We start from the raw sequence: 111348 nt of genomic DNA, 5'->3' as shown, positions 1-111348 counted from the left end.
CGGGTCACGGGCGGGGGCGGGGCGGCGGCAGGCAGCGCAAGGGCAACGTCCGCGCGGCGGTCCTCACGCTGCTGGCGGAGCGCCCCATGCACGGCTACGAGATGATCCAGGAGATCAGCGGCCGCACCGACGGCCTCTGGCGGCCCAGCCCCGGCTCGGTCTACCCGACCCTGCAGATGCTGGCCGACGAAGGGCTCGTCGCCTCCTCCGAGGAGGCGGGCGGCAAGAAGCTGTTCACGCTCACCGAGACCGGCCGGGACGAGGCCGCGAAGCTCCAGGGCGTCCCGCCGTGGCAGCAGGTGAACGACGACCTCGACGTGCACGCGGCGAAGCTGCGCACGGCGGCGCGCCACCTCGGCGCGGCCATGCAGCAGATGGCCCACGCGGGCACGCGCGAGCAGCAGGCGAGGGCCGTCGAAGTCCTCGGTGAGGCCCGTCGCAAGCTCTACGCGATCCTCGGTGAGCTGGACGTCGAGGAGGACGGGCCGGAGGAGTGACCTACCAGCGGTCGTGGACCAGCGGTCGGACCAGCTCGTCGTACACCGCGCGCACCTCGTCCCGGGCCGACTCCGGCAGCGGGGCGAGGTCCGCGGCGGCCGAGTTGGCGCGCGCCTGCTCGGCGTTGCGGGCGCCGGGGATGACCACGGTGACGCCCGGCTGGTCCACGATCCACCGCAGCGCGAACTGGGCCGTGGTGGCGTCGGCGGGCACGAGCGGCCGCAGCCGGTCCACCGCCGCCAGCCCCACCTCGAACGGCACGCCGGAGAACGTCTCGCCGACGTCGAACGCGTCGCCGTTGCGGTTGTAGTTGCGGTGGTCGTCGGCGCCGAACTCGGTTGACGCGCTGTACTTGCCGGACAGCAGCCCCGAGGCGAGCGGGACGCGGGCGATGATCGCCACACCCGCCTCCGCCGCCGCCGGCAGCACCCGCTCCAGCGGCTTGAGCCGCAGCGCGTTCAGGATGATCTGGACGCTCGCGACACCCGGTCGGGCGATCGCGGTCAACGCCTCCTCGACGGTCTCCACGCTCACGCCGTACGCGGCGATCCGCTCGGCCTCGACCATCTCGTCCAGCGCGTCGAACACCTCGTCGGTCGAGTAGACCGGGGTCGGCGGGCAGTGCAGCTGGACCAGGTCGAGCGTGTCGACGCCGAGGTTGGCGCGCGACCGGTCGTTCCAGGCCAGGAAGTTCTCGCGGTTGTAGTTCTCCGGCGCCTGGTCGACCCGGCGGCCCATCTTGGTGGCCACCGTGATGCCCGCGTCGCCGCGCTCGCGGAGGAACTTGCCGATCAGCGTCTCGCTGCGGCCGTCGCCGTAGACGTCGGCGGTGTCGAAGAAGTTCACGCCGGTGTCGGCGGCGGCGTTCAGCACCGCCAGCGCGTCGGCCTCGTCGACCTGGCCCCAGTCCGCGCCCAGCTGCCAGCAGCCCAGACCCACGACGCCGACCTGCCGACCCAACCTGCCCGCGTTCCTGTTCTCCACGGACCGAATCCTAGGGGAACGCTCTCACGGCAGCACGATGCCGGCCGGCTTGCGCCGCACGTGCACCCGGTAGCCGACCTCGAACGAGAGGCCGGGCGTGCGCGCGATGGCCTTCTCGGCGACCGCCCCGGAGAACTCGATGCGCAGCACGGCCTCCAAGTCCTCACGGCGGTCGAACCGCCACAACGCGCGCACGCGGCGCAACGAGAACCCTTGGTCGGCGAAGAACCGCTCCACCTCGCGGGGGTCGTAGCGGGGCTCGTCGGCGCACAGCCACGGCCCGTACGGCTCGGCGAGGCCGTCGAGGTCCACGATCGCCAGCGCGCCGCCGGGCCGCAGCACCCGGTCCGCCTCGCGCAGGCCCGGCTCGCAGCCGGGACCGAAGAAGTACGCCGTGCGCGCGTGCACCAGGTCCGCGGACGCGTCGCGCAGCGGCAACCGCTGCGCCGGACCGGCGACCACCTCGGCGTTCGGCAGCGCCGCCACCCGCGCCCGCGCCCGCCGCACCAGGGGCGGGTGCGGCTCGACGCCGGTCGCCGAACGCGCCTCGCGGGCGAAGACGGGCAGGTGGAACCCGTCACCGCAGCCGACGTCGACCACGTCCCGACCGGCCCAGTCGCACTCCTCGCGCAACGCGCCCCAGATCGCGCCGTCGACGTCCTGCGCCCGGTTCTCGACCTCGTAGACCTCGGGCCAGTGCCAGATGTTCGGGCTCGGCAGCACGTCGGCGGGCCGGACCGCGGCCAAGGCGGCGCGTACGAATCCCTTCACGGGACGACTCTAGAGCCGTAGCGTGATCGAATCGTCGGCTAGCAGGAGGTATGCGATGTCGATCGTCCCCAATTCACCCGCCCTGGCCGAGCTGCACCACGGTGCGCCCTGCTGGGTCGACATCGCCACCACCGACCTCCAGGCCACGGTCGACTTCTACACCGGCCTGTTCGGCTGGTCCTACTCCGACGTCGACGGCGACGACGGCCGCAAGGTCGCCGTGGTGGCCGGGCTGCCGGTGGCCGAGTTCGTCACGGCGGACCAGCCGAGCGCGTGGACGTTGTACCTGAACACGCCGCACGCGAGAGCCACGGCGGAGAAGGCGCACGCCCTGGGCGCCACCGTGCTCGGCGAGCCGTCCGACGTGACGACCGTGCTGGCCGACCCGAGCGGCGCGGTGGTCGGGTTCCGGCACGTGCCCGCCGACTGGCTGTTCGGCACCGCCGGGCACGGCGCGTACGCGTGGGCCGAGCTGAACACCCGCGACGGGCAGCTGGCGGACGAGTTCTTCCAGGAGCTGTGCGGGTTCGAGATCACCCAGATCGGTGACGGCCAGGCGGTCGACTACACGCTCTGGGCCGTGCAGGGGGACACCGTGCTCGGCCGGCAGCGGATGGGCCGGGCGTTCGCGCCGGAGACCCCGCCGCACTGGATGGTGTACTTCACCGCCGCGCCGGAGATCGGCGCGGACTCGGTCGCGAGCAGGGTGCTGGAGCTGGGCGGGCTGGTCACGGTCGAGCCGTACGACACCCCGTTGGGGCGGGTCACGGTGGTCGCCGACCACACCGGCGCGGTGTTCTCGGTGATCGACCCGTCCCGCACCACCCCCCTGCGCGACGAGGAGATCGGGTCGCCGATCGACGACCCCTACGACGAGTGACGGTCAGCCGGGTAGGAATCAGCCGGGCACGAAGAGGTGCAGCAGCATCCACGCCACCACGGCCGACGGCAGCAGCGAGTCCATCCGGTCCATCAACCCGCCGTGACCGGGCAGCAGGGTGCCCATGTCCTTGATGCCCAGGTCCCGCTTGATCAGCGACTCGACCAGGTCGCCGGCGGTCGCCGTGACGACGAGGGCCGCGCCGAACAGCACGCCTTGCCACCACTGGCCGCCCAGCATCAGGCCGACGGTGAGCGCGCCGCCGACGGTGCCCGCCACCATCGAGCCCGCGAAGCCCTCCCAGGACTTCTTCGGGCTGATGGTGGGGGCCATCGGGTGCTTGCCGAGCAGCACACCGGCCACGTAACCGCCGGTGTCGGACAGCACGACGCCGATCAGGAACGCGAGGACGCGGAACACGCCGTCGTCCGGCACCACGAGCATGACCGCGAAAGCGGCGAACACGGCCACGTAGGCGACCGCGAGGATGGACGCGGTGACGTCCCGCAGGTAGCCCTCGGCGCCGTCCTTGAGCCGCCAGATCATGCAGACGAGGATCGTCACCGCGAACGCGCTGAGCACGCCGTCGCGCTCGAACGGCCAGGCCAGCCACACCACGGCCTGCCCGCCGACCAGCACCGGCACGAGCGCCACCCGGATGCCCGCGCCGCGCCGCAGCGCGCCGGCCAGCTCGTACATCGACACGGCGACGGCGATCGCGACGACGCCGACGAACAACTCGCGCACCGTGAACAGCGCGACGAGGATGACCGCACCCAGGCCGACGCCGACGCCGATGGCCGCGGGCAGGTTCCGCCCGGCCCGTGACGCGCTCTTCTCCGGCGCGCCCTGGTCACCGCCGCCTGACGACACCTCTTGTGCTCCCATCACGGCCGTCCACCGGCCGGGCAAAGCGGGCGGCCGGTGACCCGGCGCGCCGAACCGGACGTGACCACTAGACCTCGAGCAGTTCGGCTTCCTTGTGCTTGACCAGGTCCTCGATCTGCGCGACGTAGCGGTGGGTGACGTTCTCCAGTTCCTTCTCGGCCCTGGTGCCGTCGTCCTCGCCGACCTCGCCGTCCTTGACCAGGCGGTCCAGCTCCTCCTTGGCCTTGCGGCGGATGTTGCGGATGGACACCTTGGCGTCCTCGCCCTTGCCCTTGGCGACCTTCACCATCTCGCGGCGGCGCTCCTCGGACAGCTGCGGGATCACCACGCGGATGATCGAGCCGTCGTTGCTGGGGTTCACGCCCAGGTCGGAGTCGCGGATGGCCTTCTCGACCGCGTTCAGCTGGCTGGCGTCGTAGGGCTTGATGACCGCCATCCGCGCCTCCGGGATGGCGACGCTGGCGAGCTGGTTCAGCGGGGTCGGCGAACCGTAGTACTCGACCACGATGCGGGAGAACATCGAGGGGTTGGCCCGGCCGGTGCGCACCGCGGCCAGGTCCTCCTTCGCCACGGTCACCGCTTTTTCCATCTTCTCCTCGGCGTCGAGGAGGGTCTCGTCGATCACGGCAGACTCCCTTGGTGTGCGCGGTTCGGCTCGAATCCCAGCAGGTCTAGAAGGACGGGCGACCACCGGGGGTGCTCACCAGCGTGCCGATCTTCTCACCGCGCACGGCTCGCGCGATGTTCCCCTCGGTGAGCAGGTTGAAGACCATGATCGGCATGTTGTTGTCCATGCACAGGCTGAACGCGGTCGCGTCGGCGACGTTCAGGCCGCGTTCGAGCACTTCCCGGTGGGTGATGTTGTCGAACATCAGCGCGTCCGGGTCGATCTTCGGGTCGGCGGTGTAGACGCCGTCGACGGCCTTGGCCATCAGCACGACCTCGCAACCGATCTCCAGCGCGCGCTGCGCGGCCGTCGTGTCGGTGGAGAAGTACGGCATGCCGGCGCCGCCGCCGAAGATCACCACGCGGCCCTTGTCCAGGTGCCGCATGGCCCGGCGGGGGATGTAGGACTCGGCGATCTGGCCCATCGTGATGGCGGTCTGGACCCGGGTCTCGATGCCGTGCTCGCGCTCCAGGAAGTCCTGCAGGGCGAGGCAGTTCATCACGGTGCCGAGCATGCCCATGTAGTCGGCGCGGCTGCGGTCCATGCCGCGTTGCTGCAGCTCGGCGCCGCGGAAGAAGTTGCCGCCGCCGATCACGACCGCGACCTGCACGCCGGTCCGGACGACCGCGGCGATCTGGCGGGAGACGGTCTGCACGACGTCGGGGTCGACACCGACGCCGCCACCGCCGAACATCTCGCCGCCCAGCTTGAGCATCACCCGGCGGTAGCCGTTGAGCGGTGGCTCGTCGTCGGCGTGATCCGCTTTCGGGTGGTCTACCTCTGCGCTCACAGGTGCTCCTCTGGACACGGCAAGGGCGGGGTCGCGACGTCTGCGCGCAACCCCGCCCTCACGCGAATCAGGCCTGGCCGACCTCGAACCGGGCGAAGCGGGACACGGTGATCCCGGCCTCGTCCAGCACGGCCTTGACGGTCTTCTTCGACTCCGTCACGGAAGCCTGCTCCAGGAGCACGACGTCCTTGAAGAAGCCGTTCACGCGACCCTCGACGATCTTGGACAGCGCCGCTTCCGGCTTGCCCTCCTCGCGAGCGGTCTCCTCGGCGATGCGACGCTCGTTGGCCACCACGTCCGCGGGGACCTCGTCGCGGGTGAGGTAGGTCGGGCGCATCGCGGCGATCTGCATCGCGGCGCCGCGGGCGGCGTCCTCGTTCTCACCGGTGAACTCGACCACCACGCCGACGGCGGGCGGCAGGTCGGCGGCGCGGCGGTGCAGGTAGGTGGTCACGGCGCCGTCGAAGACGGCGACCTTGGCCAGCTCCAGCTTCTCGCCGATCTTGGCGGAGAACTCCTGGACGACCGCGTCGACGGCCTTGCCGTCGAGGTCGGCGGCCTTCAGCGCGTCGACGTCCGCCGGGCGGGAGGCCTTGGCGACCGCGACGATCCGGGAGGCCAGCTCCTGGAAGTCGGCGTTCTTGGCGACGAAGTCCGTCTCGCAGCGCAGCTCGATCATCACGCCGTCCTCGGCCACGACCAGGCCGTTGGAGGTCGTGCGCTCGGCGCGCTTGCCGACGTCCTTCGCACCCTTGATGCGCAGGATCTCGACCGCCTTGTCGAAGTCGCCGTCGGCTTCCTCGAGCGCCTTCTTGCAGTCCATCATGCCTGCGGCGGTCAGCTCGCGGAGGCGCTTCACGTCAGCGGCGGTGTAGTTCGCCATCGTGCGATTTCCGTTCCTTCTGCGGTCTGTTCGTCGGCTTCGCCGCCGACGGAATTACGCGCTGGGTGCTGGTGCTCGTGCGCACGCCGCGCCCACCGCCGAGGGCGGGCGCGGCGTGCGGGCACGGGTCAGGACTGGACGGTCTCGGTGCCCTCGGCCGCCGGGGTGGCGGCGGGGGCCTCGGCCGGGGCCTCGGTCACCTCGGCGCCGACCAGCAGCTCCTGCTCCCACTCGGCCAGCGGCTCGTCGGTGCCCGGCTCGGGCTTGTCCGCGCCGTCGGCGGCCTTGGTGCGGGCGCCGGAGCGCGCCATCAGACCGGCGGCGGCGGCCTCGGCCACCACCTTGGTCAGCAGCGCGGCGGACCGGATCGCGTCGTCGTTGCCCGGGATCGGGTAGTCGACCTCGTCCGGGTCGCAGTTCGTGTCGAGGATCGCCACGATCGGGATGTTCAGCTTGCGCGCCTCGCCGACGGCGATGTGCTCCTTCTTGGTGTCCACGATCCACACGGCGCTGGGCACCTTGGACATGTCGCGGATACCGCCGAGCGTGCGCTCCAGCTTGTCCTTCTCGCGGTTCATCATCAGGATTTCCTTCTTGGTGAAACCCTGGAAACCGCCGGTCTGCTCCATCGACTCCAGCTCCTTGAGCCGCTGGAGGCGCTTGTGCACCGTGGAGAAGTTGGTGAGCATGCCGCCCAGCCAGCGCTGGTTCACGAAGGGCATGCCGACGCGCAGGGCCTCGTTGGCGATGGCCTCCTGCGCCTGCTTCTTGGTGCCGATGAACAGGATCGACCCGCCGTGCGCGACCGTTTCCTTGACGAACTCGTAAGCCCGGTCGATGTAGGTCAGCGTCTGCTGCAGGTCGATGATGTAGATGCCGTTGCGCTCGGTGAAGATGTAGCGCTTCATCTTCGGGTTCCAGCGACGGGTCTGGTGCCCGAAGTGCACGCCGCTGTCGAGCAGCTGCTTCATGGTGACGACGGCCATGGCCGGGTTCGCACCTCTTCGTTCAGGCGCGCCTGGCCCTGGGCCGGCGCGCGTTACCGGTTGGTCGCGGCGGACCGGGTCGGACCACCGCCCTGGCGCCCCTGCCGACGTCCGAACCCGGGGCTCGTCGCCTCGGGACCGCCGAACACCGTGACCCGCCGTTGGCGCGGAGGGTCTGCAGTGGCACGCGAAGTCGTCCCGCAAACACACGGGCCGCGGACCGAGTGTACGCCCGGTGGAGGCGGAACAACGAACCGGCCCTGGAGTTGTCCACAGCCCGACGAGTTGTCCACAGTCCCGGAGAAGCCACTGGTAGCCCCCGGTGCGCCGCAGGACGCTGGACCCATGACTCCCACGATGCGAACGCTGCTGGTCCTGGCCTTGACAACCCTCCTGGGGCTACCGCTGACCCCACCCAGCGCCCACGCCTCCCATGTCTCCACCCCCGGCCGCCCCACTCGCTTCACCTGGCCGCTCGCCCCACCGCACCAGGTGGTCCGCACCTTCACCCCACCGGCGACCGCCTACACGGCGGGCCACCGCGGCATCGACCTGGCCGCCACCCCGGGCACCCCGATCCTGGCCGCCGCCGACGCGGTGGTGCTGCACGCGGGCCCGGTGGCCGATCGACCGGTGGTGTCACTGCTGCACGCCGGCGGCCTGCGAACCACCTACGAGCCGGTCGTGGCGGGCGTGCGGCCGGGTCAGGCGGTGCGCCGGGGCGAGCAGATCGGCACCCTGCGGGAAGGCCACGATGGCTGCCCGACGGAGGCGTGCCTGCACTGGGGCGCGATCCGGACCACTCCGCCGAGGTCGCGGGAGTACATCGACCCCCTGCACCTGCTGACCAACGGCCACGTCCGCCTCCTGCCGAGGCGGACGAACACCTGACTCGCGCACCCTCCCACCACAGCACCCACAGCCCACGACGCCCACGGCCCGGCAACCCGACCGCACCAACCCCAACCCCGCTCACCGGGTTCACCGCCGCCGAGCGCCACCCAACCACCACTGCCCGACCACCACTGCCCGACCGCCACTGCCCGACCGCCACCTCAACTTCGCGGACCGACCAGCACGGCCGGCGATCACAGGGCCGACCTCGTGAACTCGACATCACAGACCAGGCACCTCAGCCGCATCACGCACCCGATTCTGCGCTGGACTTCACGCGCCGGGGATCACAGGTCTGGCTTCGCGGCCGGCCATCACTCGACAGACCTCGCGGGCTCGGCATCACCGGCCGACCACCGCAGCCGCATCGCGCTTCCGACTTGCGCGCCGAGCTTCGCCGGCCGGTCAGCGCGGCCAGCCATCACGGGTCGACCTCACGGGCTCGACATACAGACCGGGCACCTCAGCCACATCGCGCGCCGGGCATCGCGCGCCGGGCTTCGCCAGCTGACATCGCGTGACCGCCGGCACTGAGCCGACTTCGCGGACTCAGCATCGCGGGCCGAGCGTGGCGCGTTCGGCTTCGCGGGTTGGCTTCGCGGTCCGGGTATCGCCGCAGGTCTGGCGGTTCTTGTCGTGGTTGGTGCGGTGGTGCGGTTGGTTCAGCGGGGGCGGGGGGGCAGCGCGGGAGTCAAGCCTCAAGTTGCTCGTTCAGCTTGGTGCGCAGGCGCAACACCGCTCGGGTGTGGAGCTGGCACACGCGGGATTCCGTGACGCCCAGGACCTTGCCGATCTCGGCCAGCGTCAGGTTCTCGAAGTAGTACAGCGTGACCACGACCCGGTCCCGCTCGGCGAGCTGGGCGATCGCGTCGGCCAGCTGGCGGCGGCTGTCCTGGTCGACCAGGGTGGCGATGGGGTCCTCGGCGCCCTCGTCGGGCAGGGACTCGGCCAGGGAGGAGCCGGCGCCGCCGGTGTTGCGGCCGGCGGCGATCAGTTCGTCCAGTGCCACCACGCTGGTCAGCTGGAGCTGGGCGTACAGCTCGCGCAGCTCACCCAGGCCGATCTTCAGCTCGGCGGCCAGTTCGCGGTCGGTCGGGGTGCGTTGGAGACGTCCACCGAGGCGTTCCAAGGCACGCTCGACGTCACGGGCGCGGCTGCGGACGGAGCGGGGGACCCAGTCCTGGGAGCGCAGGTCGTCGAGGATCGCGCCGCGGATGCGCTGCATCGCGTAGGTCTCGAACTTCAGGCCGCGCTCCGGCTCGAACTTCTCGATCGCGTCGACCAGGCCGAAGATGCCCGACTGGATCAGGTCGGCCACGTCGACGTGCGCGGGCAGACCCGTGCCGACCCGGCCCGCGACGTACTTCACCAGCGGCGCGTAGTGGAGCACCAGGCGGTCGCGCAGGCCCTGCTTCCGCGACTCGCCGTAGGTGTGCCAGAGCGCGATGATCCCGGCTTCCACGTCATCGGCGGTGCGCGACTCGGAGGCCGCGTGCGCGGGCCGACCGGCGGCGACGGCGGCGGGCACGGCGTGACCGTTGGTGTGCTCCGGCTCGTGGTCGACGCGGTGACCGTTCGTCCCAGCCGGGGTGCGCGCCGCCGACGAGGTCCCGACGTGCGCGGCGGAAGGAGAGGTCACGGTTGCGGTCCGCGAACCTCCCCCTGCGACGTCAGGAGCGGGGGTGGGTTCGGTCATGGATCGCCTTCAGCCGTTCGACGGTGACGTGTGTGTAGAGCTGAGTCGTTGCGAGCGTAGCGTGACCAAGAAGCTCTTGGACGGTGCGCAGGTCCGCTCCCCCTTCCAACAGGTGCGTGGCCGCCGAGTGGCGCAGGCCGTGCGGGCCCGTGTCAGTGGCCTCGGGTACCGCACCCACTACATCGTGGACGACCCGCCTGGCGGTACGCGGATCGAGCCGGCCGCCGCGCGCGCCGAGCAGGAGCGCGCGTTGCGAGCGGTCGTTGACCAGGGCGGATCGGCCGTGTTCCACCCAGCGCCGTACAGCCCGTTCGGCCGGAACGCCGAACGGCACGGTACGTTCGCGACTGCCCTTGCCCAGAACCCGAATCACCCTTTGGGAGTAGTCCACGTCGTCGAGGTCGAGACCGCACAACTCGGCGACCCGGACACCTGTTGAGTACAGCAACTCCACCACGGCTTGGTCACGCAGCGCAACCGGATCGCCCTGTTCCGCACCTACTCCGGCAGCTTCCATGGCCGCGGCGGCCTGCTCCGGCCGCAGCACCGCGGGCAGGGTCCGGTGGGGTCTGGGTGCGGTGAGCCGCAGGCCCGGGTCGGCGGCCAGCAGGTCGTTGCGGGTGGCCCAGGCGGTGAACGCGCGGGCGGACGCGGCACGTCGGGCCATCGTCGTGCGGCTCGCGCCGGTGGCGTGCTGCGAGGCCAGCCAGGACCGCAGCCCCGGCAGGTCGACCGCTTCCACGGTGGCGTTCCCGGGCGAGCCCCCGGCTAAGTGGACCAGCAGGGCGACCACGTCGCCGAGGTAGGCCCGGACGGTGTGCGGCGAGAGACCGCGTTCCATCGCGAGGTGGCGCTCGTAGCGCTCCAGGGCCGTCGCCACGTCGCCGGGCAGACCGCGGCGCAGGCGCACGAGGTCCACGCGACGTGTCCGAGCGGGCGGCGGCGGGGACATAGCCCCTGACGCTCCGCCCTCAAGCGCTCTTGGTCAAGTATCGCCACGCCAACTCCCTTTCTGGGAACGCTTCCAACCGCTTTCGGACCGCTCGGCGAGACCGGCCAGTTCCAGTTGGGGCAGCAAACCGCGCACCCGCGGCAGCTCCACGCCGGACTCGACGGAGACGGCTTCCGGGCTGTGGCCGAACGTCAGGCCGAGGGCTTCGAGGACCCGCATCGCGTCGCCCTGCGGCGGCCCGGTCTCGGTGTTCCGGTTGGCCTCGACGAGGTCGACCCCGAGCCGCCCGGTGGACTCGATGACCTCGGCGACGCTGGTCACCGGCAGTGCCGCGCCCGAGCGGAGCAGTTCGTGGCAGCCCGACGAGCTGACCGACGTGATGGGACCCGGCACCGCCATGAGCACCCGCCCGAGCGCCGCCGTCGACGCCGCCGTGTTCTTCGCGCCGCTGCGCTGACCGGCCTCGACCACCACCGTCCCCTCGGCGAGGGCCGCGATGAGCCGGTTGCGGGTCAGGAACCGGTGGCGTGCGGGCGTGTGCGTCGGCGGGTACTCGCTCACCAGCAGGCCGTGGCTCGGGATGCGCTCCAGCAGGGCGCGGTGACCGGCCGGGTAAGCCACGTCGACCCCGCAGGCGAGCACCGCGACCGTCGACCCGCCGGCCGCGATCGCACCGCGGTGAGCCGCGCCGTCGATGCCGTAGGCCGCGCCCGACACCACCGTGACACCGGCCTCGGCCAACCCGAACCCGAACTCCCCCGCGACGTGCTGCCCGTAGCCGGAGGCGGCCCGGCTGCCCACCACCGCGACCGCGCGCTCGGTGACGGCGGCGAGGTCGGCGTCACCCCGGACCCACAGGGCCAACGGCTCCAACCCGCACCGCAACCCGTTGGCGGCGGCGATGGCCAGGGCGTTGAACGGCCACCGGGGCCACTCGTCGTCCTCGGGGATCAGCAGCCGGCCGCCCACTTCGGCGACGGCCTCCAGGTCCTGTTCGGCCCGGTTCACCGACCGGCGCGCGGAGGTCTGGCTGTCGACGCCGGAGGGCACCTCGCCCGCGCGCACCAGCTCGGCCGCCCGGACCGGGCCGACTTCCGCGACGAACCGCACGAGCGCCGGGGCAGGCGGCTCGGCCACCCGGGAGAGGTAGGCGCGGGCCAGCCGGATCTCGTCGGTGGTCACGACCACCTCCACCACTCCCCGCCCACCGCCGACCGCCTGCCGAGCCCGCAGCAGGCTCTGGTGCCCGGCCCGGTCATGGACGCGAGATGGCTGGATGGCATGAGTGCGGAGGTGGAGGTGGGCCTGGGTTTGCCGGGTGGCGCGGGCGCGGAATTGCCAGGCTGCACGGGCACAGGGATGGTGGCGGTCGTGGTGCGGGTGCTTCGCGGCGGGTGGGTGGTCATGGTTTCCTGCGCTCTCGGAACTCCAGGGCGGCGGCCACGTGGTCGGGGGTTGGTCGGTCGACCTCCGCCAGGTCGGCGAGGGTCCAGGCGACGCGGAGGCACCGGTCGGAGCCGCGGCCGGTCAGGGCGCCGCGGGAGAGGGCGCGGTCCAGGATCGAGGTGGTCTCGCGGGGCAGGGCGTAGTCCTTGCGCAGGGCGGGGCCGGGGACCTCGGCGTTGGTGGACCAGCCGTGCTCGGACCAGCGTTCCGACGCCCTCGTCCGGGCCTTGAGGACGCGTTCGCGGACGGCGGCGGTCGGTTCGGGGTCGGCGGTGAACTCGCGGCTCATGGCGGTCAGCGGGCGCATCACGACCCGCAGGTCCACCCGGTCGAGCAGCGGGCCGGAGAGCTTGCTCTGGTAGCGCCTCCGGGCCGCGGGCAGGCAGGCGCAGTCGATGTCCTTCGGCGGTGCGCACGGGCACGGGTTGGTGGCCATCACCAGCTGGAACCTGGCCGGGTAGCGGGCGATGCCGTCCCGCCTCGCCAGGCGCACCTCGCCCTCCTCCAACGCCGTGCGCAGCGCCTCCAGCTTCGACGCGCCGAACTCGCGGGCCTCGTCCAGGAACAGGACGCCCCTGTGGGCACGGCTCATCGCGCCCGGCTTGGCCATGCCGGTGCCGCCGCCGACCAGGGCCGCGGTGGACGTGGAGTGGTGCAGGGAGACGAACGGCGGGGTCGAGACCAGCGGTGACTCCGGGCTGAGCAGGCCGGCGACCGAGTGCACCGCCGTGACGCCCAGCGCCTCGTCCGCGGACAGGGGCGGGAGCAGGCCGGCCAGGCGTTGCGCCAGCATGGTCTTGCCCGTGCCCGGCGGGCCGGTGAGCAGGATGTGGTGACCGCCCGCCGCGGCCACCTCCAGCGCCCACCTGGCCTCCGGCTGGCCCACGACGTCCGCCAGGTCCGGGCCGTCCGGTGGCGGCGTGATCGGGGGCGGGGCGGCCGTCACGAGGGCGCCCTCGCCGGACAGCCACGCCAGGACGTCCAGCAGGGTGGCGGCGCCGTGGATGGTCATGCCGGCCACCAGGGCCGCCTCCGGCAGCACGGACACCGGGACGACCGCCTCGGTCAGGCCCGCGCGCCGGGCCGCCAGCAGCGCGGGCAGCACGCCGCGGACGGTGCGCACGCGACCGTCCAGGGCCAGCTCGCCCAGCAGCACGGCCCCGGCCAGGCGCTCGCCGGGGATGGCCCGGGCGGCGGCCAGGACCGCGCAGGCGATGGCCAGGTCGTAGCCCGACCCGTTCTTCGGCAGCGTGGCCGGTGACAGGCCCAGGGTCACCCGCTGGGACGGCCACTCGTGCCCGCTGTTGCGGACCGCCGCCCTCACCCGGTCCTTCGACTCGTGCAGGGCCGCGTCGGGCAGGCCGAGCAGCTGGGTCCGCACCGTGCCGACGCCCACGTCGGCCTCGATCTCCACCGGGACGCCGTCCACGCCGAACAGCGCCACCGACCACGTCCGCGCGAGCGCCATCACACACCCCGCAGGTGGTGCAGGCGGACCCGGCCGGCGGGCGGCCACTCGATCGCGATGACGTCGTAGCGGACCTCGACCCGGCCGATCCGGTGCGCGCCGAGCCAGCGCAGGGCCGACTTGCGCACCCGGTCGAGCTTGTCCGGCGTCACCGCCTCCAGCGGCGTGCCCCGGGACGTGCCCGAACGGCACTTCACCTCGACCACCACCAGCCGCACGCCGTCGGTCGCCACGACGTCCAGCTCGCCGTCGTCGCACCGCCAGTTGCGCGCCAGGATCGACAGCCCCTGGTGCTCCAGGTACCGGCACGCCGCGTCCTCGCCGCGCCTGCCCACTTCCGTCGCCGTGCTCATGGCCCCACCCCTTCGGATCCGGTCTCGAACCCGACCTTGCCGGGGTCGGCGCGGGGTGACGAGCGGCGGTTCGCGAACTGTGGACAGGTCAACGGCCTGTGGACAGAGCGGGCGGAGTTGTCGGTCGGATGTGGTAGTGGGGCGAGAGGTCTCGAAGGGACCGGAAGACGCAAAGGGGCCCGCCCCTTCGGGCGAGCCCCTGCGACTTTGCGTGGGTCAGGAGTTGAACGGACCGTCCTCGGGCAGCCTGAGGTCGGGCTTGTCCAGCTCCTCGACGTTGACGTCCTTGAAGGTGATCACGCGGACGTTCTTCACGAACCGGGCGGGGCGGTACATGTCCCACACCCACGCGTCGGACATCCGCACCTCGAAGTAGACCTCGCCGTCCGCGTTGCGGACCTGCACGTCCACCGAGTTGGCCAGGTAGAACCGCCGCTCGGTCTCCACGACGAACGAGAACTGGCTGACGATGTCGCGGTACTCCTTGTACAGCGACAACTCCATCTCGGTCTCGTACTTCTCGAGATCCTCTGCACTCATTACGCCTCCGCGCGGGTAATCATCGAATCCGCGCCCCTCCTCGTCGCGAGCCTGCCACCGCTGGTCTGCGGGGTTGTCCCATTCTGGACCACGGCGGCGGCTGCCACGCCACGCGCCACCCGGTGCGGCGGTTCCAGCCCGTGCCGGAGCGCCGCGGCCGTCACGTTCGCATACGACCAGCGGTGTTGCGCACTCGGGCCGTGCTCCACCAGCGCCGCCGCGTGCTCGGGGGTGCTGTAACCCTTGTGCACGTCGAACCCGTAGACCGGCAGCTCGTCGTGCAGCTCCGCCATGATCCGGTCCCGGGTGACCTTGGCCAGCACCGACGCCGCCGCGACGCACGCCGCCACCCGGTCGCCCTTGACCACCGGCATGTTCGGCGCGGTGAGCCCCGGCACCGGGAAGCCGTCGGTCAGCACGTACCCCGGATGTGCACCCAGTCGGGCGACAGCGCGCCGCATCCCCTCGATGTTCGCCACGTGCACGCCGATCAGGTCGACCTCGGCGCTCGGGATCACGACCACCGCGTAGTCGAGCGCGCGCTTGAGCACCACGTCGAACATCCGGTCCCGCGCCGCGGCGGTCAGCAGCTTCGAGTCGGTCAGCCCGTCGAACTTCGCCGCGTCACCGGCCTTGAGCACGCACGACGCCACCACCAGCGGCCCGGCGCAGGCGCCGCGACCGGCCTCGTCCACGCCGGCCACCGGACCGAGCCCGCGCCTGCTCAGGGCGGCTTCGAAGGCCCAGATGCCCGCGGTCTGCCGAACCTGGGCTCGGGGCGGCTTGCGGATCACCCCTAGACACTATCCCAGCCGCGAACGGCGGAACCGCGCCCTCACCCGCCTGCCGAGCAGCAGCACCGGCCACGCCGCCGCGACGCCGACACCGGCGGGCAGGGCGTCCTGCCACGCAGGAGCACCGATGGCGACGGCCTGCGGGTCGTGGTCGCCGACGCCCTGCCAGCGGGCGGGCGGCAGCACGATCAACCGCGCCTTGCCGACCACGTTGTCCACCGGCACCAGGCCGCCCTCGCCGCCGTTGCCCTGGCACCGCGAGTCGCACGAGTCGTTGCGGTTGTCACCCAGCACGAACAGGTAGCCCTCGGGGACCTTCAGCTCGGCGAACGACTCCTGCACGGTGCTGCGCCCCGGCGCCCAGTACACGTACGGCTCGTCCAGCGCCTTGCCGTCCACCACCACCCGGTTGCGGTCGTCGCAGCACTTCACGGTCTGCCCGCCGACCGCGATGACCCGCTTGACGAAGTCCTCCTCGTTCGCCGCCGGGAAGCCGAGCAGCGAGCCGACGCCCCGCACCGCCCGGGTGAACGGGTTGGTCGGCTCGGCGGTCACGAAGTCCTGGTTGATCCAGCTGTCCGGGCCGTGGAAGACGACCACGTCACCGGGCTCGGGCTCGCTGAAGTCGTAGGTCAGCTTGTCGACCAGCACCCGGTCGCCGAAGCAGCCGTCGGAGCACCCGTGCAGCGTCTGCTCCATCGACTCCGACGGGATCATGTAGACCTTCGCCAGGAACGACTGGATCAGCACCGCGAGCACCACGGCCACGCCGATCAGGATCGGCAGCTCTTTCCAGAACGAGCCCTTGCGCTTGGCCTTCTTGCGCGCACGGGCACGCCACTGCTCGACCTTCTCCTCGTGCTCCGGGTCACCCTCGTCGGAGGACCCGGGCGACGATGCGACGTCCACCACTCGATCAGCGTACCGATCAGCTCTGTGAGGCCCTGGTCAACCGCTTGCGGAGCTTGCGGCTGAAGAACAGCAGCGGCCACGCCGCGGCGAGCCCGACACCTGCGGGGATGGCGCCCTGCCACGCGGGCGCGCCCAGGGCGACCGCCTGCGGGTTGTGGTCGCCGATGCCCTGCCAGCGCGACGGCGGCAGCACGATGACCCTGGCCTTGCCGATGACGTTCTCCTCCGGCACGACGCCCGCCAGGCCGCCGCCGCCCTGCTTGCGGGAGTCGGTGGAGTTCGTCCGGTTGTCACCCATCACCCAGAGCTGGCCCTCGGGCACCTCGACCGGCTCGAACGGGTCGTGGTTCTCCGGCGACGTGCCGGGCTGCCAGTAGATGTACGGCTCGTCCAGCGGCTTGCCGTCGACCTTCACCCGGTGCTGGTCGTCGCAGCACTCGACGGTCTGCCCGCCGACGGCGATGACCCGCTTGACGAAGTCGCGCTCGTCCGGCGGGGCGAGGCCGATCAGCGAGGCGACCGACTGGATGCCCGCCACGACCGGGTTGTCCGAGCGGTCGGCGGTGAAGTCGTTGTTGCCCCAGGCGTCGGGGCCGCGGAAGACCACGACCTCGCCCGGTTCGATGTCGGTGAAGTCGTAGACCAGCTTGTCGACCAGCACCCGGTCGTTGTTGCACCCCGGGCAGCCGTGCAGGGTCTGCTCCATCGACTGCGACGGGATCACGTACACCCGCGCGAGGAACGTCTGGATCAGGACCGTCAGGACCAGCGCCGTCGCACCGAGCACCAGCAGCTCGCGCCACAGCGGGGGCTTCTTCTTGTCCTTCTTCGCCTTGCCGCCCGCAGCCGAGTCCGGAGTGGACTCGGCCGCGGGATCCTGACCGTCTTCGTCAGCGGAGCGGTGCACGGGTTCTGCCACTTGGGCAGGCTAGCGCTTCCGCGTGAGCCCGGCGTCAGGAGGCCGGCTTGGCCTCGCGCTTCTCCTTGATCTTGGCGGCCTTGCCGCGCAGGTCGCGGAGGTAGTACAGCTTCGCCCGGCGGACGTCACCGCGGGAGGCGACCTCGATCTCGGAGATGTTCGGGGAGTGCACCGGGAAGGTGCGCTCGACGCCGACGCCGAAGGAGACCTTGCGGACGGTGAAGGTCTCGCGGATGCCGCCACCCTGGCGGCGGATCACGACGCCCTGGAACACCTGGACCCGCTCGCGGGAGCCCTCGATGACCCGGACGTGGACCTTCAGCGTGTCGCCCGGCCGGAAGCTGGGGATGTCGGAGCGCAGCGACTGGGCGTCAAGAGCGTCCAGGGTGTTCATCGGTGGTCCGTCCTCGTCCTCACGTGTATTGCGTACTCCCCCGGGGCGCGGTCTGGCTCAAGTCACACACGCGCGGGGGCGGGCCTGGCGCACGCCGGATGAGTAGAACCGGGTGCAGCAACCTGTCCAGTGTGCCAGACGAGGGGCGGCGGGGCGAAATCGCCCCTGGCTACCGCTCCACGCCCAGCTCGTCGAGCAGCTTGCGGTCGTGCTTGTCGAGCGCGCCCTCGGGCAGGGCGGCCAGCAGGTCGGGGCGGCGTTCGACGGTGCGGCGCAGCGACTGGTCGCGCCGCCAGCGGTCGATCAGCCGGTGGTTGCCCGAGCGCAGGACCTCCGGCACGGCCAGCTCCCGCCACACCTCGGGGCGGGTGTAGCTGGGGCCCTCCAGCAGGCCGTCGGAGAACGAGTCCTCGGCGGCCGACTTCGGGTTGCCCAGCACGCCGGGCAGCAGCCGCACGACGGCCTCGACCACCACCAGCACCGCCACCTCGCCGCCGACCAGCACGTAGTCGCCGAGGGAGACCTCGTCCACCCGCAGCCGGCGGGACGCGTCGTCCACCACCCGCTGGTCGATGCCCTCGTACCGGCCGCAGGCGAACACCAGGTGCTCCTCGGCTGCCAGGTCGTGGGCCAGCTCCTGGGTGAACGGGCGACCGGCGGGCGTCGGCACGACCAGCCGGGTGGCGGGCGTGCAGACCGCGTCCAGCGCGTCGCCCCAGACCTGGGGCTTCATCACCATGCCGGGACCGCCGCCGTACGGGCTGTCGTCCACGGCCTTGTGCACGTCGTGCGTCCAGTCCCGCAGGTCGTGCACGCCGACGCTGATCAGGCCCTTGTCGATCGCCTTGCCCAGCAGGGCGGCGCGCAGCGGGTCCAGGTACTCCGGGAAGATCGTGACGACGTCAATCCGCATCGAGCAGGCCCTCGGGGGGGTCCAGCACCACGCGCTTGCCCGCGATGTCCACCGTGGGCACGATCTCGCGCACGAACGGCACCAGGGCCTGGTCCCCGTTCTCGCGCTTGACGACCAGCAGCTCGCCGCCGAGCCCGTGCACGACCTCCAGCACGGTCCCGACCCTGGTGCCATCGGCCAGCTCGGCCGTCAGCCCCTCCAGCTCGTGGTCGTAGAACTCGTCCGGGTCGCCGGTCGGCGGCAGGTCCTCGGTGCTGCCCAGCAGCAGCGTGCCGCGCAGCGTCTCGGCGACATCGCGGGTCAGCACCTCCTCGAAACGCACCAGCAGCCGCCCGGAGTGGTTCCGGGCGGCTGCGACGGTGAGGTTGCGGGACGTGCCGTCACGCAGCTTGGCGGCCAGCACCGAGCCCTTGGCGAACCGGGTCTCCGGTGAGTCCGTGCGCACGTCGACGGCCAGCTCTCCGCTGATCCCGTGCGCCTTGGCCACGCGGCCCACGACGACGTCCATGTGCGCGCTCAGCGGTCGGTGTCGACCACGTCGACGCGCACGCCACGACCACCGATGCCGGCCATCACGGTGCGCAGGGCGGTCGCGGTGCGGCCGCTGCGGCCGATCACCTTGCCGAGGTCGTCCGGGTGGACGTGCACCTCCAGCGTGCGACCGCGCCGGGTCGTGACCAGGTTCACCCGGACGTCGTCCGGGTGGTCGACGATGCCCCGAACGAGGTGTTCGAGGGCGTCAGCCAACAAGCTCACGCCTCGTCCTTGGCAGCCGGGGCGGACTCGGCCTTCGCCGCGTCGTCCTTCTTCGCGGCCTTCTTCTTCGGCGTCGTCGCCTCGGTCGTCGGGGCGTCGCCCGCGGCGGCCAGCGCGGCGGCGAACAGCTCCGCCTTGCTCGTCTTCGGCTCCTTGACCTTCAGCGTGCCCTCGGCGCCCGGCAGGCCCTTGAACTTCTGCCAGTCACCGGTGATCTCCAGCAGGCGCTGCACCGACTCGGTCGGCTGCGCGCCGACGCCCAGCCAGTACTGCGCGCGGTCGCTGTCCACCGCGATGAACGACGGCTCTTCCTTCGGGTGGTACTTGCCGATCGTCTCGATGGCCTTGCCGTTGCGGCGGGTGCGGGCATCGGCGACGACGATCCGGTAGTACGGCTGACGGATCTTGCCAAGCCGCTGAAGCTTGATCTTGACGGCCACGGGTGTGGGTGCTCCTCGTGCTCTCGTGTGCTCAGGTGCGGGCAGTCGTCACCCGAGTGGGGCACGGGTGGTGAAAGCCCAGGTGTCTGGGGCGCCATGGCACGGTGAGAGGGACCGACCTCGGCGAACAACCAACCATTCTGCCAGACGGTGTCACCGCGGCACGAATCGGGCCACCGGGACGCCGGCGGCGCCGAGGGCGGCCCGGATCTCCCTCGCGTGCTCGACGGCGCCCGGGGTGTCGCCGTGCAGGCAGATCGAGTCGACCTCGACCCGGAGCACGGAGCCGTCGACGGCCGTCAGCTCACCGCGCTCGGCCAGCCCGATGACCTGTGCGAGGACGGCGTCGGTGCCGGTCAGGACGGCGTCGGGCTGGGTGCGCGGCACCAGCGTGGCCTCCGGGGTGTACGCCCGGTCGGCGAACGCCTCGCGCACCGGGCGCAGGCCCGCCCGCTCGGCGTGGTGCAGCAGGCGGGAGCCGGGCAGCCCGAGCACGGGCAGGTCGCCGAACGCCCTGACGCCGTCCACCACGGCCCGCGCCTGGCGGTCGTGGTGGACGGTGGCGTTGTAGAGCGCGCCGTGCGGCTTCACGTAGTCGACCCTGGTGCCGGCCGCCCGCGCGCACGCGTCCAGCGCGCCGATCTGGTACAGCACCTCGTCGGCCAGCTCGGCCGGGTCGGCGTCGATGAACCGGCGGCCGAAGCCCGCCAGGTCGCGGTAGGAGACCTGGGCGCCGACGGCCACGCCCGCGCCCGCCGCCTGGCCGCACACCCGGCGCATGGTCGACGGGTCGCCCGCGTGGAAGCCGCAGGCCACGTTCGCGCTGGTGACGATGTCGAGCAGGGCTTCGTCGTCGCCCAGCCGCCAGATGCCGAAGCCCTCGCCGAGGTCGCTGTTGAGGTCGATCGGGCCGCCGGTCACGCCGGCATCACCCCCACCGAGACGAGCAGGAGGGTCAGGCCGGGCAGGAAGTTGTTGATCACGTGCGCGACCACGCTCGCGGTGAGCCTGCGGGTGATGAGGCGGGCGATGCCGATGGGCAGCGCGATGACGATGAGCAGCGACGTCCGCAGCGGTTCGAGGTGGCTGGCGGCGAAGATCAGCGTGGTGAGCACGAACGCCGCCCACCGGCTCCACCGCTGCCGCTCGATCGCGCCCCACAGCAGGCCGCGGTAGATGACCTCCTCGCACACCGGGCCGAGGAAGCACACGTAGAGGAACATCGCGACGGCGGCGGCCAGGGGCAGCCCCGCGCCGTCGACCAGCTCGCCGATGGCCGAGGTGGCGTTCTTGTCGCCCACCACCCTGGACCAGATCAGCGCGGCCACGTAGGTGAGCACCAGGCCGAGCGCGCCCAGCTTGAGGCCGACCTTGACGTCCGCCCAGTCCCAGGCCAGCCGCAGGTCCTGGAACGGCCCGTTGCCGCGCACGCAGGTGATGACCACCGCGACCGTCGCGGCCAGGACCGTCGGCACCATCGAGCCGATCAGGATGAAGCCCACCGAGGAGCCGATGTCCGTGCCGGTCGTGCGGGCCACGGCGGTGATGAACACCGCGCTCAGGACGAAGACCGCTTCCACGAGCAGGAACGCGCCGAAACCCCACCGCTGGCCGGCGGGCACCGCCTCCGGCTCCCGCCCGACCGCGCGGACGCTGGCGATCAGTCCCGGCGGCGGCTCATCCTGTCGTGTCACAGCCATCCACCCTAGTCAGCCGAGGTACAGGTAGACGGCGGGCAGCAGGTTGTTCGTCGCGTGGGCGACGACGCTCCCGGCCACCCGGCCGGTGATCATGCGGGCCGCGCCGATGGCGAGCCCCTGGGCGAACAGGCTGAGCACCCGCCAGCTCTCCTCGTGCAGGAACGCGAAGACGAGGGCGGTGAGGGCGAGCACCGCGAGCCTGGGGACGTTGTAGTGGGCCAGCGCCTGCCACAGCGCGCCCCTCGTGAGGATTTCCTCGGTCAGCGGCGCGCCGAGGAACACGAACAGCGCCGCGGCGGCCAGCCAGACCGTGCGACCGCCGGACAGCGCCCCGATCTCGTCCAGCGACCCGGACCGGTCCGGGTTGATCCGCAGCAGCAGCGCGCCCAGCAGCCACGCGGCCAGCAGCGCCGCGCCGCCCGCGGCCAGGCCGACCTTCAGGTCGCGCGCGGTGGGCACCAGGCCGAAGTCCCGGCGGGGACCGGCGCCGCGCCACCAGGAGACGACGACCGGGCCGAGGCCGAGCAGGACGTTGGGCAGGAAGACCAGCAGCAGGAGCGGGCCGAGGACCGGCGGGTCGGTGATGTCGACCTCGGCGAAGCGGTCGGCCGTCGCGGCGGTGAAGACCAAGATCGCGAGGTGGTAGCCGCCGAGGCCGGCGAAGAACGCGAGGAAGCCCCAGTGCGCCCGGCCGGTGTCCCGGTCGGCGTCCCGGTCCCGCTGTTCCTCCACTCGTCCGAACGTAGTGGTCCGCGGGGGCGGTGTGCTGCCCGAGGTCGTTCAAGATCACCCTGACGGCCGCAGGGCGCACTTCGGGTGGCGGAAGGATTCCCGCCGCGCCGGCGGAGGGCGGATTTCCTCCCGCCGGCGCCGCTCAGGCGTGGATCCGGCCGCGCAGCACGACCAGCGCGGGGTGGCGCAACGCCTCCAGGTCCTCGCGCGGGTCGCTGTCGTAGACCACGACGTCGGCCGCCGCGCCCTCCGCCAGCGACGGGAAGCCCAGCCACTCGCGGGCGGCCCACGAGGCCGCGCCGAGGGCCTGGGTCGGGGTGAGGCCGACCCGGTGCAGCGCCTTGACCTCGTCCACGATCCGGCCGTGCTCGATGCCGCCGCCCGCGTCCGTGCCCGCGAACACCGGCACGCCCGCCTCCACCGCCTTGGCGATGGTCGCGGTGTTGCGCGCGTACAGGTCCCTCATGTGGCCCTGGTAGGTCGGGTACTTGTCCGCGCCCGCCGCGATGGCCGGGAAGTTCTCGATGTTGATCAACGTCGGCACCAGGGCGGTGCCGTTGCGCGCCATCTGCGCGATGGTGTCGTCGGTCAGGCCGGTGCCGTGCTCGACGCAGTCGATGCCCGCGTCGAGCAGGTCGGGCAGCGCCTCCTCGCCGAACACGTGCGCGGTGACCCTGGCCCCGCCCTCGTGCGCGACCTTGATCGCCTCGGTGAGCACGTCCCGGGACCACAGCGGCGCGAGGTCGCCGGTGCCCCGGTCGATCCAGTCGCCGACCAGCTTGACCCAGCCGTCGCCCGCCGCGACCTGCTCGGCGACCGCGGCCGGCAGGTCGGCCGGGTCCTCGACCTCCACGCCCAGGTACTTGATGTACCGCTTGGGCCGGGCCAGGTGCCTGCCCGCGCGGATGATCCGGGGCAGGTCCAGCCGCTCCTGCAGCGGCCGGGTGTCCAGCGGCGAGCCGCAGTCCCGGATGAGCAGCGCCCCCGCCCGGCGGTCGGCCAGCGCCTGGTCGACCGCCTCGGGCAGGTCGACCGCGCCCTTCGCGCCGAGGCCGACGTGGCAGTGCGCGTCCACCAGGCCGGGCAGCAGGTAGCCGCCGGTGCTGACGGTGGTCGCGCCCGGCACCTCCCGGGTGCGGATCCGGCCGTTGACCACCCAGAGGTCGCGCGGCTCGCCGCCCTCGGGCAGCACCACGCCCCGCAGGTGCAGGCCGGTCACTTGTCGTCGAACTTCAGCTTCGACGGGTCGAAGCCGGGCGGCAGCTGGTCGAAGCCGCCCAGGCCCGGCGGCAGCTCGCGCCCGCCCTGGCCGGGCATCCCCGGCATCCCGGGCATGCCCCCCATCCCCGGCGGCAGCATGCCGGGCATGCCGGGGAACCCGCCGCGCACCTTCGGCGGCGTGGGGCCGCGACCCTTGCCCTTCTTGCCCTTCTTCCCCTTGCCCTTGCGGTTGCTCTTGCCGCCGCCACCGCCGGGCAGGCCGAACCGGCCGGCCATCTGGCTCATCATCTTGCGCGCGTCGAAGAAGCGGTTGACCAGGTCGTTCACATCGCTGACCCGGACGCCGGAGCCGTTGGCGATGCGCAGCCGGCGGGACGCGTTGATGATCTTCGGGTCGTCCCGCTCGGCCGGGGTCATGCCGCGGATGATCGCCTGCACCCGGTCGAGGTGCTTCTCGTCCAGGTTGGCCAGCTGGTCCTTCATCTGGCCCGCGCCGGGCAGCATGCCGAGCAGGTTCGCGATCGGGCCCATCTTGCGCAGCGCGAGCATCTGCTCCAGGAAGTCCTCCAGCGTGAGCTGGCCGGACCCCATCTTGACCGCGGCGGCCTCGGCCTGCTCGGCGTCGAACGCCTGCTCGGCCTGCTCGATCAGGGTGAGCACGTCGCCCATGCCCAGGATCCGGCTCGCCATCCGGTCCGGGTGGAAGACGTCGAAGTCCTCCAGCTTCTCGCCGTTCGAGGCGAACAGGATCGGCTGGCCGGTGACCTCGCGGACGCTCAGCGCCGCGCCACCGCGGGCGTCGCCGTCGAGCTTGGTGAGCACCACGCCGGTGAAGCCGACGCCGTCGCGGAACGCGGTCGCGGTGTTCACCGCGTCCTGGCCGATCATCGCGTCGACCACGAACAGCACTTCGTCGGGCTGCACGGCGGCGCGGATGTCGACGGCCTGGCGCATCATCTCCTCGTCGACGCCGAGGCGGCCCGCGGTGTCGACCAGCACGATGTCGTGCTGCGCCCGCTTGGCCTCCTCGATGCCCCTGCGGGCCACGTCGACCGGGTCGCCGACGCCGTTGCCGGGCTCCGGCGCGAACACCGGCACGCCCGCGCGCTCGCCGACGACCTGGAGCTGGGTCACCGCGTTGGGGCGCTGGAGGTCGCAGGCGACCAGCATCGGGGTGTGGCCCTGGCCCTTGAGCCACTTGGCGAGCTTGCCGGCCAGGGTCGTCTTGCCCGCGCCCTGGAGGCCGGCGAGCATGATCACGCTCGGCGGGTTCTTGGCCAGGTTGAGCCTGCGGGTCTCCCCGCCGAGGATGCCGACCAGCTCCTCGTTGACGATCTTGACGACCTGCTGGGCCGGGTTCAGCGCCTGGCTGACCTCGGAGCCCTTGGCGCGCTCCTTGACCTTCGCGATGAACGTGCGCACCACGGGCAGCGCGACGTCGGCCTCCAGCAGCGCGACCCGGATCTCGCGCGCGGTCGCGTCGATGTCGGCCTCGGACAGCCGGCCCTTGCCCCGCAGGTTCTGCAGGACCGAGGTGAGTCGGTCGGAAAGGGTGTTGAACACGGTGCCGCCAGACCTCGCACGTCGTCGGTAAGTTCCTGCCACCCAGGGTAGCCGCTCACGCTTCCGCCACGGACAGCCGCAGGTGGTCGCGGCGGGTCAGCAGGGTCAGGCCCTGCCAGCCGCGCGGTGGCACGCCCTCGGCGAACCGGCCGCGCAGGCGGGCCGCCCGGCGGACGTGCCGGGCGAACGACCGGGAGCGGATCAGCCTGCCCCGGGTGACCTGGCCGGACAGCGCCTCCTCCGGGCTCGCGTCCAGCCACAGGAAGTGCCGCGGCCGGTTGGTCAGCACGCCGACGGCGACCAGGCCGGCGCGGGTGGTCGGTCGGGTGGACGGCTCGTGCACCAGCAGCAGGCCGGGCGCGGTGACGGCGGACCAGAGGATGCGGGAGCGGTGCACGAAGTGCACCAGCGGGCGGTAGAGGCGGTACGGGACGGACTTCGGGAAGAGCGCGCGCAGCCTGGTCCGCACCTGGTCGGAGTCCAGCACCACGGCGGGGGCGCCACCGGTGTCGGCGGCGGCGAGCAGCGTCGACTTACCCGCTCCCGGCAGTCCGGCCAGCACGACCAGCGAGCGCGGCCTCACGGCGACAGCGGTCATCGCATCCATACTAAGGAGACGTTTCGGACGCCGACGAGTTCCGGCGTGATCGGGGGCGGCCCAACCCCTCGATGGGCCGCCCCCGATCACCCGGGTGGCGCCGGTCCCCGCCCCCCGCGGGGACCCCGTGCCACGGCTTGAAGCTTGCCCCGCGACGGGGTGGGCCGGGAGCGCAAGCACCCGTGGTCGGTTGTGCGTAGACCTACGCAACCCGGCCGGGGGTCACCGCGCGGCCGACAGCACCGCCCGCTCGATCCGGCGGCGGTGCTCGGCGGTGACGCCGTCGGGCACGGTGACGGCGAACGAGTCGACCACCGTGGAGCCCAAAGTGGACACGCGGGCCCACACGACGTCCACACCGGACCGCTCCAGCGCGTCCGCCACGCGGTGCAGCAGGCCGATCCGGTCGGCCGCGCGCAGCTCCAGCACCACCGCGCCGGTCGACTCGTCGTCGAACCACAGCACCCTCGGCGGCGGCGGGTCCTGCGGCGGACCGCCGTAGTCGCGCTCCTTGGCGGCCAGCTTGTCGGCCAGCGGGAGGGAGCCGTCCAGGGCCCTGGTGAGCTGTTCGCGCAGCAGCGCCACGTCCGGCAGGGAACCGAACCTCGGCGACACGGTGAACGCGTCGACCGCCGCAGCCCCGAGGGAGGGGACCTCGTGCGACCGGAGGGTGGCGGAGTGCACTTCGAGGGAGTTGAGCGCGAGCACGCCGGCGGCCCTGGACAGCAGGCCCGGCCGGTCGGGCGCGACCACCGTCACGGTGGCGGTGTGGTCGGCCGGGTCGATCAGCACGTCCGGCTTGCCGCCGGCCAGCACGGCCCGCGCGAGGTCCTGCCGGCGCGGGTCCAGCGGCTCCGGCTCCGGCAGCGGGTCGCCCGCCATCGCCGTGCGGCAGCGCGCGACCAGGTCGCTGATCAGCGACGCCTTCCAGTCCGACCACACGCCGGGCCCGGTCGCCACGGCGTCGGCCTCGGCGAGCGCGTGGAGGAGTTCGAGCAGCACCGGGTCGCCGCCGAGGGTGTCCACCACGCGGCGCACGGTGGCCTCGTCCTCCACGTCGCGCCGGGTCGCCGTGTGAGGCAGCAGGAGGTGGTGGCGGACCAGGGCGGTGAGCGTGGCCACGTCCTGCGGCCACAGGCCGAGCCGTTCGCCGATCCGGGTGGTGATCGCCGCGCCGACCTCGGAGTGGTCGGCCGGCCTGCCCTTGCCGATGTCGTGCACCAGCGCGCCGAGCAGCAGCAGGTCCGGCCGGGACACCCTGGTCACCAGGCGGGCCGCGTGCGCGGTGGCCTGCACCAGGTGCCGGTCGACGGTCCACGTGTGCGCGGCGTCGCGCGGCGGCAGGTCGCGCACCGCGCCCCACTCGGGGAACAGCCTGCCCCACAGGCCGGTGCGGTCCAGCGCCTCGACCACGTCGATCAGGCCGGCGCCGGCGCCGAGCAGGGCCAGCAGCTCCTCCCGCGCCTCGCGCGGCCACGGTTGGCGCAGCTCGGGGGCGGAGTCGGCCAGCTCGGCCAGCGTGCCCGCGGCGATCGGGTGCTTGCCGCGCGCGGCGGACGTGGCCACCCGCAGCAGCAGGGCCGGGTCGCGGCCGGGCGTGGCGTCACGGGCCAGCGCCACCTCGCTGCCGTGCAGCACCACGCCCTCGTCCAGCGGGCGCCTGGCCGGCGCGCGCCGCAGCGGCGACCTCGCGAACACGCCCAGCCCGCGCTTGGGCACCGCCGCCCGCGCCGTGCGCATGGCCACGTCCACCGCGTAGACGATCGTGCGCGCGGCCGACGACATCGAGCGGGCCAGCGTGAAGCGGTCCGGCAGCCCCAGCGCGGTGGCGACCTCGTCGCCGTCCTGCGCGCGGAGCACGTCGCGCGGCTTGCCCGCCACCCGGCGCAGCTCGGTCCGCACGTCCAGCAGCAGCTTGCGCGCCTCGTCGACCTCGGCGGACGGCCGGTCGGTCAGCTGCGCCGCGCTCAACGCGTCCAGCAGCGTCACGTCCCGCAGCCCGCCCCGGCCGTGCTTGAGGTCCGGTTCGACCCGGTGCGCGACCTCGCCGCTGCGCGCCCAGCGCCGCGACGCCGACTCGGCCATCTCGTCCAGCCGGGTGCGCACCCCGGCGCGCCACGCCTGCCGCGCGCTGCCCGCCAGCCGCCGGCCGATCTCCTCGTCGCCCGCGAGGTGGCGGATGTCCAGCAGCCCCAACGCGGTGCGCAGGTCGCTCCCGGCCACGCGCAGCGCCTCGCCGACCGTGCGCACCGAGTGGTCGAGGCCGATGCCGGAGTTCCACAGCGGGTACCACAGCTTCTCGGCGATCCCGTCGACGCCCTTGTGCCCGTTGTGCACCAGGAGCAGGTCGAGGTCGGAGTAGGGCACCAGCTCGCGCCTGCCCAGACCCCCCACGGCGACCAGCGCGACCCCGCTGCCCGGTCCGCCGACACCCGCCTGCGAGGCGTGCGCGGTGAGCCAGAACTCGTGCAGGTCCACCAGCGCCTCGCGCAGCGACTCCCCCGTCAGCCGACGACGACCCGGCGCGAGCAGCCGATCACGTGCTCGCACCAGGTCGTCAGCCGTGACGACGGCCGTCTCGGCGTTCTCCATCCGGCCGTCCCCCGTCCTACCGCGGACCCCTACAGGGCATCCGAGCCGCGCTCGCCGGTGCGGACCCGGATCACCGTGTCGACCGGCGTCACCCAGACCTTCCCGTCGCCGATCTTGCCGGTGCGCGCGGCCTCCACTACGGCGTCGAGGACCTTCTCCACGGCGGTGTCGTCCACCAGCACCTCGATGCGCAGCTTGGGCACGAAGTCCACGGCGTACTCGGCGCCCCGGTAGACCTCGGTGTGGCCCTTCTGCCTGCCGTACCCCTGGACTTCGCTGACCGTCATGCCCAGCACGCCCAGCTGCTCCAGGGACGCCTTCACGTCGTCCAGCGTGAAGGGCTTGATGATCGCGGTGACCAGCTTCATGACTTGTTGCTCCCCTCGAGGACCGCAGTGGCGCCGGCGGCGACACTGGGCTTGCTGCCGCCGCGGGCGCCGATGCCGCCGCCGAACTCGTACGCCGTCTCGGCGTGCTCGGCCTCGTCGATCCCGGCGACCTCGGCTTCGGCGTCGAGCCGGAAGCCGACGGTGACCTTGACCAGGTAGCCGATGACCAGGCTCAGCACGAACGAGTAGGCGAGCACGGCGATCGCGCCGACGGCCTGCCGCCACAGCTGGTCGACGCCGCCGCCGTAGAAGAGGCCGTCGATGCCCGCCGGGGCGTCCGCGCTGGCGAAGAAGCCGATCAGGATCGTGCCGGACAGACCGCCGACGAGGTGCACGCCGACCACGTCGAGCGAGTCGTCGAAGCCGAAGCGGTACTTCAGGCTGACCGCCAGGGCGCACAGCGCGCCGGTGATCGCGCCGATCGCGATGGCGCCGAGCGGGGTGACCGACGAGCAGGCCGGGGTGATGGCGACCAGGCCCGCGACGATGCCGGACGCGGCGCCCAGCGTGGTGGCGTTGCCGTCGCGGACGCGCTCCACGAGCAGCCAGCCGAGCACCGCGGCGCAGGTGGCGACCAGGGTGTTGACGAAGGTGACGCCGGCGGTGCCGTTCGCGGCGACGGCGGAGCCCGCGTTGAAGCCGAACCAGCCGAACCACAGCAGGCCGGCGCCGAGCACGACCAGCGGCAGGCTGTGCGGCTTCATCCGGTCCTTCGGCCAGCCGACGCGCTTGCCGAGGACGAGCGCCAGCGCGAGGCCCGCGGCGCCCGCGTTGATGTGGACCGCCGTGCCGCCCGCGAAGTCGATGGCCATCAGCTTGTTGGCGATCCAGCCGCCCGGGTCGACGACGTTGCCGTCGGCGTCCTTGCCGTCGAAGTCGAACACCCAGTGCGCGACCGGGAAGTACACGACCAGCGACCACACGGCGGCGAACAGCAGCCACGGCCCGAAGCGGGCGCGGTCGGCGATCGCGCCCGAGATCAGCGCCACCGTGATGATGGCGAACATGGCCTGGAAGGCGACGAAGACGGTGGTCGGGATGGTCCCGAACGCCGACTCCTTGCCCAGCAGGCCGTCCAGGCCGAAGAACTCGAAGGGCTTGCCGAGCAGGCCACCGCCGACGTCCGAGCCGAACGCCGTGGAGTAGCCGACCAGCACCCAGAGCACACCGACCACGGCGATCGCGCCCAGGCTCATCATCATCATGTTGAGCACACTCTTCGACCGGACCATGCCCCCGTAGAAGAAGGCAAGTCCCGGCGTCATCAACAGCACCAGTGCGGCACTGGTGAGCACCCAGGCGGTGTCCCCTGTATCCACGTCGACCTCCACTGCACGTCGGTTGCAGGGAGCATCGAGAGGTCCTGTTTCGCCCGGTTGCGCCCGACGTTTCGCGGAGGTGAACTGTCCGGCACCCGGTGTTACGGGCACGTTTCACGCGGTTGAAGCGGGCCGTTCGACCCGCCGGAAGTCGGGGCGACCGCGGAAGTCGTGGTGACGGACCGTGCGAGCCGGTCTCGCCCGCGGGGTGGATCGCGTGACGTCAGCGCAGCCCTTCGTAGCGCCGCGTGATCGCGTCCAGGCCCGCCGGGGTCAGCGCGCCGAACAGCCGCAGCCGGGCCATCCCGCCGTCGGGGTAGATGTCGAGCCGCGCGTGGGTGGCCTCGGCGGGCCGCTCGACCCGGAAGCGGTGCCGGGTGTCCGGCTGGAGCCGCGTGCGCGGCAGCACGTCGAACTCCGCGCCCGTGCGCGCGTCCCGGCCGCGCACCGACGCCCAGCCCGGCGCGTTGCCCTTGAAGTGGGTGGTGTCCAGCTCGGCGAGCCGGATGACGCCCGGCGCGGCCAGCTCCACCTCGACCCAGTCGTTGCCGTCGTCGCGGCGGCGCGCGGTCTCCCAGCCCTCGCCCATGACGGTCGCCTGGCCGGGCGCGATCAGGTTGCCCGGCGCGCCGTAGAACATGTCGCTGCACCCGGTGACGGCCGCGCCGTTCTCCAGCGCGGCCAGGTCCAGCGCGTCCGGCAGGACCAGGTCGGGGTCGACCACCGGCCGGCCGAACACGCGCAGCCGCGCCACCCCGCCGTCCGGGTAGATGGTCAGCCGCACGTGCGTGTAGCGGCGGTGCGCGGACACCTCGAAGTAGTGCTTGCGGTCGCCGCCGAGCGGCGACCTGGGCACCACGGTCTCCCAGCCGGTCAGCTCCTCCGGCGCCGGGTAGCCCCTGGCCGCGGTCGCCTCGACCGACGCGAACGGCGGGTAGTTGCCCCGGAAGAACGCGGTGTCCACCACGACGCCGCCGATCACGCCGGGCAGGCCGAGGCGCACGACCGCCCGGTCCTCGCCGCCCTCCCGCCGCCGACGGGTCTCCCACCCGTCGTAGACCTGGCCCTTGTGGCCGAACGTGTAGGTCCGGTACTCCGGCTCGGGCCCGCGGATCAGGTTCTCCCGCTCGGCGAACAGCTCGTCGTTGGCCCACACCACGCTGCCGCCCACCGCGCGGGAGGCCAGGTCGGGCAGGCGGGTCCAGTCCGGTGTCGCGGTCATGCGCCTCCCCTGGTCAGCAACCGGCCGCGCGGCCGGTCGTCCACCGGCAGCCCGCGCAACCACGTCTGCCGCACGACGCCCGCCAGCGGACGGCCGTGGTAGGGCGTGACGGGGTTGCGGTGGTGCAACCGGGCGCGGTCCACCACGAAGGCGTCGTCCGGGGCGAACACGCAGAAGTCGGCGTCCGCACCGGGCTCGATGCGCCCCTTGGTGGTCAGGCCGACCAGGTCGGCCGGGTTGGTCGCCATCCACCGGACCACGTCGGTCAGCGCGTGCCCGCGCCGCCTGGCCTGGGTCCACACCGCGGGCAGGCCGAGCTGGAGGCTCGCGATCCCGCCCCAGGCGGTGGCGAAGTCGCCGCGCTTCAGCTCCGGGGTGCACGGCGAGTGGTCGCTGACGACCAGCTCGACCAGCCCGTCGCCCAGCGCCCGCCAGAGCTGTTCGCGGTTGGCCGCGTCGCGGATCGGGGGGCAGCACTTGAACTCGGTCGAGGTGTCGCCGATCTCCTCCGCGACGAACGTCAGGTAGTGCGGGCAGGTCTCGGCGGTCACCCGCAGGCCGAGGTCCTTGGCGGTCCGGACGTGCTGCACGGCCTGCCCGCTGGACAGGTGCAGCACGTGCAGCCGGGCCTTGGTCTCGTTGGCCAGGTCCACGACGGTGGTGATGGCGCGCGACTCGGCGCTGTGCGGGCGGGAGTCGAGGAAGCCGCGGTAGTCGGCGCCGGGCTCGGCAACCTCGTGCGGGTCCTCGGCGTGCACGATGGCAAGGGCGTCGCGCGGCGCCAGCCGGAGCAGCGCGGCTCTCAGCTCGTCCTCGCTGACGTGCGGGAACTCGTCCACGCCCGAGTGCACGAGGAAGCACTTGAAGCCGAACACGCCGGCGTCGTGCAGCTCCTCCAGGTCGTCCAGGTTGGTCGGCACGATGCCGCCCCAGAACCCGACGTCGACGTGCGCCCGGTCGCGGGCCGCGGCGCGCTTGGCCTCCAGCGCGGCGAGGTCGGTGGTCGGCGGCAGGCTGTTGAGCGGCATGTCGACGATCGTGGTGACGCCGCCGGCCGCCGCCGCCCTGGTGGCGGTCTCGAAGCCCTCCCAGTCGCCGCGCCCCGGCTCGTTGACGTGGACGTGCGTGTCGACCAGGCCGGGCAGGAGCACCTCGTCGTCGGCCAGCTCCACCACCGCGCCGGCGTCCAGCCGGTCGGCCACCGCGACGATCCGGCCGTCCGCGACGCCGACGTCGGCGCGGCGTTCACCACCGGGGGTCACCACTCGCGCAGCGCGCAGCACCAGGTCCATGGCCCGTCACTCCCCCAACCGGTCGGCGGCCGGAGATCGGCCCACGATGCGGAAAGCAACTTCCGTGCGTCGGGAGGTTAAGCACGTCCTCAGAGGCGGCGCAAGACTGTTGACACGCTCGGAGGGGCGCTCGTAGCGTCCCTCTTCGCGGAAAACGGATTCCGTGATGCAGAAAGAGGAGCCTCGGTGCCCGATCTGGAGGGGTTCAACTCCGCACCGGCGGACCGGCTCCGGCCGCTGCTCACCGAATGCCTCGCCGTGCCGCGCTGGGTCGACGCGCTGCTGGCCGGCCGCCCGTACGCCGACGTGGACGCGCTGCTCGCCGCGTCGGACCGGTTCGCCGAGCTGACCGACGCCGAGGTGCGCGCCGCCATCGCGGGCCACCCGCGCATCGGGGAGCGGGCCCGCCACGACGGCGCGTCCGCGACGTGGTCCGCCGACGAGCAGTCCGGCGTCGCGGCGTCGCTCGCCGACCGGCTGCGGGCGGCCAACGCCGCCTACGAAGACCGCTTCGGGCACATCTACCTGGTGTGCGCCACGGGGTTGAGCGGCGAGGAGGTGCTCGCCGACCTCGCGAGCCGGCTGGCCAACCCGCCGGGCGCGGAGCTGCGCGTGGTGAACCGGGAACTGGCGCGGATCGCGGCGCTGCGACTGGGGAAGGTGCTGGCATGACGACGCTCTCCACCCACGTGCTCGACGCCGAGGCGGGCCGGCCGCGGGTCGGCGTGCCGGTCCGGCTGGAGCGCGACGGCGCGGTGCTCGCCGAGGGCGCCACCGACGACGACGGCAGGCTGCGGTTCGCCCGGGAGCTGTCGCCCGGCGTGCACCGGCTGGTGTTCGACGTCGACACGCCGTTCTACCCGGAGATCAGCGTCGCGTTCCGGGTCGCCGACCCCGCCGAGGGCGGACCGGGGCACCTGCACGTGCCGATCCTGTTGAGCCCGTTCGCCTTCACGACCTACCGAGGGAGCTGACCGATGGCCATCGTCCTGGGGCCCAACCAGTACGGGAAGGCGGAGAACCGGCTCGTCACGGTGACCCGCGACGGCGACGTGCACTCGATCAGGGACCTCACGGTCAGCACCTCGCTGCGCGGCGACCTCGCGGACACCCACCTGACCGGCGACAACTCCAAGGTGCTGGCGACCGACACGCAGAAGAACACCGTCCACGCGTTCGCCAAGCAGGCCCCGGTGGGCGAGATCGAGGACTTCGCGCTGCGCCTCGGCCGGCACTTCGTCACGTCGCAGGACGCCATCACCAGCGCGCGCGTGGTGGTCGACGAGCACTCGTGGGAGCGGATCGAGGGCAACGACCACTCGTTCGTGCGAGGCAGCGACGAGAAGCGCACGACCGCCGTGACCGTCGAGGGCGACCGCGCGTGGGTCGTGTCGGGCGTGCGCGACGTGGTCGTGCTGAAGTCGACCGGCTCGGAGTTCCACGGCTTCCCGCGCGACGAGTACACGACGCTGCGGGAGACCGACGACCGGATCCTGGCCACGTCGGTGACCGCGCGGTGGCGGTACCAGGGCAAGGGGATCGACTGGGCGGACGGCTTCGCCGCCATCCGGCGGCTGCTGCTGACCACGTTCGCGACCAAGCACAGCCTGTCGTTGCAGCAGACCCTGTACGCGATGGGCGCGGCGGTGCTGGAGGAGCGGCCCGAGGTGGCCGAGGTGCGGCTGTCGATGCCGAACAAGCACCACTTCGCGGTCGACCTGTCGCCGTTCGGGCTGGCGAACGACAACGAGGTGTTCCACGCCGCCGACCGGCCGTACGGGCTCATCGAGGGGTCCGTGCTGCGGGACGACGCCGAGGACGCCGGTCCGGCCTGGCGCGCGCTGCCGGCGTTCTGACCCGGCGCTCCCCGGTCACTTGCGGTGGATCGCCATCCGCTGCAACCGCCAGGTGTGGAACAGGTCCGACTCGTCGTACCAGTCGACGGCGGTCGGCCGGCGCGCGGTGGCCATGAACTCCAGCAGGAGCTCCCGGTACGTCGCCAGCGGCACGCCGACGCCCGGCGGGAAGTCGGTGTACGCCTCGTCCACGTACGGCGCGTCCGGCTCGCCCCTCGGCCAGCCGGTGAACTCGTCGTCCACGTAGTTGAGGTAGCCCCACGGACCGCGGACGGCGAGCACCAGGTTGTGGTCGCTCTCCCCCTCCGCGTCGGGCCCGCGGCCGAAGTGCTCCAGCATCCCGTCGTTGCACTCCGGGCGCGCCAGGGCGGAGATGAGCAGGTCCACGTCCGCCGCGCACGCCACCACCTGGTAGCGGAACTCCGCCCGCTCCAGGTCCGGTAGCCCGGTCCACAACCCGGCCCGCATGGTCATGCACCCACCCTGGCCGCCGGCCCGCGGATCGGCTTCGCCCGTCTTCGAGAATCACCTCATCAAGCGATGCCGGGATCACTCCCGTCCGACTAGCGCCCGCAATTCGGTCACGCTGAGTCCCGTGGCCCGGTGGATTTCCCCCTCGTCCAGGGCACCGCAGTCCAGGGCGCGGATGAACGACGCGGACAGCGCCCGGGCGGTCGCGGGCTCGTCCAGCACCGAACCGCCCGCCCGCGCCACGTACGCCCGGAGCCGACCCGCGTCGGCGGCCGCGGTTTCGAGGTGGAACGCGTGCACCGCCGCGTACCTCGTCACGAGCTGCGCCGGGTGCAGGTCCCAGCCCTGGTAGAAGCCGTGAGCCAGCGACCGGCGCACCAGGCGGTAGTGCGTGCGCCAGCCCTCGTGGACGTCGTCGCCGACCGGCAGCACGTTGGTGGAGCCGTCGGACAGCGCGACACCGGTGCCCGCCGCGGACACCTGCATGACGTTGCGGGCGAAGTCGCACGCGCCGTGCGCCAGGTGCTGGTGCGCCGCGGCCAGCCCGCAGCCGGCCGTGTAGTCGTAGGTGCCGAAGTGCAGGCCGGTGACGCGCCCGCGACCGGCCTCGATGAACCGCGGGACGGCCAGCCTGCCCTCGGGGTCCACGATCGACCGGGTCGTCTCGACCTGGACCTCGAACCGCAGCGGCAGCCCGAACAGGTCCAGCACGTCGCCGAACACCTCGACCTGCGCCACCGAGGTGACCTTGGGGAAGGTGATCACGAAGCCGTCCGGCGCGCCGCCCAGCGCGGTGAGGAAGACGTCCAGCGTCCGGATGCCGCGCTCGCGCAGCGCCCTGGTGTCGAACGACTTCATCCGCAGCCCGAACCGCGGCGGCGCCACGCCGTCGCGCAACCAGTCCCGCAGCACGAGCGCGGTGCGCTCGGCGTCGCCGTCCTCCTCCGCGTCGGAGCGGGCGCCGTAGCCGTCCTCGAAGTCGATGCGCAGGTCCTCGACCGGTTCGGCGGCCAGCTTCGCCCGCACCCGGCCGTCCACGGCGTCCGCCAGCTCCGGGGGCAGGTCGAGCACGGCGGCCAAGCCGTCGGGGGCGTGCTCGTTCAGGGCCGCAAGCGCTTGCGCACCCCAGTCGCGCACGGTGGTCGGACCCACCCGGTCGGCGGGCGCGTAGCAGGTGTGCACCGGCTGCCTGCCCTCCGGCGCGCGCGACTCCACGTCGGCGAGCCGCGCGGTGACCGCCCGCACCGCCTCCGCCGACAGCGACGTGCGCGGCACGTCAGCCGATCCGCTCGTAGGCGGGCAGGGTCAGGAAGTCCACGAACTCGTCGGACAGCGCGACCTGCTCGAACAGCTCGACGGCCGGGTCCAGGTGCTCGCCGTCGAGCCCGCCCCGGACGTCGGCCAGCACGGCGCGCACCAGCTCGGCGGTGACCGGCGTGCCGTCGTCGAGCACCACGTCGTTGTGCACCCACTGCCACAGCTGGGAGCGGGAGATCTCGGCGGTGGCGGCGTCCTCCATCAGGTTGTGGATGGCCGCCGCGCCGTTGCCGCCCAGCCACGACATCAGGTAGCGCACACCGACGTCCACCGCCGACTCCACCCCGGCACGGGTCGCGCCGCCGCCGGCGGACCCGAAGTCCAGCAGCTGCTCGGCCGTGACGGACACCTCCGGCCGCAGCTCGGCCAGCTGGTTGGGCTCGCCCCGGAGCGCCTGGTCGAAGACCTCCCGGCAGACCGGCACGAGGTCCGGGTGCGCGACCCACGAGCCGTCGAACCCGTCACCCGCCTCGCGGCTCTTGTCGTCGCGCACCTTCGCCAACGCCTGCCGCGTGACGTCGGGGTCGCGCCGGTTCGGGATGAACGCGGCCATCCCGCCGATGGCGAACGCGCCGCGCTTGTGGCACGTGCGCACCAGCAGCTCGGTGTAGGCGCGCATGAACGGCGCGGTCATCGTGATGCTGTTGCGGTCGGGCAGCACGGCGTCCGGCCCCGCGTCGCGGAAGTACTTGATGACGCTGAACAGGTAGTCCCAGCGGCCCGCGTTCAGGCCGGCCGCGTGGTCGCGCAGCTCGTAGAGGATCTCCTCCATCTCGAACGCGGCGGGGATCGTCTCGATCAGCACGGTCGCGCGGACGGAGCCGTGCGGCACGCCCAGCTCGGCCTGCGCGGCGGTGAAGACCTCGTTCCACAGCCGGGCTTCGAGGTGGCTCTCCATCTTCGGCAGGTAGTAGTAGGGCACGCCCAGCTCGGCGTTGTGGAAGAAGTGCAGGCCGAAGTCGACCAGCGCGCCGATGGCGGGCTCGCCGTCGACCTCGACGTGCCGCTCGGGCAGGTGCCAGCCGCGCGGCCGGACCACGATCGCCGGCCGGGCCACGTCGTCGCGCAGGGCGTAGCGCTTGCCCTCCGGCGTGGTGTGCTCGATCGTGCCGCGGCCGGCGTCGTAGAGGTTGACCTGGCCGGAGACGACGTTGTGCCAGTGCGGCGTGTTGGCGTCCTCCAGGTCGGCCAGCCACACCTTCGCGCCGGAGTTGAGCGCGTTGACGGTCATCTTGCGCTCGGTCGGGCCGGTGATCTCGACCCGGCGGTCGCGCAGCGGTCCGGGCGCCTCGGCGACGCGCCAGTCGCCCTCGCGGACGTGCCGGGTCTCCTCCAGGAAGCCGAGCGGGCGGCGGTGCGCGCGGCGGCGCATCAGCTCGGCGTGCCGACCGGCGAACGCCCGGTGCAGCCCGGCCACGAACTCCAGCGCGTCCGGCGTGAGGATTTCCGCCCCGCGCTCCACCTCGCCCCCGAGGACGCGAACACCGGACATGGAGGTCCACCTCGATCCCGAGTCGGTTTCTACTTCGCGGACTATAGTTTTCGCAAGGCGGAACGGCAACGAAGGAGATCTCCCGTGGCCCCTGAGCCCACCGGTGGCGTCCAGTCGCTGCGACGCGCCTTCGACCTGCTGGAACGCCTGGCCGACGCGGGCGGCGAGGCGAGCCTGTCCGAGCTGGCCGCCACCTCCGGCCTGCCGCTCCCGACCATCCACCGGCTGATCCGCACCCTGGTCGCGCTGGGGTACGTGCGGCAGAACACCAACCGCCGGTACGCGCTCGGGTCGCGGCTGATCCGGCTCGGCGAGGGCGCGTCGCGGCAGTTCGGCACGTGGGCGCGGCCGTTCCTGGCGCAGCTGGTCGACCAGGTGGAGGAGACCGCGAACCTGGCCGTGCTCGACGGCGACGAGGTGGTCTACGTGGCGCAGGTGCCGTCGCGGCACTCGATGCGGATGTTCACCGAGGTGGGCCGCCGGGTGCTGCCGCACGGCACCGGCGTGGGCAAGGCGATGCTGGCCCAGCTGCCGCGCGACGAGGTGCGGGCGCTGCTGGCGCGGACCGGGCTGCCCGCGTACACGCCGAACACGATCACCGACCCGGACGAGCTGCTGGCAGCGCTGGACCGGATCGCCGCGCAGGGGTACGCGCTGGACGAGAGCGAGCAGGAGCTGGGCGTGCGCTGCATCGCGGTGCCGCTGCGCGGCGCGCCGACACCGGCCGCGATCTCGGTGTCCGGACCGGACAGCAGGCTGACCAAGGACTCGGCCGCGCGCATCCTGCCCCAGGTGCTCGACACCGCCGGGCTGCTGGCCGACCGCGCGACTCGGGCCTGAGCCGCGCCGACGCCGTTCACCGCCGTTCACCGTTCTATTCGCGGCCAGTCGGACCAATTGCCGACGCCGTTTCACCCGCAGCTACCGGAAAACGATTTGTGACACTGATCACGTATGCATTACGTGATCAGCGCTCGGTCCTATTTGTCCGGCCAGCTGACGGTCCGCGCGACGACCATCCGGCCGGTTTGTTCAGCCTGGCCTGAGCGCCAATAGGCCGCTGACTGGGCCAAACGGCCCACCACACCGGTCAGAAACATGTGCAAGCATGTACTGGTACTGGATCCGGTCAGCGTCGGAGAAGACGGCCCGAGCAGGTCTCGAAGGCCACCTCCGGTTTCACCGGGATCACTTCCGATGGTCAATTCACGCCAGCCTTGGTGGAGGCTCGCTTGTATCTCGACGCCGTTCTTTCTGCTTTAAAAAAATACGCCGAGGAGACGCCCCGGGCCATTGCGGTGAAAGACGCGACGGCCGAGTGGACGTACGAGCGGCTGTGGCGGTCCGCGCGCTCGGCCGCCGCCGACCTCCGGGCCTCGGGCGCCCGCCGGGGACGCGCCGTCGCGCTGCACGCCGCCAAGTCGCCCGAGTCGATCGCGCTGGTCGTGGCCTGCGGGCTCGCCGACGTGCCGGTGCTGCTGCCATCGGTCGACCTGGGCCCCGACGCGGCCGCCGCGCTGCGGGAGCGCGCCTCCTGCTCGCACACCATCACGTGGCGGCACCGGTCGGCGCCGGGCGGGCCGCTGTGCTTCTCCGTCGAGCCGAGCGGCCTGCCACCCCGCGCACCGCTGCCCGCGGACACACCGCTCGTGCTGACCACGTCCGGCTCGACCGGCGTGCCGAAGCCGGTGGCGCTGTCCGGTGCGGGCGTCGAGCGGTTCCTGCGCTGGGCGGCCACCGAGTTCGGGATCGGCCGGGGCACGGTGGTGCTCAGCTACGCGCCGCTCAACTTCGACCTGACCCTGCTGGACATCTGGACCACGCTGCACGCCGGTGGGACGGTCCGGCTGGTCGACAAGGCCGAGGCCACCGACGGCCGGGCGCTGCGGGCGCTGCTCGCCGAGGACCGGGTCGAGGTCGTGCAGGCGGTGCCGCTGCTGTTCCGCCTGCTCGACGGCGACGGCGCGAGCTTCCCCGCCGTCCGGCACGTCATCACCACCGGCGACGTGCTGCCGCCGCAGCAGCTGCCCCGGCTCGCCGAGCTGTTCCCGAACGCCGCGGCGCACAACCTGTACGGCTGCACGGAGACCAACGACAGCGCGATCCACCGGATCGACCCCGACCGGGACGCGACCCGGCGGGCGCTGCCCATCGGCCGTCCGATCGCCGGCGCCGAACTGCTCGTGGTGGACGCCGACGACCGGCCGCTGGCCGGTGCGGCCGTGGGCGAGCTGCTGGTCAGCACGCCGTTCCAGGCGCACGGCTACCTCGACCGGTCGCTGACCGCGTCCCGCTTCACCACGATCCGGGACGGCGGGTCGGCCAAGGTCTTCTACCGCTCCGGCGACATCGTCCGCCGCGACGCCGACGGCCTGCTGCACCTGGAGGGCCGCGACGACTTCCACGTGAAGGTCCGCGGCGTGCGCACGAACATGCAGGAGGTCGAGCACGTGCTCGGCAGCCACCCGGACGTCCAGGAGGTGGCGGTGGTCGCCGTCCCGGACGACACCGCGGGCCACCGCCTGCACGCCGAGCTGCGCACCACGGCCGGCAGCCGGGTCAACGGCCTGCACCTGCGGGTGCACTGCGCCGCGTCGCTGCCGCGCACCGCCATCCCCTCCAGCTTCCGGATGAACGACCGCGACCTGCCCCGGACCTCCACCGGGAAGGTCGACCGCACCGCGATCCTCGCCAGCCTCAGCACCGAAGGGAACTAGCGTGTCCGCACCCGAGATCAAGCGCTTCGTCGTCGAGCAGTTCGCCGACGACGTCACGGTGGACGACCTCGCCGACGACTTCGACCTCCTCGACAACGGCGTGGTCGACAGCCTCGGGCTGCTCCGGCTCATCGCCTGGCTCGGCGACCGCTACTCGATCCCGGTCGACGACGTCGACATCGAGCCCGACGACTTCCGCACGGTCGACGCCATGACCGCGTTCGTGGCGCGGCACCGCGCCGTGCCCGCCGCCGGCTGACCGCGGCCGGCGACACCACCCACACCGCAGAGCACGAGAAGGAATCCGGGGAAAATGATCATTCGCAGCAAGGAAGAGGTCGGGTTCGTCCACTGGGGCAACGGCCGGAGCCACCGCCTGCTGGTCGAGGCCGACGGCATGGGCTTCGCCCTCGCGCACACCGTCGTCGCCGCCGGCACCCAGTCGAAGCTCCAGTACCGCAGGCACCTGGAGGCGTGCTACTGCGTCTCCGGCAAGGGCGAGGTGAGCACCGCCGACGGCGAGACGCACATCCTGGAGCCCGGCGTGATGTACGCGCTGGACCAGCACGACCCGCACACCCTGATCGCGGCGCCGGACGAGGACCTGCACCTGATCAGCGTGTTCAACCCGCCGATCCGCGGCGACGAGAAGCACCGCCTCGACCCGAACGGGTACTCGCAGTACTGACCGACCGCGCCCGGGGCGCGGCGCGGCCGCGCCCCGGGCACCACCGAGGGGAACACATGATCACCTGGACCGAAGACCAGCGCTCCCTGCGGGAGTCGGTGGAGGGCTTGGCGGACGTGCTGTCCGACGGCCACGTCGAGGACGACCAGCGCGGCGCGTTCCCGCGCGCCAAGTGGGACAGGGTCGCCGCGACCGGCCTGCTGGGGCTGCCCGTCGACGCGGAGCACGGCGGCCTGGGCCAGGACGTCCTCACCACGATGCACGTGCTGGAGGGCCTGGGCCACGCCAGCCGCGACGGCGGCCTCAGCTTCTCCGTGTCGACCCACCTGGCCAGCACCGCCACCCCGCTCAACCGGTTCGGCTCGGACGAGCTGAAGCGGCGCTACCTGCCGCGGGTCGCGGCGGGCGAGCTGATCGGCGCGCACGCCATCTCCGAGCCGTCGGCCGGTTCGGACGCGATGGCCATGCGCACCACCGCCGTGCGCGACGGCGACCACTTCGTGCTCAACGGCAGCAAGGCGTTCGTCAGCAACGGCCCGGTCGCGGACCTCGTCGTCGTGTACGCGCGCACCGGCCCGGCCGGCACCGCCGCGGGCACCACCGCGTTCCTCGTGCCGCGCGACACGCCCGGCCTGGGCTTCGGCGGCCCGATCGCCAAGATGGGCCTGAAGACCTCGCCGCTGTGCGAGCTGTTCCTGGACGACGTGCGGGTGCCCGCCGACCACGTGCTCGGCCGCGTCGGCTCCGGTTTCCTGGTGCTGGACTACGTGATGAAGCGGGAGATCCTGTACTCGTTCGTCATCAACGTCGGCGAGATGCAGCGCCGGTTGGAGCAGGTCGTCGACTACGCCAAGAACCGCGCCCAGTTCGGCTCGACCATCGGCAGGTTCCAGTCGGTGCAGAACCTCGTGGTGGACATGAAGGTCGGCACCGAGACCGCCCGGCTGTGGCTCTACCACACCGCGCAGAAGCTCCAGTCCAACAAGGACACGACGATCGACGTCGCCATCAGCAAGCTGGTCGCCAGCGAGGCCGCGGTGGCCAGCGCGATGAACGCGGTGCAGGTCTTCGGCGGCTACGGCTACATGGCCGAGTACGGCCTGGAGAAGGACCTGCGCAACGCCGTCGCCGGGACCATCTACTCGGGCACCACCCAGATCCAGCAGGGCCGCATCGCGGCCATGCTCGGCCTCTGAAGGGGAGGATCGTGACCACCACCAGCACCCGACCGGACCTGCTCGCCGCCACCGAGTTCCTGGACCACGACTCGCCCGAGGTGCGCGAGTTCGTGGCGCGCGTCGTCCCCGACCCGGCGGCGATGACGCCGACGGAGAAGGCGGTCGCGCTCTACTACGCGGTGCGCGACAAGGTGTTCTACGAGGTGTACGGCCAGGACCTGTCGCGGACCGGGCTGCGCGCCGGCTCCATCGCGAAGCAGGGCCAGGGGTTCTGCCTGCACAAGGCCATCCTCTACGCCGCCGCGGTGCGCTCGGTCGGCATCCCGAGCCGCCTGCTGTGCGGCGAGGTGCGCAACCACCTGGCCTCCGGGCGGCTCAAGCAGGTCGTCGGCGGGGACGTGTTCCTGCACTGGCTCAACGCGATCGAGCTGGACGGGCGCTGGCTGCGCGTCACGCCGGTGTTCAACAAGGTGCTCTGCAAGCTCTACGGCATGCGGCCGCTGGAGTTCGACGGCACGGCCGACTCGCTGTACCACCCGTTCGACGAGGACGGGCGGGAGCGGATGGAGTTCGTCGGGCCCAAGACCGAGTTCGACGACGTCGACTACGACGACGTGCTGCGGCGGATGCGCGAGAAGCACCCGGCGATGGTCGGCGACGACGCGCACGTGGCGGCGGAGGGCTCGCTCGCGGCCGAAGCGCCGCAGGTCATCGGCGGCGCCTGCACCCCCGGTGGCGCGTGCTCGTGAGCCCCGAGTTGCGCCAGTTAGATTCATGCGCATACAGTTGATGTACACGCATTGAACAAGCAGCCGACGAGAGGCAGGCCGATGACCGTCCAAGTCGTTGTCTACTCCGACTACGTGTGCCCCTACTGCCTGCTGGCGGAGGGCATCGTCGAGCAGGCGGTGGCCGGCAAGGACGCCGAAGTCGTGTGGCGACCGTTCGAGCTGCGGCCCGAGCCGACCCCGACGCTGCGGCCCGAGGACGACTACCTGCCCGCCGTGTGGCGGCAGTCGGTCTACCCGATGGCCCGGCGCCTCGGCGTGCCGATCGTGCTGCCGTCCGTCTCGCCGCAGCCGTACACGCACACGGCGTTCGAGGGCTTCTGCTTCGCCGAGGACCACGGCAGGGGCGCCGAGTACACCGCCGCCGTCTTCCGCGCGTTCTTCCAGGACGAGCGGAACATCGGCGAGCACGACGTGCTGACCGACATCGCCGAGTCGATCGGCCTGGACGGCGCCGCCTTCCGCGCGGCGCTGGAGGACCGGCGCTACCGCGACCGGCACCGCGAGGCGCTGCGGCAGGCCGCTCGCGACGAGGTCTCCGCCGTGCCCACGATCCTCGTCGGCAACCGCCGGATCAGCGGCGTGCCCGACCCCGACGCCCTGACCGCCCTGGTCGACGAGGCGATCGCCGCCCGGTCCGCGTCCGCTTCCCACTGACCCGCACCACCGCACAGGAAGTCGATCCCATGCACTGGTTGTACCTCGCGATTGCCACCGTCTTCGAAGTCGCGTTCGCGCTCGGCACCAACGCGACCAAGGGCTTCACCCGGTTGTGGCCCTCCATCTTCACGCTGCTGGCGGCGGCGGGCGGCATCTTCTTCCTCAGCCTGGCCCTGAAGACGCTGGACGTCGGCGTCGGCTACACCATCTGGACCGGCATCGGCTCCGTCGGCACCGTCGTGCTCGGCGTGTTCCTGTTCAAGGAGCGCCTGAACGCCGCGAAGATCCTGTGCTTCGGCGCGATCATCCTCGGCGTCATCGGCCTCCGCGTCGCCTCCGGCGTCTGACCCGCACCCGACCGCACCAGACCGCACCGACCAAGGAAGACGAGAACATGAGCAAGCAGACCAAGGACGCCCCGGTCACCGCGACCGCGGCCGAGACCGCCACGACCGACGCGCCTGCCGCACCCGCGCAGACCGACGTGCGCTCGTGGACCTACCTGCTGATCGCCGCCGTGTTCGAGGTCGTGTTCGCCCTCGGCACCAACGGGTCCCACGGCTTCACCCACCTCGGGTGGTCCATCACCACCGTGCTCGCGGCGGCGGGCGGCATCTTCTTCCTCAGCCTGGCCCTGAAGACGCTGGACGTCGGCGTCGGCTACACCGTCTGGACCGGCATCGGCTCCGTCGGCACGGTGATCTTCGGGACCCTGGTGTTCGACGAGTCCATCTCGCTGCTCAAGGCGGCCTGCTTCGTGCTGATCATCGGCGGCGTGGTCGGGCTGAAGATGTCGTCCAAGCCGGCCCCGGCGCCGGAGGCGACGGCGTGACCGACGACGAGCTGCGCGAGCACGTGCGCCGGGCGGTCGCCCTGTCGCTCGAGCACGTGGAGCGCGGCGGCATCCCGTTCTCCGGCCTGGTGGTGCACCCGCGCCAGGGCGTCATCGGCGAGGGCGTCAACCGCGTCGCCGCGAACCACGACCCCCTGGCGCACGCCGAGGTGGTGGCGATCCAGGACGCCTGCGCCAAGCTGCGGGTCGCCTCGCTGCACGGCTGCACGCTGATCGCCTCGGGCGAGCCGTGCGCGCTGTGCTACATGGCGGCGCTGTACAGCGGCATCACCACGATCGTCTACGCGGTGGACCGGCACGGCGCCGCGGCGGCCGGCTTCGACTACTCCGGCTCGTACAGCATCTTCGCCCTGCCGCCGGAGCGGTGGCCCATGGACGTGCGCGCGATGCCGGTGGAGAACGGCGACGAGCCGTTCGAGCGCTGGCTGGCGAACAACACCTATTCGAGGAGGTGAGGCATGACCGAGCGGACCTTCAGGCGTGACGGCTGGGACGCGCGCGTGCGGATCGGCGTCGTGGTGCCGCACGCGGACGTGGGCCCGGAGGCCGAGTTGCGGGCGATGGCGCCCGCCGACGTCTCCGTCCACGCCCACCGGCTGCACTTCGGCGCCATGCGCCCCGGCGGGGTGATGGACCCGAAGATCCCGCACCAGCCCGTCACGTCGTTCACCGACGAGCCGTACCTGGACGACACGGTGGAGAGCCTGGCCGCGTCACCGCTGGACGTGATCGCGCTCGGCTTCACCAGCTCGTCGTACAAGCACGGCGTCGACGGCGAGCAGGCCCTGCTGCGGCGGTTGGCGCCGCGGACGCGGGGGATGCCGCTGGTGACGACCTGCCTCGCGGCCTCGAACGCGATGCGCGCGCTGGGCGTGCGGTCGATGGCGCTGGTCAACCCGCCGTGGTTCGACCGGGAACTGGACCTGGCGGGCGCTCGGTACTTCACCGACCAGGGCTTCGACGTCGTGCACCACGCGCCGAGCGGGCTGCCGAGCAGCCAGGCCGACATCATCCCGGGCCTGCTGTTCGACTGGGTGAAGTCGGTGGCGGACGGGGCCGACGCGGTGTTCGTGGCGGGCAACGGCCAGCGCGCCGTCGGCATCGTCGAGGCGCTGGAGGACGAGCTGGGCACCGCGGTGCTCACCGCCAACCAGGTCCTGCTCTGGCAGTCGCTGCGCGAGACCGCGCCGGACGTCGAGGTGCACGGCTACGGCCGCGTATTCCGGGTCGGGGCGTTCGAGGGGGTCTGACCGGCCGCCGGCAGCACCGTGTCCTGGCTCACACACGAGGTGTTCGCCCAGGCGTGACCGAGGTACAGTCAAGTCAGATGTATGCGCAGGTCTGTACCACGACTCGGCGTGGTGGAATCCCGGAGGGCGACATGTCACAGCAGGCATCCCCTCCCGCGCCGTTGCTGCTCTCGAGCGACGGGTTGCTCTGGGGTCGGCTCGCCGCCCTGAACGCGCGGGTCGGCCACACCATGCAGAAGATGCTCCAGCGGCACTCGGACATCGGGTTCTCCGAGTTCACCGCGCTGATGGCGCTGGCCAACGCCCCGCTCGGCGAGCTGCACATGCAGGAGCTGGCCGAGGTCACGCTGCTCAACCAGAGCTCGGTGAGCAGGCTGGTGGTCCGGCTGGAGCGCACCGGCCTCACCGAGCGGCGGCACTGCCTGCGCGACCGGCGCCGGGTGTACACCGGCATCACCGACGTCGGCCGCAAGGTGCTGGAGGACGCGCTGCCGGTGTACGAGGCCGCGCTCAAGGACGCGTTCCGGCACATCACGATGGACGACGACCTCGGCCCGCTGCTGGCCAAGCTGCGCCCGGCGTCCTGACGCGCTCGCGGGGCCGGACCCGGGCGGCCGGTCCTCAGCGCCGCGCGTTGGCCGCGGCGACGAGGTCGGCGACCGCATCGGCCGTCCTGTGGTCGTCCGGCAGGCACCCGGCCACCATGCCGATGTGCGTGCCGGGCGACGACTCCGGGTAGCACCGGTCGTCCGGGATGACGACCACGCCCCGCCGGTCGAGCGCGGCCTTGACCGCGGCGCTGTCCGAGACCCGCACCCAGACGCCGAGCCCGGCCCGGTGGTCGGTGGTCAGGGCCCGCCCGACCAGCGCCCGGCCCAGCGCCTCGCGCCGGTGGTCGTAGTGCTCGCGGGCCAGGTCGACCGCCTGCCGGGCGACCGGGTCCACGATGAGGTGGGCGACCGCGTTCTGCAGGATCGGGCTCGGCCCGATCGGGTCCGCCGCGAACCGGGACCGGATCCGGTCGACCGGCGCGGCGCCGCCCACCACCACGCACACCCGCAGGCTCGGCCCGAACGCGCCGTCGTAGGACCGCGCGAGCAGCACCCGTTCCGGCAGCCACCGGCCGAGGCTGGGCGTCCGGGGCGACAGCGGGCCCAGCTCGTCCACCTCCAGCACGCCGACGCCGGTGCCCGCCAGCTCCGCGGCCAGCTCCTGCGCCCGCTGCGCGGTGCACGAGTGACCGCAGGCCAGGTACGTGCTGGTCGGCAGCACGAGCGCCTTCGGCTTCCGCTCCAGCACCCGGCGCAGGCCCTCCAGCCGCGGCCCGTCGCCGTCGCACTCGACCTGGACCAGGTGGGCGCCGCTGCCGCGCAGGGCGTCCAGCAGGTGCGGTGCGAGCGGCGCGGCCACGGCGATGGTCTCACCGGGGCCGGCGAACGCCCGCACGCCGCAGCGGATCGCGGCGGCGAGGCCGTCGGCGACCAGCCACGCCTCGGCGGGGAAGGGGAGTTCCGGCTCGACCGCCCGGACCAGGACCGGCGAGACGCCGCCGTGGTCGGCGTGTTCGAGTTCGTGGGCGCCGCTGGTGAGGGCCGCGACGATCGAGGGCAGCAGGCGCGAGTCCGGCGCCGGGCGGCTGAGGTCGAGCACGCCCAGGGAGAGCGGGACCGGCCCCCGGACGAAGGTGCCGTTGCGCCGCCGGGAGTCGAGCAGGCCGCCGCGGCGCAGCAGGCCCCAAGCCTCCGACACGGTGGCCGCGCTGACGCCGAGCACCACCGCTATCGCCCGCACTGTGGGCAGCCGCGTCCCCGGCGCGAGGTCGCCGGAGATGATCAGCCGGTGCACGGTGGCGGCGATGTCCCGCGCACTCCGGCCGCGGCTCTCGCGTAATCGCTCGATCAGGTCCGACGACGTTGTCGACTTGGTCATGCGAGCCCCCAGTAACCACGTACCGCAGTCGATGGCGTGAAGGTACTCGCCCGGCATATTCGGGTCAAGCAGCCCAGTTCGACTCGCGGTGCGAATTCAAAAGGCTCTGCGAACGCGGATTCACCCGCTGAATTCACCCTCGCGCGAGTTGCCGACGGCGACCGAAAGCGCAGGCGGGGGCGGGTTCGACCGGTCGGGTTCGTGGTCGCGTAGTCCGGCCCGGACCGGCGGTGCGCTAGTGTGCCGCACACCGCCCGGACTAAATGCGCGGCGTTCTCCGCTATTGCTTTCGGAGTAACCCGGGCCGGTCATCGGATTCGCGATTCCAGGCGAATTCGAGTTCACCCGGGCGCTCAGCCGAGCAGGGCCTCCACGAACGCGGTCGGCTCGAACGGCGCCAGGTGGTCCGCGCCCTCGCCCAGGCCGACGAGCTTGACCGGGACGCCCAGCTCGCGCTGCACCTGGAACACGATGCCGCCCTTGGCGGTGCCGTCCAGCTTGGTCAGCACGATGCCGGTCACGTCGACCACCTCGGCGAACACCCGCGCCTGGGTCAGGCCGTTCTGGCCGGTGGTGGCGTCCAGGACGAGCAGCACCTCGTCCACCTCGGCCTGCTTCTCCACCACCCGCTTGACCTTGCCCAGCTCGTCCATCAGCCCGGTCTTGGTGTGCAGCCGGCCCGCCGTGTCGATCAGCACGGTGTCCACGCCGGCCGTCAGGCCCTGCTTCACCGCCTCGAACGCGACCGACGCCGGGTCCGCGCCCTCGGCGCCGCGCACCGTCGACGCGCCCACGCGCGAGCCCCACGTCTCCAGCTGGTCGGCCGCGGCGGCGCGGAACGTGTCCGCGGCGCCGAGCAGCACGGTCCGGCCGTCGGCCACCAGGACCCGCGCCAGCTTGCCGGTCGTGGTCGTCTTGCCGACGCCGTTCACGCCGACGACCAGCACGACGGCCGGCTTCGGCCCGGCGGAGCCGTTGGTGTGCGGCAGCGCGTTCACCGCGCGGGTCATCTCCGGGTGCAGCGCGTCGACCAGCACGTCGCGCAGCAGCGCGCGGACGTCGGCGGACGTGCGCACGCCGCGCGCCACGATCTGCTCGCGCAGCGCCGTGACGACCTGGTCGGTGATCGCCGAGCCGAGGTCCGCCATCAGCAGCGTGTCCTCGATGTCGGTCCACGAGTCCTCGTCCAGGTCACCCGCGCCGAGCAGGCCGAGCAGGCTCTGGCCGAACGTCGAGCGCGACCGCGACAGCCGACCGCGCAGCCGCTCCAGCCGACCGGAGGTCGGTTCGATCTCGTCGATCTCGGACGCCTGCTCGGGCAGGTCGACCTCGACGAACCCGCGCTTGACCGAGTCGCGCGGCACCGCCGCGTCGTCGCCGACACCGGGCTGGCCGTCGACCTCGGTGCGCTCGGCCACCGGGTGCTCGACCGGCTCGACCGGCTCGACCACCTCGACCGCGTCCGGCGCCGGAACGGGCTCGGCGGGCGCGGTGGTCTCGACCGGCTCGGCCGGTCCGGTCGGCTCGACCACCGGCGGCGCGGTGGTGTTGAACGCGATCGCGCCACCGGCCTGGTAGCCCTTGACGGGCTTGTCCTGCTCGGGCTCGGCGAGGCTGATCCGCCGGCGCCGCGCCAGCACGACGCCCGTCACGAGGGCGACCGCGAGCAGGACCGCGACGACGACGATGATCCAGATCAGGGACGTGGTGGACACGGCGCAATCCTCGCACGCCACCGTATGTTGACGATCGACGAACCAAGTTGATTTCAAGCAACTTTCCCACGAACACTCTTGCGCCGGCGGTCAGTGTGGAATAGACCACAGGGCGTGAGGGTGATCGGGCTCATTTCGGGCACCTCGATGGACGCCATCGACGTGGCCGTCGCCGACCTGTCCCTGGACGGCCCGACCGTCGTGCTGACCCCCGTCGAGCACGCCGAGCACCCGTTCCCGGAAGACCTGCGCAGGCCACCGACCAGCGCCGCGGACCTGTGCGCGCTCGACACGCGCCTCGGCCAGGCGTTCGCCGAGGTCGCCGCCCGGTACCGCGGCGAGCTGGTGTCCTCGCTCGGCCAGACCGCGCACCACTGGGTCGAGGACGGCCGCTGCCTGGGCACGCTCCAACTGGGCCAGCCCGCGTGGATAGCCGAAGCCACCGGCCTGCCGGTGGTGGCCGACCTGAGGGTCCGCGACGTCGCCGCGGGCGGGCACGGCGCGCCGCTGGCGAGCACCCTCGACGCGCTCTGGCTGCGCCGGTTCGCCGAGACCGAGGGCCGGCCCGCCGTCGCGCTGAACATCGGCGGCATCGCCAACATCACCAGGGTTTCGCCCGAAGGGGTGATCGCCTACGACACCGGACCGGGCAACGCGCTCATGGACGCGGCGATGACCGCGCTGTCCGGCGGCCTGCGCACCCAGGACACCGACGGCGAGTTCGCCCGCCGCGGCCGGGTGCGCGCCGACCTGCTCGACCGCCTGCTGGCCGACCCGTACTACGCCCGGCCCGCGCCCAAGTCGACCGGCAAGGAGCACTTCGACCGCGCGTACCTCGACCGCGTCACCGAGGGCCTGACCATGCCGGCCGAGGACCTGCTGGCCACGTTGACCGAGCTGACCGCGCGCACGATCGCCGCCGAGTGCGGCGGCGCGACGGTCGTCGGGTCGGGCGGCGGCATGCGCAACCCCGTGCTGGTCGGGTCGCTGGGCCGGCGCGTCGACCTGCGCACGAGCGACGAGCTGGGGCTGCCCGCCGACGGCAAGGAGGCGTACCTCGCCGCCCTGCTCGGCTTCCTGACCTGGCACGGCCTGCCCGCCAACGTGCCGTCCGCCACCGGCGCCGCCGGACCGCGACCGCTGGGGTCGATCACCCCCGGCCGCTACCCGCTGCGCCTGCCCGAACCCGTGCTCACCGCCGTGACGGGATTGACGATCCGCCGCCAGGAGCGGCTGTCAGGCCAGGAAGATGGAGGAGACCGTGCGCGCACTTGATGTCGGCATCATCGTGCTGTTCCTGGTGGGCATGCCCCTGCTGGGCGTGTGGATCGCCGGGCGCCAGCGCTCCGCCACCGACTACTTCGTCAGCGAGCGCCGCATCTCCTGGTGGGTGGTGTGCGTGTCGGTCGTGTCGGCCGAGACGTCCACGCTGACCGTGCTGAGCGTGCCGACGGTCGCCTACCTGGGCACCATGACGTTCCTCTCGCTGGCCATCGGCTACCTGATCGGCCGGATCGTGGTGTCGTTCGTGCTGCTGCCGAAGTACGTCGCGGGCGAGCTGATCACCGCGTACGGCTTCCTCGGCAAGCGGTTCGGGCGCAACATCCGGAGCACGGCGTCGGTGACGTTCCTCGTCACCCGGCTGCTGGCGGACGGCCTGCGGCTGTTCGCCACCGCCATCCCGATCAAGGTCGTGCTGGTCGCGTACGGCGTGGACGCGTCGTACTGGGCGATCGTGGCGGTGCTGGGCATCGCGATGGTCGTCTACAGCTTCCTCGGCGGCGTGCGGGCCGTGGTGTGGGTCGACGCCATCCAGATGCTCTGGTACGTCGTCGGCGCGTTCGCGGTCATCCTGGTGCTGAACGGGAAGCTGCCCGACGGGTGGTTCTCCAGCGCCGCCGAGGCGGGCAAGTTCCAGGTCTTCGACCTCGACGCCAGCCCGTTCACCTCGCCCTACGCGATAGTGACCGCGTTCGTCGGCGGCGCGGTGCTGTCCATGGCGTCGCACGGCGCGGACCAGCTCATCGTGCAGCGGCTGATGGCGACCAAGGACGTGCGCGCGGCGCAGAAGGCGCTGATCGCCAGCGGTGTCGTGGTGTTCCTCCAGTTCGCGCTGTTCCTGTTCATCGGCGTGATGCTGTGGGCGTTCTACAAGGCGGCCAACCCGGTCAAGGACCTCGGGCTGAACAACAACGACGAGCTGTTCGCGAACTTCATCGTCAACGACATGCCGTCGGGGCTGTCCGGGTTCGTGATCGCGGGCATCCTGGCGGCGGCGCTGTCGTCGTCGCTCGGCGCGCTGGCCTCCTCCACCGTGACCGACGTGGTGCAGCGGGTGGTGCGGCGGCCGATGACCGAGGCCGAGGTGTTCAAGCACGGCCGGATCTGGACCGTGGTGTGGGCCGGGTTGCTGATCGTGTGCGCCGGGCTGTTCGCCACGCTCACCCGCCGCGGCAACCCGATCGTCGAGCAGGGCCTGTCGATCGCCGGGTTCACCTACGGCGCGCTGCTCGGCGCGTTCCTGCTCGGGTTGGTGTTCCGCAAGGCCAGGGAGCTGGACGCGGTGGTGGCGTTCGCGGTGACGGTGGCGGTGATGGCGTTCGTGATCCTGGGCGTGAAGTTCGTCGGCCCGGACGCGCGCCTGGCGATCGACTTCGCGCCGGCCGCGCCGGCCCAGAAGGTCGTGTCGCTCGCCTACCCGTGGTACACGGTGCTCGGCGTGCTGGTGACGTTGCTCGTGGGCGGGCTGATGTCGTTGCGGCACAAGGGTTACCAGCCGCCGGACGCGCGGGGCGACGTGGTGTCGGCGAAGGTGGCGTAGGGCGGGGGTCAAGCGGCGTCGTTGGCGCGGTAGGCGACGAGTTCGAGGTGCAGGCGGAAACCGAGCCGGTCGAACAGCCGGCGCGAGGAGCGGTTGCCCGCCAGCACCGCGGCGGCGGCCTGGGGTCGGGCGCCCGACTTCTCGGCCAGCTTCCAGACCAGCTCGGTGACCAGCGCCGCGCCGACGCCCTGCCCCCGCACGTCCGGCTCCACGGCCACGAAGTCCAGGTAGAACTCGCTCGGCTCGGCCTTGCCGGAGGCGTAGCCGAGGACCCGGTCGCCGTCCATCGCGACCACGACGGTGTGCGGCCGGCCGCCGTCCACCAGCTCGCGCCCGGACAGGTGGGTCTTGGGGAAGCACCGCTCGTGCAGCACGGCCACCGCCTCGTGCACGGCCCGGTCGGTCGGCAGCACCCGCATCTCGCGGGCCGGTCCGGTGCGCGGGCAGCTCGCCTCGCGCAGCAGCAGGCCGCGCAGGCCGTCGCCGTCGAGGACGTGGATGCCGCACGGCCGGGCGGCGGCGAAGCGGTGCCGCTCGGCGAACGCGGCCAGCCGCCGGTGCCCGGTGTGGCCGAGCAGTTCGCGGTCGGCCACGCCGTCGAGCAGCGGCGCGGCGGCGGCGTAGAGGGCGTCGGCGGTCTGGTCCCAGATCCGGCTGCCCGCCGGGTGGTTGACCGGCACGTCGACGAACGGTCCGTGCAGGTAGGCCCGGCCGGCCTCGGTGTCGACCTCGACGCTGAGCGCGCCGCGGATCCAGCCGGAGTCGTCGGTGGCGATCACCGTGCACGAGGCCCAGTCGGGCTCGAACTCGGCCAGCTCCGCGGCGATGTCGCCCAGCGCCTCGCCGAGGTAGCCGATGTGGTGCGCGTCGTCGGCCTGCAACCGCAGGACCAGCGCGAGCACGGCGTCCAGGTCGTCCTGGTCAGCGGGACGGATGTCGTACATGTCTGGAATGGTCACCCGCGAGTCGGACGAACGCGAGGGAGTTTTCGGCGCCGGGCGGGCGGGACGTGACGCAGGTCGCCGAAGCGCACCGGATGGCGCTGGCACCGCGCTCCCCCGGCCTCCTAGCGTCGGGGTCATGACGGACGACGTCCTCGACATCCCCTTCGCCGACGCCTTCGCCTTCGACCCGTCGCCCACCTGGGCGCGGTTGCGCGAGGAGGAGCCGGTGGTCAGGGTCCGCACCCTCGCCGGCGCCCGGGTGTGGCTGGTGACCAGGTACGACGACGTGAAGCTGGTGCTGGCCGACCCCCGGTTCTCCCGGGCGGGCGTGGTGGCGGCGGGCGCGCCGCGGGTCGGCGTGTCCCGGCCGCTGGCGGGCACCCTGCCGACCACCGACCCGCCCGAGCACACCCGGCTGCGCAAGCTCGTCTCCGGCGCGTTCTCGCACCGGCGGATGGAGCAGACCCGGCCGTGGGTGCGCGAGCTGTGCGAGGAGCTGGCCGACGGCCTGGTGGACGGCTCCGACCTGCGGCAGGTGTACGCGCTGCCGCTGCCGGTCCAGGTGATCTGCACGCTGCTCGGCGTCCCGTACGGGGACCGCGAGCGGTTCCGGGAGTGGGTCGAGCTCGCGTACAGCATGGAGATGTCCGAGCAGCCCCAGGTCGAGGCGGCGATGGCGAGCCTGCGGGAGTACATGGGCGGGCTGGTCGCGGCGAAGCGGCGGGAGCCGGGGTCCGACGACCTGCTGGACGAGCTGTGCGCGACCGGGCTCACCCACGACGAGCTGGTCGCGTTCGCGCTGAACCTGCTGGTCGCGGGGCACGAGACGTCGGCGAACCAGCTCACCACGTTCGTCGCCACCCTGCTGCGCGAGCGGTCGCGGTGGGAACGGCTCGCGGCCGAGCCGGCGCTGGTGCCGGGCGCGGTCGAGGAGCTGATGAGGTTCACCAGGCTCAGCGACGTCGGGCAGCTGCGGGTCGCGGTGGAGGACGTCGAGGTCGCGGGCGTGCTGATCCGGGCGGGCGAGGGCGTGATGGCGTCCATCGGCTCGGCCAACCGCGACCCGCGCGCGTTCCCGGAGCCGGACGCGCTGGACCTCACCCGCACCCCCAACCAGCACCTGGCGCTCGGCGCGGGTCCGCACTTCTGCCTCGGCGCGCAGCTGGCGCGGATCGAGCTGCAGGAGGCGCTGTGGGTGTTGCTGCGGCGTTTTCCCAGCTTGCGGGCCGTGCGGCCGGTCGAGGAGCTGCCCTGGCGACGGGTTCTCGTCAGCGGTCTGGCCGAGCTGCCGGTCCTGGTCGGGCCGCTGCGCCGGCCGTGAAGTCGGCGTGTCCGTGACCGACATCTATTGCCGCGCGTTTCGCGTTGGGGAACCCTGGGGAGGTGAGCGAGGAAACGATCCAACTCGAACTCAACGACAGCGGGGTGGCGGTAGACCTACCGATGCCTGCCAACCAGCGGGACCAGGTGCAGGAGGTCCCCTACCGGCCGGTCGAGTTCCGTGACGACGACCTGCCCAGCGCGTTGGAGCGCGCGGCCTCCTGGCTGCGGCAGACGCAGGACTGGCTCGGTGAAGCGGTCGACGTGATCGCGGTCCACCTGGACTACGACGACACCAAGGGTTCGCCGTACTACGCCCTGAAGTTGCTGTGCAATGAGGAAGACCTGGCGGGCGTTCCGAAAGTGGTGCGCGAGCACGATCGCACTACCGGTGAGTAACGTACGCTGAGGTCATGCCAGATCGCGTGTACCCGCCGGTGATCGCCGCGGCCAAGCTGATGTTCCGCGTGCTCGACACGCGGATCACCGTGGAGGGCGCGGAGCACGTGCCGACCACCGGCGGGGCCGTGCTGGCCTCGAACCACGTCTCCTACCTCGACTTCATCTTCGCCGGGTACGGCGCGCAGCCCGCGCGCCGGCTGGTCCGGTTCATGGCCAAGCACGAGGTGTTCGAGCACCGCGTGTCCGGCCCGCTGATGCGCGGGATGCACCACATCCCGGTGGACCGGGCCGCCGGCCAGGCGTCCTACCAGCAGGCGTTGGACGCGCTGCGGTCCGGCGAGGTCGTCGGGATCTTCCCGGAGGCCACCATCAGCCGCTCGTTCACGGTCAAGGACGTGAAGAGCGGCGCCGTGCGGTTGGCGGCGGAGGCCGGCGTGCCCCTGCTGCCGACCGCCGTGTGGGGCACGCAGCGGCTGTGGACCAAGGGCAGGCCGAAGTCGCTGACCCAGCGGCACGTGCCGGTCACGATCATCATCGGCGAGCCGGTGGAGCCGACGTCGGACGCCGCGCTGCGCGAGCGGATGCAGGAGCTGCTGGACGACGCCCAGGCCCGCTACCCGGAGTCGGGCGAGGGCCAGTGGTGGCAGCCCGCCCACCTCGGCGGTGTCGCGCCGACGCCCGAGGAGGCCAAGCGCCTGGACGAGCGCTGACCGGCTAGGCCCACTTCGCCAGGGCCTCGGCCAGCCGCCGTTCGAGGGTCAGGAGCGCCCGGCCCTCACCGCCGTCGCAGACGACCACCAGCTCGCCTGCCGCCGTGACGCAGCAGGCGAGCCCGCGCGGGCCGCGCCGGATGCCGACGACGTCCTCGACGTGCGGCTGCTCCGAGTCCCGGTACACGCAGGCGGGCAGCGCGTCGTAGGTGAAGTCGCCCTCGTCCAGGAAGCCCGCGACCGGCAGCGGCCTGCCCGCCTCGACCTCCACGAGGTCGCCGGCGGTGGTCACCGCGACCCCGCCCTCGACGAACAGCACGTCGTGCTCCAGCACCGTCGTCCACGCCACGCCGAACCGCTTCCTCGTCCGGTGCTCGGCGGAGATGCGCGTGCCGCCCATCCCGATGCCCGCGGCCACCCGCGCGAACGCCCGGGCCTGCTCCCGCCACACCTCCCGGTGCTCCCCCAGCCGCGCCACCACGTCCGCCGCGAACCGCCGCCCCCGACTCCGCTCGAACCGCACCCGCTCGACCCGCGCGCGCAGCCGGTCCTCGAAGTCGTCCACGGATCGGTCCGTCGGTCAGGCGGGTCCGGCGGGCGGGGTCGCCGCGGCTTCCGGGGCGGGTTCGGCGGCGGGGACGGGTTCGGCCTTGGCCCTGCCGCGCTTCGGCTTGTCCTCGCCGCGCAGGCGCTGCGAGATCACCTGGCTGATGCCGTCACCGCGCATCGACACGCCGTACAGCGCGTCGGCGATCTCCATCGTCGGCTTCTGGTGGGTGATGATCAGCAGCTGCGACCGCTCCCGCAGCTGCTCGAACAGCCCGATCAGCCGGTGCAGGTTGGTGTCGTCCAGCGCCGCCTCGACCTCGTCCATCACGTAGAACGGCGAGGGGCGGGCGCGGAAGATGGCGACCAGCATCGCCACCGCCGCCAGCGACTTCTCGCCGCCGGACAGCAGCGACAGGCGCTTGACCTTCTTGCCGGGCGGCCTGGCCTCCAGCTCGATGCCGGTGGTCAGCATGTCGCCCGGCTCGGTCAGCACCAGCCGACCGTCGCCGCCGGGGAACAGGACCTTGAACACGACCTCGAACTCGCGCGCCACGTCCTCGTAGGCCGACGTGAAGACCTCCAGGATCTTGTCGTCGACCTCCTTCACCACGGTCAGCAGGTCGCGCCGGGTCGCCTTGATGTCCTCCAGCTGGTTGGACAGGAACTTGTACCGCTCCTCCAGCGCCGCGAACTCCTCCAGCGCCAGCGGGTTGACCTTGCCCAGCAGGGACAGGTCCCGCTCGGCCCGCTTGGCCCGCCGCGCCTGGGTGTCCCGGTCGTACGGGATCGGCTGGGGCGCGGTCACCGCCTCGCCGCGCTCCTTGGCCGCCTCGTACTCGGCGACCTCCTGCTGCGACGGCGGGATGAACACGTCCGGGCCGTACTCGGCGACCAGGTCCTCCAGGCCGATGCCGAACTCGTCGGCGACCTTGGTCTCCAGCTGCTCGATGCGCATCCGCTGCTCGGCCCGCAGCACCTCGTCGCGGTGCACGGCGTCGGTCAGCTTCTCCAGCTCGACCGACATCTCCCGGACCAGGCTGCGCACCTGCGCCAGGAACGCCTCGCGCTGCGTCCTGCGCTCCTGCGCCGCGTCCCGCTCCCGGGCCGCGCGGGCCAGCGAGCCGGCGATCCGCTCCAGCGCGACCTCGCCGCCGCGCACCACGGCCTTCGCCACGACCGCGCCGCGAGCACGGGCCGCGTGGGCGCGCTGGGCTCGTTCCCGCGCCTCCCGCTCGGCCCGCGCCGCCCGGCGCAGCCCGTCCGCCTTGCCCTGCAACGCCCGCGCCCGCTCCTCGGCGGTCCGCAGCGCCAGCCGGGCGTCCACCTCGCCCTGCCGGGCGGCGGCCAGCTCGGCGGCCAGCTCGTCGCGGTGCGCGGTGTCCGGCTCGTCGTCCAGCGGCTGCTCCTGCGCCACCAGCAGGCGCTCCTCCAGCTCGCCGAGCTTGAGCAGGTTCTCCTCGCGGGCCGCCTCGACCTTCTCCCGCTGCACCCGCACCCGCTCCACCTCGGCCTCGGCCGAGCGCACCGCGGCGGCCAGCCGGTTCAGCCGCTCCGACGACCGGGCGCGGCGCACCTTGGCCTCGTTGAGCTGGTCCTTCACCGCCGTGACCTCGGCCCGACGTGCCTGCTGCTCGGCCCGTGCGCCCTCAAGGGCCGCCGTGGACCGCTCCAGCGCGCGCTCGGCCAGGGCCAGCTTCTCCGACGCCTCGTCCACCGCGGCCTGCACCTCGATGACGCTCTGGCTGCGCCCGGACCCGCCGACCGCCCAGTCCGCGCCGAGCACATCACCGTCGCGGGTCACCGCCCGGACCGACGCGTGCGCGTCCACCAGCGCCCGCGCGGTCGGCAGGTCCGCCACCACCGCGACCAGGTCCAGCGCCCGGTGCAGCGCGGGCCGCAGCGGTTCGGGCGCCCGCACCAGGTCGACGGCCCACCGCGCGTCCGGCGGCAGCGCCGGCCAGCCGGACCGGTCGACGCTCACCGGCGCACCACCCACCAGCACGCCTGCCCGCCCGGTGTCCTGCTCCTTCAACAGCTCCAGCGCCGCCACCGCGTCCGCGCCCGACGCCACCGCGACCGCGTCCGCGATCGGCCCGAGCGCCGCCGCCAGCGCCACCTCGCCGCCCGGCTCCACGGTCAGCAGCGCCGCGACCGAGCCGAGCAGCCCCGGCAGCCGGGACGCCAGCAGCGCGCCCGCGCCGTCCTTGCGGGTCAGGCCGAGCGACAGCGCGTCCACCCGCGCCTGCCACGACGCGATGTCCCGCTCGGCCGTCCGCTCGGCCTTGACCAGCTCCTCGACCCGGCGGCGCGCGGCGTCGTCCGCCTCGACGGCCAGCCGGTGCCGCTCGTCCAGCCCGACGTCGTCCTCGTCCTCGGTCCCGGTGACCTCGCGGGCCTCGGCCAGCTCCTGCTGCACGACCTCCGACCGCTCGACCGCCTCGGCCAGCGCGGTGGACATCCGCTCGATCTCCTCGGCGGTCGCGCTCGTCTTCGACCGCAGCGCCTCCACCTGCCCGGAGAGCCGGGCCAGGCCCTCGCGCCGGTCGGCGATCGCCCGCACCGCGGCCAGGTGCGCCTTCTCCGCCGCGGACACCACCCGCTCCAGCTCGGCGCGCGTCTCCACCGCCTCGGCGAGCCCGACCCGCGCCTCCGTCACGCCCTCCTGGAGCTCCTGCTCCAGCAGCGCGGTCTGCTCGGCCTCGGCCTCCAGCTCGTCCGGGTCGCGCCCGCCGCGCGGCGCGTCCACCGCCGCCGACAGGTGCCGCTCCCGCTCCACGGCCAGCCGCACGGTGCCGCGCAGCCGCTCCTCCAGCGCCGACAGCCGGTACCAGGTCTCCTGGGCCCGCTGGAGCTTCGGCGTGTCGGCCGCGACCTGGTCCTCCAGCTCGTTCTGCTGGAACTGGGCCTGCTGCAGCGACTTCTCGACCTCGGTCCGGCGGGCGCGGGCGGCGGCCTCGTCCCGCTCCTCGCGGGCCAGCGCCTCGCGCTGCGTCACCAGGTCGTCGGCCAGCAGCCGCATCCGGGCGTCCCGCAGCTCCGACTGCACGACCTGGGCGCGGCGGGCGATCTCGGCCTGCTTGCCCAGGGGCTTGAGCTGGCGGCGCAGCTCGGCGGTGAGGTCGGTCAGGCGGGTCAGGTTCGCCTGCATCGCCTCCAGCTTCCGCAGCGCCTTCTCCTTGCGCTTGCGGTGCTTGAGGACGCCGGCGGCCTCCTCGACGAACGCCCGCCGCTCCTCCGGCTTGGACTCCAGGATGGCGGCGAGCTGGCCCTGGCCGACGATCACGTGCATCTCGCGGCCGATGCCGGAGTCCGACAGCAGCTCCTGGATGTCCATCAGCCGGCACGAGTTGCCGTTGATCTCGTACTCGGTCGCGCCCTCGCGGAACATCCGGCGGGTGATCGACACCTCGACGTAGTCGATCGGCAGCGCGCCGTCGGAGTTGTCGATGGTCAGCGTCACCTCGGCGCGGCCGAGCGGCGCGCGGCCGGACGTGCCGGCGAAGATGACGTCCTCCATCTTGCCGCCGCGCAGGTCCTTCGCGCCCTGCGTGCCCATCACCCAGCGCAGCGCGTCCAGCACGTTGGACTTGCCGGAGCCGTTCGGGCCCACCACGCAGGTGATGCCCGGCTCGAAGCGCAGCGTGGTAGCCGAGGCGAAGGACTTGAAGCCCTTCAGCGTCAGGCTCTTGAGGTGCACGCGGGGCAGACTACCCGTGCGGGCCTCACGTCCGACCCCGGCACGCTGACCAGCGCGATCACGGCCGCACCGAGACCAGCACGGTCATGTCGACCACGAGGTCGAGCCGTTCGATCCGGTCGACCGGGAAGGAGGTCGAGCCGGGTATCCGCTCGTCGGCCGCGTGGTCGGCGCCCCACCAGCCGCCGACCTCGGTGCGCCCGGTCCGGTCGTGCACGATCAGCTTGCACCGCAGGCCGGCGGGCACGTTCTCGACCGTCATCCGCAGCTCGGTGCCCCACGACCGGCCGACGAGGTCCGCGCTGGCCACCACGCCGGAAGCGGTGTCGGCGGCGTGCCAGGTGACCGCCGCCGGCGCGTCGTCACCGGTCCACCCCGGCACCACCACCGCCGCCAGCGCCACCAGCAGCACCACCGCCGCCGCGCCGACCAGCACCGACCACCGACGCCTGCGCGCACCCTCCGACACCGGCTTCCAGCGCCCGCGGGCGCCCACCGACACCGGCCACCGGCGCTTGCGCACCCCCTCCTGCCAGTCGTGTTCGCGCGCGCCGTGCGGCGGCCCCGCCTCGGTCGGGACAGCTCCACCCGGCTCGACGCCGTTCCGGCGAGCCGGGCCGTCGGCGGTCGGCACGGTCGGCAGGGGCGGCAGCGGGCGCAGGTCGGGGTCCGGGGCGGGGTCGTCGAACGGCAGCTCCAGGTCCGTCAGCTGGACCTGGCCGAGCAGGCCGGGCAGCGGCGCCAGCCGCACCATCTCCCGCCGGCAGGTGGCGCAACCGCGCACGTGCCGCTCGAACGCCGACCGCTCCGCCGGGTCGAGCGAACCGAGCAGGTACGCGCCGAGCGCCACGGTCCGGTCACAGCTCATGATTCGGCGACCCCCCGCTCCTCCAACGCGTCGCGCAACGCCCGCAGGGCGTAGAAGCACCGCGACTTGACCGTGCCGGCCGGGATGCCCAGCGCCACCGCCGCCTCGGCGACCGACCGCCGCCGGTAGTGCAGCTCGACCACGACGTCGCGGTGGTCGTGGCTCAACGCGCGCAGCGCCTCCGCCACCTGCCAGCTCTGCAGGACGTGCTCCACCTCGTCCGCGACCGGCGGCAGGTCGTCCGGTTCGATCGGCGCCTCGCTGTTGCGGCCACCGCGCTTGCGGAAGCCGGAGATGACCAGGTTCCTGGCCACCGTGTAGAGCCACGGGCCCGCGTCGGCGGGTGTCAGCCGGTCGACGTGCCGCCACGCCCGCAGCAGCGTCTCCCGGACCACGTCCTCCGCCTGCTGGTGGTCACCGCCGACCAGGCGCAGGACGTAACCGTGCAGCGGGCCGCGCCAACGGCCGTACAGCTGTCTGACGACGTCTTCGCCACGGTCCACATCGGTGTACTACGCCACCGGGACCGCCGGCGTTCAACGCTCCACGAATCCGGTGAGGCCGCCGCGGGCCGCCGACCAGCGCTCCACGATCGAGTCCACCCGACCGGGGGTAGCGCCGGAACGCAGCGCAGTCAGCAGCTCGCGGCACGCCGCTTCCGGGCCCTCCGCGTTCACCTCGACCCGACCGTCCCGGAGGTTGGATGCCGAACCGACAAGTCCCAGCTCAAGAGCCCTGGCACGGGTCCACCACCGAAAACCGACGCCCTGCACGTGCCCCCGGACCCACGCGGTCAGCCGCACGGCCCCTTCTGCTCCCGCCACAACAGCCATCCTGTCATTTCACCCATTAGTGGTACGGTGCGCGACCGTGACAGCACGGCGCGGTAACCGATCCGTGATCGGCGGACTCGTCGGCCTGCTCCTCGGCGCGGCCGGCGCGACCGGCATCGCCGTCGCCAACCCGGAACAGCTCGCCCCGTTCGTCGGGGAGAGCGCAGCACAGAGCCGCGGTTCCGACAACACCGGCGTCGGCGGGGTGGGTGGCGTGGGCGAGCCCGCGCAGCGCCCCGACCCGGAACTCCGGCCGACCACCACCGAGGCGCCGTCGTCGACGGAGACCACCACCGAGACGACGACCACCACCACCGCGCCCACCACCACGACGGAGCCGACGACCACCACGACGACCCAGTCGTCCGCGGCGCCGACGACCACCACGACCAAGGCCGACCTGCCGCAGACCCAGCAGGTCGTCGCCCTGGTGAACGAGGCGCGCGACCTCGCCGGCTGCAAGCCGCTCAAGGTGGACGACCGGGTGGCGCGGGCCGCTCAGGGCCACAGCGCCGACATGGCCGAGCGCGACTACTTCTCGCACACCACCCCCGAGGGCGTCGACTTCGCCACCCGGATGCGCGCCGAGGGCTACCCGAACCCCGGCGGGGAGAACATCGCCATGGGGCAGCGCTCCGCCGAGCAGGTCATGAAGGCGTGGATGAACTCCGACGGGCACCGGCGCAACATCCTGAACTGCGGGTTCACCGCCATCGGCGTGGGGCTGGACACCCGCGGCTGGTACTGGACCCAGAACTTCGGCTGGTAGCACGACCGACCTTGGGAGAACCGTTGTACGAGACACCGGAGACCGAGCGCACCCGACCGCGCGTGTCGCCGCACGTGCTGCTGGCCGCGTCCGGTGTCGCCGTGGCGACGATCTTCGCCACGATCGCGTCGCTGGCGGGCGCCACGCCGGACGCGTCGTCCGGCGACCAGGTGCCGCGCGAGGACGTCGTGTCCCGCAGCACCCTCAGCACCATCCGGTCCACGTCGTCGGCCCCCTCGGTCAGCCTCACCACCACCGCGGAGACCACCACCACGACGGCGGCGGAGACCACCACGACCACCACGACCACCCCGCGCCGCACCAGGGTGACCACGGTGACCCGGCCGGACGGCACCACCACGACCACGACCGTCGAGGACACCGGCGGCGGCCAGCCGACGGACACCGGTCAGCAGACCACCACGACCACGGCCACCACCACGACCACCAAGGTCACCACGACCACGACGCAGCCCACGACCACCACCACGACGACCACGACGCAGCCGGTCGAACCCCCGGCAGCGGGCTAACGAGGTCGTCCGCACGGGGTGACGGTCCGCCACACCATCGGGTGGAGGACCGCTCGAACGATCCGGCGACCGGCAAGATCGGCCGATAACCCGAACACCTGACCGTCGATCCAGGTCCTCCGCAGGGAGATGGTGTGTTCGAGGAAGATCAGCAAGCCGCGCCGAAGAAGAAGCTCTCGTCGGTCGTGCTGCTCGCCGCGGGCGGCGCGGCCGTCGCCACCGTGATCGCCACCTTCGCGTCGGTGCTGGCCGGCGGCACGCAGACGGTGGGCACGCCGGAGCCGCGCGCCGAGCTGAAGGTGACGGCGGACGAGCCGGTGAGCGCCGCGCCGAACGCGCGCACGGCCACGGTCGTCGTCACGGTGTCCACGCGCGTCGCGGCGAAGCAGACCGGCAAGTCGACGGGCACGGCGCCGCAGCCGCAGGCCGAGCAGGCCGCGGACGAGCCGGTGGCGGAGTCCTCCGGACCGGAGCCGACCCGGTCGCCGAGCAACCCGCCGACGACCTACACCCACCCGCCGTCGTCCTCGTCCTCCGCGTCGCCCACCGCCACGACGACCACGACCACGGCCACGACGACGAGCGGCCCGTAGCTACCAGACGTCGCCGTCACGCCAGTCGCAGGTGAGGTCGCCCGCCAGGTCGAGCGGCACGACCGGCAGGACGAACACCCCGTCGTCCTCGTCCTCGGTGCGCTCGACGCCGGCGGGCGTGAGCGCGAACGTCCGCCCGCGCCACCGCTGCCACCCACGGGCCGCGTAGAACGCCAGGGCGTCCTCCGAGGCGCTGAGGGCGCCCAGGGCGTACGAACGGCGCACGACGTCCTCCAGGGCCGCCATCACGGCCCCTCCGACGCCCTGGCGGCGGTGGTCCGCGCGCACCGCGACGGCTTCGACGTAACCGGCCCGCAGCGCCCGCCCGCCGTGCAGCAGCCGGCGCTGGACCACCGCGCCGTGCCCGACCACCTCGTCGCCGTCCCGGACGAGGGCGTGCACGCCGCCGAGGCCGTGCTCCCAGTCCTCGTCGTCGAACCCGCCGTCGAACGCCTCGTCCAGCAGCACCCGGACCGCGGTGAGCGCCGCCTCGGGCAGCTGCCAGGTGTGGAGCACGGAAACCGGTGACACGCCTCACACCCTAGGCCGTCACGTCGGCCGCCCCCGTCTCGCTCCTCCAGTGACGAGAGGACAGGGACATGGCAGAGCACGTCGTGGTGATCGGCGCGGGGTACGCGGGACTGGTGGCGGCCAAGGTGGCGGCGAGGTCGACCGGGGCCGGGGTCACCCTGGTCAACGCGCGCGACCGGTTCGTGGAGCGGGTCCGGCTGCACCAGCTCGCCGCCGGGCAGCCGTTGCGCGACCTCCCGCTGGCCGACCTGGTGCGCGGCGCCGGCGTCGAGCTGGTGGTGGACCGGGTCACCGACATCGACCTCCGGGCCCGCGAGGTCCGGTTGACGGGTGGCGCGCTGGCCTACGACCGGTTGGTCTACGCGTTGGGCAGCCACGCCGACCTGGACGCCGTCCCGGGCGCGGCCGAGCACGCGCACGCGGTGTCCACCCAGGAGGACGCCGAAAAGCTCGCCCGAGCCCTCCGGCACGCCCGCGCGGTCGTCGTCATGGGCGGTGGGCTGACCGGCATCGAGGCCGCCGCCGAGCTGGCCGAGTCGCGTCCGGACCTGGACGTGCGGCTGGTCACCGCGGGCGGGTTCGGCGCGGACCTGTCGGCCAAGGGCAGGGCGCACCTGCACCGGGTGTTCGACCGGCTCGGCGTCGGGGTGCGCGACCACGCGGAGGTCACCGAGGTCCGGGCGGACGGCCTGGTGCTGGCCGGCGGCGAGCACGTCGCGGCCGACGCGGTGGTCTGGACGGCCGGTTTCCGGGTGCCGGACCTGGCCGCGCGGGCCGGGCTCGCGGTGGACGACCGCGGCCGGGTGCTGGTCGACCACACCCTGACGTCGGTGTCCCACCCGGAGGTGCTGGCGGTCGGCGACGCCGCCGCGATCACGCGCCCGGACGGCCTGGAGCTGCGCATGGCGTGCGCCACCGGCCTCCCGACGGCGCAGCGGGCCGCGCGGGGCCTGGCGAAGCGGCTGGCGGGCGGGGAGCCCGGCCCGATCGGGTTCCGCTACCGGGTCCGGTGCATCAGCCTGGGCCGCCGGGACGGGCTGATCCAGTTCGTCGACGCCGACGACCGCCCGAGGGAGCGCGTCCTCACCGGCCGCGCGGCGGCGCGCGTCAAGGAACTGGTGGTGCGCGGCACGGTCCTGATCGAGCGCCACCCCGCCCTGCCGGCGGGCTGAGCGGACCTCACAGCTCGAACCGGTACCCCATCCCCGGCTCCGTCACCAGGTGCCGGGGCCGGGAGGGTTCCGGTTCGAGCTTGCGCCGCAACTGGGCCAGGTAGACGCGCAGGTAGTGGGTCTCCTTCGCGTACGTCGGGCCCCACACCTCCTGGAGGAGCTGCCGCTGCCCCACCAGCCGGCCGCGGTGCCGGGCCAGGATCTCCAGCAGGCCCCACTCGGTGGGCGTCAGGTGCACCTCGACGCCGTCGCGGCGCACCTTCTTCGCCGCCAGGTCCACGGTGAACGACGCCGTCTCCACCACCGCGTCACCGCCCTCGGCCACCGTCGAGCGGCGCACCGCCGCCCGCAGCCTGGCCAGCAGCTCGTCCATGCCGAACGGCTTGGTGACGTAGTCGTCGGCGCCCGCGTCCAGCGCCTCCACCTTGTCGGCGGAGTCGACCCGCGCGGACAGCACGATGATCGGCACGGTCGTCCAGCCGCGCAGGCCCGCGATCACCTCGGTGCCGTCCACGTCCGGCAGCCCCAGGTCGAGCACCACCACGTCCGGCTTGCCCTCGGCCGCTGCCTTGAGCGCGGCCGTGCCGTCGTGCGCGGTCAGCACCTCGTAGCCGCGGGCGGACAGGTTGATCCGCAACGCCCGCACGATCTGCGGCTCGTCATCGACCACCAGCACCTTCGTCACGCCCGGACCCTACGCCCGGAGTTCGCCCCGATCCGGCGTCCGACTACGTTGGGCGAGGTTCCTGACGAGCTCTTGATGCGGGGCTGAACTCCCTTTATGCCGTTTTGACGCTTCCTTCTCCGCATCGGTGCGGATAAGGATGAGTACATCCGGGTGCGAATGAAACCGTTTACTGGACAGCCGTACTGCGAAAGTGCGAATGTCCTGTCCGAATTCGGACACTTGCTCACTCACGGTGAGCCACGAGGAGGTCTGATGACCACCACCAGTGTGACTAATCAGGACGCGTTACAACTCGTGGTCGCCGTGCACCGGCTGATCCGCAGCCTGCGCCAGTCCGCGTCGGTCCGCCGGCTCCAGCCGACCCAGTTGCTGGTGCTCGCGGAACTCGCGTCGCAGGGACCGATGCGGATCGGTGAGATCGCGGTGCGTGCGCTGTGCTCGCAGCCCACGGCGACCACGGTGGTGACGGGCCTGGAATCGGGCGGCCTGGTGCGCCGCGAGTCGGACCCCGCCGACGGGCGGGCCACCATCGTCGAGCTGACCGGCCTCGGGCGGGACACCATCCTGTCCCTGGCGCACGGCGAGGCCGAGCTGCTGTCCGAGCGGATCTCGCGGCTGGAGCCGGAGGAGCGGGACGCCCTCCGGACGGTCACGCCGCTGCTGCGCAGGCTCGCGGACCCGCGGTGAGCCGCGGCGCCCGCCCGGTCAGCCGCGCGGTCGCGGCTGGCAGCGCGGGCACGAGAACGACGAGCGGTTCATGAACGGCTCACGCCTGATCGCCGTGCCGCACCGCCGGCACGGCCGGTCCTCCTGCCCGTAGACGGCCAGTGACCGGTCGAAGTAGCCCGACTGGCCGTTCACGTTGACGTAGAGCGCGTCGAACGACGTGCCGCCCTCGCCGAGCGCTTCGAGCATCACCTGCGTGGCGTGCGCCAGCAGCTCGGCGGCCTTGGCCCTGGTGAGCTTGTCCACCGGCCGCAGCCCGTGCAGCCTGGCCCGCCACAGCGCCTCGTCGGCGTAGATGTTGCCGACGCCGGAGACCAGCGTCTGGTCGAGCAGGGCCCGCTTCACCTCGGTCCGCCGCCTGCGCAGCGCCGCGACCCCCGCGTCCGGGTCGAACGCCGGGTCCATCGGGTCGCGGGCGATGTGCGCCACCGGCAGCGGCAGCCGGGTCCCGTCGACCTCGACGATCTCCGCCAGCGCCAGGCCGCCGAACGTGCGCTGGTCGACGAACCGCAGCTCCGGGCCGTCGTCGGCGAACCGGACCCGCACCCGCAGGTGCTTCTCGTCCGGCGCGCCGACCGGCTGGACCAGCATCTGGCCGCTCATGCCGAGGTGCGCGAGCATCGCGTCACCGCCGGACAGGTCGACCCACAGGTACTTGCCACGCCGCCGGGCGGCCTCCAGCCGCTGACCGGTCAAGCGCACGGCGAAATCCGCCGCACCGGGCAGGTGGCGGCGGATCGCGCGTGGGTGCAGGACGTCGACAGCGGCGACGGTCCGGCCGGCGACGTGCTCGTGCAGACCTCGGCGGACGACCTCTACCTCGGGCAGCTCGGGCACGTCGGGAGGATCAGCGCTCGGTCTCGCGCTCGGCGGCGGCGGCCTCGGCCTGCTCCAGCTCTTCGAGCATCTCGTACGCGGCGGCCTGCGGCTTGGTCGGCTTGAGCATCCAACCGCCCGCCTGGGCGGTGTCGCGCACGAGGACCAGGCCCTGGATGCCGCCGTTGCGGCCGGCGTTCAGCGGGCGGGACGGACGCGCGTGGCGCGCGCGCCGGTTCGTCCGGACGTTCGTGGCATACATTTCGGCGTCAGTCTTCCTGAGTAGGTGAAGCCGGAGGTGGAGCCTGGGGTGGAGCCTGGTTCGCCGATCCGCCCGCGTGGCCGTTCCCGGACGCGCCCGACTCCTGCTCGGCGCGGACCCGTTCGTGCAGCACGCGGTAGGCGGCCTCGGCCGCCTTCTGCTCGGCTTCCTTCTTCGTGCGACCGTCTCCCGAGCCGTGCGCCTGACCACCGACGTGCACCGTGGCGGTGAACTCCTTGCGGTGGTCCGGGCCCTGGTCGTCCACCCGGTACTCGGGCACGCCCAGACCCGCGGACGCGGTCAGCTCCTGGAGGCTCGTCTTCCAGTCCAGTCCAGCACCCCGCAGCGGCGCTTCGGCCAACAGCGGGTCGAACAGGTGGTGAACGAGTTGCCGCGCGGTGTCGATGCCGAACTGCAGGTACACCGCGCCGATGACGGCTTCCAGGCCGTCGGCGAGGATGCTCGCCTTGTCCCTGCCGCCGGTCAGCTCCTCGCCGCGACCGAGCAGCAGGTGCCCGCCCAACCCGTCGTCGCCGAGACCGCGGGCGACGCCCGCCAGCGCGTGCATGTTGACCACGCTCGCGCGCAGCTTGGCGAGCTGCCCCTCGGGCAGGTCCGGGTGCGTGCGGTACAGGTGATCTGTGACGACGAGGCCGAGCACCGCGTCGCCGAGGAACTCCAGCCGCTCGTTGGGCGGCAGCCCACCGTTCTCGTACGCGTACGAGCGGTGGGTCAGAGCGAGCGTCAGCAGCTCGGCGTCCAACGGGACGCCGAGCGCTTCGAGCAACGGGGCGCGGTCGGCGGACCGACCGCGCGACGACCTACCCCCCACGATTCGCCGCTACCTTCGCCAGAGGGTGATCAGGCCGGCTGGACGACCTGGCGGCCGTCGTACTGGCCACAGGCCGGGCAGGCGACGTGCTGCGGCTTCGGCTGGCGGCAGGCCCTGTTCTGGCAGGCCACCAGGTGCACGGCAGCGGTCTTCCACTGAGCGCGGCGCGAGCGCGTGTTCGAGCGCGACATCTTCCGCTTCGGGACGGCCACGACTAGTTCTCCTCTGGATTGTCACGATTCCCGTCGATCCGCTCGCGCAGAGCGGCCCAACGGGGGTCAATCGTCTCATGCCCGTGGTCGGGGCCGAGATCAGCCAGCCTGCCGCCGCAGTCGACGCACAGCCCGAGGCAGTCCGGCGAGCACAGCGGCACCTGCGGCAGCGCGAGCACGATGGCGTCGCGCACCACGGGTTCGAGGTCGATCAGGTCGTCGTGCAGACGGCTGACCTCGTCCTCTTCGGTCGTCTCGTCGGTGGTGCTGTCCGGGTACGCGTACAGCTCGGTCAGCTCCACCTCGACCTCCGCGGACAGCGGCTCCAGGCAGCGCGAGCACTCCCCTTCGACCACCGTCGCGGCGGCGCCCGTCACGAGCACGCCCTCGACCACCGACTCCAGCAGGAGGTCGAGCTCGACGTCGCCCCCGGCCGGCACCGCGATCACGCCAGCCAGGCCGAGGCCCTCGGCGGGCACCGTCCTGCGCAACCCGCGGCTGGAGCCCGCACGACGCCCGAGGTCCCTGGTGTCGATGACCCAGGGCCCGGTCGCTGTGGGACGCGCGGAGGCGTGACGATGCTCAGACATGATGTTTGGTGTGCCGTCGGGGACTTACCACGACCAGCCAATCAAGGGTACGGGACAACCCGCGTCCACGTGAAATCGGCTGGTCGGAGCGTCGTCCGGTGGGGTCATTCGTGGTAGTCGAACGGCGCGGCGGCGCTCGCGACGGCCGGGCCGCGCAGGTGCGAGCGGCCCTTCCCGACGCTGCGCAGGGTGTGCGCGAGCAGGTCCTCGAAGTCGGCCAGCTTGCCGTCCACGTACGCGTCGCACTCGTTGCGCAGCCGGATGGCCTCCGTCTGGGCGGCCTCCAGCACGCGCGCGGCCTCGTTGTGCGCGGCCTGCACGACCTCGGTGCCGTCGACCAGGCGCGCCTGCTCCGCCCGGCCCTCCTCGATCGCCCGCTCGTAGTTGGCCCGGCCCGCCTGGACCATCCGGTCGGCCTCGGCGTGCGCCCGGCCCACCAGGTCCTCGTACTCCTGGCGGCCCGCGGAGACGGTGCGCTGCGCCTGGTCCTCGGCCTCGGCGACCACCCGCTCGGCGCGGGCGCGCGCCTCGGACAGCATCCGCTCGGCCTCGTGCTGCGCCTCGGAGACCATCCGCTCGGCGTCCGACCGGGCCTTGCTCAGCGCCTGGTCCGCGTCGTGCTGCGCCTTGCCGACCAGCTCGTCGCGGTGGTCGAGCACGTCCTGCGCGTCGTCCAGCTCGGCGGGGATCGCGTCGCGCACGTCGTCGAGGAGTTCGAGCACGTCGCCGCGCGGCACGACGCACCCGGAGGTCATCGGCACGCCACGCGCTTCCTCGACGATCGTGACCAGCTCGTCGAGGGCCTCGAACACCCGGTACACGTCACACTCCTCGCGCCCACAGCAGTACCCGTCCTAGTGTGCCCTGCCGATCTCGCCGCCGCCGGGAGATCGGCAGGGCGTGTCCGGCTACCGGGTGATGTCCACCAGGACGAAGCTCGCGTAGTGGTCGGGCGTGTAGAAGTACAGCTTCGGCGTGGCGTTGCCGGTGACGATCCGCCGCGCGCCCCGGGTGGAGCTGCCCGGCGTCTTCACCGTGTACTCCTTGTAGTAGCCGGTCGCGCACGCCGGCAGGACGCCCTCGCGGTTGTAGAAGGTCTGGTTGTCCTGCGGATACGGGTACGGCCCGCCGCGCTGGACCAGCCGGACGGTGTCCGTCGCCTGGGCGGGCAGCCCGGACAGCGCCACCTTCCGGAAAGCGGAGGTGTCACCGCACGCGGCCTGCGCGGCGGACGCGGGCGCGGCGGTCGCGAAGGCGCCCGAGAAGACCAGCAGCAGGGAGAGCAGCACCTTGACGGTGCGCGATGTGATCTCGCTCATGGCAGTGAACGGTAACCACACCGAGTGACAGAACGACCGTCACGAAGTTAACCCGCCGTGACCGGTCAGCGACCCTCAGCGAGCCGGGCGGCGAGCCGGGCCTGGATGCTGGGCGGCAGCAGGCTGCTCACGTCGCCGCCGTACGTGGCGACGTCCTTGACCAGGGAGCTGGCCAGGAAGCTGTAGATCGGGTTCGTCGGCATGAACAGCGTGTCGACGCCCGTGAGCTGGTGGTTCATCTGGGCCATCTGCAGCTCGTAGTCGTAGTCGCTGACCGCGCGCAGGCCCTTGACGATGGCCTTGATGTCGTTCTCCCGGCAGTAGTCGACCAGCAGGCCGTGCCAGGCGTCGACGCGGACGTTCGGCCACTGCGCGGTCACCTCGCGCAGCATCTCCGTGCGCTCCTCCACCGAGAACAAGGTCTTCTTGTTCTTGTTGATGAGCACGGCGACGACGACTTCGTCGAAGAGCTTCGCCGCTCTGCCGATGATGTCCAGGTGTCCGTTGGTGGCCGGGTCGTAGGAGCCGGGGCACACGGCACGCGTCATGGTTTCGGACCGTAGCACCCGATCGGACGCAGCCACTCAGGTGCGTGGCCCGCATCACCCGGTAGCGCCAACTTGTTCGGCCCAGTGCAGCGCGGTGTCGCCGTATCGCTTGCTGCGCAAGGATTCCACCGCGCCCGGCCAGACCGGTTCCGGGCTGCGCGCGCCGCGTTCCACCACGATCAGCGAACCCGGCTTCGTCCAACCGTTGCTGACCAGCGACGCGAGGAGCCGGTTGAGCTGTTCGTCGGTCACCGCGTAGGGCGGGTCGGCGAACACCACGTCGCACGGCGCGTCGGCGGCCGTGCCGACCACCGCCTCGGCGGTGCGGTTCACCACCGTCGCACCGGGCAGGGCGACGACCTTCGCGTTGCCCTTCAGGACTTCGGCAGCCCGCTTGTCCGACTCCACGAACGTCGCCCGCGCCGCACCCCGCGACAACGCCTCGAACCCCAGGGCGCCGGACCCCGCGTAGAGGTCGAGCACGACGGCCCCGTCGAGGTCGAGCAACGTTTCGAGCGAGCTGAACAACGCCTCCCGAACCCGGTCGGACGTGGGTCGGGTCCCGCGCGGGGGGACCTGGAGCCTCCGGCCACCCGCGACGCCCGCGACAATCCTGGTCACCGGCTCATCGTCCCAGGTGCGCCCCGCCGTTGACGGCCACCACCTGCCCGGTGACGTGCCCGGCCTCGGGCGACGCCAGGAAGGCGACCGCCGCCGCGACGTCCGCCGGCGTCCCCGCCCGGCCGTTGGCGGTCTGCGCGACCAGCGCGGAGCGCCGCTGCTCGGTCATCCCCCCGCCGAAGAACCCGGTCTCCTGGACGTACCCGGGAGAGACCACGTTCGCCGTGATCCCCCGCCCGCCCAACCTGAACGCCAGCTCCGCCGTCCACGCCTCCACCGCCGCCTTGGCCGCGCCGTAACCGCCGCCACCGCGCCGCCCGGCGATGGACCCGATCGTGACCACCCGCGCCTGATCGGCCAACCTCGGTTCGAGGGCCGTCGTCACCAGCACCGCCGTGACCACGTTCGCCTCGTACATCGCCAGCCACTGCTGCTTCAGGTCGTCACCGCCGGCGAGCCCACCGGCGTTGTTGACCAGCACGTCCACCCGCTCGGGCAGGTGCTCCAGCGCCGCGTCCACCGCCGCCGGATCGGCCGCGTCGAACGCCACCGCCCGAGCCCCGACCTCCGCCGCCGCCCGCTCCAGCACGTCCGCCCGCCGCCCGGTGATCACCACCTCCAGGCCGCGCCCGACCAGCTCGCTCGCGATGGCCCGCCCGATCCCCGTGCCACCCCCGGTCACCACAGCCGTTCGAGTCATGCCAGTTCCCGCCACCATCCGTCGACCGCCGGGGGTTGAGCGACATCGATCCTCTCACCCGGTCGAGGGACAGCAAGCGGGATTTCCCGCGCCTCCGCCTCCCGCCGGACCCGCTCCACCGGCTCCGACCAGTCGTGGAACGCCAGGTTGAACGTCGCCCAGTGCACCGGGATCAACAGCCCGCCCCGCACGTCCACGTGCGCGGCGACGCCCTCCTCGGGCGTCATGTGGATGTCCGGCCACCCGGCCCCGTAGGCGCCGATCTGGATCAACGACGCGTCGAACGGCCCGTGCTCCTCGCCGACCTTCTTGTACCCGTCGAAGTACCCGGTGTCCCCGCTGTAGTAGACCCGGTGCCGAGGCCCCTTGATCACCCACGAGGCCCACAACGTGGTGTCCCGCTGAAAACCCCGCCCGGAGAAGTGCTGCGCCGCCGTGGCGGTCAACGAGACCCCCGCCACCTCGTGCGACTCGTCCCAGTCCAGCTCCACGATGCGCCGCTCCGGCACCTCCCACCGCCGCAGGTGCGCCCCGATCCCGAGCGGCACCACGAACACCGCCTCCTGGTCCCGCGCCAACGCCCGGACGGTCGGCAGGTCCAGGTGGTCGTAGTGGTCGTGCGAGATCACCACGGCGTCCACACGACCCACCTCGTGCAACTCGTGCGGCACCGCGTGCAACCGCCGAGGACCGACCAAAGGCGACGGTGAGCACCGATCGCTCCACACCGGGTCGATCAGGACGCGGGCCCCGTCGACCTCCACCAACGCCGACGCGTGCCCGTACCAGGTGATGTGCAACCCGTCCACCGCACCGGGAGTCGCCGCCACCAGCGGCACCTCCCCCACCGGCCGCCGCTGCTGCTTCCCGAACACCATCTCCCGCACCATCCCGGCATCGGGAGGCGCCGTCCGCGTCCGAACCGCGTTGTGGAACTTCCCCTCCCGCCACTGCGGCGACCGCCGCACCCGCTCACCGCCGGGCTTCCCACCCAACGCCAACCGCACATCCCGCGACGCCCACGCCACAGCGCCAACACCAGCCGAAAGGGCGAGAACCGCAGCGGCAACCTTCTTCATGCCACCTCAACGACAACCCCGACAACCCGGTTCCCGCTCAATCTCACCGACCCACCGAGGCTCGATTTGACATGGGTTCGGGTGCCATAGGCTGGACGAAGCCGGCAGGCCCGGCGGGACGCTCTTCCCCGCCGGGCCTGCCGGCTTTGGCCTGCACAGGGCGCCCGTAAGGGCCCCATGTCAAATCGAGCCGGAAGAGACCAGCCCTCCCACCCGACTCCTCACCTCACTCCAACACGATCAACAAATCCCCACCCTCGACCTGCTGCACCCCGCGCACGGCCAACCGCTTCACCCGCCCCGCCTTGGGCGCGGTGATCGCCGCCTCCATCTTCATCGCCTCGATCGTGGCGATCGTCTGACCGGCCTCGACCGCGTCGTCCTCGGCCACGCTCGGCGTGACCACACCGGCGAACGGCGCCGCGACGTGCCCCGGGTTCCCCCGGTCCGCCTTCTCCGCCACCGGCACCTCGGCCGCGATCGACCGGTCGCGCACCTGGATCGGCCGCAGCTGCCCGTTCAACGTGGCCATGACCGTCCGGATGCCGCGCTCGTCCGCCTCGCCGATCGCTTCCAACCCGATCAGCAGCCGCACCCCGGGCTCCAGGTCGACCTGGTACTCCTCCCCCGGCTTCAACCCGTAGAAGAAGTCCTTGCTCCCGAGCACGCTCGTGTCGCCGTACGCGTCCCGGTGCGCCAGGAACTCCCGCGTGGGCGCCGGGAACAACAACCGGTTCAACGTGGTGCGCCGGTCGTCCTCCAGCCCCTTCACGTCCTCGTCGGTCAGCTCCGCGACGCCCTTGGGCGCGGCCCGCCCCTGCAGCGCCTTGCTCCGAAACGGCTCCGGCCAGCCGCCGGGCGGGTCGCCCAGCTCGCCGTGCAGGAACCCGATCACCGACGCCGGGATGTCGTACCGACCGGGGTCCGCCTCGAACTCCGACGGCGACACACCTGCTCCGACCAGGTGCAACGCCAGGTCGCCCACGACCTTGGACGACGGCGTCACCTTCACCAGCCGCCCGAGCATCCGGTCGGCCGCCGCGTACATGGACTCGATCTCCTCGAACTTCTGCCCGAGCCCGAGCGCGACCGCCTGGGTGCGCAGGTTCGACAGCTGCCCGCCGGGGATCTCGTGCGAGTAGACCCGGCCCGTCGGCCCCGGGATGCCCGACTCGAACGGCGCGTAGACCTTCCGCACCGACTCCCAGTACGGCTCCAGGTCGCACACGGCCCGCAGGTCGAGCCCGGTCGCCCGGTCCGTGTAGTCCGTGGCCGCCACGATCGCCGACAGCGGCGGCTGCGAGGTCGTGCCCGCCATCGACGCCACCGCGCCGTCCACCGCATCCACACCGGACTGGATGGCCGCCAGGTAGGTCGCCAGCTGCCCGCCCGCCGTGTCGTGCGTGTGCAGGTGGACCGGCAGGTCGAACTCCTTGCGCAACGCCGTCACCAGCCGCGCCGCCGCCGGGGGCCGCAGCAGGCCCGCCATGTCCTTGATCGCCAGCACGTGCGCGCCCGCGCCGACGATCTGCTCGGCCAGCTTCAGGTAGTAGTCGAGCGTGTAGATCCGCTCGTCCGGGTTCGACAGGTCCGAGGTGTAGCAGAGGCAGACCTCCGCCACCGCCGACCCGGTCTCCCGCACCGCCTCGATCGCCGGGCGCATCTGCTCGACGTCGTTCAGCGCGTCGAAGATCCGGAAGATGTCGATCCCGGTCTTCGTCGCCTCCTCGACGAACGCGCTGGTCACGGCCTCCGGGTACGGCGTGTAGCCGACCGTGTTCCGGCCGCGCAGCAGCATCTGGAGCGTGATGTTCGGCACCGCTTCCCGCAGCGCCGCCAGCCGCTCCCACGGGTCCTCGGCCAGGAACCTCAGCGCCACGTCGTAGGTGGCCCCGCCCCACGCCTCCAGCGACAGCAGCTGGGGCGTCATCCGCGCCACGTGCGGCGCCACGGCCAGCAGGTCCCGCGTGCGCACCCGGGTGGCCAGCAGCGACTGGTGCGCGTCGCGGAACGTGGTGTCGGTGACGGCCAGCGCCTTGCTCTCCCGCAGCCATCGGGCGAAGCCCTCCGGGCCCAGCTCGACCAGCCGCTGCCTCGACCCGGCCGGCGGCTCGGCGTTGAGGTCGACCGCGGGCAGCTTGACCCTCGGGTCCACAACGGACGGACGGGGGCCGTTCGGCTTGTTGACCGTCACGTCGGCCAGGTAGGTGAGCATCCGGGTGCCGCGGTCGGCCGAGTGCCGGGCGGTCAGCAGGTGCGGGCGCTTCTCGATGAACGACGTGGTGACGCGGCCCTCGTAGAAGTCCTCGTCGTCCAGCACCGCCTGGATGAACGGGATGTTCGTCGACACGCCCCGGATGCGGAACTCCGCCACCGCGCGCCGCGCCCGCGCGACCGCCGCGGAGAACGTCCGGCCGCGGCAGGTCAGCTTGACCAGCATCGAGTCGAAGTGCGCGCCGATGACCGTGCCCGCGCCGGTCGTGCCGCCGTCCAGCCGGATGCCCGAGCCGCCCGGCGAGCGGTAGGCGCTGATCATCCCGGTGTCCGGGCGGAACCCGTTGGCCGGGTCCTCGGTCGTGATGCGGCACTGGAGGGCCGCGCCGCGCAGCTGCACGGTCTCCTGGCTCAGGCCCAGGTCGTCCAGCGTCTCGCCGCTCGCGATCCGCATCTGCGACTGCACCAGGTCGACGTCGGTGACCTCTTCGGTGACCGTGTGCTCGACCTGGATGCGGGGGTTCATCTCGATGAAGACGTAGTTGCCGTGCGGGTCGAGCAGGAACTCGACCGTGCCGGCGTTGCGGTAGCCGATGTGCCGGGCGAACCGGACCGCGTCGGCGCAGATCCGGCCGCGCAGCTCCGGGTCTAGGTTCGGCGCGGGCGCGATCTCGATGACCTTCTGGTGGCGGCGCTGCACCGAGCAGTCGCGCTCGAACAGGTGCATCACGTTGCCCTCGCCGTCGGCGAGGATCTGCACCTCGATGTGCCTCGGCTCGACCACAGCCTGTTCGAGGAACACCGTCGGGTCGCCGAAGGCCGATTCCGCCTCGCGGGACGCGGCTTCCAGGGACTCCCGCAGCGCGGCGGGCTCCTCGACCCGCCTCATGCCGCGCCCGCCACCGCCCGCGACGGCCTTCACGAACACCGGGAACGAGATGTCCTCGGCCGCCCGCACCAGGGCGTCGATGTCGCTGGAGGGCGCGCTGGACTTCAGCACCGGCAGCCCGGCCTCGCGGGCCGCGGCGATGGCGCGCGCCTTGTTGCCGGTCAGTTCGAGCACGTCCGAGGGCGGGCCGACGAACGTGATGCCCGCCTCGGCGCAGGCCCTGGCCAGCTCGGGGTTCTCGGACAGGAAGCCGTAGCCGGGGTAGACCGCGTCGACGCCCGCCTTGCGGGCCGCCTTGATGATCTCCTCGACGGACAGGTAGGCGCGGACCGGGTGGCCGGGCTCACCGATCTCGTACGACTCGTCGGCCTTCAGCCGGTGCAGGGAGTTGCGGTCCTCGTGGGGGAAGACGGCAACCGTGCCGGCGCCCAGTTCGTAGGCGGCGCGAAAGGCCCGGATCGCGATCTCGCCGCGGTTGGCGACAAGAACCTTGCGGAACATGCGGCGTTCCCTCCCGGTTACTCGGCGGGTACCGCCCCAGCGCGGGCGGGACTCGATGAATCAAGGCACGTTACCGCGCGCTTCCCGCCCCTCGGGAGTTCCATCTCACGTGACGGACGTCATCGTGATCGGTCACCCTCCCGGTCAGGACGATCGCGACCTGGGACCATGCCCCGGGATTCTCCCTTGCGCCGGGGCCGCGCGCAGCCCCCGACGGTCGGGATCGGTTGACGAGCGCTCACCCCGCCCCGCCGACCACCCCACCGACCACCTCCGCCCCGCACACTGGATCACCACCCCGTCACGGTGCGTTCGCCACATCGGGTGACTGCCGGGCGCGACTTCTCGGTAGGGTTGGGCCATGGCCGGGGCTGAAGGGACTGGGCAGCCTGCTGCCCGCACTCATTTCGACGTCGTTCTGCGCGGGTACAACCAGCGTCAGGTGAACGAGCGGGTGACGCGACTCGAGTTCGACCTCAAGAACTCGAACAGAGCCCGCGACGCGTCGTCGGCCCAGGTCGCGGAGCTGAGCAAGCTGCTCGGGTCCACCCGCGCCGAGCTGGACAAGGTCAAGTCGCAGCTGGGCAAGCTGGCCGCCAGCCCGGCCAGCGCGTCCAACGTCACCGAGCGCGTGCGGGTGATGATGACGTTGGCCGAGGAGGAGATCGCCGACATCCGCAAGGCCGCGCTGGACGAGGCGAACGCCACCCGGTCGGAGGCCGAGCGGGCCGCGGCCGAGGGCAAGGCGGCGCACCAGCGCGCGATGGGCGAGGTGGAGGAGCGGCGGCGCCAGCTCGAAGCGGCCCACCAGCAGCGGACCCAGGAGCTGGAGCGGCAGCACGAGGAGCGCCGGGGCGAGCTGGAGCGGTCGTTCGAGGAGCAGCGGACGAAGCTGGCGGGCGAGCACGAGGCGCTGCTGGCCGAGACCCGCGCCGACCGCGAGAGGCTGACCGCGGACTTCGAGGCGAAGACCGCGGAGCTGGAGGCGAAGCGCGTCGAGCTGGAGCAGAAGTACAAGGGCTACCACGACGACCTCGACAAGGAGTACGACGAGCTGCGCACCACGCTCCGCAAGGAGCACGAGGTGCACGTGGTCGAGGCCAAGGCCGAGGCCGTGAAGCTCCTCGAAGCCGCCCGCGCCGAGACCGCCGAGCTGGAAGCCGACGCCCTGGCCAAGGCCACGAAGGCGATCGCCGACGCCGAAGCCCAGGCCGCGAAGACCGTCACCGACGCGGACGCCCACGCCGAGAAGACGATCACCGAGGCCGACGCCCACGCCAAGAAGACCATCACCGAAGCCGACGCCCACGCCGACCGCCGCACCACCGCGGCCGACGCGAAGCTGGCCGAACTGCACCGCGTGCAGCGCGCCCTGAGCGAGCAGTTCGCCGCCGCCCAGGAGGCGGTGTCCCGAGCGGTCGCCAGCCTCACCCCGCTGCCCGAGGAAGCCACCGCCCCCGAGGCCCCGCAGACCACCGAGGCCGAACCCGCCAAGGCCGAGCCCACCAAGGCCGAACCCGCCGACGACGCCGACCCGTCCGAGCAGCCGACCACCCAGCTGCCCGTCCCCAAGTCGGGCAAGCAACCCAAGCGGTAGTCAACAGCGCTACTGCTCGGGCAGCTGATCGGCCGGCACGACCTCGGCCTGCTCCGGCACGGTGATCTGAACCGGCTCACCCCACCCGCGGAACCGGGTGGTGGACTGCTTCACCACCTCGCCGTCCAGCTCGAACCGGTACCCGGCCTGCACCGGCGCGCTCGTGTCGTCCACCCACACCGTCGCCGAGATCTTCACCCCGTACTCGGCCAGCTGGGTGTGCTGCAGCTGGATGTCCTGGTCCTCGATGACCTTGGCCATCTTCAGCGCGTCCACCACCAGGTCGAACCGGGTCGTCGGCACGCCGTCCAGCTGCTCGGCCGCCTTGCCGACGATCAACGCCGCCCGCGGCTGCAAGTAGTCCAGCTCCGCGCCGACCGTGGCGCTCGGCCCGAACCCGCGCAGCAGCGCCGACACCTCGCCGCCGCTCGCCGCCGGGTAGTAACCCCACTTCTTCCCCTCGGGCATCGGCGCGCCCTCGACCTGCACGTACGTGCCGTCGCGGACCAGCACCAGCGCGATCTTCTTCGGCTCGCCGCCGGTCGACACGGCCATCGTCATCGACCCGGTCACCCCGCCGGCGTCCTGCCGCACCGCGCCGTCCACCACGTTGCGGACCTCGGTGGCCTGCCCGTCGGAGGCGAACCCCTCGGTGTGGAACGTCGCCGTCTTCAGCTCGGCGCGCCGCTGCTCGATGCGCTCGGCGAGCACCGCCAGGTCGCCCTTGGGCAGCGACGACGACGTGGTCGGGGCCGGATCACCGGGCGCCGACGTGCAGGCGACCAGCGCCAGCGGGACCAGGACGAACAGGAATCGGCGCACGAACCAGAATAACCGCCCCTCACCCCGCCCTACCCGCCTCACCCCACCCCCACACCCCACCCCACCCACCGTCAAGCCTTCTCCAGGTACTCCGCCCGCTCCTCGTCCAACAACCCCGCCACCAACCCCGCCAACCCCGGGTGCGCGGTCAGCTCCGGATCCGCCTCCACGACCTCCTGCGCCACCACCCGCGCCTCGGCGATCACGTCCTCGTCCCGCAGCAGCGACAGCATCTTCAACCCCGACCGCGTCCCCGACTGGGCCGCGCCCAGGACGTCGCCCTCGCGCCGCAGCTCCAGGTCCAGCTGCGCCAGCTCGAACCCGTCCAGAGTGGACTCCACGGCCCGCAGCCGCTCCATCGTGGACGTGCCGTCCGGCATCTCCGTCACCAGCAGGCACAGCCCCGGCGCGCTGCCCCGCCCGACGCGTCCGCGCAGCTGGTGCAGCTGGCTCACGCCGAACCGGTCCGCGTCCATGATCACCATGACGGTGGCGTTGGGCACGTTCACCCCGACCTCGACCACGGTCGTCGCGACCAGCACCTGCACCTCGTTCGCGGCGAACGCCCGCATCACGGCGTCCTTGTCCTCCGGCGCCATCCGCCCGTGCAGGATGTCGATCCGCAACCCGCGCAGCGGCCCTTCGGCCAACCGGTTCGCCACGTCCACCACCGACAACGGCGGCCGGCGGTCCGACCCGTCCTCCTTCGGCGGCTCGGCCCCGCCCTCCGCCTCACCCTCGCCGTCGCCGATCCGCGGGCACACCACGTACACCTGGTGCCCCTTGCCGACCTCCTCGCGGATGCGCTGCCAGGCCCGGTCCAGCCACCCCGGCTTCGACGCCACCGGCACCACGGACGTGCTGATCGGCGAACGCCCGCGCGGCAGCTCGCGCAGCGCGGACACCTCCAGGTCGCCGTACACCGTCATCGCCACCGTGCGCGGGATGGGCGTGGCCGTCATCACCAGCACGTGCGGCGTCGACCCGCCCGCCCGGCCGCTCAGCGCGGCCCGCTGCTCGACGCCGAACCGGTGCTGCTCGTCCACCACGACCAGCCCCAGGTCGGCGAACTCCACCTTGTCCTGGATCAGCGCGTGCGTGCCGACCACGATCCCGGCCTCGCCGGACACGATCTCCAGCAGCGACCGCTTGCGCGCCGCCGCGGCCATCGACCCGGTCAGCAGCGCGACCCGCGTCGCGTGTTCCGCGCCACCCAGCTCACCGGCCTGCCCGAGGTCGCCCAGCAGCTCGCGCAGCGACCGCGCGTGCTGGGCCGCCAGCACCTCGGTCGGCGCGAGCATCGCCGCCTGCCGCCCGGCGTCCACGACCTGCAGCATCGCCCGCAGCGCGACCATCGTCTTCCCGGACCCGACCTCGCCCTGGAGCAGCCGGTTCATCGGGTGCTCGCCGGCCAGGTCGCGGGCGATCTGCTCGCCCACCTCCCGCTGCCCGGCGGTCAGCTCGAACGGCAGGCGCGCGTCGAACGCGTCACCCACCAACCCCGGCCTGGGCGGGCACGCGGGCGCCGGGCGGGCCGTGGCCGAGCGGCGGCGCTGCGCCAGCGTCAGCTGCACCGCCATCGCCTCGTCCCACTTCAGCCGCTGCTGCGCGACGGTGATCGCGGCCCAGCCGTCCGGCCGGTGGATGTCCCGCAGCGCCTTCTCCAGCCCGACCAGCCCCCGCGCGGCGCGCAGCGGCTCCGGCAGCGGGTCCTCGGACACCCCGTCCCACACCGCCAGGACCTGCTCGACGCAGTTGGCCACGTTCCACGACTGGATGCCCTGCGCCGCCGGGTAGACCGGGATGAACGCGCCGGCGAACTGCTCCGCCGCGCCCTCGCCGCCGTCGAGCACCTGGTAGTCGGGGTGGGCGAGCTGGAGCTTGCCGTTGAAGACGCCGACCTTGCCCGCGAACATCGCCTCGCGCCCCGGCAGCAGCTCCCGCTCGACCTTGCGCGAGCCGCGCCCGAAGAACACCAGGTGCAGGTCGCTGGTGCCGTCGGTGATCACGGCCTCCAGCAGCTCACCGCTGCGCGACTTCATCCGCCGCTGCCGCGCGCTCTTCACCCGCGCCTGCACGGTGACGTGCTCGCCCAGCTCCAGCCCGGCGATCTCGGTCAGCTTGCCGCGCTCGTCGTAGCGGCGCGGGTAGTGCCGCAGCAGCTCGCCGACGGTGGTCAGGCCGAGCCCGGCCTCCAGCGCGTCGGCGCTCTTCTTGCCGAGCACCGGCACCAGCTTCTCGTCGAAGGTCGTCATCCCGGCCCATCCACCTACTCGACACCGACAACCAGCAGCGCGCCGGGCTGCCCGCCCTGGTAGGCGGCCAGCTCCACCTCGGGGTGCGCGACCCGCAGGTGATCTTCCAGCACCCGCTCCACCCCGTCCGGGGCGGCCTGCCCCAGCAGCACCGTCACCAGCTCCCCGCCGCTGGCGAGCATCCGGTCGACCAGTCGGCAGGCCAGCCCGCCGACGTCGGCCGCGCCCGGTTCGATCAGCACGACCTCGCCGTCCACCATGCCGAGCAGGTCGCCGGGGCGGCACCGGCCGACCCAGGTGATCGCCTCCCGGTCCGACACCGCCACCTCGCCGCGCCTGGTCGCCGCCGCGGCCTCGGCCATGGCGACCACGTCGTCGCCGGCCCGGCGGGACGGCGAGTGCACGGCCAGCGCCGCCAGCGCCTGCACCGGCGAGAACGTCGGCACGACCACGACGTCCTGACCCGCCGCGACGGCCTGCGCGACGGCGTCGTCGAGCGGTTCGCGCCAGGTCGGGCTGCCGGGCAGCACGGTCACCTGCCGCGCCCGCGTGCCCACCACCAGGGCCAGCAGGTCGGCCGCCGTCACCCCGGCGCCCGGTTCGAGCACCACCGCGCCCTCGGACCGGAACAGCTCGGCCACGCCCCCGCCCTCGACCAGCACGACGATCGCCCGGTCGCGGACGAACCGGGGCGCCTGGGCGGCGATCTGGTCGGCGAACCTGGCCACCGTGATCCGGTGCGGCCGGCCCGCCCGGATGCCCGCCTCGACGGCCGCGCCGATGTCGTTGCAGTGCACGTGCACGGTCCACAGGCCCGCGCCGTCGCCGACCACCGACACGCAGTCGCCGACGCCCAGCAGCTCGTCCCTCAGCACCTCGACGTCCGGCGAGCCGTCCCGGTCGGGCGTCCCGTCCAGCAGGTACATGACCTCGTACTCGAACTCGGGCGACCCGTCCTCGCGCGCCGTCGTCAACGCCTCGCGCGGCACCGGCACGACCACCGGCTCGTCCCGCACGGCCCGCCCGGTGATCACCGAGGCCAGCGCGTCCAGCAGCACGACCAGCCCGCGCCCGCCCGCGTCCACCACACCGGCCCGCGCCAGCACGGCCAGCTGCCGCGGCGTGTTCGCCAGCGCCTCGGCCCCGGCCTTCGCCGCGACCGTCACCACCTCGTCCAGGTCGTCGGACGCGCAGTCCCGCGCCGCCTCGGCCGCCGCGCGCAGCACCGACAGCACGGTCCCCGGCACCGGCGTGGAGACGGCGGCGGTGGCCAGCTCGTCGGCCCGCCACAGCGCCTTGCGCAACGACGCGCCGGACGCCGTCGACGCGCCCTGAGCGGCCTCGGCCAGGCCCCGGAGCACCTGCGACAGGATCACCCCGGAGTTGCCGCGCGCCCCGGCCAGCGCGCCGCGGGCGAGCGCCGCCAACGCCGACCCGACGCCGTCCACGGGTGTCCGCAGCAGGGCGTCCAGCGCCGAGCGCATGGTCTGGAGCAGGTTCGTGCCGGTGTCGCCGTCGGGCACGGGGAACACGTTGATGCGGTCCAGGTCCTCCCGGTTGGCGTCCAGGGACCGCACACAGGCGTCCGCCCACTGGCGGACCGCGACCGCATCGAGAGCCTGCATGGCGGCGAGGGTATTCGAGCCCGGTTTGGTGGCTGAACGGCCCACCGGCTACCCTGTCCAGGTTGCCATGCCCGGCTGAGGCTTGTGCACGCTTGCGCGCCCGCCGGGGCGTGAGTACCGCTGAAGAAACCTTAAGGAGTGGCTGACGTGGCTGCCGTGTGCGACGTCTGTGGCAAGGGGCCGGGCTTCGGCAAGTCGGTCTCGCACTCCCACCGGCGCACCAACCGCCGGTGGAACCCGAACATTCAGACCGTGCGCGCGAAGGTCTCGTCTTCGACGCGGCAGCGGCTGAACGTGTGCACCTCGTGCCTGAAGGCGGGCAAGGTGGTGCGCGGCTGACGACCCGCGCCCGAGTTGTCGGAAGGCCCCTGGGAACCTCGGTTCCCAGGGGCCTTTTGGCGTGGTTCACGAACTGGCGTGGTTCACGAACGGGTGCTCAGGGCAGCTTCCAGTCGATCGGCTCGGCGCCCTGCCCCACCAGCAGCTCGTTGGCCTTGCTGAACGGCCGGGAGCCGAAGAAGCCGCCCGCCGCCGACAGCGGGCTCGGGTGGACCGACTCGACGCAGCGGTCCGCGCCGAGCAGCGGCTTGAGGGCGCGAGCCTGGCTGCCCCACAGGATCGCGACCAGCGGCGCGTCCCGCTCGGCCAGCGCCTTGATCGCCTGCTCGGTGACCGGCTCCCAGCCCTTGTTGCGGTGGGAGTTGGACTTGCCGGGCTGGACCGTCAGCGCCCGGTTGAGCAGCAGCACGCCGCGCTCGGCCCACGGCGTCAGGTCGCCGCTGGTCGGCTTGGGGTGGCCCAGGTCGGTCGTGTACTCCTGGTAGATGTTGACCAGGCTCTTCGGGATGGGCCGGGTCTCCGGCGACACCGAGAAGCTGAGGCCGACCGCGTGCCCCGGCGTCGGGTACGGGTCCTGGCCGACGATCAGCACGCGCACGTCGTGGAACGGCTGCTGGAACGCCCGCAGCACGTTCTCCCCCGCCGGCAGGTAGGTGCGCCCGGCGGCGACCTCCGCCCGCAGGAACTCGCCCATCGCGGCGATGCGATCGGCAACGGGCGCGAGTGCCGCGGCCCAGCCGGCTTCCATGATCTCCTCAAGCGGACGTCCCACGGCGGGACCCTATCTCAGTCCAGCCGGCGCAGTCCCTTGCGGTACTGGGCGATGTTCTCCACGTACCGGTCCACCGCGAACTGCCACGCGCCGTCCGGCACGACGTGCCCCTCGCGCACCTTCGCGGGCACCCCGAGCGCCATCGACCGCGCCGGCACGTGACCCTCGAACGACACCACCGCGCCCGCGCCGACGATCGACCCGGTCTCCACCACGGCGCCGTTGAGCACCACCGACCCCGAGGCGATCAGGCACCGGTCGGCGATCGTCGCGCCCTCGATGTGGGCGTTGTGGCCGATCACGCACTCCGCGCCGATCAGCGTGGGGTGGACCTCGGTGCAGTGCACCACCGTGCCGTCCTGGACCGACGTCCGCGCGCCGACCTCGATCCGGCCGAAGTCGCCGCGCAGCACCGCCTGCGGCCACACGGACGCGTGCGCGCCGATCCGGACGTCGCCGATCACCGTGGCGTCCGGGTGCACGTAGGCGTCCGGGTGGATCACCGGTTCGAAGTCGCCCAACGCGTAGATCGCCATCCGCGGTCCTCCGTGCCCCTCACAGGTCCTTCGCGAAGCAAAGGCTTTCCGGATGATGCCGGTAGACGCCGAAGTTGTCGATGCGCTCGTACCCGTTGGCCCGGTAGAGGCCGATCGCCTCGGGCTGGCGCAAGCCGGTCTCCAGCACCATGCGCCGGCGCCCCACCGCGCGGGCCGCCTCTTCCAGCGCCGACAGCACCGCCCGCGCCAGGCCGCGCCCCCGCGCGGCGTCCACCACGTACATCCGCTTGATCTCGGCGTCGCCGGGTCGCAGCGAGTCCTGCTCCTCGTCGTGGGCGCGCCACCCGCCGCAGGCCACCGGGGCGTCGTCGAGGTAGCCGACCGCGAAGTGGCCCAGGGGCGCGGCGAACTGCGCCGGGTCGACCGGCGTGATGTCGGCGTCGCCGTAGCGGTCCACGTAGACCTGCTGGAGCTCGGCGATCAGCTTCGCCGAGTCTGGATGGTCATACGCGAGCGTGAATAGTTCCACAGCCGCCCAGGCTACCTACCGCCAGTGCTCCCAGCCAGGGGGTTTCTCGTAGGCCCGGCCGTCCACGGTGACGCCGCTGCCGTGCCGGACCGTGCCGATGGTGCGCCACCCCTCGGGCACCGCCGCCGGCTCGGGGAACGTCGCCGCGAGCGCGTGGTCCTCGCCACCGGTCAGCGCCCAGTGCCTGGCGTCCGCGCCGAGCGCCGCCGCCACGTCGATCAGCCGCGGGTGCACCTCCAGCAGCTCGGTGCGGATGTCGATGCCGATGCCGGACTCGTCGGCGATGTGCCCCAGGTCGGCCAGCAGGCCGTCCGAGACGTCGATCATCGCGGTCGCGCCCGCCGCGGCGGCCTGCGGTCCGGCGGCGTAAGGGGGTTCGGGGTTCCGCTGCGCCCCGACGACCGCGACCGGCGACCGGAACCCGCGCTGCAGCACGGCCAGCCCGCCCGCCGCCCAGCCGAGCCGCCCGCACACCGCCACGACATCACCCACTTGGGCCCCGGAGCGGGTGACGGGCTCCAACCCGCCCATGTCGCCCATCGCCGTAACGGAGATCACCAGGGTCGCGGACGACACCATGTCGCCGCCCACGACGCCCGCGCCGGCGACCGTCGCCTCCTGCCACAGGCCGGCCGTGATGCCCTCGATCACGGCGGACGGCGTGTCCGCCGGGCAGGCCAGGCCGATCAGCAGCGCGGTCGGCATCGCGCCCATGGCAACGACATCGGCCAGGTTGACGGCCGCCGCCTTGCGGCCGACCTGCTCGGGGGACGACCAGTCGAGTCTGAAGTGGACACCTTCGACGAGCACGTCGGTGGACACCACCACGCGGCCGTCGGGCGCCGCGACCACAGCCGCGTCGTCACCCGGCCCGAGCAGGGTGGTGGGCGGCTGCGTCCGACCTGCCGTCACCCGGCGGATGAGACCGAACTCACCCACTTCAGCGACCGTGTCCGCGTTCCGCGGCGGCTCCGGACGCAAGATTGCCTCCCGTTCTGAGCATTCGGAACCCCAACTGGGGTACGTTGCTGTGCACGTTCCTACCCCGACCTAACCTGTCGCGACGAAGGGGCACGCCGTGGTGCACGCATACATCCTCATCCAGACCGAGGTCGGGAAGGCAGCCGCCGTTGCGGCGGAGATCTCCGGCATCCCCGGTGTGGCCACCGCGGAGGACGTCACCGGTCCGTACGACGTCATCGTCCGCGCCGAGGCCGACACCGTCGACCAGCTGGGACAGCTCGTGGTCGCCCGCATCCAGAACGTGAAGGGCATCACGCGAACGCTGACCTGCCCGGTGGTCCACCTGTAGCGCCGTGCTGTCATAGCGGGGTGGCACAGGAACCGGAACCCGCGTCGCTGCTCCCCCGTCCGCTGCTCGCCGTCGCCCTCGGGCTGCCGGCGCTGCTGGCGGCGGGCGTGGCGGCCGTGGGCCTCTTCCTCGGCGCGGGCGGCAAGGAGGACCCGGCCGAGGCGTCCGCCGCCCACACCGGGCCGCTGGCGCTGGTGCCGGTGCCCGCGCCGCGGGCCGGGTCGGACGAGTGCGGGGCGCTGCTGAGCGGGCTGCCGATGCAGCTCGTGTCCAACGGCGTCACGCTGCCGCGCCGCGAGCTGGCCGCGCCCGCCCCGGCGGGCACGCTGGCGTGGGGTGACGCGAAGCACGAGCCCGTCGTGCTGCGGTGCGGGTTGGACCGGCCCGGCGACCTCACGCCGACGTCCTCGCTGCGGGTGATCTCCGACGTGCAGTGGCTGGAGGTGGCCGAGGGCGGCGCGGCCACCTGGTACGTGGTCGACCGACCGGTGTACGTGGCGCTGACCGTGCCGTCGGACGCGGGCACGGGGCCCCTGCAGGACATCTCGACCACCGTCCGAGACACCCTCGCCAAGGGCCCCGTGAACACCAGGGGCTAGGTCGGCGGGGCCGGGTCAGCGCAGGCCGGTGCCGCGGGCGAGGGCGGTCTCGACCAGCGTGGTCAGCAGTGCCGGGTAGTCGACGCCCGTCTCGGCCCACATCCGCGGGTACATCGAGATCGGCGTGAAGCCGGGCATGGTGTTGACCTCGTTGACGACCAGCTCGTCGTAGTCGGTGACGAAGAAGTCGACCCGGGCCAGGCCCTGGCAGTCCAGCGCGCGGAACGCGGTGACGGCCATCTCGCGCAGGTCGCGCGTGACGTGCTCGTCCAGCTTGGCCGGGATGTCGAACTCGCAGACGTCGTCCAGGTACTTGGCGTCGAAGTCGTACCAGTCGACCTCGCCGCCGACGATGCGCAGCTCGGCGGGCAGCGACGCCTCGACCCGGCCGTCCGGGAACTCCAGCACGCCGCACTCGACCTCGCGGCCGACGACCGCGCCCTCGATGATCACCTTCGGGTCGGTCTTGCGGGCCAGCGCGATCGCGCTGCCCAGGTGCGCCCAGTCCACGACCTTCGAGATGCCGACGGACGACCCGGCGCGGGCGGGCTTGACGAACACCGGCAGCCCCAGCCGCTCCCGGTCGGCCTCGGACAGCGTCTCCTGGTCGCGGCGCAGCACCGCGAACTCGCCGACCGGCAGGCCCGCGCCCTTGAGCAGGCGCTTGGTGAACTCCTTGTCCATGGCGACCGCGCTGGCGAGCACGCCCGGTCCCACGTACGGGATGTCGGCCAGCTCCAGCAGGCCCTGGATCGTGCCGTCCTCGCCCCACGCGCCGTGCAGCACGGGGAAGACGACCTCCACCTCGGCCAGCACGTCGGTCGGCGCGACCGGCACCAGTTCCGACCCGGAGACCGGGACCAGCGAGTCGACCGTCGGCAGCCGGCGGTCGCGCACCTCCAGCGCCCTGGTGTCGTCGGCGCCGATCACCCACCCGCCGGTCTCGGTGATGCCCACCGGCACGACCTCGAACCGGTCCCGGTCCAGGTGCGGGAGAACGCTGCCGGCGGACAGGCAGGAGACCATGTGCTCGCTGCTGCGCCCGCCGAACACCACGGCGACCTTGGTCTTGCGCTGTGTCATGTCTCGGACCCTACCCGGATGGCCTAACCCACCCCGACCACCCGACTCTCGCGAGAGTCCTACCTTCCCGCCGCGCGAGTCCTACGTTCCCGACCACCGTGTCCTACGTTCAGGACCCCCGAGTTCAACGCTCAGGACGGGTGGCCGCGCGGAGGACGCCGATCAGGTCGGGGATGGCGGCCGTCAGCTGGTCGCGGGAGCAGGCGCTGTAGCCGATCGCGGCGCCGTGCACCTTCGGCCGGCCGGCGTGGTGGCGGCCCAGGCCGTCCAGCCGCAGGCCGCGGTCGTGCGCCTCGGCCAGCACGTCCCGCTCCGCCTGGGACGACGGCAGCGGCACGACGATGTGCGCGCCGGCGTCGTCGCCCAGCACGGGGATGCCGGCCTCGCCGAACGCCGCCGACAGCAGCGCCCGGCGCTCGGACAGCTCGCGCCGCAGCTTGCGAAGGTGCCGCCCGAGGTCGCCGTTGCGGGCCAGCTCGACCAGCACCCGCTGCCCCGCCGCGGACGGGCTGGTGCCGGTCCGGTCCCGGTGCGCCAGCACCTCCGCGGCGATCGGCTCGGGCGCGACCATCCACCCCGCGCCCAACGTCGGCGTGAGGATCTTGCTGGTGGTGCCCAGGTGCACCACCACGTCCGGCGCCAACGCCGCCAGCAGCGGCAGCGGCGCCACGTCGTACCGCAGCTCGCCGTCGTAGTCGTCCTCGACGACCAGCCACCCCTCCGCCCGCGCCCGCTCCACCAGCGCCACCCGCCGCGCCGCCGACATCCGCCCGCCCATCGGGTACTGGTGCGCGGGCGAGCAGTACACGCCGCGCACCCCCGCCGGCACGCCCTCCACCAACAATCCCTCGGCGTCCACGGGCGCCTGCACGACCCGCACCCCCGCGGACCGCAGCGCCCACACCGCCCGCTGGTACCCCGGCTCCTCCACCGCGACCACGTCACCCGGCCGCAGCACGGCCGACCCCAGCTCCACCAGCGCCGCCGTGGTCCCACCAGTCGCCAGCACCAGCTCCTCGCGCAACCCGCCGCGCACCGCCAGCCCCCGGTGCCGCAGCAGGTGCTCCGCCACCACCGCCCGGTACTCCGGCAGCCCACCCCGGGCGGGCCGGAACAGCGGCTGCACGTCCGCCGCCGCGCGCCAGGCCCGCCGCCACGCCGCCCGGTCCAACCCCTCCGCCCACGGCGCGCCGGGCGCGAGGTCCACCACGTCCGCCGGCGCGGGCGGCGCCGCCGCGCGCCGCGTCCGCGCCTTCAGCGCACCGGGCGGCGTGGTCGTCACGTACGTCCCGGACCCGTGCCGCCCGGCGATCCAGCCCTCGGCGTGCAGCTGCTCGTATGCTGCTGCCGTCACGGTCCGGCTCACGCCGAGCCGTTCGGCCAGCGCCCGGGTCGAGGGCAGCCGGTCACCGCTGCGCAGCCGCCCGTCGGCCGCCGCCGCGCGCAGGGCGTCCGCGAGCTGCACGGCCAGCGGCTCGGCCGAGTCGCGGTCCAGCACCACCGCCAACGCCGTCTCCGCCAAAGTGGCCTCCTCAAATCACCAGGAAATGGCACTTGAAGAAGGCCACTTTACCGGAAAGGCTGGTGGCATGACGTTGTCACCGACGGACCGCAGCACCATCAAGCGAGGCCGCAAGCGCGCCGTGACCGAACGCGGAGCACTGCACGCGGTCCTCGACGCCGCCCTCGTCTGCCACCTGGCCGTCGTCGTGGACGGCGCGCCGCTCGTGCTGCCCACCGGCTACGGCCGCGACGGCGACACGCTCTACCTGCACGGCTCGACCGGCGCCCGCAGCCTGCGCGAGGCGGCGACCGGCGTGCCGGTGTGCGTCGGCGTCACGATCCTGGACGGCGTCGTCTACGCCCGCTCGGTGTTCGACAACTCGATGAACTACCGCGCCGCCGTCATCCACGGCACGGCCGTCCCGGTCACCGACCCCGACGCCAAGCTGCACGGCCTGCGCGTGCTCACCGAACACCTCGCGCCCGGCTCGTGGGACTACGCCCGCCCGCCGACGGCGAAGGAGGTGGCCGCGACCTCCCTGCTGGCGCTCGACCTCGCCGAGGCGTCGGTGAAGATCCGCAGCGGCCCGCCCGACGACGAGCCCGAGGACGTCGCCGCCAACGAGCGGTGGGCGGGCGTGCTGCCGCTGCGCACGGTCTGGGACGCGCCCGTGCCGGACCCGGAGCTGGTCGGCGACTGGGACGTGCCGCCGCACGTCACCGCACGGACGTAGTGCCCGACAGCGGGTCGAACCGGACCGGCCGCACGGTGCGCCCGCCGTCGCGGTAGACGTGGATCGTGACGGCGGGGTCGACGCCGTCGTTGCGCACCTGGTGCGCGTACGACGGGCCGAACACCCGCGACTGCCCGGCCACCAGGTGGTGCAGCACCTGGGTCGGCCCCGGCGTGACGACCTCGGTCAGCGAGCCGCTGACCACGGTGAACGCGCCGCTGGTCGCGCCGTGGTCGTGCAGGTCGGCGTGCTGGCCGGGCAACCAGCTCATCAGCCACACCTCCTGCTCCGGCGTCTTGTCGACCAGCGCGGCGAAGCGGGTCTCGGGGTCGTAGCGGAGCAGGTGGGCCCAGCGCTCGCGCCGTGCCGCCGTGTCGAGCGCGATCCGCACGGGGTGCAGCGCGGCGTGCGACTGGGGCAGGGCGATGGTGTTCTCCGGAACGGCGAACATGGTTCCTTCTCGGTGCTCGGTGAGTGGCGAGCCTCACGGGCTCGCGGGACGCGAGACGATCACCGGGGGAGACAGAGCGCGCTGGCGACCAGGCGGAGGTCGATGTGACCCCGCCCGTCGATCATGGCGCGGAAGGACATGGGGACGAGGGTGGCAGCACAGCCGCCACCGCGCAACCCGTCCCAACCGGTGAACCCGACCGGTGAACCAGAGTGGTGAACCCGTTCAGGTGACGAACGGCGTCACAGCGACCGCAGCACGTCCTCGACCAGGTCGGCGGTGTCCTCGCAGCCCGCGGACAGCCGGACCAGGCCCTCCGGCACCGGGTCGCCCCACTGCGCGCGCCGGTCCAGGCTGGTGTGCAGGCCGCCGAAGCTGGTGCTCGCGAACACCAGCCGGGACTTCGCCAGGAACGCCGCCACCGCGTCCGCGCCCGCCAGCTCGAAGGTCAGCACCCCGCCGAACCGCCGCATCTGCCGGGACGCCACCTCGTGCGCCGGGTCCTCCGGCGCGCCCGGCCAGCGCAGGCCGGTCACCGCGGGGTGCGCCTTGAGCACGTCGTACAGGGCCGCCGCGTTCGCCGCCTGCCTGGTCAGCCGCAGGTCGAGCGTGCCGAGCCCGCGGTGCGCCAGCCACGCCTCGAACGGCCCGGGGATCGCGCCGCCGGTGGTCCGCGCCGCGCGCACCCGCTCGGCCAGGGCCGGGTCCGAAGTGGACACGTGGCCGAGCAGCACGTCGCTGTGCCCGGCGACGGCCTTCGTGTCGCTGCTCACCACCGCGTCCGCGCCCAGCAGCAGCGGCTGCTGGCCGAGCGGCGTCGCGGTCGTGTTGTCCACCGCCACCAGCGCGCCCGCCGCGTGCGCGGCCCCGGTCAGCGCGGCGATGTCGCACACGTCCAGGCCGGGGTTGGACGGCGACTCCAGCAGCACCAGCCGCACGCCGTCGAACGACGGGTACGGCCCGGCGGTCGGCGCCTCGACCACCTCCACCGGCATCTCGGCGACCAGCGTCCGGGTCAGGTAGTAGCCGTCGCTCGGGACCACGACCACGTCGCCGGGCGCGAGCACCACCCGCAGGAACGTCGAGATCGCCGCCATGCCGGACGGGAACAGCACGGTCGTGCCGCCGTCCAGGTCGCCGAGCGCCGCCTCCAGCACGCGCCAGGTCGGGTTGTGCGCCCGGCCGTAGGTGTCCGCGCCGCCGAGGTGGTAGGACGACGCGAACACCGGCCCCGCCGTGAACGGCTCGCCCGGCACCGCGGGCGTCGAGTGCACGACCCTCGTGCCGTCGCCCCACGTGCCGTCCCGGGTCCCCTCGGTCACTGCCGCTCCGCCTTCCGCTCGCGCCCGAGCAGCGCCGCCGTCAGCACGCGCGGGTCCAGCCCCTCGTGGCACACCTGGTGCACGCCGTCGGTGATCGGCATGTCCACGCCGACCCGGGCGGCCAGCTCGCGGATGGACGAGCACGACTTCACGCCCTCCGCGACCTGCCCGTGCGCCGCCTCCTGCGCCTGCGCCAGCGAGTCGCCGCGGCCCAGCCGCTCGCCGAACGTCCGGTTGCGCGACAGCGGCGACGCGCACGTGGCCACCAGGTCGCCCAGCCCGGCCAGCCCGGCGAACGTCAGCGGGTCCGCGCCCAGCGCCGCGCCCAGCCGCGCGGTCTCGGCCAGGCCGCGGGTGATGATCGAGGCCATCGTGTTGTCGCCGAACCCGAGGCCCGCCGCCATGCCGCAGGCCAGCGCGATGACGTTCTTGCACGCCCCGCCCAGCTCGCAGCCCACCACGTCGACGTTGGTGTACGGCCGGAAGTAGGAGTTGGAGCACGCTTGCTGGAAGTCGACCGCGCGGTCGTGGTCGGTGCACGCGATGACCGTGGCGGTCGGCTGCTCGGCCGCGATCTCCTTGGCCAGGTTCGGCCCGGTCACCACCGCGACCTGGTCCTCCGGCACGCCGGCGACCTCGCGGACCACCTCGCTCATCCGCTTGAGCGTGCCCAGCTCGACGCCCTTGGCCAGGCTGACCAGCGTCGCGCCGGCCGGCAGCGACGAGCGCCAGCCGCTCAGGTTCTCCCGCAGCGTCTGGCTCGGCACGGCCAGCACCACGGCCCGCGCGCCGGCCAACGCCTTCTCGGCGTCGGCGGTGGCGCTCAGGTTGGCGGGCAGCACGACGTCCGGCAGGTAGTCGGCGTTCACCCGGTCGTTCGAGATGGCGTCGGCGACCTCGGGCCGCCGCGCCCACAGCACCACGTCCGTGCCGGAGTCGGCGAGCACCTTGGCGAAGGCGGTGCCCCACGACCCGGCGCCCAGCACCGCGACCCGGTCCACGTCAGACCTGCTTGGTGTGGAAGCCGTCGGGCGCCTGCTCCTCGCGGATGTCCGCGAGCAGGCCCTTGACCTCGTTCATCAGCACGTCGGTCACCTCGCGCAGCAGCGGCAGGTTCTGCGGCCGGTCCCGGTAGGCGGACAGGTCGACCGGCGGGCCGACCTTCGTCACCACGGTCTTGCGCGGGAACGGGCGGAACTTCTTGCGGTAGTGGTCGTAGACCTCGCGGGTGCCCCAGCGGGCGGCGGGCAGCACGGGCACGTCGTGCTCCAGCGCCAGCCGGGCCACGCCGGTGCGCGACGTCATCGGCCAGCCGTCCGGGTCGCGGGTGATCGTGCCCTCCGGGTAGATGATCACCACCAGGCCCTGCTCCAGGGCCTCGTGCGCGGCGCGCAGGCTCTGCTGGGCGTCGGCCGTGCCGCGGTAGACCGGGATCTGCCGGGCGCCCTTCACCACCGTGCCGACGAACGGGACGTTCCACAGGCTGTGCTTGGCGAGGAAGTGCGGCACCCGGCCTTGCCTGTGCGTGAAGACGGCGTCGTAGACGGGGTCGAGGTGGGACACGTGGTTCATCACGATGAGCGCCCCACCCGTCCTGGGCACCCGTTCCCCGCCTTCGCTGCGCCGCCGCGCCATCGCCGCGGTGGCGGGGTAGAGGATCGCCGCGGCGAGCCCGACCCAGAAGCCGCCCTTCTCCTTGGCCACGTGCACTCCCTCTTCGTCGTGGACCTGGAGTCTTCACCGGAGCCCCCGGCCAGGTCCAGCCGGCATCGGGGAGTATGGCGGGGTGGGAGCCGAAGTGGACCTGGTGGTGCCGGTCAAGACGCTGGACCGGGCCAAGTCGCGACTGGTCGGCGACCGGCTCGACCGCCCGGCGCTGGCGCTGGCGTTCGCGCTGGACACCATCTCGGCGGCACTGCCCGCGGTGCGCCGTGTGCTGACCGTCACGTCGGACCCGGCGGTGGTGGCGGGACTGCGCGCGCTGGGCGTCGAGTCGGTCGACGGGCCGGAGGGGTTGAACGAGGCGCTGCGGTTCGGGTTCGAGGTGCTGCGGTCGCGGGACGCCGGGTCGGTGGTGGGCGCGCTGCAGGCCGACCTGCCGGCGTTGCGGACCGCGGAGCTGGCGGCGGCGCTGGGCGCGGCCCGGGGGCGGGCGTTCTGCCCCGACCGCCAGGGCACGGGGACGACGCTGCTCCTCTCCGCGGCGGGCGGTGAGCTGGCGCCGGCCTTCGGGGGCGGTTCGGCGGCGGCCCACGCGGCTTCCGGCGCGACGGCGCTCGTGGGGCCGTGGCCGTCGCTGCGGCACGACGTGGACACGGCCGAGGACCTGCGGCTGGCGGCGGACCTGGGCCTGGGCCCGCGCACCGCGACGGCGGTCAGCCCGGTGGGCGGCTGATCGGCTAGCTTGGCGGCGTGACAGAGCAGGCGACGGTGAGCGCCCACCACCCGGACGGCGCGGCGACCGTGCTGCGCGACGACGGCGTGCTCGTGGACGTGCCGGCCGAAGCCGTCGCCGCGGGCGGCTGGCGCTCGCTGCGCCCCGGCCAGCGGGTCACCGTCGTCCGCGACGACGCCGGTGACGTGCGCGGCTTGCTCCGGCCGGTGTGACCGGGAGTTCACTTCCCGATCAGCGCGAGGTCGCCCGTTCTGGGGAACAATGCGATCGTGAGCACGGACAACACTCCCGAGCAGCCCGCGCCCAAGCGCCGGACGAGGACGCCGCGGGCCACGACGGCCGCGAACCCGCGCCGTCGACCGCGTCCGGCCACCCGCCGCGGCGGCAACGGCACGCGCGCGGGCACGATGGCGGCGCAGCAACCGGCCGAGGCGGCGTCCCGGTCGTTCCCGAGCTCACCGCCCGCCGTCACCGCCGTCGAGGCCCAGGCCGACCTGCCCGACGACCGGTACTTCAACCGGGAGCTGTCCTGGTTGGACTTCAACGCCAGGGTGCTCGCCCTGGCCGAGGACGCCTCCCAGCCGCTGCTGGAGCGGGCGAAGTTCCTGGCCATCTTCGCCTCGAACCTGGACGAGTTCTACATGGTCCGGGTGGCCGGCCTGAAGCGCCGCGACGAGACCGGCCTGTCGGTGCGCAGCGCGGACGGGCTCACCCCGCGCGAGCAGCTGGCGAACATGTCCAAGCGCGCCCAGGAGCTGGTCGAGCAGCACGCCAGGGCGTTCCTCGACCACATCCAGCCGGAGCTGGAGAAGCACTCGATCAGCATCGTCAACTGGGCGCAGCTCAGCGACTTCGAGAAGCTGCGGCTGTCCAACTACTTCACCGACCAGGTGTTCCCGGTGCTCACGCCGCTGGCCGTGGACGCCGCGCACCCGTTCCCCTACATCTCCGGCCTGTCGCTGAACCTCGCCGTGACGGTGCGCGACCCGGAGGGCGGCGCGGAGCGGTTCGCCCGCATCAAGGTGCCGGACAACGTGCCGCGCCTGGTGCGCGTGGAGAGCGACCGGACCAGCCCGACGGCGACGTTCCTGCCGTTGGAGGAGCTGATCACGGCGCACATGGGCGAGCTGTTCGCGGGCATGCAGGTCATCGAGTGCCACGCGTTCCGGGTGACCCGCAACGCCGACCTGGAGGTCGAGGAGGACCAGGACGAGGACCTGCTGCAGGCGCTGGAGCGGGAGCTGGCGCGTCGCCGGTTCGGGCCGCCGGTGCGGCTGGAGGTCGCCGACGACATGACCGAGAACATGCTGGAGCGGCTGCTGCGGGAGATGGAGGTCGACCCGCACGACGTCGTCCAGGTGCCCGGTCTGCTGGACCTGTCGTGCCTGTGGCAGCTCTACAGCGTGGACCGCAAGCAGCTCAAGGACGCGCCGTTCGTGCCCGCGACGCACTCGGCGTTCGGCGAGCGGGAGACGCCCAAGAGCATCTTCGCCACCCTGCGCGAGGGCGACGTGCTGGTGCACCACCCGTACGACTCGTTCTCCACGTCCGTGCAGCGGTTCATCGAGCAGGCGGCGGCCGACCCGCGGGTGCTGGCCATCAAGCAGACGCTGTACCGCACATCGGGTGACTCCCCGATCGTGGACGCGCTGATCGACGCGGCCGAGGCGGGCAAGCAGGTCGTGGCGCTGGTGGAGATCAAGGCGCGGTTCGACGAGCAGGCGAACATCAAGTGGGCGCGGGCGCTGGAGAAGGCGGGCGTGCACGTCGTCTACGGCCTGATGGGGCTCAAGACGCACTGCAAGACCGCGCTGGTGGTGCGGCAGGAGGGCTCGCGCATCCAGCGGTACTGCCACATCGGCACCGGCAACTACAACCCGAAGACGGCCCGGCTGTACGAGGACATCGGCATCCTCACCGCCGAGCCGACCATCGGCGCGGACCTCACCGACCTGTTCAACGTGCTGACCGGTTACGCCAGGCAGGACCACTACCGCAGCCTGCTGGTCGCGCCCTACGGCGTGCGGCGCGGGATCGTGGAGCGCATCGAGCGGGAGATCGAGCACGCCGCGGCCGGCGGGCCCGCGGGCGTGCGCATCAAGGTGAACTCGCTGGTGGACGAGCAGGTCATCGACTCGCTGTACCGGGCGTCGCAGGCGGGCGTGCGGGTGGACGTGGTGGTGCGCGGCGTGTGCGCGTTGAAGCCGGGCATCAAGGGGCTGTCGGAGAACATCCACGTCCGGTCCATCCTCGGCCGGTTCCTGGAGCACTCGCGGGTGTTCCACTTCGCCGGCTGCGGCGAGCACTGGATCGGCAGCGCCGACATGATGCACCGCAACCTGGACCGCCGGGTCGAGGTGCAGGTGCGGGTGACCGACCCGAAGCTCACCGCGCAGCTCGACGCGATGATGGACTCGGCGCTGGAGCCGACGACGCGGTGCTGGGTGCTGCAACCGGACGGCGAGTGGGAGGCGTCGCCCGCCGACGGCACCAGGGTGCGCGACCACCAGACCGAGTTGCTGCGCGGCCACCGCGCGATGGGGTGAAGCGGGTGATCCGGGCGGCGGGCGCCGTGCTGTGGCGCGATGGGCTCGTGGCGGTCGTGCACCGACCGCGTTACGACGACTGGTCCCTGCCGAAGGGCAAGCTGGACGCCGGTGAGACGGTGCCGGCGGCGGCGGTGCGGGAGGTGCGGGAGGAGACCGGGTTCCACGCCGTGCTGGGGCGGCACCTGGTCCAGGTGTCCTACCGCGCGTTCGGTGAGCCGAAGGTGGTGGACTACTTCAGCGCGCGGGCCGGGTCGGGGTCGTTCGAGCCCAACGACGAGGTGGACGAGCTGCGGTGGGTGCCGGTCGACGAGGCCGTCGCCCTGGTGACGCGGGACGTCGACCGGTCGGTGCTGGCGGCGTTCACGGCCGCGCCCGCGGACCTGGCGACGGTGTTGCTGGTGCGGCACGCGAAGGCGGGCAAGCGGGACAACTGGCCGGGTGACGACGACCTGCGGCCGTTGAGCGCGGCGGGGTGGCGGCAGGCGGCGGGGTTGCGGTCCGCGCTGCCGCTGTGGGGGCCCGCACGGGTGCACGCGGCGCCCCGGGTGCGGTGCGTGGAGACCGTGCAGGGGGTGGCGGAGGACCTGGGCGTCGGCGTGCTGCTGGAGCCCAGGCTGTCCGAGGAGGGGTACTGGCCGGACCGGGAGGCCGCGCTGGTGCGGCTGCTGGAGATCGCCGACGGCGCCGGCACGCCGGTCGTGTGCAGCCAGGGCGGGGTGATCCCGGACGTCGTGTCCACCCTCGCCGACCTGGGCGGCGTGCCGCTGGACGGGACGCCGTGCAAGAAGGGCAGCACGTGGCTGCTGGCGTTCCGCCGGCCGGGGCCGGGGTGGTCCACTTCGGACTCGCACGCCTCGTGGCCGCGGCTCGTGTCGGCGCACTACTTCCCCACCGCGTTGCCGAAACCGACCACCTGACGCCCGGCGGTTGCGCCGGACGGGCGCCCGACTCGGCCGGTCGGGTCACGCCGGGGGCCCGTTCGAGCACGGTGAGTTCGCCGCGGTGGGCGTGATTACGCCGGAATCGCACGCCGCCGACGGTCCGGGCGGCGTGCCGAGCGTTGAACTCGGGGGTCCTGAACGTAGGACACGGTGGTCGCGAACGTAGGACTCTCGCGGGGGTGGAGTGCGCTCAGGGCCCGGAGCGCGTCCGCGCCGGGCCCTGAGCGGGTGTTGCGTGCCTGGCCGGTGATCACCCGGCCCGACTTCACTTCTTCTTGGCCGGGGCCTTCTTCGCCGCCGGCTTCGCGGCGGCGGCCGTGGTGGCCTTCGCCGTCGACGCCTTCGCCGTGGCCGTGGTGGCCTTCGCCGGAGCGGCCTTCTTGGCCGCCGCGGGCGCCTTCGCCGCGGTCGTGGTCGCCTTGGCCGCGGTCGTCTTCGCGGCGGTGGCCTTGGTCGCGGTGCTCTTCGCAGGCGCGGCCTTGGTGGCGGTGGCGGCGGGCTTCGCGGCCGCGGCGGTCCGGCGGGTCGCCGGCGCCTTGGTGGCCGCCGCAGCGGCACGCGTGGCGGTGCCGGTGCTGCGCGTCGCGCGCGCAGTGGTGGTGCGCGCGGTGGTGCTTCGGGTCGCCGGAGCCTTGGTCGCGGCGGCCGGCTTGGCCGCAGCGGCGGCGGCGGCGGGCTTGGCGGCCGTGACGCGCGGCAACTTCTTCGTGCCGCTGATGACGTCCTTGAACGTCGAACCCGCGCGGAACGCGGGAACGTTGGTCTTCTTGACCTTCACGGTCTCACCGGTGCGCGGGTTGCGAGCGGTGCGGGCCGCGCGGGCACGCTTCTCGAAGACACCGAAGCCGGTGATGTTGACCTTCTCGCCCTTGTGGACGCTGCGGACGATGACGTCGACGAGCCCGTCGACAGCGGCAGCGGCGTTCTTCTTGTCGCCAAGGCGCTCGGCGAGCGCCTCGATGAGCTGGGCCTTGTTCACCTTCAGTCCCTCCCAGGACGCTCACGGCCCTAGTCGGGCCGACTGATTGCCCACGGTAAGCCCATATGCAAGGAAATACCAATCGCCACGCCAGATTTTCCGTTGTGGCGTGGGCAATTACGACCTGTCGAGGGACGCCTCAGGGGCTCCGGGAGCTTCCGGTGAGCCGGATTCCCGCTGTTCGGAGGGGAATCCGGCCCCTTCGGAGTCAGCTCGCGGGGAGGGGTTCGGTAGTCGGCAGCCAACCCTGCCTGCGCTGCTCGAACTCGGTGATGTCGTCGGCGTGGCGGAGGGTCAGCGCGATGTCGTCCAATCCCTCCAGCAGCCGCCAGCGGGTGTACTCGTCGACGCTGAAGGGCGCGGTGAAGTCCTTCGCCACAACGGTGTTCTTCGTCAGGTCGACGGTGACCTCGGTGCCGGGCTCGTTCTCCAGCAGCTTCCACAGCAATTCGACATCGGACTGCTCGCACTGGGCCGCCAGCAGGCCCTGCTTGCCCGAGTTGCCCCGGAAGATGTCGGCGAACCGGGACGAGATGACCACCCGGAAGCCGTAATCCATGAGCGCCCACACGGCGTGCTCGCGGGACGACCCGGTGCCGAAATCCGGCCCGGCGACCAGCACGCTGCCGGCCCGGAACGGTTCCTGGTTGAGCACGAACTGCTCGTCGCCGCGCCAGGCGGCGAACAGGCCGTCCTCGAAGCCCGTGCGGGTCACGCGCTTGAGGTAGACGGCCGGGATGATCTGGTCGGTGTCCACGTTGGACCTGCGCAGCGGAACGCCGACCCCGGTGTGCGTGGTGAACGCTTCCATGTTCGTAGAACTCCCTCAGACCAGGTCGGCGGGCGACGACAGCGTGCCCCGCACGGCGGTGGCGGCGGCCACGAGTGGCGAAACCAGGTGGGTGCGGCCACCCTTGCCCTGCCTGCCCTCGAAGTTTCGGTTGGAGGTCGACGCGCTGCGCTCGCCCGGCTTGAGCTGGTCCGGGTTCATGCCCAGGCACATCGAGCAGCCGGCCTGGCGCCACTCGGCGCCCGCCGCCAGGAACACTTCGTGCAGCCCTTCGGACTCGGCCTGCGCGCGCACCCGCATGGAGCCGGGCACGACGAGCATCCGGACGCCGTCGGCGACCTTGTGGCCCTTCAGCACGTCCGCGGCGGCCCTCAGGTCCTCGATGCGGCCGTTCGTGCACGAGCCGAGGAACACGGTGTCGACGTGGATGTCGCGCAGCGGGGTGCCCGGCTCCAGCCCCATGTAGGTCAGGGCCTTCTCGGCGGCCACGCGCTCGTTCTCGTCGGCGATGGCCTCGGGGTCGGGCACGGTGGCGCCGAGCGGCAGGCCCTGGCCGGGGTTGGTGCCCCAGGTGACGAACGGCGTGAGCTCGTCGGCGTCGAGGCGGACCTCGGCGTCGAACTCGGCGTCGTCGTCGGTGCGCAGCGTCTTCCAGTACTCGACGGCCGCGTCCCAGTCCGCGCCCGAAGGCGCGTGCGGGCGGCCCTGGAGGTAGTCGAACGTGGTCTGGTCCGGCGCGATCATGCCCGCGCGCGCGCCCGCCTCGATCGACATGTTGCACACGGTCATGCGGGCTTCCATGGACAGCGCCTCGATCGCGCTCCCCCGGTACTCCAGCACGTACCCCTGGCCGCCGCCGGTGCCGATCTTCGCGATCACCGCGAGGATGATGTCCTTTGCCGTGACACCGGGCCCCAGCTGCCCGTCGACGGTGATGGCCATCGTCTTGAACGGCCGCAGGGGCAGCGTCTGGGTGGCCATCACGTGCTCCACCTCGGACGTGCCGATGCCGAACGCCAGCGCGCCGAACGCGCCGTGCGTCGACGTGTGGCTGTCACCGCAGACGACCGTCATGCCGGGCTGGGTCAGGCCCAGCTGCGGGCCGACGACGTGCACGATGCCCTGCTCGAAGTCGCCCATCGGGTGCAGCCGCACGCCGAACTCCGCGCAGTTCTTGCGCAGCGTCTCGACCTGCGTGCGCGACACCGGGTCGGCGATGGGCAGCTCGATGTCGATCGTCGGGACGTTGTGGTCCTCGGTGGCGATCGTGAGGTCGGGGCGGCGGAGCGGCCGTCCCGCCAGGCGCAGGCCGTCGAACGCCTGCGGGCTGGTCACTTCGTGCAGCAGGTGGAGGTCGATGTAGAGCAGGTCCGGCTCCGCGCCACTGCCGTGGCGCACGACGTGTGCTTCCCACACCTTCTCCGCGAGCGTGCGGCTCATCGCAACTCTCCCAAGATCTGGACAGTCGATAGATCTGGACTTCCCAGACAGTGGGAAGTTAGTATCGGCTTGTGGGACAGCATAGCGGGATCGGCGTGTTGGACAAGGCAGTGGCTGTCTTGAACGCCGTCGCAAAGGATCCGTGTGGGCTCGCCGAGTTGTGCAACCGGACGGGCTTGCCGAGGGCTACCGCGCACCGGTTGGCGGTCGGGCTCGAGGTGCACCGGTTGCTGCGACGGGGTTCCGACGGCCGCTGGCGCCCGGGCGCGGCCCTGGCGGAGTTGGCGGGCGGGGCCACCGACCCGCTGCTCGACGCGGCGTCCTCGGTGTTGCCGCGGTTGCGCGACATCACGGGCGAGAGCGTCCAGTTGTACCGGCGGGACGGGATGCAGCGGATCTGCGTGTCCTCGGCCGAACCACCGAGTGGTTTGCGCGACACCGTGCCGATCGGCGCGCGATTGCCGATGACGGCCGGTTCCGGCGCGAAGGTATTGGCGGCGTGGGCCGACCCGGGAACTCAGCGCTCCGTTCTCGCCGACGCGGTTTACGGCGAGCGCACATTGTTGGAAGTGCGCCGGCGGGGTTGGGCGCAGTCGGTGGCGGAACGGGAACCGGGAGTCGCCTCCGTTTCCGCGCCGGTGCGCGACAGCTCCGGTTCGGTGGTCGCGGCGGTATCGGTTTCCGGTCCCATCGACCGCATGGGCCGCCGTCCGGGCGCCCGCTGGGCCGCAGACCTCCTGGCAGCCGCTGAGGCCCTGCAGAGCCGTCTCTGAGCGCTACGACCTGCACCCCCGGCCGCGAGGCGGCGGGGGTGCAGGGGGCGGAGCCCGCCTGCCCGGGGTCTGGGGATCGGACCCCGGTGACAATGCGAAAGATCCCTGTTTCGCAGTGCGAAACAGGGATCTTCCTGATCTGTAGCCCCGATGGGATTCGAACCCACGCTACCGCCTTGAGAGGGCGGCGTCCTAGGCCGCTAGACGACGGGGCCGGGAACTTTCGATATTCACTTTATCACGTTCTTGCTGTCCTGCGTTGCCGGTAGCTTACCATACTCGATTCTCTACCGTGCAGCTGGGGTACCAGGACTCGAACCTAGACTAACTGAACCAGAATCAGTCGTGCTGCCAATTACACCATACCCCATTGGTTTCCCGGCCCGACTCCCCTTCGCTTTCGCTCGGGGGGCCTCTCCGTTCCGCCGGGAGGAATACTAGACCACGTCCCCGGCGGAACGGAAATCGGGGTCACGCGGAGGCGGCCGACAGCTCGCAGACGAGGAGTTCCGGCAGCTCAGCGAGGCTGCTGATGGCGGAGATGCCCGCGGGCAGGGAGCCGTCGCGCGGGCCCTGGCGGTTCAGCCACACGCCCTTCATGCCCGCGTCGCGCGCGCCGATCGCGTCGGCGTGCAGGCGGTCGCCGACGTGCACCGTGTCACCGAGGTCCACGCCCAGGTCCGCGCAGGCGGTGTCGAAGATCACCCGGTCGGGTTTCGCGGAGCCGACCTCGCCGGCGATGAGCACGGTGTCGAAGTACTGGGTCAGCCCGAGGGTCGCGATCTTCACCCGTTGGTGACGGCCTGAGGCGTTGCTCACGGCAGCCATGGGCAGACCGGTGGCCCGCAGCCACTCCAGGCACGGCACGACGTCCGGGAACAGCCGCCAGCCGGACGCGAGGACCTCCTGCCGGCGCAGTTCCCGGCGGGTCGCCTCCTCCTGGTCCAACTCCTCGCCGAGCGCCGCGAAGAAGGCGCGGGTGCGGAGGTTGCGCATCGTCTCGTACTCGAGCTCGCCGGCGAGCAGGCGCTCGCAGTGCTCGTCGGTGATGCGCTGCCACAGCGGCCAGGCGTCGGCGTTGCCGACCATCGCGGCCAGGGCGGCCCGGGACGAGGTGCTGTAGTCGACGAGGGTGTCGTCCACGTCGAGGCACACCGCCCGGATCTCGCCGGTTCTCCGAGGGGTGAAGGTCGGGGCTGCGGTTGTCACCCCGTGAGGCTAGGTGCGCTCACCCCTCGTCCGACTCGACCAGAGAGGTGATATCTGGCGATTCTTGCACGGTCAAGCACCGCTGAACCGCCCGAAGGCACCAGTCAGATTGCCCCGAGCGCGCGGCGCAATCGCCCGATCGAGCGACTTCGACCGACCAGTTCGAGCGATTCGTACAGCGGAGGCGAGACGGTACGGCCCGTCACGGCAACCCGCACCGGGGCGTAGGCGTTGCGCGCCTTCAGGCCCAAGCCGTCCACAAGGGACACCTTCAGCGCCTCTTCGATGGCCGCCGCCGTCCACTCCGGAAGCGATTCCAACGCGTCGACGCCGGCTCGCAGCACCGGTCGGGCGTCCTCGCCCAACGCCTTGGCGGCGGCTTCCTCCTCCGGCGCGAAGTCCTGCTCCGCGACGAACAGGAAACGCACCATCCCGGACGCTTCGGACAACACGACCAACCGCTCCCGCACCAGCGGCGCGACGGCCGTCAGCACGGCCAGCTGCTCCGGCGCCGGTTCGGGCGGCAGCACGCCGTCGCGCACCAGGTGCGGCAGCACGCGGTCGACGAAGTCCGCGACGGGCAGCGCGCGCAGGTGCGCGGCGTTGACCGCCTCGGCCTTCTTCAGGTCGAAGCGGGCCGGGTTGGCGCCGAGCCGGGACGGCTCGAACGCCTCGACCAGCTCGGCGAGCGTGACCACGTCGCGGTCGTCGGCGGTGGACCAGCCCAGCAGCGCCAGGTAGTTCAGCAGGCCCTCGGGCAGGAAACCGCGGTCGCGGTAGTGGAACAGGTCCGACCGCGGGTCGCGCTTGGAGAGCTTCCGGTTCCCCTCCCCCAGCACGGGCGGGAGGTGGCCGAACTCCGGGAGGGTCGAGGTGACGCCGATCCCGGCCAACGCCCGGTGCAGCGCGATCCGCCGGGGCGTCGACGGGAGCAGGTCCTCGTCGCGCAGCACGTGCGTGATGCCCATGAGCGCGTCGTCCACCGGGTTGACGAACGGGTACAGCGGTTCGCCGTCGGCGCGCACGAGGACCGGGTCGGGCGTGCTGCCCGCCTTGAACGTCACCTCGCCGCGCACCAGGTCGACCCACGTGATGTCCTCGTCGGGCATCTTCAGGCGCAGCACCGGTTCGCGGCCCTCGGCGCGCAACGCCGCCCGCCGCCCGGCGGTGAGGTCGCGGTCGTGGCCGTCGTAGCCGAGCTTCGGGTCCTGCCCGGCGGCCCGGCGGCGCGCCTCGACCTCGTCAGCGGTGGAGAACGACTCGTACAGCTCGCCCGCCGCGAGCAGGCGTTCGGCGATGTCGGCGTAGAGGGCGCGCCGCCCGCTCTGCCGGTACGGCGCGTGCGGTCCGCCGACCTCGGGGCCCTCGTCCCAGTCCAGGCCGAGCCACCGCAGGGCTTCCAGCAGCGAGAGGTAGGACTCCTCGGAGTCGCGGGCCGCGTCGGCGTCCTCGATCCGGAGCACCACCGCGCCACCGGCGTGGCGGGCGTAGGCCCAGTTGAACAGCGCGGTCCGGACCAGGCCGAGGTGCGGCGCGCCGGTGGGAGAGGGGCAGAGCCGGACGCGGACCCGGGCGGGTGCTGCTGATGCGCTCATGACCCGATCAGCCTATCCGGCTTGACCGGCGGCGCCGGGTGGGAGCATCCTGAGCTTATTCAACTGGTGTTGAAAACGTGAGGGGTGGATCATGGACAGGACCGGGGTGGTGGTCGTCGGAGGCGGCCCGGCCGGCATGGTGGCCGGGTTGCTGCTGGCCAGGGCCGGTGTCGAGGTGACCGTGCTGGAGAAGCACGCCGACTTCCTGCGCGACTTCCGCGGTGACACGGTGCACGCGTCGACGTTGACCCTGCTGGACGAGCTCGGCCTCGGGCCGGCGTTCGCGGACGTGCCGCACCAGCTCGTGGACAAGCTGCAGGTGCTGCTGGACGCGGGCCCGCAGACGATGGCCGACCTGAGCAGGCTGCCCGGCCGGCACAAGCACATCGCGATGGTGCCGCAGTGGGACTTCCTCGACCTGCTGGCCGACGCCGGCAAGCGCGAGCCCGCTTTCACGCTGCGGATGAGCACCGAGTTCACCGGTCTGCTCAAGCAGGGCGGCAAGGTGACCGGTGTCCGCTACCGCACTCCGGGCGGCGACACCGGTGAACTGGCGGCGGACCTGGTCATCGCGGCCGACGGGCGGCGCTCGCTGGTGCGCGAGGAGGTCGGCCTGCCGGTGCGGGCGTTCGGCGCGCCGATGGACGTGTGGTGGTTCCGGCTGCCGCGCGCGGAGGGCGAGCTGACCGGCGCCACCGGCCGGTTCGGCAGCAGCGACGGGCTGGTGCTGATCAACCGCGGCGACTACTTCCAGTGCGCCTACCTGATCCGCAAGGGCACCGACCGGTTGCTGCGCTCGGAGGGCGTGGCGGCCTTCCGCGGGCGGATGGCGAACCTGGTGCCGTGGCTGGCGGACCGGCTGGAGGCGATCGGGTCGCTGGACGACGTGAAGCTGCTGGACGTCAAGCTCGACCGGTTGCGGACCTGGCACGCCGACGGCGTGCTGTGCATCGGGGACGCGGCGCACGCGATGTCGCCCATCGGCGGCGTCGGCATCAACCTGGCCGTGCAGGACGCGGTGGCCGCCGCGCGGATCGTGGCCGCGCCGCTGCGCCGGGGCGCGCTGACCCCGGCGGTGCTGGCGAAGGTGCGGCGCAGGCGGTGGCTGCCGACCGCGGTGACCCAGGCCGTCCAGCGGCGGATCCAGGACTCGTTCCTGAAGCCGACGCTGGCCGGCACGTCGGGCGCGGCGCGGGGCCGCGTGCCGAAGCCGATCCGGCTGATGCAGCGGTTCCCGCGGCTGCAGGTGGTGCCCGCCTACCTGGTGGCGATCGGGTTGCGGCCCGAGCACGCGCCGGAGTTCGCCCGGCGCGCGCCCGGCAGGATCGAGCGGACCTAGCGGTTGGCGACCGTGTTCGTCAGCGTGCCCAGGCCCTCGACGGTCACCGAGACGGTCTGCCCGGCGCTGAGCGGGGCGACGCCCGCGGGCGTGCCGGTGAGGATCACGTCCAGCGGTCGCAGGGTCATCACCGAGGAGATGTGCTCGATCAGCTCGGGGATGCCGAACAGCAGCAGCGAGGTCCGCGAGTCCTGCTTGACCTCGCCGTCCACCTCGGTGCGGATGGCCACGTCCGACGGGTCGAACTCGGTCTCCACCCACGGCCCGAGCGGGCAGAACGTGTCGAAGCCCTTGGCCCGCGTCCACTGCCCGTCGGCCTTCTGCAGGTCGCGCGCGGTGACGTCGTTGGCGATCGTGTAGCCGAGGATCGACTGGCGGGCCCGCGAGGCGGGGATGTCCCGGCCGCCGACGCCGATCACGACGGCCAGCTCGCCCTCGAAGTCGACCCGCTCGGACACCGCGGGCAGCTTGATGTCCGCGTTCGGCCCGACCACCGCCGTGTTCGGCTTGAGGAACATCAGCGGGTTCTCGGGCAGCTCGTTGCCCAGCTCGGCGGCGTGCTCGGCGTAGTTGCGGCCGATGGCCACGATCTTGGGCGGCAGGAACGGCGCCAGCAGCCGGACGTCGGCCAGCGGCCAGCGGCGGCCGGTGAACGTCGGGTTGGCGAAGGGGTCGTCGGCGATCTCGACCGCGGTCAGGTCGTCGCCGTCGCCTTCGATGGCGGCGAAGGCGAGGCCGTCGGGTTGGGCGATACGGGCAATGCGCACGGAGGTGACCCTAACCGGTGGCTGGAAACCGCACCTGGCGTGCCTAACGTCGAGGGATGCGAACCCTGCTGATCGTCCTGACCCTGCTCGCCGCCGCGGCGTCACCCGCCGTGGCGGCGCCCGCCGCGCTGCCGACACCGCTGGAGGCGGGCACCCCCCTCTACGCGGCGAACGGCGCGCGCTGCGCCAACGGCTTCAACGTCCGCGGCCACCTGGTCGTGCCACCGTCCTGCGGGAACGTCGGCACCGCGGTCCGCGGGCCCGGCATGGTGGACATAGGCCCCGTGGTGGCGGTCCGGCAGACCTACGCGGTCGTCCGGATCACCAACACCGCCGCCTGGGTCCAGCGCCCGACCATCGCCGGGTTCCCCGGCACCACCATCCGCGGCTCGGCCGAGACGCCGGTCGGCGGCCAGGTGTGCGCGGCGGGCCGCACCACCGGGCTGCGCTGCGGCGTCGTCCAGGCCAAGAACGTCACGGTGAACTACCCGGAAGGCGTGGTCTACGGCCTGACCCGGACGAACCTGTGCACCGAACCGGGCGACCAGTGGGCGCCGGTCTTCACCGGCGCCCAGGCCCAGGGGCACGTGCTCGGCGGCTCCGGCAACTGCACGACCGGCGGCACGTCCTTCTTCCAGCCGATCAACCGCATCCTGGCCGCCGAGGGGTTCACGCTGGTGACGGGGTGACCCGCATCGCCTTGTGCGCCAGCGCGTCGCACAGGGCGAGCCAGCTGGCCTCGACGATGTTGCCGTGCACGCCCACGGTGGTCCACTCGCGCTCGCCGTCGGTGGACTCCACCAGCACGCGGGTGACGGCGTCGGTGCCGTGCTCGGCCGAGTTGTGGGACCCCGGGAGGATGCGCACCTTGTAGTCGTTCAGCTCCACCGCGTCCAACCAGGACAGGTGGGGCAGCAGGGCCTTGCGCAGCGCCGCGTCCAGCGCGTGCACCGGACCGTTGCCCTCGGCGGTCGCGATGACCCGCTCACCGGCCACCCGCACCTTGACCGTGGCCTCGGACACGATCGTGCCGTCCTGCTGGTGGTCGAGCAGCACGCGGTAGGACTCCAGCACGAACGGCGGCGCGTCCAGCTCGTCCAGCTCGGCCTTGAGGAGCAGTTCCAGGGAGGCGTCGGCGGCCTCGAACGACCAGCCGCCCGCCTCCAGCTCCTTGACCTTGCGCACCACGTTGGTGAGCGCTTCGGGCCGGCGGGTCAGGTCGATCCCGAACTCACGTCCCTTGAGTTCGAGACTGGCCCGACCCGCCATCTCGGTGACCAGCACCCGCATGTCGTTGCCGACGGTGTCCGGATCGATGTGGTTGTACAGCTCCGGATCAACCTTGATCGCGCTCGCGTGCAGCCCCGCCTTGTGGGCGAAGGCCGACGACCCGACGTAGGCCTGGTGGGTCTCGGGTGCGATGTTCGCGATCTCGGCCAACGCATGGGAGACCCGGGTCAGCTCGGCCAGCGATTCGGTGGGTAGCACCTGCAGGCCGAGCTTGGTCACGAGGTTCCCGACGACGGCGAACAGGTCCGCGTTGCCCGCTCGCTCGCCGTAGCCGTTCGCGGTGCACTGGACGTGGGTCGCCCCCGCCTGCACCGCCGCGACGGTGTTGGCCACCGCGCAGGACGTGTCGTCCTGGCAGTGGATGCCGACCCGGAAGCCCGTGCGGGCGACCACGTCGGCGACGGTCTCGGCCAGGCCCAGGGGCAGCTGGCCGCCGTTCGTGTCGCACAGCACGGCGACGTCCGCGCCACCCTCCACAGCGGACTCCAGCACGCGCAGCGCGGTGTCCGGGTCGAAGGCGAAGCCGTCGAAGAAGTGCTCGGCGTCCACGAACACCCGGCGGCCCTCGCCGACCAGGAACGAGACGGTGTCGCGGACCATCGCGCAGTTCTCCGCGACGTCGGTGCGCAGGGCCCGCTCGATGTGCCTGCGGTCGGACTTGGCGACCAGCGTCACGACCGGCGTCCGCGCCTCCAGCAGGGCCCTGACCTGCGCGTCCTCCTGCACCTTCACGCCCGCCTTGCGGGTCGAGCCGAACGCGACGAGCTGCGCGTGCTTGAGCGTCAGCTCACCCGCCGCGGCACGGGCGAAGAACTCGGTGTCCTTCGGCATCGCGCCCGGCCAGCCACCCTCGATGAAGCCGACGCCCAACGAGTCGAGCAAGCGGGCGACCGCCAGCTTGTCGTTCACCGAGTAGGAGATGCCCTCGCGCTGGGCACCGTCCCGCAGGGTCGTGTCGAAGACGTGGAATGAATCGCCGAGGGGGGTCACGTGGGGGCTCCTGTGAGTTGTGAGAAAACAAAAAGACCCCCCGCAGGATGCGAGAGGTCGGCGCGCCGGGTGCTTCTGGGAGCACTACCCGGCGCGCTTGTCGATAATGATCACGGTGTGGAGAGCCACGCTGGCGATGGTGCCACAACCCGTCCGCCGATACCAAGCCACGGACGGGTTGTCCCACGGTGTGGGTTCAGCTAGCGGCCAGGAACCTGGCGAACGCCTCGATGGCCGCCGGGTTGCGCGGGCTCTCCACCAGCGCCGCGTAGGGCAGCACGAAGAACCGCTTGTGCTTGATCGCGGGCACGTCGGCCAGGGGCGGGTAGGACTCCAGGAACGCCCGCTTCTCGTCCGGCGTGGTGGCCTCGCCGTCGGCGTAGTCGTTGATCAGCACGACGTCCGGCGCGCGGTCGACGACGGCCTCCCAGCCGACCGTGGTCCAGCTGTCGTCCAGGTCGCCGAAGACGTTGTCGCCGCCCGCCCGGCCGATGATGTCGTGCGGCGCGGCGTTGCGGCCCGAGGTGAACGGCTGGTCGAGGCCGCTGTCGTAGAGGAACACCTTCGGGCGGTTCGGCTTGACCAGCTCGGCGGCGGCCGCGACCTGCTTCTCGTAGCCCGCGATCAGCGCCTCGGCCCTGTCCTCGACCTCGAAGATGCGCCCGAGGTTGCGCAGGTCGGTGTAGAGGGCGTCCAGCGGCGGCATGATGCCGCGCTGCTTGCCCACGCCGTTCCGGCACGCCTCGGTGAGCTGGTAGGTGGCGATGCCGAGGTCCTTCAACGCGTCCGGGGTGAACCCGGTCGACTCGGAGAAGCCGTAGTTCCAGCCCGCGAACACGAAGTCCGCGCCCGCGCCCTGGACCAGCTCCTTGGTGATCTGCTCGCCGAGGTGCGGCACGCGCTCGAAGTCCGCCTTCCACGGTGACGAGGCGACGTCGGTGGAGTGCGAGGAGCCGATGACGTAACCGGCCATCCGGTCGGCCAGGCCCAGCGCGAACATCAGCTCGGCGATGCCGGTGTCGTTGGTGACCACGCGGGACGGCGCCGCGTACGAGACCTGCTGCCCGCAGTTCGTGACGGTGGTGGTGTCCCCGGCCGCCGTCGGCGCGATCCGCGCGCCGCAGCCCGTCGTGAGGACCAGGGCGAGGGCGACGAACTTCTTCACGGGGTGACCTCCAGGTGTTCGAACAGCAGTTGGGGGACCCCGCTCACGGGGTGGCGCACGACGTGCGCGCGGACGTGGAAGACGTCGTGCAGCACCTCGGGGGTGAGCACTTGCTCGGGCGTGCCGCTGCGCACCACCCGGCCGCCGTCGAGCACGTGCAGGCGGTCGCAGTGGGCGGCGGCCAGGTTGAGGTCGTGCAGCACCGCGAGGACCGTGACGCCCAGGCGGCGGACCAGGGCGAGGACCGCGAGCTGGTGGCTGATGTCGAGGTGGTTGGTCGGCTCGTCCAGCACCAGCACCCTGGGCTGCTGGGCCAGGGCGCGGGCGATCAGGACGCGCTGGCGCTCGCCGCCGGACAGGCTGAGGAAGCCCCGGTCGGCGAGGTGCGCGGCGTCCACCCGGGACAGCGCGTCGGCGACCACCTCCTCGTCGCGGCGCGGGGTGCTCCGGTGCGGCAGGCGCCCCATCGCGACGACCTCGGTGACGGTGAAGTCGAACTCGACGTGGCTGTCCTGGGTGAGCGCGGCGAGGTGCTCGGCGGTGTCGCGGACCTTCGTGGTGGTGATGTCCCGACCGCCGAG

The 111348-nt window shown here is 72.6% G+C and carries 119 protein-coding genes and 2 tRNA genes (2 of these 121 running past the window's edge); 40 read left to right on the top strand and 81 right to left on the bottom strand.

Annotation, left to right across the window (positions count from 1 at the left end):
• Positions 1 to 497: the 3' portion of a PadR family transcriptional regulator gene (locus AB0F89_RS14605; RefSeq protein ID WP_367136415.1), read on the top strand. The gene continues 151 nt to the left of window position 1, outside the view; the window shows 497 of its 648 coding nt (coding positions 152–648); its start codon lies beyond the left edge, outside the window; it ends in the stop codon at positions 495 to 497.
• Position 498: 1 nt separating this feature from the next.
• Here the strand turns inward: AB0F89_RS14605 and AB0F89_RS14600 are convergent, their stop codons facing one another.
• Both AB0F89_RS14600 and AB0F89_RS14595 read right to left on the bottom strand, forming a co-directional pair.
• Positions 499 to 1482 carry an aldo/keto reductase gene (locus AB0F89_RS14600; RefSeq protein WP_367136413.1) on the bottom strand — a complete coding sequence of 328 codons (984 nt, stop codon included), beginning with the start codon at positions 1480 to 1482 and terminating at the stop codon, positions 499 to 501.
• A 24-nt stretch (positions 1483 to 1506) separates the two neighbouring features.
• Positions 1507 to 2253, bottom strand: a complete 747-nt coding sequence (locus AB0F89_RS14595) for a class I SAM-dependent methyltransferase (protein ID WP_367136411.1) — start codon at positions 2251 to 2253, stop codon at positions 1507 to 1509.
• A 55-nt stretch (positions 2254 to 2308) separates the two neighbouring features.
• On the opposite strand from AB0F89_RS14595, the gene AB0F89_RS14590 reads away from it, so the two are divergent.
• Positions 2309 to 3133: a VOC family protein gene (locus AB0F89_RS14590; protein ID WP_367136409.1), complete on the top strand. Its 825-nt coding sequence runs from the start codon at positions 2309 to 2311 to the stop codon at positions 3131 to 3133.
• An 18-nt stretch (positions 3134 to 3151) separates the two neighbouring features.
• Here AB0F89_RS14590 and AB0F89_RS14585 read toward each other — a convergent pair whose 3' ends face one another.
• From AB0F89_RS14585 to rpsB, 5 genes are all read right to left on the bottom strand, one after another.
• Entirely contained in the window at positions 3152 to 4021 is an 870-nt protein-coding gene (locus AB0F89_RS14585) for a phosphatidate cytidylyltransferase (RefSeq protein WP_367136408.1), read from the bottom strand.
• A gap of 67 nt (positions 4022 to 4088) precedes the next feature.
• Positions 4089 to 4646, bottom strand: a complete 558-nt coding sequence (gene frr, locus AB0F89_RS14580) for a ribosome recycling factor (RefSeq protein ID WP_367136406.1) — start codon at positions 4644 to 4646, stop codon at positions 4089 to 4091.
• 46 nt (positions 4647 to 4692) lie between these two features.
• Positions 4693 to 5403: a UMP kinase gene (gene pyrH, locus AB0F89_RS14575; protein ID WP_141984185.1), complete on the bottom strand. Its 711-nt coding sequence runs from the start codon at positions 5401 to 5403 to the stop codon at positions 4693 to 4695.
• 142 nt (positions 5404 to 5545) lie between these two features.
• Entirely contained in the window at positions 5546 to 6361 is an 816-nt protein-coding gene (gene tsf, locus AB0F89_RS14570; protein ID WP_367136404.1) for a translation elongation factor Ts, read from the bottom strand.
• A 128-nt stretch (positions 6362 to 6489) separates the two neighbouring features.
• Complete coding sequence (rpsB, locus tag AB0F89_RS14565) at positions 6490 to 7347, bottom strand: 30S ribosomal protein S2 (RefSeq protein ID WP_367136402.1); 858 nt, start codon at positions 7345 to 7347, stop codon at positions 6490 to 6492.
• A gap of 345 nt (positions 7348 to 7692) precedes the next feature.
• On the opposite strand from rpsB, the gene AB0F89_RS14560 reads away from it, so the two are divergent.
• Positions 7693 to 8238 carry a M23 family metallopeptidase gene (locus tag AB0F89_RS14560; RefSeq protein ID WP_367136400.1) on the top strand — a complete coding sequence of 182 codons (546 nt, stop codon included), beginning with the start codon at positions 7693 to 7695 and terminating at the stop codon, positions 8236 to 8238.
• 694 nt (positions 8239 to 8932) lie between these two features.
• Here AB0F89_RS14560 and AB0F89_RS14555 read toward each other — a convergent pair.
• The 25 genes from AB0F89_RS14555 to allB all read right to left on the bottom strand — a co-directional run bounded on the left by AB0F89_RS14555 (position 8933) and on the right by allB (position 32452).
• Positions 8933 to 9937: a FliA/WhiG family RNA polymerase sigma factor gene (locus AB0F89_RS14555; RefSeq protein WP_367136398.1), complete on the bottom strand. Its 1005-nt coding sequence runs from the start codon at positions 9935 to 9937 to the stop codon at positions 8933 to 8935.
• Positions 9912 to 10889: a tyrosine recombinase XerC gene (locus tag AB0F89_RS14550; RefSeq protein ID WP_367136396.1), complete on the bottom strand. Its 978-nt coding sequence runs from the start codon at positions 10887 to 10889 to the stop codon at positions 9912 to 9914. The genes AB0F89_RS14555 and AB0F89_RS14550 overlap by 26 nt, the downstream gene beginning before the upstream one ends.
• A gap of 33 nt (positions 10890 to 10922) precedes the next feature.
• A complete protein-coding gene (gene dprA / locus AB0F89_RS14545; protein ID WP_367136394.1) occupies positions 10923 to 12071 on the bottom strand; it encodes a DNA-processing protein DprA in 1149 nt (382 codons plus the stop codon).
• A gap of 220 nt (positions 12072 to 12291) precedes the next feature.
• A complete protein-coding gene (locus AB0F89_RS14540; protein ID WP_367136392.1) occupies positions 12292 to 13803 on the bottom strand; it encodes a YifB family Mg chelatase-like AAA ATPase in 1512 nt (503 codons plus the stop codon).
• The gene (locus AB0F89_RS14535) at positions 13803 to 14156 is read right to left on the bottom strand and encodes a YraN family protein (RefSeq protein WP_367136390.1); all 354 of its coding nucleotides are present in this window, start codon (positions 14154 to 14156) and stop codon (positions 13803 to 13805) included. Before AB0F89_RS14535 ends, AB0F89_RS14540 begins: the two co-directional genes overlap by 1 nt.
• Before the next feature lie 216 nt (positions 14157 to 14372).
• A complete protein-coding gene (locus AB0F89_RS14530) occupies positions 14373 to 14696 on the bottom strand; it encodes a DUF2469 domain-containing protein (RefSeq protein WP_015104440.1) in 324 nt (107 codons plus the stop codon).
• Positions 14696 to 15490: a ribonuclease HII gene (locus AB0F89_RS14525; RefSeq protein ID WP_367136388.1), complete on the bottom strand. Its 795-nt coding sequence runs from the start codon at positions 15488 to 15490 to the stop codon at positions 14696 to 14698. The genes AB0F89_RS14530 and AB0F89_RS14525 overlap by 1 nt, the downstream gene beginning before the upstream one ends.
• Positions 15491 to 15499: 9 nt before the next feature.
• A complete protein-coding gene (gene lepB / locus AB0F89_RS14520) occupies positions 15500 to 16402 on the bottom strand; it encodes a signal peptidase I (protein ID WP_367136386.1) in 903 nt (300 codons plus the stop codon).
• Between the two features lie 16 nt (positions 16403 to 16418).
• On the bottom strand, positions 16419 to 17321 hold the full coding sequence (gene lepB, locus AB0F89_RS14515; protein WP_367136384.1) for a signal peptidase I: 903 nt from the start codon (positions 17319 to 17321) through the stop codon (positions 16419 to 16421).
• A 34-nt stretch (positions 17322 to 17355) separates the two neighbouring features.
• Positions 17356 to 17715: a 50S ribosomal protein L19 gene (rplS, locus tag AB0F89_RS14510; RefSeq protein WP_367136383.1), complete on the bottom strand. Its 360-nt coding sequence runs from the start codon at positions 17713 to 17715 to the stop codon at positions 17356 to 17358.
• Positions 17716 to 17884: 169 nt separating this feature from the next.
• A complete protein-coding gene (trmD, locus tag AB0F89_RS14505; RefSeq protein ID WP_367136381.1) occupies positions 17885 to 18628 on the bottom strand; it encodes a tRNA (guanosine(37)-N1)-methyltransferase TrmD in 744 nt (247 codons plus the stop codon).
• Positions 18618 to 19136: a ribosome maturation factor RimM gene (gene rimM, locus AB0F89_RS14500; protein WP_367136379.1), complete on the bottom strand. Its 519-nt coding sequence runs from the start codon at positions 19134 to 19136 to the stop codon at positions 18618 to 18620. The genes trmD and rimM overlap by 11 nt, the downstream gene beginning before the upstream one ends.
• 8 nt (positions 19137 to 19144) lie before the next feature.
• Entirely contained in the window at positions 19145 to 19384 is a 240-nt protein-coding gene (locus AB0F89_RS14495; RefSeq protein ID WP_015104447.1) for an RNA-binding protein, read from the bottom strand.
• Positions 19381 to 19824 (bottom strand): 30S ribosomal protein S16, encoded by a 444-nt coding sequence (rpsP, locus tag AB0F89_RS14490; RefSeq protein ID WP_367136376.1) that lies wholly within the window; start codon positions 19822 to 19824, stop codon positions 19381 to 19383. The genes AB0F89_RS14495 and rpsP overlap by 4 nt, the downstream gene beginning before the upstream one ends.
• Positions 19825 to 19977: 153 nt before the next feature.
• The gene (locus AB0F89_RS14485) at positions 19978 to 20745 is read right to left on the bottom strand and encodes a LamB/YcsF family protein (protein WP_367136374.1); all 768 of its coding nucleotides are present in this window, start codon (positions 20743 to 20745) and stop codon (positions 19978 to 19980) included.
• A complete protein-coding gene (locus AB0F89_RS14480; RefSeq protein ID WP_367136373.1) occupies positions 20742 to 21524 on the bottom strand; it encodes a lysostaphin resistance A-like protein in 783 nt (260 codons plus the stop codon). Before AB0F89_RS14480 ends, AB0F89_RS14485 begins: the two co-directional genes overlap by 4 nt.
• A 9-nt stretch (positions 21525 to 21533) precedes the next feature.
• Positions 21534 to 22256, bottom strand: a complete 723-nt coding sequence (locus AB0F89_RS14475; protein ID WP_367136371.1) for a lysostaphin resistance A-like protein — start codon at positions 22254 to 22256, stop codon at positions 21534 to 21536.
• A gap of 142 nt (positions 22257 to 22398) precedes the next feature.
• The gene (locus tag AB0F89_RS14470) at positions 22399 to 23475 is read right to left on the bottom strand and encodes an amidohydrolase family protein (RefSeq protein ID WP_367136369.1); all 1077 of its coding nucleotides are present in this window, start codon (positions 23473 to 23475) and stop codon (positions 22399 to 22401) included.
• On the bottom strand, positions 23472 to 25040 hold the full coding sequence (gene ffh / locus AB0F89_RS14465) for a signal recognition particle protein (RefSeq protein ID WP_367136367.1): 1569 nt from the start codon (positions 25038 to 25040) through the stop codon (positions 23472 to 23474). Before ffh ends, AB0F89_RS14470 begins: the two co-directional genes overlap by 4 nt.
• A gap of 55 nt (positions 25041 to 25095) precedes the next feature.
• A complete protein-coding gene (locus AB0F89_RS14460) occupies positions 25096 to 25638 on the bottom strand; it encodes an AAA family ATPase (RefSeq protein ID WP_367136366.1) in 543 nt (180 codons plus the stop codon).
• Between the two features lie 222 nt (positions 25639 to 25860).
• The gene (locus AB0F89_RS14455) at positions 25861 to 28230 is read right to left on the bottom strand and encodes a [protein-PII] uridylyltransferase (RefSeq protein ID WP_367136364.1); all 2370 of its coding nucleotides are present in this window, start codon (positions 28228 to 28230) and stop codon (positions 25861 to 25863) included.
• 29 nt (positions 28231 to 28259) lie between these two features.
• Entirely contained in the window at positions 28260 to 28598 is a 339-nt protein-coding gene (locus tag AB0F89_RS14450; protein ID WP_230567690.1) for a P-II family nitrogen regulator, read from the bottom strand.
• Positions 28595 to 29938 (bottom strand): ammonium transporter, encoded by a 1344-nt coding sequence (locus tag AB0F89_RS14445; protein WP_367136362.1) that lies wholly within the window; start codon positions 29936 to 29938, stop codon positions 28595 to 28597. The genes AB0F89_RS14450 and AB0F89_RS14445 overlap by 4 nt, the downstream gene beginning before the upstream one ends.
• Before the next feature lie 223 nt (positions 29939 to 30161).
• Positions 30162 to 31160 (bottom strand): allantoicase, encoded by a 999-nt coding sequence (gene alc / locus AB0F89_RS14440; protein ID WP_367136360.1) that lies wholly within the window; start codon positions 31158 to 31160, stop codon positions 30162 to 30164.
• On the bottom strand, positions 31157 to 32452 hold the full coding sequence (gene allB, locus AB0F89_RS14435; RefSeq protein WP_367136358.1) for an allantoinase AllB: 1296 nt from the start codon (positions 32450 to 32452) through the stop codon (positions 31157 to 31159). Before allB ends, alc begins: the two co-directional genes overlap by 4 nt.
• Before the next feature lie 186 nt (positions 32453 to 32638).
• Between allB and uraD the strand changes: the two genes are divergently transcribed.
• The 3 genes from uraD to pucL are packed head-to-tail and all read left to right on the top strand — an operon-like array spanning position 32639 to position 34308.
• Positions 32639 to 33124: a 2-oxo-4-hydroxy-4-carboxy-5-ureidoimidazoline decarboxylase gene (gene uraD, locus AB0F89_RS14430; protein WP_367136356.1), complete on the top strand. Its 486-nt coding sequence runs from the start codon at positions 32639 to 32641 to the stop codon at positions 33122 to 33124.
• Positions 33121 to 33426: a hydroxyisourate hydrolase gene (locus AB0F89_RS14425; protein WP_367136354.1), complete on the top strand. Its 306-nt coding sequence runs from the start codon at positions 33121 to 33123 to the stop codon at positions 33424 to 33426. The genes uraD and AB0F89_RS14425 overlap by 4 nt, the downstream gene beginning before the upstream one ends.
• Before the next feature lie 3 nt (positions 33427 to 33429).
• Entirely contained in the window at positions 33430 to 34308 is an 879-nt protein-coding gene (gene pucL / locus AB0F89_RS14420) for a factor-independent urate hydroxylase (RefSeq protein WP_367136352.1), read from the top strand.
• A gap of 15 nt (positions 34309 to 34323) precedes the next feature.
• On the opposite strand, the gene AB0F89_RS14415 is transcribed toward pucL, so the two are convergent.
• The 3 genes from AB0F89_RS14415 to aceB form a co-directional block, all read right to left on the bottom strand.
• Entirely contained in the window at positions 34324 to 34782 is a 459-nt protein-coding gene (locus AB0F89_RS14415) for an Imm1 family immunity protein (protein ID WP_367136350.1), read from the bottom strand.
• A 75-nt stretch (positions 34783 to 34857) separates the two neighbouring features.
• Positions 34858 to 36054, bottom strand: a complete 1197-nt coding sequence (locus AB0F89_RS14410) for an aldolase (RefSeq protein ID WP_367136348.1) — start codon at positions 36052 to 36054, stop codon at positions 34858 to 34860.
• Between the two features lies 1 nt (position 36055).
• Positions 36056 to 37588, bottom strand: coding sequence for a malate synthase A (gene aceB, locus AB0F89_RS14405; protein ID WP_367136346.1), 1533 nt, complete (start codon positions 37586 to 37588; stop codon positions 36056 to 36058).
• Positions 37589 to 37672: 84 nt separating this feature from the next.
• On the opposite strand from aceB, the gene AB0F89_RS14400 reads away from it, so the two are divergent.
• From AB0F89_RS14400 to AB0F89_RS14345, 12 genes are all read left to right on the top strand, one after another.
• Entirely contained in the window at positions 37673 to 38428 is a 756-nt protein-coding gene (locus tag AB0F89_RS14400; protein ID WP_367136344.1) for an IclR family transcriptional regulator, read from the top strand.
• 260 nt (positions 38429 to 38688) lie between these two features.
• The gene (locus AB0F89_RS14395) at positions 38689 to 40305 is read left to right on the top strand and encodes an AMP-binding protein (protein WP_367136342.1); all 1617 of its coding nucleotides are present in this window, start codon (positions 38689 to 38691) and stop codon (positions 40303 to 40305) included.
• 1 nt (position 40306) lies between these two features.
• Positions 40307 to 40564: a phosphopantetheine-binding protein gene (locus tag AB0F89_RS14390; RefSeq protein ID WP_367136340.1), complete on the top strand. Its 258-nt coding sequence runs from the start codon at positions 40307 to 40309 to the stop codon at positions 40562 to 40564.
• A gap of 54 nt (positions 40565 to 40618) precedes the next feature.
• Positions 40619 to 40993 (top strand): ectoine synthase, encoded by a 375-nt coding sequence (locus AB0F89_RS14385; protein ID WP_367136339.1) that lies wholly within the window; start codon positions 40619 to 40621, stop codon positions 40991 to 40993.
• A 56-nt stretch (positions 40994 to 41049) separates the two neighbouring features.
• Positions 41050 to 42189 (top strand): acyl-CoA dehydrogenase family protein, encoded by a 1140-nt coding sequence (locus AB0F89_RS14380; protein ID WP_367136337.1) that lies wholly within the window; start codon positions 41050 to 41052, stop codon positions 42187 to 42189.
• 11 nt (positions 42190 to 42200) lie between these two features.
• Positions 42201 to 42920, top strand: coding sequence for a transglutaminase family protein (locus tag AB0F89_RS14375; protein WP_367136335.1), 720 nt, complete (start codon positions 42201 to 42203; stop codon positions 42918 to 42920).
• An 81-nt stretch (positions 42921 to 43001) separates the two neighbouring features.
• Positions 43002 to 43616, top strand: coding sequence for a DsbA family protein (locus tag AB0F89_RS14370; protein ID WP_367136333.1), 615 nt, complete (start codon positions 43002 to 43004; stop codon positions 43614 to 43616).
• Positions 43617 to 43645: 29 nt separating this feature from the next.
• Positions 43646 to 43966, top strand: a complete 321-nt coding sequence (locus AB0F89_RS14365; protein ID WP_367136331.1) for a multidrug efflux SMR transporter — start codon at positions 43646 to 43648, stop codon at positions 43964 to 43966.
• Positions 43967 to 44013: 47 nt separating this feature from the next.
• Positions 44014 to 44451 (top strand): multidrug efflux SMR transporter, encoded by a 438-nt coding sequence (locus AB0F89_RS14360; RefSeq protein ID WP_367136329.1) that lies wholly within the window; start codon positions 44014 to 44016, stop codon positions 44449 to 44451.
• Positions 44448 to 44927, top strand: coding sequence for a nucleoside deaminase (locus AB0F89_RS14355; RefSeq protein ID WP_367136327.1), 480 nt, complete (start codon positions 44448 to 44450; stop codon positions 44925 to 44927). Before AB0F89_RS14360 ends, AB0F89_RS14355 begins: the two co-directional genes overlap by 4 nt.
• A 3-nt stretch (positions 44928 to 44930) precedes the next feature.
• The gene (locus tag AB0F89_RS14350) at positions 44931 to 45722 is read left to right on the top strand and encodes a maleate cis-trans isomerase (RefSeq protein WP_367136325.1); all 792 of its coding nucleotides are present in this window, start codon (positions 44931 to 44933) and stop codon (positions 45720 to 45722) included.
• A gap of 131 nt (positions 45723 to 45853) precedes the next feature.
• A complete protein-coding gene (locus tag AB0F89_RS14345) occupies positions 45854 to 46309 on the top strand; it encodes a MarR family winged helix-turn-helix transcriptional regulator (protein ID WP_367136324.1) in 456 nt (151 codons plus the stop codon).
• A 34-nt stretch (positions 46310 to 46343) separates the two neighbouring features.
• On the opposite strand, the gene AB0F89_RS14340 is transcribed toward AB0F89_RS14345, so the two are convergent.
• Together AB0F89_RS14340 and ftsY are read right to left on the bottom strand one after the other, a co-directional pair.
• Positions 46344 to 47651: a GntR family transcriptional regulator gene (locus AB0F89_RS14340; RefSeq protein WP_367136322.1), complete on the bottom strand. Its 1308-nt coding sequence runs from the start codon at positions 47649 to 47651 to the stop codon at positions 46344 to 46346.
• A gap of 353 nt (positions 47652 to 48004) precedes the next feature.
• Entirely contained in the window at positions 48005 to 49366 is a 1362-nt protein-coding gene (gene ftsY / locus AB0F89_RS14335) for a signal recognition particle-docking protein FtsY (protein WP_367136320.1), read from the bottom strand.
• A gap of 114 nt (positions 49367 to 49480) precedes the next feature.
• Here ftsY and AB0F89_RS14330 point away from each other — a divergent pair, with 114 nt between their 5' ends.
• Both AB0F89_RS14330 and AB0F89_RS14325 read left to right on the top strand, forming a co-directional pair.
• Positions 49481 to 50641 carry an anhydro-N-acetylmuramic acid kinase gene (locus AB0F89_RS14330; protein ID WP_367136318.1) on the top strand — a complete coding sequence of 387 codons (1161 nt, stop codon included), beginning with the start codon at positions 49481 to 49483 and terminating at the stop codon, positions 50639 to 50641.
• Positions 50628 to 52187 carry a sodium:solute symporter gene (locus AB0F89_RS14325; protein WP_367136316.1) on the top strand — a complete coding sequence of 520 codons (1560 nt, stop codon included), beginning with the start codon at positions 50628 to 50630 and terminating at the stop codon, positions 52185 to 52187. Before AB0F89_RS14330 ends, AB0F89_RS14325 begins: the two co-directional genes overlap by 14 nt.
• 8 nt (positions 52188 to 52195) lie before the next feature.
• On the opposite strand, the gene AB0F89_RS14320 is transcribed toward AB0F89_RS14325, so the two are convergent.
• The gene (locus AB0F89_RS14320) at positions 52196 to 53131 is read right to left on the bottom strand and encodes a GNAT family N-acetyltransferase (RefSeq protein WP_367136314.1); all 936 of its coding nucleotides are present in this window, start codon (positions 53129 to 53131) and stop codon (positions 52196 to 52198) included.
• Positions 53132 to 53267: 136 nt separating this feature from the next.
• On the opposite strand from AB0F89_RS14320, the gene AB0F89_RS14315 reads away from it, so the two are divergent.
• The 3 genes from AB0F89_RS14315 to AB0F89_RS14305 all read left to right on the top strand — a co-directional run bounded on the left by AB0F89_RS14315 (position 53268) and on the right by AB0F89_RS14305 (position 55563).
• Positions 53268 to 54452, top strand: coding sequence for a cytochrome P450 (locus AB0F89_RS14315; RefSeq protein ID WP_367136312.1), 1185 nt, complete (start codon positions 53268 to 53270; stop codon positions 54450 to 54452).
• A 62-nt stretch (positions 54453 to 54514) separates the two neighbouring features.
• Entirely contained in the window at positions 54515 to 54850 is a 336-nt protein-coding gene (locus tag AB0F89_RS14310; protein ID WP_367136311.1) for a hypothetical protein, read from the top strand.
• A 14-nt stretch (positions 54851 to 54864) separates the two neighbouring features.
• The gene (locus AB0F89_RS14305) at positions 54865 to 55563 is read left to right on the top strand and encodes a lysophospholipid acyltransferase family protein (RefSeq protein WP_367136309.1); all 699 of its coding nucleotides are present in this window, start codon (positions 54865 to 54867) and stop codon (positions 55561 to 55563) included.
• A 4-nt stretch (positions 55564 to 55567) separates the two neighbouring features.
• On the opposite strand, the gene AB0F89_RS14300 is transcribed toward AB0F89_RS14305, so the two are convergent.
• Genes AB0F89_RS14300 through AB0F89_RS14280 form a run of 5 tightly spaced genes read right to left on the bottom strand, consistent with a single transcriptional unit; the run spans position 55568 to position 61510 of the window.
• Positions 55568 to 56128 (bottom strand): hypothetical protein, encoded by a 561-nt coding sequence (locus AB0F89_RS14300; RefSeq protein ID WP_367136308.1) that lies wholly within the window; start codon positions 56126 to 56128, stop codon positions 55568 to 55570.
• Positions 56129 to 56143: 15 nt separating this feature from the next.
• Complete coding sequence (smc, locus tag AB0F89_RS14295; RefSeq protein WP_367136306.1) at positions 56144 to 59809, bottom strand: chromosome segregation protein SMC; 3666 nt, start codon at positions 59807 to 59809, stop codon at positions 56144 to 56146.
• Positions 59810 to 59867: 58 nt separating this feature from the next.
• Positions 59868 to 60677, bottom strand: coding sequence for a zf-HC2 domain-containing protein (locus AB0F89_RS14290; RefSeq protein WP_367136304.1), 810 nt, complete (start codon positions 60675 to 60677; stop codon positions 59868 to 59870).
• Positions 60674 to 61180: a sigma-70 family RNA polymerase sigma factor gene (locus AB0F89_RS14285; protein WP_367136302.1), complete on the bottom strand. Its 507-nt coding sequence runs from the start codon at positions 61178 to 61180 to the stop codon at positions 60674 to 60676. The genes AB0F89_RS14290 and AB0F89_RS14285 overlap by 4 nt, the downstream gene beginning before the upstream one ends.
• A 33-nt stretch (positions 61181 to 61213) precedes the next feature.
• Complete coding sequence (locus tag AB0F89_RS14280) at positions 61214 to 61510, bottom strand: acylphosphatase (RefSeq protein WP_367136301.1); 297 nt, start codon at positions 61508 to 61510, stop codon at positions 61214 to 61216.
• Between the two features lie 64 nt (positions 61511 to 61574).
• Between AB0F89_RS14280 and AB0F89_RS14275 the strand changes: the two genes are divergently transcribed.
• The 3 genes from AB0F89_RS14275 to AB0F89_RS14265 all read left to right on the top strand — a co-directional run bounded on the left by AB0F89_RS14275 (position 61575) and on the right by AB0F89_RS14265 (position 63405).
• A complete protein-coding gene (locus AB0F89_RS14275) occupies positions 61575 to 62279 on the top strand; it encodes a CAP domain-containing protein (protein ID WP_367136299.1) in 705 nt (234 codons plus the stop codon).
• 23 nt (positions 62280 to 62302) lie between these two features.
• On the top strand, positions 62303 to 62812 hold the full coding sequence (locus AB0F89_RS14270; RefSeq protein ID WP_367136297.1) for a hypothetical protein: 510 nt from the start codon (positions 62303 to 62305) through the stop codon (positions 62810 to 62812).
• Between the two features lie 134 nt (positions 62813 to 62946).
• Positions 62947 to 63405 carry a hypothetical protein gene (locus tag AB0F89_RS14265; RefSeq protein ID WP_367136295.1) on the top strand — a complete coding sequence of 153 codons (459 nt, stop codon included), beginning with the start codon at positions 62947 to 62949 and terminating at the stop codon, positions 63403 to 63405.
• On the opposite strand, the gene AB0F89_RS14260 is transcribed toward AB0F89_RS14265, so the two are convergent.
• Positions 63406 to 63936 (bottom strand): GNAT family N-acetyltransferase, encoded by a 531-nt coding sequence (locus tag AB0F89_RS14260; protein WP_367136293.1) that lies wholly within the window; start codon positions 63934 to 63936, stop codon positions 63406 to 63408.
• 68 nt (positions 63937 to 64004) lie between these two features.
• Between AB0F89_RS14260 and AB0F89_RS14255 the strand changes: the two genes are divergently transcribed.
• Complete coding sequence (locus AB0F89_RS14255) at positions 64005 to 65108, top strand: NAD(P)/FAD-dependent oxidoreductase (protein WP_367136291.1); 1104 nt, start codon at positions 64005 to 64007, stop codon at positions 65106 to 65108.
• A gap of 7 nt (positions 65109 to 65115) precedes the next feature.
• Here AB0F89_RS14255 and AB0F89_RS14250 read toward each other — a convergent pair whose 3' ends face one another.
• Complete coding sequence (locus tag AB0F89_RS14250; protein ID WP_367136289.1) at positions 65116 to 65793, bottom strand: response regulator; 678 nt, start codon at positions 65791 to 65793, stop codon at positions 65116 to 65118.
• A 255-nt stretch (positions 65794 to 66048) separates the two neighbouring features.
• Between AB0F89_RS14250 and AB0F89_RS14245 the strand changes: the two genes are divergently transcribed.
• On the top strand, positions 66049 to 66483 hold the full coding sequence (locus tag AB0F89_RS14245; RefSeq protein ID WP_367136287.1) for a MarR family winged helix-turn-helix transcriptional regulator: 435 nt from the start codon (positions 66049 to 66051) through the stop codon (positions 66481 to 66483).
• 18 nt (positions 66484 to 66501) lie between these two features.
• Here AB0F89_RS14245 and mutM read toward each other — a convergent pair whose 3' ends face one another.
• From mutM to AB0F89_RS14185, 12 genes are all read right to left on the bottom strand, one after another.
• A complete protein-coding gene (mutM, locus tag AB0F89_RS14240; protein ID WP_367136285.1) occupies positions 66502 to 67359 on the bottom strand; it encodes a bifunctional DNA-formamidopyrimidine glycosylase/DNA-(apurinic or apyrimidinic site) lyase in 858 nt (285 codons plus the stop codon).
• A 10-nt stretch (positions 67360 to 67369) separates the two neighbouring features.
• A complete protein-coding gene (locus AB0F89_RS14235; RefSeq protein ID WP_367136283.1) occupies positions 67370 to 67600 on the bottom strand; it encodes a hypothetical protein in 231 nt (76 codons plus the stop codon).
• 7 nt (positions 67601 to 67607) lie between these two features.
• Positions 67608 to 68432: a ribonuclease III gene (rnc, locus tag AB0F89_RS14230; RefSeq protein ID WP_367136281.1), complete on the bottom strand. Its 825-nt coding sequence runs from the start codon at positions 68430 to 68432 to the stop codon at positions 67608 to 67610.
• A 29-nt stretch (positions 68433 to 68461) separates the two neighbouring features.
• The gene (gene rpmF / locus AB0F89_RS14225; RefSeq protein WP_033431492.1) at positions 68462 to 68644 is read right to left on the bottom strand and encodes a 50S ribosomal protein L32; all 183 of its coding nucleotides are present in this window, start codon (positions 68642 to 68644) and stop codon (positions 68462 to 68464) included.
• Between the two features lie 2 nt (positions 68645 to 68646).
• Entirely contained in the window at positions 68647 to 69234 is a 588-nt protein-coding gene (locus AB0F89_RS14220) for a DUF177 domain-containing protein (protein WP_367136279.1), read from the bottom strand.
• A gap of 104 nt (positions 69235 to 69338) precedes the next feature.
• Complete coding sequence (locus AB0F89_RS14215) at positions 69339 to 70055, bottom strand: DivIVA domain-containing protein (protein ID WP_367136277.1); 717 nt, start codon at positions 70053 to 70055, stop codon at positions 69339 to 69341.
• Between the two features lie 87 nt (positions 70056 to 70142).
• Entirely contained in the window at positions 70143 to 70553 is a 411-nt protein-coding gene (locus tag AB0F89_RS14210; RefSeq protein ID WP_367136275.1) for a ribonuclease domain-containing protein, read from the bottom strand.
• Positions 70554 to 70618: 65 nt separating this feature from the next.
• The gene (coaD, locus tag AB0F89_RS14205) at positions 70619 to 71101 is read right to left on the bottom strand and encodes a pantetheine-phosphate adenylyltransferase (RefSeq protein WP_367136273.1); all 483 of its coding nucleotides are present in this window, start codon (positions 71099 to 71101) and stop codon (positions 70619 to 70621) included.
• Between the two features lie 54 nt (positions 71102 to 71155).
• A complete protein-coding gene (gene rsmD / locus AB0F89_RS14200; protein WP_367136271.1) occupies positions 71156 to 71722 on the bottom strand; it encodes a 16S rRNA (guanine(966)-N(2))-methyltransferase RsmD in 567 nt (188 codons plus the stop codon).
• A 4-nt stretch (positions 71723 to 71726) separates the two neighbouring features.
• Positions 71727 to 72422: an SDR family NAD(P)-dependent oxidoreductase gene (locus AB0F89_RS14195; RefSeq protein ID WP_367136269.1), complete on the bottom strand. Its 696-nt coding sequence runs from the start codon at positions 72420 to 72422 to the stop codon at positions 71727 to 71729.
• A complete protein-coding gene (locus AB0F89_RS14190; protein ID WP_367136267.1) occupies positions 72419 to 73501 on the bottom strand; it encodes an MBL fold metallo-hydrolase in 1083 nt (360 codons plus the stop codon). The genes AB0F89_RS14195 and AB0F89_RS14190 overlap by 4 nt, the downstream gene beginning before the upstream one ends.
• A gap of 226 nt (positions 73502 to 73727) precedes the next feature.
• On the bottom strand, positions 73728 to 77105 hold the full coding sequence (locus tag AB0F89_RS14185) for a pyruvate carboxylase (protein WP_367136265.1): 3378 nt from the start codon (positions 77103 to 77105) through the stop codon (positions 73728 to 73730).
• Positions 77106 to 77559: 454 nt separating this feature from the next.
• Here AB0F89_RS14185 and AB0F89_RS14180 point away from each other — a divergent pair, with 454 nt between their 5' ends.
• Complete coding sequence (locus AB0F89_RS14180; RefSeq protein ID WP_367136263.1) at positions 77560 to 78702, top strand: hypothetical protein; 1143 nt, start codon at positions 77560 to 77562, stop codon at positions 78700 to 78702.
• A 9-nt stretch (positions 78703 to 78711) separates the two neighbouring features.
• Here AB0F89_RS14180 and AB0F89_RS14175 read toward each other — a convergent pair whose 3' ends face one another.
• From AB0F89_RS14175 to AB0F89_RS14165, 3 genes are all read right to left on the bottom strand, one after another.
• Complete coding sequence (locus AB0F89_RS14175) at positions 78712 to 79524, bottom strand: hypothetical protein (RefSeq protein ID WP_367136261.1); 813 nt, start codon at positions 79522 to 79524, stop codon at positions 78712 to 78714.
• A gap of 71 nt (positions 79525 to 79595) precedes the next feature.
• Positions 79596 to 81779 carry an ATP-dependent DNA helicase RecG gene (recG, locus tag AB0F89_RS14170; protein WP_367136259.1) on the bottom strand — a complete coding sequence of 728 codons (2184 nt, stop codon included), beginning with the start codon at positions 81777 to 81779 and terminating at the stop codon, positions 79596 to 79598.
• A 14-nt stretch (positions 81780 to 81793) separates the two neighbouring features.
• A complete protein-coding gene (locus tag AB0F89_RS14165; protein WP_367136257.1) occupies positions 81794 to 83404 on the bottom strand; it encodes a DAK2 domain-containing protein in 1611 nt (536 codons plus the stop codon).
• Between the two features lie 147 nt (positions 83405 to 83551).
• Here AB0F89_RS14165 and rpmB point away from each other — a divergent pair, with 147 nt between their 5' ends.
• A complete protein-coding gene (gene rpmB, locus AB0F89_RS14160; RefSeq protein ID WP_073891577.1) occupies positions 83552 to 83743 on the top strand; it encodes a 50S ribosomal protein L28 in 192 nt (63 codons plus the stop codon).
• A 97-nt stretch (positions 83744 to 83840) separates the two neighbouring features.
• Here rpmB and AB0F89_RS14155 read toward each other — a convergent pair whose 3' ends face one another.
• Genes AB0F89_RS14155 through AB0F89_RS14140 form a run of 4 tightly spaced genes read right to left on the bottom strand, consistent with a single transcriptional unit; the run spans position 83841 to position 86522 of the window.
• On the bottom strand, positions 83841 to 84515 hold the full coding sequence (locus tag AB0F89_RS14155) for a uracil-DNA glycosylase (RefSeq protein ID WP_367136255.1): 675 nt from the start codon (positions 84513 to 84515) through the stop codon (positions 83841 to 83843).
• Between the two features lie 14 nt (positions 84516 to 84529).
• The gene (locus AB0F89_RS14150; RefSeq protein WP_367136253.1) at positions 84530 to 85051 is read right to left on the bottom strand and encodes a gamma carbonic anhydrase family protein; all 522 of its coding nucleotides are present in this window, start codon (positions 85049 to 85051) and stop codon (positions 84530 to 84532) included.
• A 19-nt stretch (positions 85052 to 85070) separates the two neighbouring features.
• Complete coding sequence (locus tag AB0F89_RS14145; RefSeq protein ID WP_367136251.1) at positions 85071 to 85541, bottom strand: GNAT family N-acetyltransferase; 471 nt, start codon at positions 85539 to 85541, stop codon at positions 85071 to 85073.
• Positions 85542 to 85556: 15 nt separating this feature from the next.
• On the bottom strand, positions 85557 to 86522 hold the full coding sequence (locus tag AB0F89_RS14140; protein ID WP_367136249.1) for a thiamine-phosphate kinase: 966 nt from the start codon (positions 86520 to 86522) through the stop codon (positions 85557 to 85559).
• Positions 86523 to 86619: 97 nt separating this feature from the next.
• On the opposite strand from AB0F89_RS14140, the gene AB0F89_RS14135 reads away from it, so the two are divergent.
• Entirely contained in the window at positions 86620 to 86853 is a 234-nt protein-coding gene (locus AB0F89_RS14135) for an Lrp/AsnC family transcriptional regulator (protein WP_367136247.1), read from the top strand.
• A 20-nt stretch (positions 86854 to 86873) separates the two neighbouring features.
• Positions 86874 to 87452: a DUF3515 domain-containing protein gene (locus AB0F89_RS14130; protein ID WP_367136245.1), complete on the top strand. Its 579-nt coding sequence runs from the start codon at positions 86874 to 86876 to the stop codon at positions 87450 to 87452.
• Between the two features lie 15 nt (positions 87453 to 87467).
• On the opposite strand, the gene AB0F89_RS14125 is transcribed toward AB0F89_RS14130, so the two are convergent.
• The gene (locus AB0F89_RS14125; protein ID WP_367136243.1) at positions 87468 to 88535 is read right to left on the bottom strand and encodes a D-alanine--D-alanine ligase family protein; all 1068 of its coding nucleotides are present in this window, start codon (positions 88533 to 88535) and stop codon (positions 87468 to 87470) included.
• 124 nt (positions 88536 to 88659) lie between these two features.
• Entirely contained in the window at positions 88660 to 90057 is a 1398-nt protein-coding gene (locus tag AB0F89_RS14120) for a PLP-dependent aminotransferase family protein (protein ID WP_367136241.1), read from the bottom strand.
• Positions 90058 to 90124: 67 nt separating this feature from the next.
• On the opposite strand from AB0F89_RS14120, the gene AB0F89_RS14115 reads away from it, so the two are divergent.
• Positions 90125 to 90772 (top strand): pyridoxamine 5'-phosphate oxidase family protein, encoded by a 648-nt coding sequence (locus AB0F89_RS14115; protein ID WP_367136239.1) that lies wholly within the window; start codon positions 90125 to 90127, stop codon positions 90770 to 90772.
• On the opposite strand, the gene AB0F89_RS14110 is transcribed toward AB0F89_RS14115, so the two are convergent.
• The 4 genes from AB0F89_RS14110 to AB0F89_RS14095 all read right to left on the bottom strand — a co-directional run bounded on the left by AB0F89_RS14110 (position 90756) and on the right by AB0F89_RS14095 (position 94249).
• On the bottom strand, positions 90756 to 91223 hold the full coding sequence (locus AB0F89_RS14110; protein WP_367136237.1) for a cysteine dioxygenase family protein: 468 nt from the start codon (positions 91221 to 91223) through the stop codon (positions 90756 to 90758). The two genes, AB0F89_RS14115 and AB0F89_RS14110, sit on opposite strands and share 17 nt — an antisense overlap.
• Before the next feature lie 242 nt (positions 91224 to 91465).
• Complete coding sequence (locus AB0F89_RS14105; protein ID WP_367136235.1) at positions 91466 to 92545, bottom strand: cystathionine gamma-lyase; 1080 nt, start codon at positions 92543 to 92545, stop codon at positions 91466 to 91468.
• A complete protein-coding gene (locus AB0F89_RS14100) occupies positions 92542 to 93546 on the bottom strand; it encodes an NAD(P)H-dependent glycerol-3-phosphate dehydrogenase (protein ID WP_367136233.1) in 1005 nt (334 codons plus the stop codon). Before AB0F89_RS14100 ends, AB0F89_RS14105 begins: the two co-directional genes overlap by 4 nt.
• Position 93547: 1 nt before the next feature.
• On the bottom strand, positions 93548 to 94249 hold the full coding sequence (locus AB0F89_RS14095; protein WP_367136231.1) for a lysophospholipid acyltransferase family protein: 702 nt from the start codon (positions 94247 to 94249) through the stop codon (positions 93548 to 93550).
• Between the two features lie 82 nt (positions 94250 to 94331).
• Here AB0F89_RS14095 and cofC point away from each other — a divergent pair, with 82 nt between their 5' ends.
• The 4 genes from cofC to AB0F89_RS14075 are packed head-to-tail and all read left to right on the top strand — an operon-like array spanning position 94332 to position 98406.
• Positions 94332 to 94940: a 2-phospho-L-lactate guanylyltransferase gene (gene cofC, locus AB0F89_RS14090; protein WP_367136229.1), complete on the top strand. Its 609-nt coding sequence runs from the start codon at positions 94332 to 94334 to the stop codon at positions 94938 to 94940.
• Positions 94941 to 94957: 17 nt separating this feature from the next.
• A complete protein-coding gene (locus AB0F89_RS14085; protein WP_367136228.1) occupies positions 94958 to 95152 on the top strand; it encodes a hypothetical protein in 195 nt (64 codons plus the stop codon).
• A gap of 57 nt (positions 95153 to 95209) precedes the next feature.
• Positions 95210 to 97486, top strand: coding sequence for an RNA degradosome polyphosphate kinase (locus tag AB0F89_RS14080; RefSeq protein ID WP_367136226.1), 2277 nt, complete (start codon positions 95210 to 95212; stop codon positions 97484 to 97486).
• Positions 97483 to 98406 (top strand): NUDIX domain-containing protein, encoded by a 924-nt coding sequence (locus AB0F89_RS14075; protein ID WP_367136224.1) that lies wholly within the window; start codon positions 97483 to 97485, stop codon positions 98404 to 98406. Before AB0F89_RS14080 ends, AB0F89_RS14075 begins: the two co-directional genes overlap by 4 nt.
• A 289-nt stretch (positions 98407 to 98695) precedes the next feature.
• On the opposite strand, the gene AB0F89_RS14070 is transcribed toward AB0F89_RS14075, so the two are convergent.
• From AB0F89_RS14070 to leuC, 3 genes are all read right to left on the bottom strand, one after another.
• Positions 98696 to 99409 (bottom strand): HU family DNA-binding protein, encoded by a 714-nt coding sequence (locus AB0F89_RS14070; protein WP_367136222.1) that lies wholly within the window; start codon positions 99407 to 99409, stop codon positions 98696 to 98698.
• Between the two features lie 208 nt (positions 99410 to 99617).
• On the bottom strand, positions 99618 to 100220 hold the full coding sequence (gene leuD, locus AB0F89_RS14065; RefSeq protein ID WP_367136220.1) for a 3-isopropylmalate dehydratase small subunit: 603 nt from the start codon (positions 100218 to 100220) through the stop codon (positions 99618 to 99620).
• A gap of 15 nt (positions 100221 to 100235) precedes the next feature.
• Positions 100236 to 101639 carry a 3-isopropylmalate dehydratase large subunit gene (gene leuC, locus AB0F89_RS14060; protein ID WP_367136219.1) on the bottom strand — a complete coding sequence of 468 codons (1404 nt, stop codon included), beginning with the start codon at positions 101637 to 101639 and terminating at the stop codon, positions 100236 to 100238.
• Positions 101640 to 101710: 71 nt separating this feature from the next.
• On the opposite strand from leuC, the gene AB0F89_RS14055 reads away from it, so the two are divergent.
• The gene (locus AB0F89_RS14055; protein WP_367136217.1) at positions 101711 to 102412 is read left to right on the top strand and encodes an IclR family transcriptional regulator; all 702 of its coding nucleotides are present in this window, start codon (positions 101711 to 101713) and stop codon (positions 102410 to 102412) included.
• 142 nt (positions 102413 to 102554) lie between these two features.
• On the opposite strand, the gene AB0F89_RS14050 is transcribed toward AB0F89_RS14055, so the two are convergent.
• The 4 genes from AB0F89_RS14050 to gltX form a co-directional block, all read right to left on the bottom strand.
• Positions 102555 to 102627: transfer RNA gene (locus AB0F89_RS14050), tRNA-Glu, on the bottom strand.
• 83 nt (positions 102628 to 102710) lie between these two features.
• Positions 102711 to 102782 (bottom strand) — tRNA-Gln (locus AB0F89_RS14045).
• Positions 102783 to 102883: 101 nt separating this feature from the next.
• A complete protein-coding gene (locus AB0F89_RS14040; protein WP_367136215.1) occupies positions 102884 to 103621 on the bottom strand; it encodes an HAD family hydrolase in 738 nt (245 codons plus the stop codon).
• A 104-nt stretch (positions 103622 to 103725) separates the two neighbouring features.
• Positions 103726 to 105216: a glutamate--tRNA ligase gene (gene gltX, locus AB0F89_RS14035; RefSeq protein WP_367136213.1), complete on the bottom strand. Its 1491-nt coding sequence runs from the start codon at positions 105214 to 105216 to the stop codon at positions 103726 to 103728.
• Between the two features lie 91 nt (positions 105217 to 105307).
• On the opposite strand from gltX, the gene AB0F89_RS14030 reads away from it, so the two are divergent.
• Entirely contained in the window at positions 105308 to 106555 is a 1248-nt protein-coding gene (locus tag AB0F89_RS14030; protein ID WP_367136211.1) for an FAD-dependent oxidoreductase, read from the top strand.
• Here the strand turns inward: AB0F89_RS14030 and AB0F89_RS14025 are convergent.
• Positions 106552 to 107322: a fumarylacetoacetate hydrolase family protein gene (locus AB0F89_RS14025; protein ID WP_367136209.1), complete on the bottom strand. Its 771-nt coding sequence runs from the start codon at positions 107320 to 107322 to the stop codon at positions 106552 to 106554. The genes AB0F89_RS14030 and AB0F89_RS14025 overlap by 4 nt on opposite strands.
• A 56-nt stretch (positions 107323 to 107378) precedes the next feature.
• Here AB0F89_RS14025 and AB0F89_RS14020 point away from each other — a divergent pair, with 56 nt between their 5' ends.
• Positions 107379 to 108011 (top strand): S1 family peptidase, encoded by a 633-nt coding sequence (locus AB0F89_RS14020; protein WP_367136207.1) that lies wholly within the window; start codon positions 107379 to 107381, stop codon positions 108009 to 108011.
• On the opposite strand, the gene cimA is transcribed toward AB0F89_RS14020, so the two are convergent.
• The 3 genes from cimA to AB0F89_RS14005 all read right to left on the bottom strand — a co-directional run.
• Positions 107992 to 109602 (bottom strand): citramalate synthase, encoded by a 1611-nt coding sequence (gene cimA, locus AB0F89_RS14015; protein WP_367136205.1) that lies wholly within the window; start codon positions 109600 to 109602, stop codon positions 107992 to 107994. The two genes, AB0F89_RS14020 and cimA, sit on opposite strands and share 20 nt — an antisense overlap.
• A gap of 196 nt (positions 109603 to 109798) precedes the next feature.
• The gene (locus AB0F89_RS14010; RefSeq protein WP_367136203.1) at positions 109799 to 110767 is read right to left on the bottom strand and encodes an ABC transporter substrate-binding protein; all 969 of its coding nucleotides are present in this window, start codon (positions 110765 to 110767) and stop codon (positions 109799 to 109801) included.
• Positions 110764 to 111348 carry the 3' portion of a heme ABC transporter ATP-binding protein gene (locus AB0F89_RS14005; protein WP_367136201.1) on the bottom strand. It continues 168 nt past the right edge of the window, so the window shows 585 of its 753 coding nt (coding positions 169–753); its start codon lies off the right edge, out of view; its stop codon occupies positions 110764 to 110766. The genes AB0F89_RS14010 and AB0F89_RS14005 overlap by 4 nt, the downstream gene beginning before the upstream one ends.

This window comes from Saccharothrix sp. HUAS TT1, from assembly GCF_040744945.1.
Classification (GTDB): domain Bacteria; phylum Actinomycetota; class Actinomycetes; order Mycobacteriales; family Pseudonocardiaceae; genus Actinosynnema.
The sequence above is the reverse complement of the archived record's forward strand: the minus strand, read 5'-3'. Positions and strand labels throughout refer to the sequence as shown.

What these genes read in the sequence shown, in the direction of transcription:
- AB0F89_RS14590 (WP_367136409.1), top strand. Translation starts at nt 2,309, where the DNA reads ATGTCGATCGTCCCCAATTCACCCGCCCTGGCCGAGCTGCACCACGGT.
- AB0F89_RS14585 (WP_367136408.1), bottom strand. Translation starts at nt 4,021, where the DNA reads ATGGGAGCACAAGAGGTGTCGTCAGGCGGCGGTGACCAGGGCGCGCCG.
- pyrH (WP_141984185.1), bottom strand. Translation starts at nt 5,403, where the DNA reads ATGCTCAAGCTGGGCGGCGAGATGTTCGGCGGTGGCGGCGTCGGTGTC.
- tsf (WP_367136404.1), bottom strand. Translation starts at nt 6,361, where the DNA reads ATGGCGAACTACACCGCCGCTGACGTGAAGCGCCTCCGCGAGCTGACC.
- rpsB (WP_367136402.1), bottom strand. Translation starts at nt 7,347, where the DNA reads ATGGCCGTCGTCACCATGAAGCAGCTGCTCGACAGCGGCGTGCACTTC.
- AB0F89_RS14560 (WP_367136400.1), top strand. Translation starts at nt 7,693, where the DNA reads ATGACTCCCACGATGCGAACGCTGCTGGTCCTGGCCTTGACAACCCTC.
- AB0F89_RS14555 (WP_367136398.1), bottom strand. Translation starts at nt 9,937, where the DNA reads ATGACCGAACCCACCCCCGCTCCTGACGTCGCAGGGGGAGGTTCGCGG.
- AB0F89_RS14550 (WP_367136396.1), bottom strand. Translation starts at nt 10,889, where the DNA reads ATGTCCCCGCCGCCGCCCGCTCGGACACGTCGCGTGGACCTCGTGCGC.
- AB0F89_RS14540 (WP_367136392.1), bottom strand. Translation starts at nt 13,803, where the DNA reads ATGGCGCTCGCGCGGACGTGGTCGGTGGCGCTGTTCGGCGTGGACGGC.
- AB0F89_RS14535 (WP_367136390.1), bottom strand. Translation starts at nt 14,156, where the DNA reads ATGAGCACGGCGACGGAAGTGGGCAGGCGCGGCGAGGACGCGGCGTGC.
- AB0F89_RS14530 (WP_015104440.1), bottom strand. Translation starts at nt 14,696, where the DNA reads ATGAGTGCAGAGGATCTCGAGAAGTACGAGACCGAGATGGAGTTGTCG.
- rplS (WP_367136383.1), bottom strand. Translation starts at nt 17,715, where the DNA reads ATGAACACCCTGGACGCTCTTGACGCCCAGTCGCTGCGCTCCGACATC.
- trmD (WP_367136381.1), bottom strand. Translation starts at nt 18,628, where the DNA reads ATGCGGATTGACGTCGTCACGATCTTCCCGGAGTACCTGGACCCGCTG.
- rimM (WP_367136379.1), bottom strand. Translation starts at nt 19,136, where the DNA reads ATGGACGTCGTCGTGGGCCGCGTGGCCAAGGCGCACGGGATCAGCGGA.
- AB0F89_RS14480 (WP_367136373.1), bottom strand. Translation starts at nt 21,524, where the DNA reads ATGGCTGTGACACGACAGGATGAGCCGCCGCCGGGACTGATCGCCAGC.
- AB0F89_RS14460 (WP_367136366.1), bottom strand. Translation starts at nt 25,638, where the DNA reads ATGACCGCTGTCGCCGTGAGGCCGCGCTCGCTGGTCGTGCTGGCCGGA.
- AB0F89_RS14455 (WP_367136364.1), bottom strand. Translation starts at nt 28,230, where the DNA reads ATGGAGAACGCCGAGACGGCCGTCGTCACGGCTGACGACCTGGTGCGA.
- AB0F89_RS14450 (WP_230567690.1), bottom strand. Translation starts at nt 28,598, where the DNA reads ATGAAGCTGGTCACCGCGATCATCAAGCCCTTCACGCTGGACGACGTG.
- alc (WP_367136360.1), bottom strand. Translation starts at nt 31,160, where the DNA reads ATGACCGCGACACCGGACTGGACCCGCCTGCCCGACCTGGCCTCCCGC.
- allB (WP_367136358.1), bottom strand. Translation starts at nt 32,452, where the DNA reads ATGGACCTGGTGCTGCGCGCTGCGCGAGTGGTGACCCCCGGTGGTGAA.
- AB0F89_RS14425 (WP_367136354.1), top strand. Translation starts at nt 33,121, where the DNA reads ATGACGACGCTCTCCACCCACGTGCTCGACGCCGAGGCGGGCCGGCCG.
- pucL (WP_367136352.1), top strand. Translation starts at nt 33,430, where the DNA reads ATGGCCATCGTCCTGGGGCCCAACCAGTACGGGAAGGCGGAGAACCGG.
- AB0F89_RS14415 (WP_367136350.1), bottom strand. Translation starts at nt 34,782, where the DNA reads ATGACCATGCGGGCCGGGTTGTGGACCGGGCTACCGGACCTGGAGCGG.
- aceB (WP_367136346.1), bottom strand. Translation starts at nt 37,588, where the DNA reads ATGTCCGGTGTTCGCGTCCTCGGGGGCGAGGTGGAGCGCGGGGCGGAA.
- AB0F89_RS14385 (WP_367136339.1), top strand. Translation starts at nt 40,619, where the DNA reads ATGATCATTCGCAGCAAGGAAGAGGTCGGGTTCGTCCACTGGGGCAAC.
- AB0F89_RS14380 (WP_367136337.1), top strand. Translation starts at nt 41,050, where the DNA reads ATGATCACCTGGACCGAAGACCAGCGCTCCCTGCGGGAGTCGGTGGAG.
- AB0F89_RS14370 (WP_367136333.1), top strand. Translation starts at nt 43,002, where the DNA reads ATGACCGTCCAAGTCGTTGTCTACTCCGACTACGTGTGCCCCTACTGC.
- AB0F89_RS14365 (WP_367136331.1), top strand. Translation starts at nt 43,646, where the DNA reads ATGCACTGGTTGTACCTCGCGATTGCCACCGTCTTCGAAGTCGCGTTC.
- AB0F89_RS14360 (WP_367136329.1), top strand. Translation starts at nt 44,014, where the DNA reads ATGAGCAAGCAGACCAAGGACGCCCCGGTCACCGCGACCGCGGCCGAG.
- AB0F89_RS14350 (WP_367136325.1), top strand. Translation starts at nt 44,931, where the DNA reads ATGACCGAGCGGACCTTCAGGCGTGACGGCTGGGACGCGCGCGTGCGG.
- AB0F89_RS14345 (WP_367136324.1), top strand. Translation starts at nt 45,854, where the DNA reads ATGTCACAGCAGGCATCCCCTCCCGCGCCGTTGCTGCTCTCGAGCGAC.
- AB0F89_RS14340 (WP_367136322.1), bottom strand. Translation starts at nt 47,651, where the DNA reads ATGACCAAGTCGACAACGTCGTCGGACCTGATCGAGCGATTACGCGAG.
- AB0F89_RS14320 (WP_367136314.1), bottom strand. Translation starts at nt 53,131, where the DNA reads ATGTACGACATCCGTCCCGCTGACCAGGACGACCTGGACGCCGTGCTC.
- AB0F89_RS14315 (WP_367136312.1), top strand. Translation starts at nt 53,268, where the DNA reads ATGACGGACGACGTCCTCGACATCCCCTTCGCCGACGCCTTCGCCTTC.
- AB0F89_RS14305 (WP_367136309.1), top strand. Translation starts at nt 54,865, where the DNA reads ATGCCAGATCGCGTGTACCCGCCGGTGATCGCCGCGGCCAAGCTGATG.
- AB0F89_RS14290 (WP_367136304.1), bottom strand. Translation starts at nt 60,677, where the DNA reads ATGAGCTGTGACCGGACCGTGGCGCTCGGCGCGTACCTGCTCGGTTCG.
- AB0F89_RS14280 (WP_367136301.1), bottom strand. Translation starts at nt 61,510, where the DNA reads ATGGCTGTTGTGGCGGGAGCAGAAGGGGCCGTGCGGCTGACCGCGTGG.
- AB0F89_RS14255 (WP_367136291.1), top strand. Translation starts at nt 64,005, where the DNA reads ATGGCAGAGCACGTCGTGGTGATCGGCGCGGGGTACGCGGGACTGGTG.
- AB0F89_RS14245 (WP_367136287.1), top strand. Translation starts at nt 66,049, where the DNA reads ATGACCACCACCAGTGTGACTAATCAGGACGCGTTACAACTCGTGGTC.
- AB0F89_RS14235 (WP_367136283.1), bottom strand. Translation starts at nt 67,600, where the DNA reads ATGTATGCCACGAACGTCCGGACGAACCGGCGCGCGCGCCACGCGCGT.
- AB0F89_RS14220 (WP_367136279.1), bottom strand. Translation starts at nt 69,234, where the DNA reads ATGTCTGAGCATCGTCACGCCTCCGCGCGTCCCACAGCGACCGGGCCC.
- AB0F89_RS14210 (WP_367136275.1), bottom strand. Translation starts at nt 70,553, where the DNA reads ATGAGCGAGATCACATCGCGCACCGTCAAGGTGCTGCTCTCCCTGCTG.
- coaD (WP_367136273.1), bottom strand. Translation starts at nt 71,101, where the DNA reads ATGACGCGTGCCGTGTGCCCCGGCTCCTACGACCCGGCCACCAACGGA.
- AB0F89_RS14195 (WP_367136269.1), bottom strand. Translation starts at nt 72,422, where the DNA reads ATGACTCGAACGGCTGTGGTGACCGGGGGTGGCACGGGGATCGGGCGG.
- AB0F89_RS14190 (WP_367136267.1), bottom strand. Translation starts at nt 73,501, where the DNA reads ATGAAGAAGGTTGCCGCTGCGGTTCTCGCCCTTTCGGCTGGTGTTGGC.
- AB0F89_RS14185 (WP_367136265.1), bottom strand. Translation starts at nt 77,105, where the DNA reads ATGTTCCGCAAGGTTCTTGTCGCCAACCGCGGCGAGATCGCGATCCGG.
- recG (WP_367136259.1), bottom strand. Translation starts at nt 81,779, where the DNA reads ATGACGACCTTCGACGAGAAGCTGGTGCCGGTGCTCGGCAAGAAGAGC.
- AB0F89_RS14165 (WP_367136257.1), bottom strand. Translation starts at nt 83,404, where the DNA reads ATGCAGGCTCTCGATGCGGTCGCGGTCCGCCAGTGGGCGGACGCCTGT.
- AB0F89_RS14150 (WP_367136253.1), bottom strand. Translation starts at nt 85,051, where the DNA reads ATGGCGATCTACGCGTTGGGCGACTTCGAACCGGTGATCCACCCGGAC.
- AB0F89_RS14125 (WP_367136243.1), bottom strand. Translation starts at nt 88,535, where the DNA reads ATGACACAGCGCAAGACCAAGGTCGCCGTGGTGTTCGGCGGGCGCAGC.
- AB0F89_RS14115 (WP_367136239.1), top strand. Translation starts at nt 90,125, where the DNA reads ATGACGTTGTCACCGACGGACCGCAGCACCATCAAGCGAGGCCGCAAG.
- AB0F89_RS14110 (WP_367136237.1), bottom strand. Translation starts at nt 91,223, where the DNA reads ATGTTCGCCGTTCCGGAGAACACCATCGCCCTGCCCCAGTCGCACGCC.
- leuD (WP_367136220.1), bottom strand. Translation starts at nt 100,220, where the DNA reads ATGGAAGCGTTCACCACGCACACCGGGGTCGGCGTTCCGCTGCGCAGG.
- leuC (WP_367136219.1), bottom strand. Translation starts at nt 101,639, where the DNA reads ATGAGCCGCACGCTCGCGGAGAAGGTGTGGGAAGCACACGTCGTGCGC.
- gltX (WP_367136213.1), bottom strand. Translation starts at nt 105,216, where the DNA reads ATGAGCGCATCAGCAGCACCCGCCCGGGTCCGCGTCCGGCTCTGCCCC.
- AB0F89_RS14030 (WP_367136211.1), top strand. Translation starts at nt 105,308, where the DNA reads ATGGACAGGACCGGGGTGGTGGTCGTCGGAGGCGGCCCGGCCGGCATG.
- AB0F89_RS14020 (WP_367136207.1), top strand. Translation starts at nt 107,379, where the DNA reads ATGCGAACCCTGCTGATCGTCCTGACCCTGCTCGCCGCCGCGGCGTCA.